The 111,552-nt window shown below is 36.7% G+C and carries 96 protein-coding genes and 3 pseudogenes; 39 read left to right on the top strand and 60 right to left on the bottom strand.

Annotation, left to right across the window (positions count from 1 at the left end; genetic code table 11):
- Positions 1-139 precede the first annotated feature (139 nt).
- The gene (gene rlmD / locus AC1DCD_RS02070; RefSeq protein ID WP_353586182.1) at positions 140-1,570 is read right to left on the bottom strand and encodes a 23S rRNA (uracil(1939)-C(5))-methyltransferase RlmD; all 1,431 of its coding nucleotides are present in this window, start codon (positions 1,568-1,570) and stop codon (positions 140-142) included.
- A gap of 212 nt (positions 1,571-1,782) precedes the next feature.
- Between rlmD and ppdK the strand changes: the two genes are divergently transcribed.
- Together ppdK and AC1DCD_RS02060 are read left to right on the top strand one after the other, a co-directional pair.
- A complete protein-coding gene (gene ppdK, locus AC1DCD_RS02065) occupies positions 1,783-4,506 on the top strand; it encodes a pyruvate, phosphate dikinase (RefSeq protein WP_019035624.1) in 2,724 nt (907 codons plus the stop codon).
- A gap of 240 nt (positions 4,507-4,746) precedes the next feature.
- Complete coding sequence (locus AC1DCD_RS02060; RefSeq protein ID WP_464639713.1) at positions 4,747-6,228, top strand: tyrosine-type recombinase/integrase; 1,482 nt, start codon at positions 4,747-4,749, stop codon at positions 6,226-6,228.
- Between the two features lie 391 nt (positions 6,229-6,619).
- Here the strand turns inward: AC1DCD_RS02060 and AC1DCD_RS02055 are convergent, their stop codons facing one another.
- Positions 6,620-6,928 carry a hypothetical protein gene (locus AC1DCD_RS02055; RefSeq protein WP_464639715.1) on the bottom strand — a complete coding sequence of 103 codons (309 nt, stop codon included), beginning with the start codon at positions 6,926-6,928 and terminating at the stop codon, positions 6,620-6,622.
- Positions 6,929-7,020: 92 nt separating this feature from the next.
- Between AC1DCD_RS02055 and AC1DCD_RS02050 the strand changes: the two genes are divergently transcribed.
- Genes AC1DCD_RS02050 through AC1DCD_RS02035 form a run of 4 tightly spaced genes read left to right on the top strand, consistent with a single transcriptional unit; the run spans position 7,021 to position 28,111 of the window.
- Positions 7,021-7,500, top strand: coding sequence for a hypothetical protein (locus AC1DCD_RS02050; protein WP_019035627.1), 480 nt, complete (start codon positions 7,021-7,023; stop codon positions 7,498-7,500).
- Between the two features lie 10 nt (positions 7,501-7,510).
- Positions 7,511-8,812: a hypothetical protein gene (locus AC1DCD_RS02045; protein ID WP_464639717.1), complete on the top strand. Its 1,302-nt coding sequence runs from the start codon at positions 7,511-7,513 to the stop codon at positions 8,810-8,812.
- A 6-nt stretch (positions 8,813-8,818) separates the two neighbouring features.
- Positions 8,819-26,077, top strand: coding sequence for an LPD38 domain-containing protein (locus AC1DCD_RS02040; protein WP_464639719.1), 17,259 nt, complete (start codon positions 8,819-8,821; stop codon positions 26,075-26,077).
- Positions 26,078-26,134: 57 nt separating this feature from the next.
- Positions 26,135-28,111 carry a portal protein gene (locus AC1DCD_RS02035; protein ID WP_464639721.1) on the top strand — a complete coding sequence of 659 codons (1,977 nt, stop codon included), beginning with the start codon at positions 26,135-26,137 and terminating at the stop codon, positions 28,109-28,111.
- Positions 28,112-28,237: 126 nt separating this feature from the next.
- Here the strand turns inward: AC1DCD_RS02035 and AC1DCD_RS02030 are convergent, their stop codons facing one another.
- From AC1DCD_RS02030 to AC1DCD_RS02015, 4 genes are read right to left on the bottom strand one after another with little or no spacing between them, the layout of a single operon-like run.
- Positions 28,238-28,570, bottom strand: a complete 333-nt coding sequence (locus AC1DCD_RS02030; protein ID WP_039864105.1) for a hypothetical protein — start codon at positions 28,568-28,570, stop codon at positions 28,238-28,240.
- 26 nt (positions 28,571-28,596) lie between these two features.
- Complete coding sequence (locus AC1DCD_RS02025; protein WP_353586672.1) at positions 28,597-30,690, bottom strand: terminase large subunit; 2,094 nt, start codon at positions 30,688-30,690, stop codon at positions 28,597-28,599.
- On the bottom strand, positions 30,675-31,211 hold the full coding sequence (locus tag AC1DCD_RS02020) for a rhomboid family intramembrane serine protease (RefSeq protein ID WP_353586674.1): 537 nt from the start codon (positions 31,209-31,211) through the stop codon (positions 30,675-30,677). Before AC1DCD_RS02020 ends, AC1DCD_RS02025 begins: the two co-directional genes overlap by 16 nt.
- Entirely contained in the window at positions 31,151-31,585 is a 435-nt protein-coding gene (locus AC1DCD_RS02015; protein ID WP_039864103.1) for a hypothetical protein, read from the bottom strand. Before AC1DCD_RS02015 ends, AC1DCD_RS02020 begins: the two co-directional genes overlap by 61 nt.
- Positions 31,586-31,706: 121 nt before the next feature.
- On the opposite strand from AC1DCD_RS02015, the gene AC1DCD_RS02010 reads away from it, so the two are divergent.
- The 15 genes from AC1DCD_RS02010 to AC1DCD_RS01940 all read left to right on the top strand — a co-directional run bounded on the left by AC1DCD_RS02010 (position 31,707) and on the right by AC1DCD_RS01940 (position 47,588).
- Complete coding sequence (locus tag AC1DCD_RS02010; RefSeq protein WP_353586677.1) at positions 31,707-32,495, top strand: hypothetical protein; 789 nt, start codon at positions 31,707-31,709, stop codon at positions 32,493-32,495.
- A gap of 40 nt (positions 32,496-32,535) precedes the next feature.
- On the top strand, positions 32,536-33,978 hold the full coding sequence (locus AC1DCD_RS02005) for an SU10 major capsid protein (RefSeq protein ID WP_464639725.1): 1,443 nt from the start codon (positions 32,536-32,538) through the stop codon (positions 33,976-33,978).
- Positions 33,979-34,054: 76 nt separating this feature from the next.
- Entirely contained in the window at positions 34,055-34,462 is a 408-nt protein-coding gene (locus AC1DCD_RS02000; RefSeq protein WP_008447452.1) for a hypothetical protein, read from the top strand.
- Positions 34,463-34,476: 14 nt separating this feature from the next.
- On the top strand, positions 34,477-35,115 hold the full coding sequence (locus AC1DCD_RS01995) for a hypothetical protein (protein WP_008447517.1): 639 nt from the start codon (positions 34,477-34,479) through the stop codon (positions 35,113-35,115).
- A complete protein-coding gene (locus AC1DCD_RS01990; protein WP_464639728.1) occupies positions 35,112-43,196 on the top strand; it encodes a glycoside hydrolase family protein in 8,085 nt (2,694 codons plus the stop codon). The genes AC1DCD_RS01995 and AC1DCD_RS01990 overlap by 4 nt, the downstream gene beginning before the upstream one ends.
- Before the next feature lie 103 nt (positions 43,197-43,299).
- Positions 43,300-43,767, top strand: coding sequence for a hypothetical protein (locus AC1DCD_RS01985; protein ID WP_480348878.1), 468 nt, complete (start codon positions 43,300-43,302; stop codon positions 43,765-43,767).
- Complete coding sequence (locus tag AC1DCD_RS01980) at positions 43,764-44,234, top strand: hypothetical protein (RefSeq protein WP_008447462.1); 471 nt, start codon at positions 43,764-43,766, stop codon at positions 44,232-44,234. Before AC1DCD_RS01985 ends, AC1DCD_RS01980 begins: the two co-directional genes overlap by 4 nt.
- A gap of 36 nt (positions 44,235-44,270) precedes the next feature.
- The gene (locus tag AC1DCD_RS01975) at positions 44,271-44,549 is read left to right on the top strand and encodes a hypothetical protein (protein WP_394330068.1); all 279 of its coding nucleotides are present in this window, start codon (positions 44,271-44,273) and stop codon (positions 44,547-44,549) included.
- On the top strand, positions 44,546-44,797 hold the full coding sequence (locus AC1DCD_RS01970; protein ID WP_050773460.1) for a hypothetical protein: 252 nt from the start codon (positions 44,546-44,548) through the stop codon (positions 44,795-44,797). The genes AC1DCD_RS01975 and AC1DCD_RS01970 overlap by 4 nt, the downstream gene beginning before the upstream one ends.
- Positions 44,787-45,029, top strand: coding sequence for a hypothetical protein (locus AC1DCD_RS01965; RefSeq protein ID WP_008447445.1), 243 nt, complete (start codon positions 44,787-44,789; stop codon positions 45,027-45,029). The genes AC1DCD_RS01970 and AC1DCD_RS01965 overlap by 11 nt, the downstream gene beginning before the upstream one ends.
- On the top strand, positions 45,016-45,459 hold the full coding sequence (locus tag AC1DCD_RS01960; protein ID WP_008447456.1) for an N-acetylmuramoyl-L-alanine amidase: 444 nt from the start codon (positions 45,016-45,018) through the stop codon (positions 45,457-45,459). Before AC1DCD_RS01965 ends, AC1DCD_RS01960 begins: the two co-directional genes overlap by 14 nt.
- 10 nt (positions 45,460-45,469) lie before the next feature.
- The gene (locus tag AC1DCD_RS01955) at positions 45,470-46,048 is read left to right on the top strand and encodes a DUF6808 domain-containing protein (protein ID WP_008447506.1); all 579 of its coding nucleotides are present in this window, start codon (positions 45,470-45,472) and stop codon (positions 46,046-46,048) included.
- A gap of 1 nt (position 46,049) precedes the next feature.
- Complete coding sequence (locus AC1DCD_RS01950) at positions 46,050-46,502, top strand: hypothetical protein (RefSeq protein WP_008447447.1); 453 nt, start codon at positions 46,050-46,052, stop codon at positions 46,500-46,502.
- A 22-nt stretch (positions 46,503-46,524) separates the two neighbouring features.
- Complete coding sequence (locus tag AC1DCD_RS01945; protein ID WP_008447482.1) at positions 46,525-47,037, top strand: hypothetical protein; 513 nt, start codon at positions 46,525-46,527, stop codon at positions 47,035-47,037.
- Positions 47,038-47,048: 11 nt separating this feature from the next.
- Positions 47,049-47,588, top strand: coding sequence for a hypothetical protein (locus AC1DCD_RS01940; RefSeq protein ID WP_039864092.1), 540 nt, complete (start codon positions 47,049-47,051; stop codon positions 47,586-47,588).
- Between the two features lie 81 nt (positions 47,589-47,669).
- Here the strand turns inward: AC1DCD_RS01940 and AC1DCD_RS01935 are convergent, their stop codons facing one another.
- The 21 genes from AC1DCD_RS01935 to AC1DCD_RS01835 all read right to left on the bottom strand — a co-directional run bounded on the left by AC1DCD_RS01935 (position 47,670) and on the right by AC1DCD_RS01835 (position 61,067).
- Positions 47,670-50,471, bottom strand: coding sequence for a hypothetical protein (locus AC1DCD_RS01935; RefSeq protein WP_464639732.1), 2,802 nt, complete (start codon positions 50,469-50,471; stop codon positions 47,670-47,672).
- Between the two features lies 1 nt (position 50,472).
- On the bottom strand, positions 50,473-50,877 hold the full coding sequence (locus tag AC1DCD_RS01930) for a hypothetical protein (protein ID WP_008447510.1): 405 nt from the start codon (positions 50,875-50,877) through the stop codon (positions 50,473-50,475).
- A gap of 43 nt (positions 50,878-50,920) precedes the next feature.
- The gene (locus tag AC1DCD_RS01925; RefSeq protein ID WP_008447451.1) at positions 50,921-51,136 is read right to left on the bottom strand and encodes a hypothetical protein; all 216 of its coding nucleotides are present in this window, start codon (positions 51,134-51,136) and stop codon (positions 50,921-50,923) included.
- 10 nt (positions 51,137-51,146) lie between these two features.
- The gene (locus AC1DCD_RS01920; protein WP_464639734.1) at positions 51,147-51,308 is read right to left on the bottom strand and encodes a hypothetical protein; all 162 of its coding nucleotides are present in this window, start codon (positions 51,306-51,308) and stop codon (positions 51,147-51,149) included.
- Complete coding sequence (locus AC1DCD_RS01915; protein WP_464639736.1) at positions 51,302-51,481, bottom strand: hypothetical protein; 180 nt, start codon at positions 51,479-51,481, stop codon at positions 51,302-51,304. The genes AC1DCD_RS01920 and AC1DCD_RS01915 overlap by 7 nt, the downstream gene beginning before the upstream one ends.
- A 39-nt stretch (positions 51,482-51,520) precedes the next feature.
- Complete coding sequence (locus AC1DCD_RS01910) at positions 51,521-51,913, bottom strand: YopX family protein (RefSeq protein ID WP_464639738.1); 393 nt, start codon at positions 51,911-51,913, stop codon at positions 51,521-51,523.
- 40 nt (positions 51,914-51,953) lie between these two features.
- Complete coding sequence (locus AC1DCD_RS01905) at positions 51,954-52,166, bottom strand: DUF4134 family protein (RefSeq protein WP_464639740.1); 213 nt, start codon at positions 52,164-52,166, stop codon at positions 51,954-51,956.
- Positions 52,167-52,181: 15 nt separating this feature from the next.
- On the bottom strand, positions 52,182-52,856 hold the full coding sequence (locus AC1DCD_RS01900; protein WP_464639742.1) for an LbetaH domain-containing protein: 675 nt from the start codon (positions 52,854-52,856) through the stop codon (positions 52,182-52,184).
- 33 nt (positions 52,857-52,889) lie between these two features.
- The gene (locus AC1DCD_RS01895; protein WP_353586698.1) at positions 52,890-53,345 is read right to left on the bottom strand and encodes a hypothetical protein; all 456 of its coding nucleotides are present in this window, start codon (positions 53,343-53,345) and stop codon (positions 52,890-52,892) included.
- Between the two features lie 235 nt (positions 53,346-53,580).
- Positions 53,581-54,258: a P-loop NTPase family protein gene (locus AC1DCD_RS01890; protein ID WP_100067221.1), complete on the bottom strand. Its 678-nt coding sequence runs from the start codon at positions 54,256-54,258 to the stop codon at positions 53,581-53,583.
- Complete coding sequence (locus AC1DCD_RS01885) at positions 54,227-54,982, bottom strand: DUF4373 domain-containing protein (protein ID WP_353586700.1); 756 nt, start codon at positions 54,980-54,982, stop codon at positions 54,227-54,229. Before AC1DCD_RS01885 ends, AC1DCD_RS01890 begins: the two co-directional genes overlap by 32 nt.
- Before the next feature lie 6 nt (positions 54,983-54,988).
- Positions 54,989-55,399 (bottom strand): VRR-NUC domain-containing protein, encoded by a 411-nt coding sequence (locus AC1DCD_RS01880; RefSeq protein ID WP_353586701.1) that lies wholly within the window; start codon positions 55,397-55,399, stop codon positions 54,989-54,991.
- Complete coding sequence (locus tag AC1DCD_RS01875) at positions 55,399-55,668, bottom strand: HU family DNA-binding protein (protein ID WP_464639745.1); 270 nt, start codon at positions 55,666-55,668, stop codon at positions 55,399-55,401. Before AC1DCD_RS01875 ends, AC1DCD_RS01880 begins: the two co-directional genes overlap by 1 nt.
- Positions 55,655-55,816: a hypothetical protein gene (locus AC1DCD_RS01870; RefSeq protein ID WP_464643437.1), complete on the bottom strand. Its 162-nt coding sequence runs from the start codon at positions 55,814-55,816 to the stop codon at positions 55,655-55,657. Before AC1DCD_RS01870 ends, AC1DCD_RS01875 begins: the two co-directional genes overlap by 14 nt.
- Before the next feature lie 22 nt (positions 55,817-55,838).
- Entirely contained in the window at positions 55,839-57,272 is a 1,434-nt protein-coding gene (locus tag AC1DCD_RS01865; protein WP_464639749.1) for a DEAD/DEAH box helicase, read from the bottom strand.
- Position 57,273: 1 nt separating this feature from the next.
- The gene (locus AC1DCD_RS01860; protein WP_464639751.1) at positions 57,274-57,942 is read right to left on the bottom strand and encodes a hypothetical protein; all 669 of its coding nucleotides are present in this window, start codon (positions 57,940-57,942) and stop codon (positions 57,274-57,276) included.
- 1 nt (position 57,943) lies between these two features.
- A complete protein-coding gene (locus AC1DCD_RS01855) occupies positions 57,944-59,143 on the bottom strand; it encodes a hypothetical protein (RefSeq protein ID WP_464639753.1) in 1,200 nt (399 codons plus the stop codon).
- A gap of 132 nt (positions 59,144-59,275) precedes the next feature.
- On the bottom strand, positions 59,276-60,253 hold the full coding sequence (locus AC1DCD_RS01850; RefSeq protein WP_464639755.1) for a recombinase RecT: 978 nt from the start codon (positions 60,251-60,253) through the stop codon (positions 59,276-59,278).
- A 121-nt stretch (positions 60,254-60,374) separates the two neighbouring features.
- Positions 60,375-60,644, bottom strand: coding sequence for a hypothetical protein (locus AC1DCD_RS01845; RefSeq protein ID WP_464639757.1), 270 nt, complete (start codon positions 60,642-60,644; stop codon positions 60,375-60,377).
- Positions 60,645-60,647: 3 nt separating this feature from the next.
- On the bottom strand, positions 60,648-60,875 hold the full coding sequence (locus AC1DCD_RS01840) for a hypothetical protein (RefSeq protein ID WP_464639759.1): 228 nt from the start codon (positions 60,873-60,875) through the stop codon (positions 60,648-60,650).
- A gap of 6 nt (positions 60,876-60,881) precedes the next feature.
- Positions 60,882-61,067 carry a hypothetical protein gene (locus AC1DCD_RS01835; RefSeq protein ID WP_100067220.1) on the bottom strand — a complete coding sequence of 62 codons (186 nt, stop codon included), beginning with the start codon at positions 61,065-61,067 and terminating at the stop codon, positions 60,882-60,884.
- Positions 61,068-61,187: 120 nt separating this feature from the next.
- Between AC1DCD_RS01835 and AC1DCD_RS01830 the strand changes: the two genes are divergently transcribed.
- The 7 genes from AC1DCD_RS01830 to AC1DCD_RS01800 all read left to right on the top strand — a co-directional run bounded on the left by AC1DCD_RS01830 (position 61,188) and on the right by AC1DCD_RS01800 (position 64,249).
- Complete coding sequence (locus AC1DCD_RS01830) at positions 61,188-61,580, top strand: helix-turn-helix domain-containing protein (protein WP_008447502.1); 393 nt, start codon at positions 61,188-61,190, stop codon at positions 61,578-61,580.
- A 20-nt stretch (positions 61,581-61,600) separates the two neighbouring features.
- Entirely contained in the window at positions 61,601-62,368 is a 768-nt protein-coding gene (locus AC1DCD_RS01825) for a PDDEXK-like family protein (RefSeq protein ID WP_353586715.1), read from the top strand.
- Between the two features lie 208 nt (positions 62,369-62,576).
- The gene (locus tag AC1DCD_RS01820; protein WP_464639762.1) at positions 62,577-62,852 is read left to right on the top strand and encodes a hypothetical protein; all 276 of its coding nucleotides are present in this window, start codon (positions 62,577-62,579) and stop codon (positions 62,850-62,852) included.
- 105 nt (positions 62,853-62,957) lie between these two features.
- The gene (locus tag AC1DCD_RS01815; protein WP_008447457.1) at positions 62,958-63,164 is read left to right on the top strand and encodes a hypothetical protein; all 207 of its coding nucleotides are present in this window, start codon (positions 62,958-62,960) and stop codon (positions 63,162-63,164) included.
- A 16-nt stretch (positions 63,165-63,180) separates the two neighbouring features.
- Positions 63,181-63,420, top strand: a complete 240-nt coding sequence (locus tag AC1DCD_RS01810) for a hypothetical protein (protein ID WP_039864068.1) — start codon at positions 63,181-63,183, stop codon at positions 63,418-63,420.
- A 395-nt stretch (positions 63,421-63,815) separates the two neighbouring features.
- Positions 63,816-64,106 carry a hypothetical protein gene (locus AC1DCD_RS01805; RefSeq protein WP_353586717.1) on the top strand — a complete coding sequence of 97 codons (291 nt, stop codon included), beginning with the start codon at positions 63,816-63,818 and terminating at the stop codon, positions 64,104-64,106.
- Positions 64,100-64,249 carry a hypothetical protein gene (locus AC1DCD_RS01800; protein ID WP_353586719.1) on the top strand — a complete coding sequence of 50 codons (150 nt, stop codon included), beginning with the start codon at positions 64,100-64,102 and terminating at the stop codon, positions 64,247-64,249. The genes AC1DCD_RS01805 and AC1DCD_RS01800 overlap by 7 nt, the downstream gene beginning before the upstream one ends.
- 93 nt (positions 64,250-64,342) lie before the next feature.
- On the opposite strand, the gene AC1DCD_RS01795 is transcribed toward AC1DCD_RS01800, so the two are convergent.
- From AC1DCD_RS01795 to AC1DCD_RS01785, 3 genes are all read right to left on the bottom strand, one after another.
- On the bottom strand, positions 64,343-64,906 hold the full coding sequence (locus tag AC1DCD_RS01795; protein WP_308532980.1) for a Maf-like protein: 564 nt from the start codon (positions 64,904-64,906) through the stop codon (positions 64,343-64,345).
- 88 nt (positions 64,907-64,994) lie between these two features.
- Positions 64,995-65,513, bottom strand: a complete 519-nt coding sequence (locus AC1DCD_RS01790) for a KdsC family phosphatase (RefSeq protein WP_008451062.1) — start codon at positions 65,511-65,513, stop codon at positions 64,995-64,997.
- A complete protein-coding gene (locus tag AC1DCD_RS01785; RefSeq protein ID WP_464639766.1) occupies positions 65,510-66,298 on the bottom strand; it encodes a Rossmann-like and DUF2520 domain-containing protein in 789 nt (262 codons plus the stop codon). The genes AC1DCD_RS01790 and AC1DCD_RS01785 overlap by 4 nt, the downstream gene beginning before the upstream one ends.
- Positions 66,299-66,380: 82 nt before the next feature.
- Between AC1DCD_RS01785 and kdsB the strand changes: the two genes are divergently transcribed.
- Positions 66,381-67,118, top strand: a complete 738-nt coding sequence (kdsB, locus tag AC1DCD_RS01780) for a 3-deoxy-manno-octulosonate cytidylyltransferase (RefSeq protein ID WP_464639768.1) — start codon at positions 66,381-66,383, stop codon at positions 67,116-67,118.
- Positions 67,119-67,205: 87 nt separating this feature from the next.
- A complete protein-coding gene (locus tag AC1DCD_RS01775) occupies positions 67,206-68,978 on the top strand; it encodes a DNA polymerase III subunit gamma/tau (protein ID WP_464639770.1) in 1,773 nt (590 codons plus the stop codon).
- 49 nt (positions 68,979-69,027) lie between these two features.
- On the opposite strand, the gene AC1DCD_RS01770 is transcribed toward AC1DCD_RS01775, so the two are convergent.
- From AC1DCD_RS01770 to nusB, 8 genes are all read right to left on the bottom strand, one after another.
- Entirely contained in the window at positions 69,028-70,485 is a 1,458-nt protein-coding gene (locus AC1DCD_RS01770; RefSeq protein WP_464639772.1) for a TrkH family potassium uptake protein, read from the bottom strand.
- Between the two features lie 5 nt (positions 70,486-70,490).
- On the bottom strand, positions 70,491-71,831 hold the full coding sequence (gene trkA / locus AC1DCD_RS01765; protein WP_008451150.1) for a Trk system potassium transporter TrkA: 1,341 nt from the start codon (positions 71,829-71,831) through the stop codon (positions 70,491-70,493).
- 12 nt (positions 71,832-71,843) lie between these two features.
- Positions 71,844-73,772 carry a 1-deoxy-D-xylulose-5-phosphate synthase gene (dxs, locus tag AC1DCD_RS01760; RefSeq protein WP_464639774.1) on the bottom strand — a complete coding sequence of 643 codons (1,929 nt, stop codon included), beginning with the start codon at positions 73,770-73,772 and terminating at the stop codon, positions 71,844-71,846.
- Positions 73,773-74,001: 229 nt separating this feature from the next.
- Positions 74,002-74,448: a DUF5606 family protein gene (locus tag AC1DCD_RS01755; protein ID WP_036855354.1), complete on the bottom strand. Its 447-nt coding sequence runs from the start codon at positions 74,446-74,448 to the stop codon at positions 74,002-74,004.
- A gap of 21 nt (positions 74,449-74,469) precedes the next feature.
- Complete coding sequence (gene coaE, locus AC1DCD_RS01750; protein WP_464639776.1) at positions 74,470-75,048, bottom strand: dephospho-CoA kinase; 579 nt, start codon at positions 75,046-75,048, stop codon at positions 74,470-74,472.
- Entirely contained in the window at positions 75,045-76,055 is a 1,011-nt protein-coding gene (locus tag AC1DCD_RS01745) for a CdaR family protein (RefSeq protein WP_036855348.1), read from the bottom strand. Before AC1DCD_RS01745 ends, coaE begins: the two co-directional genes overlap by 4 nt.
- 48 nt (positions 76,056-76,103) lie before the next feature.
- The gene (gene yajC / locus AC1DCD_RS01740; RefSeq protein ID WP_464639779.1) at positions 76,104-76,427 is read right to left on the bottom strand and encodes a preprotein translocase subunit YajC; all 324 of its coding nucleotides are present in this window, start codon (positions 76,425-76,427) and stop codon (positions 76,104-76,106) included.
- A gap of 58 nt (positions 76,428-76,485) precedes the next feature.
- Positions 76,486-77,502 carry a transcription antitermination factor NusB gene (gene nusB, locus AC1DCD_RS01735; protein ID WP_464639781.1) on the bottom strand — a complete coding sequence of 339 codons (1,017 nt, stop codon included), beginning with the start codon at positions 77,500-77,502 and terminating at the stop codon, positions 76,486-76,488.
- Between the two features lie 262 nt (positions 77,503-77,764).
- On the opposite strand from nusB, the gene AC1DCD_RS01730 reads away from it, so the two are divergent.
- The 4 genes from AC1DCD_RS01730 to aroB all read left to right on the top strand — a co-directional run bounded on the left by AC1DCD_RS01730 (position 77,765) and on the right by aroB (position 80,508).
- Positions 77,765-78,355: a 50S ribosomal protein L25/general stress protein Ctc gene (locus tag AC1DCD_RS01730; protein WP_008451095.1), complete on the top strand. Its 591-nt coding sequence runs from the start codon at positions 77,765-77,767 to the stop codon at positions 78,353-78,355.
- Positions 78,356-78,394: 39 nt separating this feature from the next.
- On the top strand, positions 78,395-78,967 hold the full coding sequence (gene pth, locus AC1DCD_RS01725) for an aminoacyl-tRNA hydrolase (protein WP_019035642.1): 573 nt from the start codon (positions 78,395-78,397) through the stop codon (positions 78,965-78,967).
- A 1-nt stretch (position 78,968) separates the two neighbouring features.
- Positions 78,969-79,382, top strand: a complete 414-nt coding sequence (locus AC1DCD_RS01720; protein ID WP_008451081.1) for an RNA-binding S4 domain-containing protein — start codon at positions 78,969-78,971, stop codon at positions 79,380-79,382.
- A 79-nt stretch (positions 79,383-79,461) separates the two neighbouring features.
- Positions 79,462-80,508, top strand: coding sequence for a 3-dehydroquinate synthase (gene aroB / locus AC1DCD_RS01715; RefSeq protein WP_464639784.1), 1,047 nt, complete (start codon positions 79,462-79,464; stop codon positions 80,506-80,508).
- A 226-nt stretch (positions 80,509-80,734) separates the two neighbouring features.
- On the opposite strand, the gene AC1DCD_RS01710 is transcribed toward aroB, so the two are convergent.
- From AC1DCD_RS01710 to rfbA, 17 genes are all read right to left on the bottom strand, one after another.
- Positions 80,735-81,811, bottom strand: coding sequence for a nucleotidyltransferase domain-containing protein (locus AC1DCD_RS01710; RefSeq protein WP_464639786.1), 1,077 nt, complete (start codon positions 81,809-81,811; stop codon positions 80,735-80,737).
- A gap of 59 nt (positions 81,812-81,870) precedes the next feature.
- Positions 81,871-82,872 (bottom strand): ATP-grasp domain-containing protein, encoded by a 1,002-nt coding sequence (locus AC1DCD_RS01705; protein WP_464639788.1) that lies wholly within the window; start codon positions 82,870-82,872, stop codon positions 81,871-81,873.
- A gap of 4 nt (positions 82,873-82,876) precedes the next feature.
- Complete coding sequence (locus AC1DCD_RS01700) at positions 82,877-84,079, bottom strand: type III PLP-dependent enzyme domain-containing protein (RefSeq protein ID WP_464639790.1); 1,203 nt, start codon at positions 84,077-84,079, stop codon at positions 82,877-82,879.
- Positions 84,066-84,674, bottom strand: a complete 609-nt coding sequence (locus tag AC1DCD_RS01695) for a sugar transferase (protein ID WP_464639792.1) — start codon at positions 84,672-84,674, stop codon at positions 84,066-84,068. The genes AC1DCD_RS01700 and AC1DCD_RS01695 overlap by 14 nt, the downstream gene beginning before the upstream one ends.
- Positions 84,675-84,695: 21 nt before the next feature.
- Positions 84,696-85,829, bottom strand: coding sequence for a glycosyltransferase family 4 protein (locus tag AC1DCD_RS01690; protein ID WP_464639794.1), 1,134 nt, complete (start codon positions 85,827-85,829; stop codon positions 84,696-84,698).
- An 8-nt stretch (positions 85,830-85,837) separates the two neighbouring features.
- Positions 85,838-86,914 carry a glycosyltransferase gene (locus AC1DCD_RS01685; RefSeq protein ID WP_464639796.1) on the bottom strand — a complete coding sequence of 359 codons (1,077 nt, stop codon included), beginning with the start codon at positions 86,912-86,914 and terminating at the stop codon, positions 85,838-85,840.
- Complete coding sequence (locus tag AC1DCD_RS01680) at positions 86,911-87,963, bottom strand: glycosyltransferase (RefSeq protein WP_464639798.1); 1,053 nt, start codon at positions 87,961-87,963, stop codon at positions 86,911-86,913. Before AC1DCD_RS01680 ends, AC1DCD_RS01685 begins: the two co-directional genes overlap by 4 nt.
- Positions 87,964-87,970: 7 nt before the next feature.
- A complete protein-coding gene (locus AC1DCD_RS01675; protein ID WP_464639800.1) occupies positions 87,971-88,810 on the bottom strand; it encodes a glucosamine inositolphosphorylceramide transferase family protein in 840 nt (279 codons plus the stop codon).
- 196 nt (positions 88,811-89,006) lie between these two features.
- Entirely contained in the window at positions 89,007-89,879 is an 873-nt protein-coding gene (locus AC1DCD_RS01670) for a glycosyltransferase family 2 protein (RefSeq protein WP_464639802.1), read from the bottom strand.
- Positions 89,879-90,961 (bottom strand): EpsG family protein, encoded by a 1,083-nt coding sequence (locus tag AC1DCD_RS01665; protein ID WP_464653027.1) that lies wholly within the window; start codon positions 90,959-90,961, stop codon positions 89,879-89,881. The genes AC1DCD_RS01670 and AC1DCD_RS01665 overlap by 1 nt, the downstream gene beginning before the upstream one ends.
- Positions 90,962-91,180: 219 nt before the next feature.
- On the bottom strand, positions 91,181-92,371 hold the full coding sequence (locus tag AC1DCD_RS01660; RefSeq protein ID WP_464639806.1) for a glycosyltransferase family protein: 1,191 nt from the start codon (positions 92,369-92,371) through the stop codon (positions 91,181-91,183).
- 126 nt (positions 92,372-92,497) lie between these two features.
- Positions 92,498-93,625 (bottom strand): UDP-galactopyranose mutase, encoded by a 1,128-nt coding sequence (gene glf, locus AC1DCD_RS01655; protein ID WP_464639808.1) that lies wholly within the window; start codon positions 93,623-93,625, stop codon positions 92,498-92,500.
- 366 nt (positions 93,626-93,991) lie between these two features.
- On the bottom strand, positions 93,992-95,242 hold the full coding sequence (locus AC1DCD_RS01650; RefSeq protein WP_464639810.1) for an ABC transporter permease: 1,251 nt from the start codon (positions 95,240-95,242) through the stop codon (positions 93,992-93,994).
- Between the two features lie 104 nt (positions 95,243-95,346).
- Positions 95,347-96,543, bottom strand: coding sequence for a pyridoxal phosphate-dependent aminotransferase (locus AC1DCD_RS01645; protein WP_464639812.1), 1,197 nt, complete (start codon positions 96,541-96,543; stop codon positions 95,347-95,349).
- Positions 96,544-97,330: 787 nt separating this feature from the next.
- Positions 97,331-97,741: a BT0820 family HAD-type phosphatase gene (locus AC1DCD_RS01640; RefSeq protein ID WP_008451041.1), complete on the bottom strand. Its 411-nt coding sequence runs from the start codon at positions 97,739-97,741 to the stop codon at positions 97,331-97,333.
- 5 nt (positions 97,742-97,746) lie between these two features.
- Positions 97,747-100,245 carry a GumC family protein gene (locus AC1DCD_RS01635; RefSeq protein ID WP_464639814.1) on the bottom strand — a complete coding sequence of 833 codons (2,499 nt, stop codon included), beginning with the start codon at positions 100,243-100,245 and terminating at the stop codon, positions 97,747-97,749.
- Positions 100,246-100,276: 31 nt separating this feature from the next.
- On the bottom strand, positions 100,277-101,155 hold the full coding sequence (gene rfbA / locus AC1DCD_RS01630; RefSeq protein WP_464639816.1) for a glucose-1-phosphate thymidylyltransferase RfbA: 879 nt from the start codon (positions 101,153-101,155) through the stop codon (positions 100,277-100,279).
- Between the two features lie 290 nt (positions 101,156-101,445).
- Between rfbA and AC1DCD_RS01625 the strand changes: the two genes are divergently transcribed.
- From AC1DCD_RS01625 to holA, 5 genes are all read left to right on the top strand, one after another.
- Entirely contained in the window at positions 101,446-102,078 is a 633-nt protein-coding gene (locus AC1DCD_RS01625; protein WP_060933000.1) for a hypothetical protein, read from the top strand.
- A gap of 75 nt (positions 102,079-102,153) precedes the next feature.
- On the top strand, positions 102,154-102,447 hold the full coding sequence (locus AC1DCD_RS01620; RefSeq protein ID WP_019036560.1) for a hypothetical protein: 294 nt from the start codon (positions 102,154-102,156) through the stop codon (positions 102,445-102,447).
- Between the two features lie 36 nt (positions 102,448-102,483).
- A complete protein-coding gene (locus AC1DCD_RS01615; RefSeq protein ID WP_008451116.1) occupies positions 102,484-102,777 on the top strand; it encodes a cell division protein ZapA in 294 nt (97 codons plus the stop codon).
- Positions 102,778-102,814: 37 nt separating this feature from the next.
- A complete protein-coding gene (rny, locus tag AC1DCD_RS01610; protein WP_464639819.1) occupies positions 102,815-104,356 on the top strand; it encodes a ribonuclease Y in 1,542 nt (513 codons plus the stop codon).
- Positions 104,357-104,529: 173 nt separating this feature from the next.
- Entirely contained in the window at positions 104,530-105,558 is a 1,029-nt protein-coding gene (holA, locus tag AC1DCD_RS01605) for a DNA polymerase III subunit delta (protein WP_353586779.1), read from the top strand.
- A 254-nt stretch (positions 105,559-105,812) separates the two neighbouring features.
- Here the strand turns inward: holA and AC1DCD_RS01600 are convergent, their stop codons facing one another.
- The 5 genes and pseudogenes from AC1DCD_RS01600 to AC1DCD_RS01580 all read right to left on the bottom strand — a co-directional run bounded on the left by AC1DCD_RS01600 (position 105,813) and on the right by AC1DCD_RS01580 (position 111,437).
- The gene (locus AC1DCD_RS01600; RefSeq protein WP_464639821.1) at positions 105,813-106,607 is read right to left on the bottom strand and encodes a DUF2971 domain-containing protein; all 795 of its coding nucleotides are present in this window, start codon (positions 106,605-106,607) and stop codon (positions 105,813-105,815) included.
- A gap of 8 nt (positions 106,608-106,615) precedes the next feature.
- A complete protein-coding gene (locus tag AC1DCD_RS01595; protein WP_464639823.1) occupies positions 106,616-109,600 on the bottom strand; it encodes a type IIG restriction enzyme/methyltransferase in 2,985 nt (994 codons plus the stop codon).
- A gap of 6 nt (positions 109,601-109,606) precedes the next feature.
- A pseudogene (locus AC1DCD_RS01590) lies at positions 109,607-110,265 on the bottom strand (DUF7149 domain-containing protein); the annotation flags it as partial.
- Positions 110,266-110,278: 13 nt separating this feature from the next.
- Positions 110,279-111,238, bottom strand: a pseudogene (locus tag AC1DCD_RS01585) (BRO family protein).
- A pseudogene (locus tag AC1DCD_RS01580) lies at positions 111,231-111,437 on the bottom strand (helix-turn-helix domain-containing protein). The pseudogenes AC1DCD_RS01585 and AC1DCD_RS01580 overlap by 8 nt, the downstream one beginning before the upstream one ends.
- Positions 111,438-111,552: the final 115 nt, after the last annotated feature.

The raw sequence follows: 111,552 nt of genomic DNA, 5'->3' as shown, positions 1-111,552 counted from the left end.
ACGGTGGTGTGAGAGGTCGGTGAACACGAAAGTAGGAAATAAACACCTATGATTAGGGTTTACCTCCTACTCGATTTCAAAAAATAGTAATATTCAAATTTATACAAATATTTTTGTTCAAAACAAGTATTATTTGTGGCTATGTTAATCTTTCTTCTAAGAGAACAACGTTTTCTACATGTGGTGTATGAGGAAACATATCTACAGGTTGTACAGCAATAATCTTATAGCTTGTATTAAGTAATGATAAGTCTCGTGCTTGTGTAGCGGGGTTACAACTCACATAAACAATGCGTTTGGGTCGTGCTTGTAATATCACATTGATAACATCGGGATGCATACCTGCACGTGGAGGATCGGTAATAATAACATCTGGACGACCATGTTCTTTTACAAATCTATCAGTAAGAATGTTTTTCATATCTCCAGCATAGAATAAAGTGTTTTCAATATTGTTGATTTTTGAATTTACTTTAGCATCTTCTATCGCTTCAGGAACATACTCGATGCCTATTACTTTCTTAACTTTTTTTGCAATAAAGTTGGCTATAGTTCCAGTTCCTGTATATAAGTCATATACTAACTCTTTGCCAGTTAGATTAGCAAAACGGCGAGTTACATCATAAAGATGGTAAGCTTGTTCTGTGTTGGTTTGATAGAAACTTTTAGGCCCAACTTTAAAATTAAGCTCTTCCATTGTTTCAAAGATATGGTCTTTCCCTTTGTATAAAATAAGATCAAGGTCGTTGAAAGTGTCATTACCTTTTTGGTTGTTAACATATAGCAATGAGCTAATTTGTGGAAAATTGTTGGCAATGTGTTTCATTAATCCTAAAGAACGTTCTTCATCATTATCATTATCGTAATGAAACTGTATTAATACCATCCATTCGCCTGTGTTAGAATTGCGTATCATGATACTGCGTAATAGCCCATGTTGCTCACGTGTGTCATAAAAGGTAAATTTGTTTTTTAGAGCATAGTTGTAAATGGAGTTTCTAATGTCATTTTGAAGATTATCCATCAACCAGCATTTTTTTATAGGGTATATCTTGTCGAAAGCACCTGTAATATGAAAACCAATAGCACCTTCTGTTAATCCTATTCCGTTTGGTATGTCTTTTAGTTCTTCGGTAGTGTACCATCGTTTATTAGCACAACCGAATTCTAATTTGTTGCGGTAATTTTCAGTGTGAATAGATCCCATTATAGGATTTATTTCAGGAAGAGAAACTTTGCCTATGCGTGTCAATTGATCAAAAACCTGTTGCTCTTTTGCTTTTAGTTGCTCTTTATAAGGAAGGTTTTGCCACTTACATCCTCCACAAATACCAAAATGATTACATAGTGGATCTATACGTACATCGCTTTTTTTTATGAATTTTGTTACTGTAGCCTCATAGTATTTGTGGCGTTTTTTATATACTTGTAGGTTCACAATATCACCCGGTACTACAAATGGAACAAACACTACCATATCTTTAACGTGTGCTATACATTTCCCTTCAGCAGCTACAGCTTCTATAGTTACATTTTCTAACAAAGGTAGAGGTTTTCTCTTTCTGGTCATATTCTCTTGTTCTTATTTTTTTGCAAAGGTACAGTTTTTTCTGTTTATTTTCCCACTTCTGTTGTTTTACAAACTTACTGTGTACGAAAACATATATAAAATGCTATTTGAACATTACAAAAGTTGAGTGAAAACTTGCACATATTTTTCACATTGTGTATATTTGCACTAAATAATGACTAAAATAAACAAATATATAAAAACAATTAATTATGAGCGAAAAAAGAGTTTATACCTTCGGCAATGGTAAAGCTGAAGGTAAGGCGGATATGAGAAATCTTCTTGGAGGTAAAGGTGCTAACCTTGCAGAGATGAATCTTATCGGCGTTCCTGTACCCCCGGGTTTCACTATTACTACTGATGTATGCAATGAATATTATGAAGTAGGTAAAGAGCAAGTGGTTCTTTTGCTAAAAAAAGAAGTAGAAGATAGTGTAAAGCATATCGAAACCTTGATGAACTCGAAGTTTGGAGACCCAACTAATCCTTTATTAGTTAGTGTGCGCTCTGGAGCTCGTGCTTCGATGCCTGGCATGATGGATACTATATTAAATCTTGGGTTGAATGACACAGTAGTTGTAGGATTAGCAGAAAAAACAGGCAATGAACGTTTTGCTTTTGATAGTTATCGTCGTTTTGTGCAAATGTATGGTGACGTTGTTTTAGGAATGAAGCCAGAAAACAAGGAAGATATAGACCCATTTGAAGCAATTATTCAGGATGTAAAGGCAAAACGTGGTATAAAGCTCGATAACGAGATGAATGTAGAAGAGCTAAAATTGCTTGTAAAACTTTTTAAAGAAGCTATAAAGAAGCAGACTGGAAAAGATTTCCCTACTGATCCTATGGAGCAGCTTTGGGGTGCTATCTGTTCTGTATTTGATTCTTGGATGAACGATCGTGCCATTCTCTATCGTAAGATGGAAGGTATTCCTCAGGAATGGGGAACAGCAGTTAATGTTCAGGCTATGGTTTTTGGTAATATGGGAGACACTTCTGCTACTGGCGTATGCTTCTCTCGTGATGCAGGCAGTGGTGAAAATATTTTTAATGGTGAGTATCTTGTTAATGCACAAGGTGAGGACGTAGTGGCAGGTATTCGTACTCCGCAGCAAATTACAAAGGAAGGATCTTTGCGTTGGGCTAAGCAACAAGATATTGATGAAGAGGTTCGTTTTACAAAATATCCTTCTATGGAAGAATGTATGCCTGAAGTGTTTGAGCAGCTAAATGCTATCCAAGATAAGTTAGAAAAGCATTATCATGATATGCAGGATATGGAATTTACAGTGCAAGATGGTAAGTTGTGGTTTCTTCAAACACGTAATGGTAAGCGTACAGGTACAGCCATGGTGAAGATAGCTATGGACTTATTGCATGAAGGTGAGATAGACGAAAAGACAGCATTGAAACGTTGTGAGGCTAATAAGCTTGATGAGCTTCTTCATCCTGTTTTTGATAAAGAAGCATTAACACAAGCAAAAGTGTTAACTCGCGGTTTGCCAGCATCTCCCGGAGCAGCATGTGGGCAGATAGTGTTCTTTGCCGATGATGCTACTAGGTGGCATGATGATGGGCATCAGGTTATTATGGTACGTATAGAGACCTCACCTGAAGATTTAGCAGGTATGTCGGCCGCCGAAGGTATTTTGACTGCTCGTGGAGGTATGACTTCACATGCAGCTGTTGTTGCTCGTGGCATGGGTAAGTGTTGTGTTAGTGGAGCAGGTGCTATTATTATAGACTATAAGAAACGTACTATAGACATTGACGGAACAGTTTTGCGTGAAGGGGACTATATTTCTTTGAATGGTTCTACAGGTGAAGTTTATTTTGGAGAGGTAAAAACAAAACCTGCTGAGGTAACAGGCGATTTTGCAGAATTAATGGATCTTTGTAGTAAGTATACTAAGCTTGTTGTTCGTACTAATGCAGATACGCCACATGATGCTGAGGTAGCAAGTAATTTCGGAGCAGTGGGAATAGGTCTTTGCAGAACAGAACATATGTTCTTTGAGAACGAGAAGATAAAAGCAATGCGAGAGATGATACTTGCTAATAGTACAGAGGAACGTGAAAGAGCATTAGATAAGTTGTTGCCTTATCAAAAGCAAGACTTTTACGGCATATTGAAATGTATGGATGGTATGCCTGTAAATATTCGTCTTTTAGATCCACCTTTGCATGAGTTTGTTCCTCATACTTTAGAAGGGCAGCAGGCTATGGCTGATGAGATGGGTGTTAGTGTTAAGTTTATTCAGGATCGTGTGAATTCTCTTTCAGAAGCTAATCCTATGCTTGGTCTTCGCGGTTGTCGTTTAGGTAATACTTTCCCTGAGATTACTGCTATGCAGACAAAGGCTATACTTGGAGCTGCTATACAACTAAAAAAAGAAGGCTTTAACCCTATGCCTGAGATAATGGTGCCACTTGTAGGTATTGTTAATGAGCTTGATATTCAGGAGGCTATTATTCGAAAAACAGCTAAGAAATTATTTGAGAAAGAAGGTTTGGAGATAGAGTTTAAAGTAGGTACAATGATAGAGATACCTCGTGCAGCTCTTACTGCTGACCTTATTGCTAAAAAAGCACAATATTTTAGTTTTGGAACCAATGACCTTACACAGATGACCTTTGGTTATAGTCGTGATGATATAGCAAGTTTCTTACCAAGTTATTTGGAAAAGAAGATACTTGATGTAGACCCATTCCAAGTATTAGATCAAGATGGAGTAGGGCAGCTTATTAAAATAGCAGTTAATAAAGGTAGGGCTACTCGTAAAAATCTTAAGTGTGGTATTTGTGGAGAGCATGGAGGCGAGCCTTCTTCAGTTAAGTTTTGCCATCATGTAGGTTTAAATTATGTTAGTTGTTCTCCTTTCCGTGTGCCTATAGCAAGGTTAGCCGCGGCGCAAGCAGCAGTGGAAGAATGTTAGAAAACTCTTAAATATCAGTTATTTAGGCGGAGTACCACGTATTTACGAAGGTTTTCCGCCTAATTCTTTTCATAAAACAGCGTGCATCTATACACACTATTTGAGCAGAATAAATGTAAATGTTTACAGTAAGTTTACTATTTTGGAATACACTGTTTACAGCGTGTTTACAACTGCAATTCTGTAAGTTATAACAAGTTTAGGTATTTTTATTACAAACAATTGGAACACGGATGAATTATGGCAACACTGAAAATATGCGTAAGGAATAAACGTAGCGATGGTTTTTATCCTGTTTATATCAGGGTAACACATCATAGGGAACTCGCCTATATCAAAACTGAAAAGATGGTAAACGATAAGGGCATCACGAAAACCAAAGAAGTTAAAGACCCCTATGTGGTTGGTCTGCTTTCTCCTGTTATCATTGACTACATGGAGCGTCTCAACAAAAAGGACATTAGGAACTGGAACGCAAAAGAAGTGTCTGACTTTCTTGTGAGTGGCGATGATGATATAGATTTTTCGGAATATGCCAGAAAGCACATAGACCGAATGATAGACAGAGGGCAGCAGCGCAACGCTCGCAACTATGAACTTGCCTTACAGCACCTCGAGAGATTTGCAGGGACAAACCATGTCAAGTTCTCGCATCTGACCTCGATGTTTGTAAACAGATGGATTAAAAGTCTTGAAACGACAAAGCGTGCCAAAGAAATGTACCCTATTTGTATTAGGCAGATATTCAAAGCTGCACAGGTAGAGTTCAACGATTACGACAACGGCATCATCAAGATAAAGACAAATCCGTGGGTGAAGGTGGAAATTCCAAAAGCTGATAAGCCCGAAAAACTAGCTATTACTCCTGAAGCATGCAGGGAGTTCTTTTTCTTTCCACTTCCCGAAAGTAAGATGGCGCACCCTACCACAGAGATAGGCAGAGATGTGGCAATGATGGTGCTTTGTCTTGCAGGTATCAACACGGTTGATTTGTTTCAGCTGAAGAAAACGGACTATTACGATGGCATTATCCATTACCAACGAGCCAAGACAAAGAAGTTTCGTGCCGATGGCGCATATATGGAAATGCGTGTCCCTCCTATCTTGCTTCCTTTGTTCGACAAATACAAGAATACCGATGAGGCTGACGTGCATCTATTCAACTTTGCTAAACGCCATACAACTTTTGACAGCTTCAGTGCCAACGTAAACATAGGTATTCGGCATCTATGTGAGGCTATGGGCATAGATAAGCAGCACGATTATTCTGTTTACACTTTCAGACACACATGGGGAACAGTGGCGCAAAACGATTGCAAGGCTACTATTGGCGAAGTGGCATTTGCTATGAACCATAGCAGCGGACACAAGGTAACACGAGGCTATATCAAGATAGACTTCTCTCCAGCATGGGAACTCAACGAGAAAGTAATTGATTTTATTTTCTTCTCAGATAAACCATCACAGCGAGAACAAAAGCCGAAAGAGGAACGTTTCAAACTCTCGTATCGTTATCAGGTTCATGGCACAGCATTCTTCCAAGGGCGCAAGGTAGCAGAACTGACAGACGTTGGCTTCAACAATGTTGATGAAGTTATCGAGAAGCTGGCATCACTACTACCTGACGACATTCCACTTCGCTCAATGGTTTTATTCAAAATCGAAAACAACGACAAAAAACAAACAGCAGTTTACGAGCGAATGAAAGGCAAAGGTTTTTAATCTTTCAAACCTACAAAGGAGCTTTCTTTTGTAGGTTTTCTTTTTATATTCATTAACAAATAAAAGAATAACTCTCGCGTACGCGCGTGCGCGCGTTAATGTAGATATATTTTATTTACTTTACTTTACTTTATGCACTTTTTGGTAAGAAATGCACTCTTAAACTGCATTTCTTCGGAAGAAAGTACACTTAAAACGTATTTCTTCCGAAGAAACCCCACTTAAAACGTATTTCTTCCGAAGAAATAAATTAACTTTTATTCACTTTGTGTTTTCCCCTATCAGAGACAAAAAAGGAGCATCCTCACGGACACTCCTTACTCACTTTTATAACAAACAGTTCATTAAAAAAGGACTAACAACAAATATCTACAGTAGATGTTTGTAGAAATCACTTGCCACCAGACAATGCGATGAGCCTGTCTTCAATGGTCTTCTTAGTTTCTGTTGCAACATCAAGTGTAGTAGATTGTAATTTTGGTGCAACATAACTTGTAAACTTCTCCATTGCTTGAACTCTATCCTTTGGCTCTAAGTCTCTTAAATCTTTCTTGAATTGCTCTGAACTATAGTAATCGACTGTAATTTTGGCAAGCATATTCCTAACTTTTGAAGAAACTTTGTTAGGAGTACCTGCAACACGCCCACCAGTCTTAGGTATTCCTGCTGGTCGTCCTACTTTTCTTTTCTCTGTACTCATATCTTTGTCATGATTAAAAGTTAAACCTGTGGTGCAAAGATAATTACTTATTTTCGCACCGTATAGTATAACTTTTAATAAGCATTATAATTATGGGAATGATAGGAGCAGCAGTTGGAGCAGCAGGTAGCATATTTGGTGGTATCTCAGCTACAATGGCTATGAATAAGATGAAAGCCAATGTAGAGGCGCAGAAAAGAGAAAATCAAGATTGGTACGATAGGCGATATAATGAGGACTCAACACAGCGTGCTGATGCGCAGAAGATTCTTACAATGACTCAGGAGAGTATCAAGAAAAATAATAAGGCAGCAGCAGCATCGCAAGCGGTAATGGGTGGAACTGACGAGAGTACGGCAGCTGCCAAAGAAGCCAACAATAAGGCTCTTGCTGAAGCTACTTCAACTATAGCCGTTAATGGAGATAAGCGCAAAGATGCTATCGAAGGACAGTATAGAGAGCGTGATGCAGCACTAAACCAAGAGTTGAACCAAATAGAAAAAGATAAAGCAGCAGCAATTGGGCAAGCAGTACAAGGCGTAAGTAGTGCAGCAAGTTCACTTCCTTTCTAAAATTTAGAGTATGAGTAGTGCATTAGATGATATATTAGGCAATAAGCCTACACCGTTACCACAACAGCAGCCTCAGCCGACACAGCAGCCGACAGGGGCTAAACCGTTGGTGGATTGGAATAAGGCAGGTGCTGAATACGAGTCTTCAAAGCCTAAATTCACACCTGACATCTTACAACAGCAGGAAAAGGAGAAAGCAGAGGCTAACAAAATAGTTCCACCGCTTGCCCCTCCTGTAGAACATGGTAATACAGGAGAACAAATGTCCCTACCAGCCGACAAAAAAAAGAGATTGTCGTATGTAGAAATGTATAAGAAGCTCAACCCTTATCAACCCCCAACACAAGAAGAACTCGAAAAGGAACGTAAGAAAGAGAAACGTGAGAAGATGTTTGCAGCTATTGGCGATACTATCTCTGCTTTGTCAAACCTATACTTTACCACACAGTATGCTCCGAATATGTACAAGCATGAAAACTCACAATCGGAGAAGGTTAAAAGCAAATGGGATAAATTGAGGGCAGATAGAGATACACAAATGAATGCCTACATTAAAAATCTCATGGCTGCACAGCAAGCTGATGACGAGAATGCAGAAAATGAAAGGAGGTGGCAACGTCAGTTAGGCATAGATGTCTATAATCAGGAAAAAGATGCCGAGGAGTTCCAATACAAGAAAGAACGTGATGGGGTTAAAGATGACCAGTGGCAACAAGAATTTGACCAACGAGATTGGCAATTTGATCAAAATATGAAGCACAAAAAGAAAGTCTTAGCAGAAACAGTGCGTCATAACAAAGTAGGTGAGCGACAGAGAGGCGCACAGATAGCAGAAGGATCTCGTCATAACAGAGTAAGCGAAGCACAAGGTGCAGCAAGAATTAGTCAAGCCGAAAATCATTTTAGAGCAACGCACAATGCTGACGGAACGACAAAAAGCAATGGTTCAGCAAAAGAGACAATTAGGTTACACGATGGAAGTGTACACACCTACTCTCCTGATAAAAAAGGCGCACTTATTTCACTTGCACCGTCAATGGCAAAGAAAGCAAGGGCAGCAGCGGAGCGTTATCATAAGGCTAAAGATATAAGGAGTTATTTGCACTACCAACAAATTGCTGATGCGCTTGAAAAGGCACAGAGCAAAGACGCTATTGCTGCAATTGTAGCCTCAAATGTAGGCGACTTCCCGACAATGGACGGTGATGTACGCAGAGTGATAGGCGTAACAGGTAGCTTTAATGTAAGTAATTATCGTAGAAAGGGGAACTCAAAATCAAGTAAATCAACAAGTAAACCTCCATTAAACTAATAGATTATGCCAAATAAGATTACATACACGATTACAACATCCGATGGTAAGCAACATCAGGTATCAAAAGAGAATATGGATAAGTACGGCATTCAGTCGTATGCAGATGCCTATAAAGGTGCAACCATTCGTATGCGTGATAGCAAAAAGGGAGATTACGACATACCATTGTCGCATTACAATGATGCTAAGGCGCAAGGGTTGCATGCTTTTTCATTAGAGCATCTTCCTCCTGCACCTGCTAAACAACATCCACGCCAAGTAGCACCACCTAAGCCACATACTACATCTGTTGTAAGCCAACCTACACGACCAGCAAGCAAGCTTACCACTGGTGGTAAACCAATTACCGCAGCAGAAAAGGCACAAGCAATGAAATTCGTAGCAGGTATTCAGCAAGGAGTTCAGCGCAGTAAACAGCAGTTCGACACAACCATGCAGCGTGCTAAGGCGCAACAGAAGAACCCATTAAACGTACAACGTGTTACTTTGGGCATAGGTGGAACGAAGCCTACAATGACTGCAAACAAGCGTGTAGTGCAGGGAGAGAGTAAGCTAAACGTACGAACAGGAAAGTTAGAACCTACCTACATTACCGAGGCTGGTAATGTTTATCAGGGCGACCGCATACTAGCAGATATTGAACAAAATCAGATTGATGACGCTAAAGAAGCACAACTACACCCAATCGACCACGAATTAAAGGAGGCATACGCTGAAAGAGAACGTTTAGCACGTGAACTGGGTAGAAGAGGAACAGAACTTGATGCAGAAGCACTTAAACCAAGCTGGCGTGATATACCACATGGTAGTGGCGGTGCAATTCATACTTTCAACTCAGCAACAAGTAATGGACGTTTGGCAGACAATGAATGGAAAGCCTTATTAGCAGCAAAAAATCAGAACCAACAGCGTATTGTTGCACTCGAAGCTGAACGTGATAAGGCTGAGGCTGGTTTTTGGCGTGGTGTAACAGATACTTTCAAGAACCCATCTTTTTGGACGTTCGGTTATACTGATATGCTTGATACTTCTACTATGCTTAACTATGGTGGCAAGAAGACACAGCGACAGAAAGATGCCGACCAAGCGATGATTGAGAATATTTACAAGAACCAAGAGGCGCAAAGTAAGTATGGGGGCAATCGTGGCTTCATGTATCGTGCAGGTGGAATTACCGCACAAGCTATTCCGTTTATGATAGAGTTTGCTGCAACAGACGGTCTTTTAGGATTGACACAAGCAGGAACTAAGGCTGGAGCAAAGATAGCCGAAAAGGTAGCTACTAAGGCATTGACAAAGAAGTTAATCAAATATACTGGTACTACCCTCGGAGACATTGCAGCAGGTGTTGTTATGGCTAATACTACTGGTGCAGCACGTACTGCATCGGATATTGGACAAAGACATCTCGGACATGTAGAACAGGACGAGCATGGCAATTACCATTTTGCTGGTGGCGAAGACTGGGGTACAGCTATTCGTAAAGGAGAGATAGCACAGGGACTTGAATACTATACAGAAAAGCTCGGTGTACACCTTGAAGGCTTACCCATTGGTAAAACTATTGCGAAAGGTCTTGATAAAATAGGTCTTAGTAAGATTACAGCAGCGTTAAATCGTGCTGGTACTTCGCAGTACGCACAGTTGGGAACCAAAATAATGAACCGTGTAGGAGTTAATGGATATATCAATGAGGTTGCAGAGGAAGAGGCAAACATCGTCCTCAACTCCATGCTTGTTGGCGACAATAAGATGAGCGACTTGTTTGATGGTCGTACACAGGCAGACATTTGGGGTGGTATGTTATTCTCTGTTGGTGCAATGGAAGCAGCTCCGAAACTTGCTGGCGCAGTAGACTATTACAGAACGAAGAAAAGCGTTAAGGATGCCGATACCGTTGCTGCTTACAGAATGACACAGGAGAAATGGCAACCTTTTAGAGACCAAATAGACAATGCTACCAACGAGAAAATGGCAGACGTTGTAAATGGTATTATTCAAAATCCCGACCTCCAGAAGCAAGAGAAGGAAGCAGCGTTGAACTATGCAGGTAATCTTATTAAGTTCAGAGGCTTCAACACTGCCCAATCTGCAAAGGCTAAAGAGTTAGAAGAGTCTGGAGCAAAAGATGATGAGACTATCATTCATCAGTCTATGGATAATGCTTATATTCAGGGACACGAGGCAAGCGATGAACAGAAGAATGACATCAAGACTCGCTATGAGTATGCTGAACAACAGTTAAGCGAAGCATTAGGCACAGAAGATGTCTCAGGTTATAGCGTTGATGACTTCCTTGACAATAAGGAGAACCTCAACGATAAACAGAAGCAAGCTGCAATTGACTACCTAAACGCCAAATCTGCATACAATGGTATGATTAGTCAGGTTAAGGACAACATCGACGATGCAATTAAGGCAAGCGATATGGCTATTGATAACCATACACACGAAGATGGCAATATCTATCCTGCCACTATGAAGGTGGATAACCGAAAGGTGTATGTTGTTGGTGGTTATGTACAGATGAATGATGACGGAACAGGCATTGATCATGCTAAATCAAGTGAAAGTATTATGGTACGTGATGCCGAAACTGGAAAAACAGAAATGGTAGCACCTACTGCAATCTTATCTGTTGATGAGGCTACCAACGCAGAAGAAGAGAAAGCTAATGCAGCGGAAAGCATACGTCAGACTTATGCACAGCAGGAAGCAAATAAGATTGACGGAACACTTGAGTTCAATGTTGGAGACACCTATTCAGTTATTGGAGAAGACAACTCGCAGCATACATTACAGGTAATAGGCGATGCTGTTGATGAAAAGACAGGTCAGCCAATACCAAATATGGTAATGGTAAGTGTAGATGGTTCACAGCAGCCTACAATGTTGCCCAAGGCGCAGGTGCAGGAGATGAGCGATGGCGATAATATGTTGCGTTTAAGTCAGTCGTTGAAACAGCGTGAGGAAGCAAAGGCAGCAGAAAACAAGTCTTCCAACACGTACAGCCTCAATGATGAGGTAACGCTCACTGATGAGAATGGGAATGTTGTTCGTGGAAGCATCACGGCAGACCAAAACGAAGACGGAATGTTTGAGGTTTACACAGAAGAGCCAATCAATGGCAAAAAGGTTAATCTGTTCAGCGCAGAAGAACTTGATACACTCAATCCTGATGTTCAGACAAAGGAGGAAACACCGCAGACGTCCAACAATGAATTTGAGGGCGAACCGGCACAAACCGAAAGTGTAGTAAATTTACCACAAAACGCTGAAACAATCAGTGAATCACGTGTAGAAAGTGCGGAAAATTCTCAGCAATCCCTATCAGCCTTTGAGCGTATTCCTAAGGACGAGCAAGGACAGCCTATATATGAACAGGCAGAACCTGAAACAGCATGGGATGCTATTGTAGAGCAGACTGGAGGCGATGAAGCAATGGCGCAGACAGTTGCCGATAATATGGTAGCCGACATGGAGGCTGCCGTTAAAAAGGCTGAGAAAATCAAAACAAAGGGTGGTACTACCATTGCAGAGAAAATTGCAGCGGAGAAAGAACGCAGTGCTGCCATAGAACAGGCGAAGCATACTCTTGCACATTGGAAAAAGATTGCATCAACCAATAGTATGCGTCAAGCTGCTATTCATGCAGAGGAGAACCGTAAAGCGGAAGAAGCTGCACGTCTTCGGAAGGAGCAGAAGGATAAGGAGCGTACAGAGCGTGAGGAAGCTGAGCGACAGAAGCGTGAAGCTTTGAACGGTGTTCCTGATTTTGTGGAAGACAAGGCAAGTGATGCACGTGCAAGAGGTTACAGACGTGTAAACGGTGATAAGGTGAACAGACAAGAGCCACTTGCAGCCGTACAAGGAAAAGATGTGCAGGTAAAGTTCGATGATAAGAATATTCCATCTGGGTATGTAGCACTTATTGACGCTGATGAATTACAGCCAAGCCATAAGAACGGGCAGCGTAATCCATTACACTTCATTGACGAGGCTCAGCCAAAGGAGCGTAAGGACGATGCAAGTAAGGAGGCAGCACGTAAGATTGCATCAAATATTCGTCCCGAGGAAATAACATCGTCTGTTACTGCATATACAGGTGCGCCAACGGTAAACAGCCGTGGCGAGGTTATTCAGGGTAATAACAGAAGTGCTGCCTTAAAAGAGATGTGGGCAGCATACAAAGACCAGGGTGAGAAATATAAACAGTACTTAATAGACCATGCAGCAGAATTGGGACTTAATTCTGATAAGGTCAGAGCTATGGAGAAACCTATACTCGTTAATATGCTTGATGTGAACGATGATGATGCCATTGCACTGGGTCAATTCGTGGCAAGCGACACTGAAAGCGGAGGTGTAGAACGCATCAAGCCTAAGAATGTAGTGAAGAAGTTGGGCGATAAGATGAAGAATTTTGCAAGTCTTCTTTTACGTACTACAGATGAAGATATGTCTTTCTCTGAACTTATAGACCGCAATGGCGTTGATGTGCTAAAGTGGATGAATGCCAATGGCTCAATTACTCCCACACAGTATAAGAGTGCATTTGATAGCAAAGGTAATTTGACGGCAGAAGCCAAGAATGACCTTAAAGGCGTAATGTATCAGAGCATCTTCGAGGGTGGCAGTACGCAACTCGAAGAAATGTTCAATGCTTTACCAGTCAAGGCGCAAAAGGCTATCCTAGCAACTACTTATAGAGATTATGACAGTCCACAGAGTGAACGCATGGTAGAGGAAATTCAAAACTCTATCATGGCTTATTATGCCCTTTCGCATGATACTCAGTTTATGGCTGCAACCAATCACAAGGATGCTCGTATGGCTGTTGAGGCATGGCAGCGCCAGTATGCTATTGATGATAATACAGGCGAAAGCTATCTTCCAGCAGAGAAATATAGTAACTTTGCGCTGTTGCTTGCTACAATGTATAAGGGCGATAATCAGAGATTTATACAGGGTATGTTCAACAAGATGTACGACCTTATTCAAGGTACACAGGAAGAAACTTTGTTTGAGCAGCCAGACAATACACCACGTTCACTTGTTGAGGCTATCAAGGAAACATTAAACATAGATTACAATGGACAACAAAGAAACAATGTACTGGTTGGCGGTACTACAACAAGCCAACGAGGGGAACAAGGAAGCAATGGAAACTCTACAACAGGAGGACGAAGTGAGAGTAGCGATGGGACAGAAGCCAATCAAGGAGGAACTGAAGCAGAAAGCAGAGGAAACCGAGGACAAGGAAACTTGGAAAGCCTTGCAGAAAGGCAAGGTTATTTGGGAGATACCAAAGAAGTAAAAATTTCAGATGAAGTAGACGAAGATGGTTCTCCATTTGTAAAAACATCTACTGGTACAACCGTATTTGGTGAAATAAAAAAGGGATGTGGGCTTACACCTGCTCCTATAAAACTTAGTCTTGGCAATAGTAAGTATGGTCTAATTCATCTTGAAAAGAGACATGGAGACCAAATAAGAGGTGCAGGATTTGACACAGTTGAAGAATTTGTTGAGTTTGTATGTAAGAATTACAAGCAGATAAAACAAGGTGAAAACAGCTTAGGTGAGCAAAATGGGACTTATCTTATACAAATAGAAGACGAACATAACAATACCCTTTATATTGAATTATCAACAAATGGTAAGTATTGGGGTGTAAATAGTGGTGGCGTTTTTAGAAAAGGATACGGAAAAAATAAGAAAGAAGTATGGTCTGCGTCCGAGGTGCAGAGTAAGCAGTCGGTTGCTGATAGTACTTTGCGAGAAAAGGATAAAGCCGACACCCCTATTTCTCCTAACGGTAATGTACCCACTACTTCTGCGAGCAAAGATAAGCAATCTTCTGATACAAAGCAAGAAAAATCGGATGAAACTGCTAAAAAAGAAGCTGTCAGTGAAGATTTGTTTACAATGGCTGAACGTGTTGCAGCAGAAGATAAGGCAAAACGTACACGCAAAAAGGAGGAAGCAAAGGTTGATACCAATCCGACTGAAGCACAGAAAGAAGCTGGCAACTACAAGAAAGGTCATATCAAGGTAGATGGTTTCAATGTCACTATTGAACAGCCTAAGGGTAGTGTTCGTCGTGGTAAGGACGCAAATGGCAAGGAATGGGAAACCGAGATGCATAACACCTACGGATACATTCGAGGTACGGAAAGTGTTGATGGTGATCATATCGACATCTTCTTGTCAGATAACCCAACAGAGGGTAACGTCTTTGTTGTAGACCAAGTAAATAAAGATGGTTCTTTCGATGAACATAAGGTAATGTACGGATTCTCTGACATGGAGAGCGCAAGGAAAGCATACCTTTCTAATTATGAAGAGGGATGGCAAGGCTTGGGCAACATTACAGAAGTTAGCAAGGAAGAATTCAAGAAGTGGATTGATAGCAGTAAACGCAAGACAAAAGCGTTTGCAGAATATACTTCTGTTAAAACAGAGGGGGATGTTAATGTACAGCATCCTATTGAGGATAAAGGCGGCAAGCGTCTTGTATCTAATGAACGCTACGAAGAGCTAAAGAAGCGTATGCGTTCTAAGTTGGGTCAGCTTAATTTAGGTGTAGACCCTGAGATGTTGGCTATCGGTGCAGAAATGGCAGTGTATCATATAGAGAATGGCGCACGTGCCTTTGGAGCCTATGCAAAGGAAATGATTTCTGACCTTGGAGACGCAATTCGTCCATATCTCAAAGCATTCTACAACGGTGCAAGAGATTTACCAGAGATGACAGAACTATCTAAGGAAATGACCTCTTATAGTGATGTTAGTGCCTTTGATGTAGCTACTATCGGTAATGATGGCGAAGAGGTAAAGCCTACTGTATTCGATACCGCAGAGCAGGTTAGTAATGAGGCTACTGTTGAGCATAACGCACAGGAGGAAGCCAAACAGACAACAGAGACTGGCGATGTTGATAACGATGTGTACTCTATCACTAAGCAGCACAACAACAAGAAAGATGTTGATATTTGGGTTGTACGTGGAAAAGAGCATGTAGACCGTAATGTTTTCATGGGACAGAAGAGAGAAGCTAAAGAGAATAATGGTTACTACTCTTCGTTCCGTGGGGTTAATGGTTTTGTTTTCACCACACCCGAAGAGGCACATTCTTTTGCGAAAAATGTATTCACTAATGAAAATAATAACCAAACATTAAACATAGAAAACAATGAAGAAAATGAGCAAAGAGCAGCAGATACAGAAATTATTGCAAGCCATGCTGAACCTATAGAGGAAGATAAAACTACCACAGACATCAATGGTTTTAAGGTAGGCGATAAGGTTATGTATAAGGGCGAGCCAGCAACCATTTATGACATTGATAGAGGTAAACCTGTCCTTGATACTGGTTTAACACCTGTAATGTATGAGCTGGTAGAATGGGAAGACATTCAGCCTATTACTTCTACAAAAGAGGAAAAGGAGCTTCCACAGAAAGAAAATCAGCCAAAAAGTGGCAACCAAAAGAAAAATAATGTATCTTCGCAGGTAGAGAATGACCTTTTCGGAGATTTGTTCTCACAAAGCGAACCAAAATCACAAGACAATGAAGATAACCAAAGAACTCGAAGAGAGAATAGAAAAAGCGATGATGGAGTTTCGCCACGAGAATCTTCTGGGCGCAGGACAGCTGAACCGGGACAACTGGACGCAAATCCTACAGAACGCAGGACTGAGCGACAAGGAGATAGCGGAGTACAGAGCGGAAATGCAGAAGTACTCAGCAGCACTGGACGACCCACTGGACGCTTATCGAGATTAAACGTTTCTAATAATCATGCTGAGCGTGGTGTAGACTATGCGCCTACATCCGTTGATGCACGTATAGAAGCTAACATCAAGGCTATTGAGTTAGCTAACGACCTTGTCGAGAGTGGTGAAAAAGCAACTCCCGAAAAAATGCGTGTGCTTAGAAAGTTTAGTGGTTGGGGTGGTCTTGGAAAAGCTTTCTCTATAGGTACACCTATTTCTCTCAAACTACAACAAATGTTAGGTGCAGAAGCATACGAGCAAGCCGTAATGAGTGCCAATAGTGCTTATTATACACCAGCATACGTTATTGATACGTTATGGGACGTAGCAAAACAACTTGGATTTAAGGGAGGCAATGTTTTAGAGGGTTCGGCAGGTATCGGTAATATAATAGGGCAAATGCCTATGGAGATTAGCGATAATAGCCATATACAAGCCGTAGAGATTGACGGCACGTCTGGCAATATCTTATCACTTCTGTATCCTGAAGCTAATGTTGAGATACAGGGCTTTGAAAAAACACGAGTACCAAATGGTAGTGTAGATTTAGCTATTACCAATGTGCCTTTTGTAACAGGGCTTCGTGTGAATGACACAACAGGAGATAGCGACCTGTCAAAGAAGTTTCACAACATTCATGATTTCTGTATTGCAAAGAATGTACGCAAATTGCGTGAGGGCGGTATCGGCATCTTTATATCTTCAAACGGTACACTTGATAACTCACAGAAGTTGCGTGATTGGCTGGTTAGCGATGGTAAGGCAGATGTTATCGGGGCATTCCGACTCAACAATAAAACATTTGGTGGTACTGGTGTAACATCTGATATTATTGTTATCAGAAAGCGTGTAGGTGGAAAGGTTTCTCCTAATGCTATTGATGTTAGCACTGTAACAGGTGAGCGCAGCGTTGATTATAATACTGGGGAAGAAAAGAAGATAAAAGGCACGTATGTTTCTGTTATCAAACACTTGTCAATGGATTACAATAAGTATTTCATTGAACACCCTGAAATGATGGCAGGTAAGATGGAGTTTGCTTTCGAGCATGGCGATACCTATCGTGCTACCTCAAAAGGACTTTATCCAACGAGTGATAAGCAACAAGAGAAGATGTTGCAAGATTTCGTGAACTCTTTTGCTCACATGAAAGATGAAGCACAGGTAAAGAAAGAGGAAATGCCTGTCAATGTAGTATATGAAGAGCTTGGCGATGATGTCAAGGAGGGAAGCATGCTTATCAACAAGGACGGTAAGCTTTGTGTTGCTCAACTGGGACAAGCCGTTCCACTTAATTTGAATACAAATAAGGTAAAAGGACACACAAAGGAAGAATGCTTTAAGGCTTATACTGCTATTAAAAAAGCCTTAGATGATGTATTGCATTATCAGTCAGAGAATGAAGACGATAAGGGGTTACAGCCTTTACTTGACGAACTCAACAAGGCTTATGATGACTTTGTTAATACTTACGGACACCTTAACAAGAATGTTTCTATTGCTTTCTTGCGCAATGATATTGATTATCCTAATGTATTCTCACTTGAAAGATATGAGGAAACAGGAGACAAGGATGGAAAACATGTGCAGAAATTCATTAAGACAGATGTGTTCAGCAAACGTGTTATAGAGAAAGACGTTGAGCCTCAACCTAAGAACGTAAAAGACGGTATTATTGTTAGCATTTATAAGACAGGCAAGATTGATATCCCTTATATCAGTACACAACTTAGCATGAGTGAGGACGATGTGAAAAAGGAAATCATTAGCAGTGGCTTAGGCTTTGAAGACCCAACGTGCAAACAGGTAGTCGTTTCTTATCAATATCTTAGCGGTAATGTCAGAGAAAAATTGAAACAGGCAGAGGCTAATAATGAAAATGGAACTTATAATGGCAATATAAAGGCTCTTAAAGAGGTCGTTCCTAACAGCATCCCTGCACACCTCATTGAATTTAACCTCGGTTCATCATGGATTGCTTCTGAACTTTATGACGAATATGTAAAGGAGAAGACTGGTATTGACGTTAAGTTTACGGCAGCAGGTGGTACATGGTTCATGAAAGCACCTGATTGGGGGTTGAACAATGATAAAAACCGTACGAGTGGTGTCCATAGTGAGGTATTCAATGAGTATATTTATGGGCATAAGCTAATCGAGGCTGCTATCCAAAATAAGACCATTTCAGTTTCAAGGGTACAAAAACATTACGATGGTTCCAAAGAGACTATAACAGACAAGGAGGCTACACAGGCTTGTGCATCTAAGATTGATGAAATCCGTCAGGACTTCAAGGATTGGGCAAGAAATAAGATGCAGAGCGACCCTGCAATGTCCGAAAGAATGGAAGCCGTTTACAACGACCTCTTCAATAATTATGTCCCTGTTGATATTCCTTCTGAATATATCCCAGAACATTTTGGAGGTGCAACACACAGTATTACCCTTCGCCCTCATCAGGCAAAGGCGGTAGTACGTGGCACTATGCAACCTTTGATGCTTGCCCATGAGGTAGGAACAGGTAAGACCTTTACTCTCATTTCAACGGCAATGGAAATGCGCAGACTGGGAACAGCCCATAAGCCTATGATTGTAGTACAGAATGCTACCGTTGGTCAGTTTGTTGCCAGTGCAAAGCAATTATATCCTAATGCAAAGATACTCACATTGGAGGATAGCGACCGTAGCGCAGAGGGTAGAAAGAATTTCTATGCCAAGATACGTTACAACGATTGGGATATGATAGTCGTTCCTCAATCCACCTTTGAGTTTATTCCTGATAGCGAAGAGCGTCAGATGGCTTTCATTAAAGACAAGATAGAGGAGAAGATGCTTGTTCTTGAAAAAATGAAAGAAGCTGATGACTCAGAGCGCAACCCTATTACTCGACAGGCAGAAAAAGAAATCCAACAGTTGGAAGACGAGCTTGCATCTATCTCTGGACAACTCGCAGATAAGCGTACAGCAAAAGATGAGAAGAAGCGTGCAGTTACTAAGCAGAATACAGAGGTAAAGGCACGTGAAATGCTCGACCGAAGAACAGACGATACGGAAAACTTTGACGATATGGGTATTGACGCCCTACTCGTTGATGAGGCTCACGAATACAAGCACCTCGGATTTGCTACAGCTATGCAGCGTGGCGTTAAGGGTGTAGACCCATCGTATTCAAAGAAGTCGCAAGGTGTTTATTTGAAGACACAAGCCGTATTGCAAAAGAACTATGGACGTAATGTTATCTTTGCTACTGGTACTCCTATCAGTAATACAGCAGCAGAGATATGGACTTTCATGCGTTATCTGATGCCAGCCGACACAATGAAAGACTATGGTATCTACTACTTTGATGACTTCGTGCGCAACTTCGGTAATATCCAACAGATGTTGGAATTTACCACCAGTGGCAAATTCAAAGAGAATAACCGTTTTGCAGGTTACATTGACTTGCCTGAACTCGTGCGTATTTGGTCAAGTGTGTCTGATACTGTTCGCACAAAGGATGCAGGAGGTGTGAGCGATAAGATACCTGAAATGGAGACAGGAAAGGCACAAGACCTTTATCTGCCACAGACAAAGGCTTTACGTGGTATCATGAAGTTTGTAAAGGGCGAGCTTGAAAAGTACGACAATATGAGTGGCAAGGAGAAGAAAGAGAATTCTCATATTCCACTTACTATGTATGGTATTGCCAAAGCAGCAGCCGTGGATGCCCGTTTGGTTGATGCAAGTGCAGAAGATGATGCTAACAGCAAAACCAATGAGGCTGTGCGCCAAACATTGCGTACTCTGAAAGAAACGGCAGACTATAAGGGTACTATTGCTATCTTTGCAGATAACTATCAGAACAAAGCGAGCGGTTTCAATCTATACGAAGATGTTAGAGAGAAACTTATCAAGGCAGGTGTTCCAGAGAAGCAGATTGTTGTAATGAAGTCGGGAATGACTGTGAAGAAGAAACTTGAAATCTTTGACAAGGTAAATCGTGGGGAGGTTCGTGTTATCATGGGTAGTACATTCACCCTCGGTACTGGTGTGAACATTCAGGAACGCTTGCATACACTTATACATCTTGATGCACCAAACCGACCTATGGACTACACACAGCGTAACGGACGTATTCTAAGACAAGGCAATATTCACAAGGAAATGAATAAGCCTGTACGTGTGCTTCGTTTTGGCGTTGAAGACAGTCTTGATGTTACTGCATATCAGCGTTTGAAAACTAAAGGTGCTATTGCAGACAGTATTATGAACGGCAAGCAGCTTATGTCAAACAGTATGGAGAACCGTATTCTCGAAGAGGAAGAAGATGCTTTTGGAGACACCGTAGCACAACTTTCAGGAAGCGAGTATGCTATGCTGAAAAATCAAGCCGAGAAGAATGTCCGTAAGTTTGAGAGCAGAAAGCGTCAGTGGGAAGCCGACCAAACGTATATCCATAACGCAAAACCACGTCTTAACGGTCAGATAAAGCAGGAGCAGGAGCGTAAGGACACAAATGAAAAGAACCTTTCTCTTGTTCGCAAAACTTATCCTGATGGTAAGTTCAAGATTATAACCATTGGCAAACAGAAGTTTGACAGCGTAGAAGCTATGGCAGACTTTATAAAGGAGCATAACAAAAAGGTCAAAGACGAGAGCGAAAAGGTTAAGGATAGTGCAAATGCCTCATACACGAGTAGCCTCAATGTAAATATTGACGGCTTAGATTTTGTTGTACGCACAGAAGTTGCTAAGGAAACTATATCGCAGGGCATCAATCTATTTAGTAAGGCTACACGTAAGATGTTTTATTCTCAAAAGGAATTAGGTCTTACAGATGTACCTGTAAAGAGTGGCTTGCTTCGCAATGCTATTGAGGATATTACCAAAAATGTTATTAATGGTAATGATTTCGAGAATATCGTTGGATATGCAGAGCAGAACATAGCTCGCCATAAATCCGAACTTAAGCAGATGCAAGCAAGAGAGGGTAAGCCTTTTGAGTTTGAAAAAGAACTTGAAGAAGCTAAGGCGAAATACGAGGAATACACCGAGCTGATGAAGCAGGAGATGGAGGAAAAAGAAAAGAAGTATGCCGAAATGGATAAAGATGTTGAGGCTGTTTCTACTCTTTCTGAAGCATCAGAAGACGAAGAAGACCTTATGCGTGATGGTCAGGGAACATTAACTGATTATGAGTTGAGTTTCATCAACGACCCTTGGGTAAAAATGCTGGGTAAGTCTAACCGTACAGCCAAGCAACGTGCAGCATTTGCCGAACGTGAACGTAGTAGAATGACTAATCGTGTAGGGGAGCTTGCAGACATATTACATCTTGACAATGTAGAAGTGATTACAGATGCCAGCCAGTTAGACGGTAAGCGTGCAAACGCTAAAGGTTTCTACTCAAAGAGTACAGGTAAGATAACTATAGTTATCCCTAATCATGCCAATATAGCAGATGTAGAGAAAACTTTATTGCACGAAGCAGTAGCACATTATGGCTTGCGCAAACTCTTTGGCGACCATTTCGATACATTCCTTGATAATGTTTACCAAAAAGCAGAGCCTGAGATTAGACGTGAAATTGTAAAACTTGCAACCAAGAATGGCTGGGACTTCCGCACAGCGATAGAAGAATACCTTGCATCACTTGCAGAGCAAACCGACTTTGAGCGCATGCCTTATAGTTTCTGGACAAAGATAAAACAACTGTTTATGAAGCTGCTCCACTCTATTGGTTTTGAAAACTGGCAAGGTGGCGAGTTGAGTGATAACGAACTTCGCTATATCCTTTGGCGCAGCTATCAGAACCTAAAAGAGCCAGGAAGATACCGCAGTATCTTAGGAGAAGCAGAAGATGTGGCAAAGCAGTATGAGTTGAAGGTTGGTAATTATGCAGAGCAAGAAGCGGACAAGTCGGACAGGTCGGACCAGGTAAATAAAGCCTTCAACATAGAACTTGAACGCTATCTAAATGGGAATATGGCGACCAACGAAATGTTGCATTTAGGCTTACCACAAGGAATAATGATTGACTTCTTACCAAACCTACCTATTGTCATGCGCCAGCGTATTTTAACCAAGGCAAGCGTAAAGAAACACGATGTTGATTTAAGTGCTTTACATAATCTACCACAACATTTGTCAGCACCTATTTTTGTATTTAAACGTGCAGATAATAATTTAGGTGTACTCACAGAAATGAAAGACCGCAATGGAAAAAATATCTGTGTAGCAATTGAGTTGAACAAGACTATACAAGACGGCAAAGAGTTCTTAGAGGTTAATGATATACGTTCTATTCATGGACGTAACGAACGTGATGTCATTTATCCTATTGTAGAAAATGGCAGCCTACAATGGGTAGACAAAGAAAAAGGGCTTAATTGGCTCTCCTCAGTATCACATTATGCTCAACAGGAAATAGACAATCAAGTCCTTAATTCTGTAGCAAAGATAGTGAAAGATTTTGAGAACCCAAGCGTTTCGGAAGAAAATGTTGAGGAAGATGATGTTTTGTTACGTGAGGGAGAGGGTAGAGTTGAGGCTCGTGATATTTACGAGCAGCGTGTCAGTAGAGCTATGTTCCAAACGCAGGAAGCTATACAAGATAGTATGCTTGGACTTAAAGAGGCTATGGATGCTATTATAAAAGGCGAGGGTAAGAAAACGGATATTGCAGATATAGCAGGTTTTGAGAATGCCTATTTAGGAGAAAATAGATTATCTTCTGTCAATAAGGCTGAGGCAGATGCTTTTGCACACCTTGTATTTCAACCGATGCTTGACGAAGTTGCCAAACTTGCTAAAAATGATAAGCAGCGCACCGAACTCGTTGATTATATGATGGCAAAACATGGTTTGGAGCGTAATCAAGTTATGGCGGAACGTGATGCTACTGAGGCATTCAAAGCAAATGAACAGGCACACCCTAATAGTACAAAAAGTTTTGATGATTATCTTGCAGATGCTCGTGAACGTGATTATGCAGGTCTCACTGCCTTGACCGGAACAGATACAGTGGAAGACGCTGAAGCGGAGGCTGGAAGAATGGTTGCAGATTACGAGCAGAACAATGATACAACAGCGTTATGGAAAAAGGTAAACGATGTTACGAATGCCACTCTATCAAAAAGTTATGAGTGCGGTATGATGAATAAGGACACATACGACAAAATAAAGAGTATGTATCAGTTCTATATTCCACTTCGTGGCTTTGATGAAAAGACAAGTAGCGAAGCATACGCATACCTTACTCATCGTCAAAGTGCTTTTAATGCTCCGATTAAGGTTGCAAAGGGTCGTACTTCAAAAGCAGATGACCCATTTGCAAACATACAAAGTATGGCAGAAAGTGCGATAACACAAGGTAATAGGAATAAACTGGTAAAGCAGAAATTCTTAAACTTTGCTCTTAACCACCCAAGCGACCTTGTTAGTGTGAGTGATTTATGGTTGAAACATGACGATGTAACCGATGAGTGGAAACCAGTCTTCCCTGATAACATAGAAGACACAGACTCAGCAGATGATGTTGAAAAGAAGCTGCAAGACTTTGAGGCACGTATGGAAGAACTCGCAGAGCAAGACCCCGAAAAGTATAAGCATGGCAAGGATACCATCAATGTACCGTATCGTGTCGTAGAAAGTAGGGATTTGAAGCAGCATCAGGTTCTTGTTAAACGTGGTGGTAGAAATTATGTCTTGACTATTAACGGCAACCCAAGAGCAGCACAAGCCCTTAACGGACAAACTAATCCTGATAATGACAATTCAGGTTATATCGGTGCTATTCTTAAAGTTGGTGAAATGGTAAATAGACAGTTGAGCGCATTCTATACAACACGTAACCCTGATTTTGTTGTGTCGAACTTCATTCGAGATATGCTTTATGCTAACTCAATGGTATGGGTAAAGGAGAGTCCAAACTATGCGTTGCGATTCCATCGTAACATTGGAAGATGCAATCCTGTACAGATAAAGATACTTCTTACCAAGCATAGAAACGGTAAGCTCAATATGGATAACGACCTCGAACGTTCATTCTATCAATTCATGATGAATGGTGGCGAAACAGGCTATGCCAATATACGAGATATTGAACAGCATAAGAACGATATCCGTAGAGAATTGAAGCGTGCTAATGGAAAACTTGGTATAGAAAAGGCTATCAATTTATTTGGTGAAAGACTTGATGAGTACAACCGTGCAGTTGAGAACAGCGCACGTTTTGCAGCATTCCTCACATCACGAGAAATGGGAAGAACAATTGACCGTTCTATCTATGATGCAAAGGAAATCTCTGTGAATTTCAATAAGAAAGGCAGTGGCGCAAAGTTTATGAGAGCAGTTGGTCAGACGAAACTTGGCAATACAAGTGCTTTCCTTTCAGGATTTGGACGTAGTGGCTTTGTATTCTGGAATGCAGCCATACAAGGAACAACAAACTTTGGCAGACAATTTAAGAAACACCCTGCAAAAGCATTTACGGCAGCAGCAACGATGTTCATACTCGGTGCTTTGGTAGCAGGAATGGGTATGGGAGACGGCGACGATGACAACAAGAATAGTTATTGGAACTTACCTGAATATGTAAGACGTAGCAATATCTTGTTTAAGGCTGGCGACCAATGGGTATCTATACCATTACCTACAGAATACCGTGCTATATATGGTATGGGCGAGTTAATGGTTAGCGCAATGAGTGGTAAGGAACATTATTTCACAGGTACAGAATTAGGCAGAGCCATTGCTGGTCAGGTTACACAGATTCTTCCTATAGATTTCTTAGAGGGTGAAGGAGGTTTGAAAGCGTTTATACCAAGTGCAGTAAAACCTTTTGCTGAAGTTTATACCAATAAGAGTTGGACGGGTATGCCTCTCTATAAAGCCACTCCTTATAATAAGGATATGCCTGAATGGACAAAGGCTTACAAGAGTGCTAACAAATACCTTGTTGGAATATCTAAGACTTTGAATGAGGTAACTAAAGGCGATGCTTACACAAAGGGGGCGATTGACATCAATCCTGCAAAGGTAGAATACATTCTTAATGGTTATTTCGGTGGTGTCTCTAATACCATTGACAAACTTACTAAGAGTGCAGAGACTATTGCAGGGCAAAGAGAATACGACCCAAGAAGTTTCTTGCTACTCAATAGAATTTTGAAGAATGGAGATGAGCGCACAGAGTCGCGTGCCATTAACAATGAGTACTACCGAGCAAAAGAGGAACATGACAAGCTAAAGGCACGGATAAAGCATTACGAAAAAGACACAGACAATGGTGTTTTTGACTATGCCGAGAAGATTGATTTTCTCTATAACTCTCCTGAATATGCACGCTATGAGATTTTCGAGGACTATAACAAAGAGATTGACGGTCTCTATGATGAAATGAAAGAAGCGACAGACGATGATGAACGTAAGGTTATCGAGAACGAACTCACTGCATTAAAAAAGCAGATGATTGAGGAGATGAATGCTACACGTAAATAGTTAAACCCACGGTGGCACATATTTTAATTAGATTTGTGCCACCGAAAACAAGAAGATATGCATACAGTTACAAAGAAAAAAGAAAAATTACTACCGATGAGCCAGATTGCACCAAAGGCAGATAGAGAAGAAATGGATACAGTTTCTTTTCGTTCGCATAACTTTGGCAGTCGTAGGGCTTTTGATATTCTTATGGAAGCGCAGCATTACTGGAACCAAATGGAGCAATTCCGAAAGGATAGACAACGTAACAAGCGTTATACATACGGAAGCCAATGGGACGATATGATATGTGTAGATGGTAAATCTATGACAGAGGAAGAATATATCAAGCAGCAAGGTAATGTTCCTCTAAAAAACAATCTTATTCGTAGGCTTGTGCGTAATGTGTTGGGGGTTTACCGTTCCCAGTCGAAAGAGCCGACTTGCACCGCACGGGACAGAGACGAACAGAAACTGGGAGAAACAATGTCTACCATTTTACAATGCAATATGCAGCTTAATCGAATGAGTGAAGTCTTTGCACGTACTATGGAAGAGTTTCTTATATCAGGCTTTATTGTACATCGTAAGAGTTATGGCTGGCGCAATGGTAAGGAAGATTGTTGGACGGACTATGTTCAGCCAAACAATTTCTTCATAGATAACAACATGAGAGATTTCAGAGGTTGGGATGTTAGTTGTTTAGGAGAGGTTCACGATGTGAGCTTTGGACAATTGTGTGAGCAGTTTGCCGAGTCTACAGAAGACTATCAAAAGCTAAAAGATATTTACAAATGGGCAGCACGCAAAGAATTTCTTGCTAATTATGCAAAACGTTTTGGTTACAGCAGGCTTAATAATTACGATTTCCTCTTTACAAGTGAGCCTGGTCGATGTAGAGTAATCGAAGTATGGCGCAAAGAACAAAAACCTCGCTACCGATGTCATGATTATCAAAATGGCGATATATACAAGATAGAGGAAGAAGATTTTGAGAAAGAGGTTACTTTGGTCAATGCACAGCGTATGCAAATGGCTGAGGCTACAGGAATGCCAGAAGAAGAAGTACCACTTATCAAAGCTACTTGGTTTATGGACGATTATTGGTATTTCTACTACCTTTCTCCATTCGGTGATATTCTGAAAGAAGGAGAAACTCCTTTTGAACATGGTAGCCATCCGTACGTGTTCAAGGCATATCCATTTATTGATGGAGAGATACATTCGTTTGTGGCAGATGTGATAGACCAGCAGCGATACACAAACCGTCTTATCACTCTTTACGACTGGATTATGCGTGCCAGTGCCAAAGGTGTATTACTTATGCCTGAGGATAGTTTACCTGATGGAGTAAGCATGGAAGATATTGCAGAGAGTTGGGCTGAGTTTAATGGTGTTATTGTCTTCAAGCCATCAAAAAGCGGTCAAATCCCCCATCAGGTAGCTAATAACTCTACAAATATAGGTATAACCGAACTTCTTAATTTGCAGCTCAAATTCTTTGAGGATATTTCAGGTGTTAATGGAGCATTACAGGGTAAACCTGGGTATGCAGGGACAAGTGCAGCTAAATACAACCAAGAAACTCAAAACGCTACAATGTCGCTTCTTGATATGTTGGAATGTTTCTCGTATTTCGTTGTCGATGGTGCTTACAAAGACGTGAAGAATATTCAACAATTCTATGATGGTAAGCGAGTATTCAATATTGCTGGTAAGACAAGCGCACAAATTGAATACGACCCAAAGAAGATTAGAGACGTTGAGTTTGATCTGTCGATAACAGAAAGCACAACAACTCCTGCTTATCGTCAGCTTGCAAATGATGTATTGATGCAGTTATGGCAAGCAAATGCCATCAGCGTGGAGCAGTTACTTGAACATGGTAATTTCCCATTTGCGGACGAATTGTTGCAGAGCATACAATCTCAGAAAGAACAGTTGCAACAGGGACAAACACCGCAAGGTGTATCTCCAGAGATTATGCAACAGGCGCAGCAGGGAGCAAATATGCAAGCTGTAAACCAATTACACCAAGCAATCGCATCATAACAATAAAAGGCGTAAGATTTATTCCTACGCCTTTTATATTATTTACCTTTATTATTCTTCCCCTTTCGGATATTCTCTAATGCCAGCGCATCATTCGTAAGTGTAGCAACACCATCGATGTCTTGCTTACTCTTTGTGCTGTATCTTCCCATCATACCATGCGTAATACTGTCGCTTTTTAAACTCAATAACTAAAGTAGAGAACTCCGCAGAACCATTTCTGTAAGGTGTAGCATAGAAGCACCCTCTTTCGAGGTCGGCAACAAAAGCCTTGCTGGTGATGTAGCCCTTATGCTTCAGCTTGCGAAAATTGAACCTATCCATAATTAGGAGTGTCTTCTTTTTACTTGATGAGGGCATTACATAGTAACGCTCGCCTGTTTTCTCGTGAGCCTCATCAGCTTTATTTACCGCTTTACGATAACGCAGATAGGCTTTGAATTTCTTAAATACATTCATAGTTTAACAATTTTGATAAATGAAACTTATATGGTGGCAGCAGATACTGCTTTTTTTTTCTTTGGCATTATTCTATTGACACGCAGAACAATTGTTGGTATAGGCATTTCGTAGAAACAAATATGTAAACCAATAGCACGTGTCATTAATAAGTCGTCATGCTTGCCTATGATAGCTCCAAATGCACCGTTCTGTTTCTTCTCATATACCACATATTCATCTAAGCAACGCTCATCACGTTCTATGTATAGATGTTCACGCACTACCTTGATAAGCGTTGATATAATCATTGGCTTGGTAGCTACATTTGTATGGAAGCCGTATTTGCGAGGAATACCCTCTCGTATCTCATCTTCCGTCTGCTTGCGTGCATAGAGGTTAGGATAAACGTCTTTAATCTGATTGAGGATAAAGTGAGACAAATCACCATCAACAGAACGCTCCTTGTCGTGCGTTTCAAGCGTGTTGCTCTCAATTACCAACAGGGAGTTATCATAGAACGCAGCTATCTGTGCAGCTTTCCATGCAAGTATATCCATATCAATATGTCCATACCACTGCGCTACTACTTGCGGTCTACCACCGTCCATCATGAAAAGGCGGTCGATTACCAATATTACAGACCAGTCTGCTTTTTTAGAACGTCCACCAATATCAACAATAGTAACGTATCTATTGGTTACAATTTCCTTATCGTCTATTTCAGGCAAATCCCATACCCACAGAAGCCCTTGTGCGTCTTCTGTAAAGCGCAGGTTCTTCAAAGCATTCTTACCTTCATCTTCATCAGCATAAACATCACCAATTAGCTTAGGAGGTTTACATGAAGCTCGGAAAGTATCAACCTTATACTTATCGAATACACGTTCACCTGAATGAACAAAAGCCTCAACATCATCAGATGGATATTCAGAAGCCATTGGTGCGTGTTCGTTGTACTTCGCACGTTCTTGTACATACCAATTGATAGCTTCCAATGTTGCACCCTTCTGCCAAAGCCACCAAAGATACCTACCACTTTCCGCACGTGCAGAAGATGGTGTTGTATTGTTTTTATTTTTCCAAAGCCATATAGCGAAGTCTGCTTTTTCATCATCATTATCAAATGGCAAAGAATACTGTTCAATATCAAACCAAGATACAAACATAGCTTCAAACTGTGAAGTTCCACGCTTTGCTGCATCGTATTCACGTTGGAAGAAGTTTCCCGTACCATTAGCCGTACTCTCATAGACAATCATCGTATAGGGTTTTAACAAGACACCCGAACAGGCAGAACGCACAATATCTTCAGGTTTTTTTCCGTCAGTAGTCTTCCATAGTCCAACCTCGGACAAATGCACAAGGTTGTAATCTCCACCACGACAAGAGTCTGGGCGTTCAGCAGTACCAATCTTTATCTTACAATTACGTTGTGGTACACGATGGATAGACCCTGAATGTCCTACACCTACCAGTTTAGACTCGTTCTCATTGTATGTTTCTCCCAGCTTATAGAGCATAGATATAGGGTAAGCCTTAATCATACGATCGAACATATCCTTGATTTCATCAGAACCTGCACCTTGATGAGCAATGATAAGAGAATTAAGTCCGACTTTATGAATGAGTTGTAACCATGCCATATACAGCTGTGAAGTTGTTGAACCACCCCATTGGCGAGCCTTTAACAACACTATTCGTATAGGTTTGTTGGCTTTACGAAGTGCTTCAAGACGTTCTACAAACTTTCTCTGCGGACGTGTCAGGCGAAATAGGACATCATCTCCACCGCCCTTGTTCTTGATGTACACATACATAGCAGCCCAAAATGCAAAATCATACCTGCATCGTAGGCGCACGAATTGTTCTATAACTTTCAGACGGTCTTCTTCGCTATACTCTACCGCCAGTTCAATAGTTAGAAAATGTTTGATGCTTCCGTATTTCATCAGTAATTTAACCAATGGAAGATTAAGCATTTCGACTGGTAGATATTGTGTCTCTAATGGGAAATCGTCAATATGTACTTCTGTACGTTTCCCTATAGAGCCAATACCACTGATAGGGTCGAACCACTGATAGACATCGGCATTGCGCTTGTTGTTCTCTTTTAGTATGCTCACTACTTCTTTCTGCATATTGTTATAGGATAGTTAAGAAGTGAAAACACGACCCCACACAAATAACAATACAGATGTAACCAAGCATTAGTATTGGGGAAGAAGAAACCAACAATAAGATAAAACAGCATCCACGACTGGTAGTATAGTTTCTTTCTTACTTCAAAGGAGATAGAGCCAAATAGAAAAAATACAATACCTGACATACCTACCGTTGGCAAATGTGGAAATGATATAAAGGATGACAAAGTGTCAATAGGAAAACTTACAGATACAATATACGCTACGAATACCCTCGTAAGTTTTATGTCATAGATAAACATCAGGCATATAAAACACCAAGCATTAAGTGAGGCATGTACCACACTGGCATGAAAAAAAGGGTAGAGTAATCTCCCTATCCACGAGCCTCCTGCATAGATACCAATTGAGTACCAATTAGAGGAACCTATTAAAGAAAGTACAATAACTGCAAATGCTAAAAGCAATGACGTAGCCTTTTCTTTCTTTCTTCGAAACGTCTTTTCTTTTCCTTGCATATCATTACTCCTATACTTTCTGCTGTAAGATAAAACTTCGGAGCAGGTTGTTCTACAACAATCTCACAACATTTTTTTATTGTCCAAGAAGGGTGCAGCTTTCGCAAAGTCTTAACTCGTCTGAATATCTCTTGAAACATTTCTCTTTTAGACGGTAACATATTTTTAAGCTGGGATCCCTTAAACATTGCATACATCATCTTGCTTGCCCATATACTTGACACCCAAAAACGTGGTGCAGGTATATTAGCTATATGTTTACAAATATAAGAGGTGTCGATGTATTCACATGATGAAATATATTCATCATAGATGCGCATTATGCTTTCGATGCGCTCTTGAGAATGCTCCATTAAAGAACCTCGTTTCTTCATATTTACCTTATCTACGTTTCAAAGTTACTAATAAAAACAATAATACTTATACCTAAAACTAATATTTTACAATGTATATTTGCAGTAAAACAATCATCAAAATATAAAATCATAAAAGATTATGGCTGATAGTACAACAGTTAGAAGTAATCGAGACAAGTTTTCGGAAAGGATGAAAAATAAATATCCTGACCGACAATTTGATGATGATGAGACTTTATTTAGTCAAATCAATGACGATTACGATAATTATGACAAAGAGGTAGCAGGGTATAAGGAAAGAGAAAAGGCTTTTTCCGACCTATTTACGAGCGACCCTCGTAGTGCAGCATTCCTTACCAATTGGCGTAAGGGTGGTAATCCTGCCATTGAATTGGTACGTATGTTTGGAGAAGACTTTGTAGAGGAGCTTCAAGACCCTGCAAAGCAAGAAGAAGTTGCAAAGGCAAGTAAAGAATATGCTGAGCGAGTTGCTAAGGAGAAAGACTTTGATGAACAATATCAAAAAAATATCTCCGAAACTTACGATACCATTACTGCAATTCAAGAAGATAAAGGCTGGAGCGATGAAGAGGTAGACCAAATTATGGAGTTCCTTATAAACATTATGAAAGATGGTATACTCGGCAAATTTTCACGTGAGAGTATAGAGATGGCATCAAAAGCTATTAACCATGATGCCAACGTCGAAGAAGCTGCACACGAGGGCGAGGTAAGAGGACGAAACGCAAAGATTGAGGAGAAGTTGAAAAAGTCCTCACGAAATGATGGTACTGCCAATCTCAATGGAAAGAATGGAGGTGGGAAGGCACAGAAGCCACTTCCAGACCTTGGAGCTATTGGACGGTACGATGGTAATCAAACTATTTGGGAACGAGGAGGTGAGAAACGAAAAGCCTATAACCGATAACAAATATCACTCATATATAAATTTCATAATAACAAAAGCAATGAAAACATTACGAAAAAGTTCAAGTTTTCTTTATCGCATTATGCTGACGGTGTTGGCATTTGTGACGGGTGCATCAAATGGTGTGCTTATGGCTGATGCCTCTGCACTTCCCGATGCAGGAAAGACCAGCGCAGGAGCTGAGGGAGATGGAAGTAAACAGACCACCGCAGGTATTGCTACCGAAACACAGGGGCGCACAGACGGTGATGGTAACTTCTACATGAGCGATGTAGACCAGCGCATCGTTAAAATTCGACCAATGGCTACTCCTGTAGACCAGATTAGCCGTTATGCTAAGTCAAGTTCTTGCGACTCATTTGAGGTTAAGTACTACTCCGTAGGAACACGAGAGATTAAGTGTACTACAACGAAGCAGGTAGATGCTATGAGTAGCGGTGCAAGTACCTCTTTGCCTGTAAGCGATACCAATATGTTCACTCTTGACGATACTATCCGTGTTGTAGGAGTTAAGGGTGTTACTGACCCCAATACAGGAAAGGCTTATGAGGGTAGCAACATTCCAGACCTTGTATTGTGTGTATGTGGTAAGGATGCATCAACTAATCTACCTACAGTCTATGCCGTAAATGGCGCAATGGATTCTACAAGTAAGCAGCCTATCTTTGTTCCACAGATTAAGAGCGGTGCAACCCTTGTAAGAATGGGTAAAGCATGTGGAGAATTAGATGTTCAGACAGGTCGTTTCAACAACATTCCTATGCCTGAGACGCAGTACTGTCAAAACTTTATGATACAGGTTGAACAATCTACCTTCGATAAGATAGCTGCAAAGGAGGTAAACTGGAACTTCTCTGACCTTGAAGAGGACGGTATCTATGATATGCGCCTTGCAATGGAAAACACCTATCTTTTTGGTGTAAAGAATGTTATCAAGCACATTGCCAAAGAGGGTATGAACACATGGTTCACTGGTGGTATCTGGTGGATGGCTGGTAAAGACATCGAAGTTGGCGAGTGGGATACAGAAAAGAAGTGTGCAGTAATTTCGGACGAGAACCTTGTAGATATTACTAAAGATTTATTTGTCGGCACAGGTATTGGTAATAAGCGTAAGATTTTGTTCTGTGGTTCTGACATGCTTTCCGCATTCTCTAAGATTAAGAGCGATAAGTTCCGTTTGAAAGATACTGTCGAAGTATGGAACTTGAAGTTTAAGTCTTGGGATACAGACTTCGGAGAAGTACTAACTATTCATCACGAGTTGTTTGATGTGAACGGCATGAGTGATTGCGGTTTTGCAATGGATCCTGAATACCTTTCTAAGAAGACACACGTTTCTTGGGCGCGTAATGTCCTTGACTTGAAGACCGCAGGTATCCGTAACACCGATGCAGTAGTTATTCAGGAAGTGAGCTGTTTATACTTGCGCTATGCTAAGGCACACGCACGAATGAAACTTGCACAAGCACCAGTCTTATAAGAAGAACTAATAAAAATAACATTACAAAAGGGGGTGGGATAATTAACATCCCATCCCTTTCTTAATTATAATAGATATGATAAAGCATTATAGTTCGGACTCAAATATTGCGGTAAACTTAGTTCTGCGTAGTGGCAAAAGTACGCACATAGCCTTTGTCCCATTATCAAGTGGTGGTAGTACTTTTTCAACCAATATCGAGGATATTCAAAAAGCCCTTGAAAATCATTACCGATTTAACTCTCTCTTCAAACTTGACAGAGCAGAAGACGAGAACGCACCAAAGACTACACCTCTGCAAGAAACAAGTAAGGAAGATACGACAGTATCATCAAATGGTCTCCGTAAGATTACTGTACACGATGAGGGAGAAGCAAAAGACTACTTAGCTGATGTGTTAGGTGTTAGTCGAACCAAACTCCGCTCCTCAAAAGCCATCGTGGATGCAGCAACTGCAAACGGCATTGAGTTTGAGGGATTGTAATATAGGTTATAGGTATGAAAGTTTATCGTCTTGAAGAAATAGCAAAAGATGTCCGTATTGCCATAGACCAAAATATGTCAAGTGAAACACTTAGTGATTTTGGCGATGTGGACACGCTTTCTCTTAATGACATTATCAAATCAAAGATAGTTGATGCCATTAGGAGAGTTCACAGTAAAGCTCCTTCCTACTTACTTGACAGTGGAAGTAACTTTGGCGATGCTATCTATTGGAAAGAGCTTGAAAGCGGTTGGTGTCTACTCCCTGAAGACTTTATGCGCCTTGTAGTATTCCAGATGGACGATTGGGAAAGACCTGTTTACCACGCTATCAGTGAAGATGATGAAGAATATGAGAAGCAAAGCAGTCGTTTCAAGGGCATACGTGGTACTGCACAAAAGCCTGTTTGTGCCATTGCTATACGTCCCGAAGGAAGAGTGCTTGAGTTCTATTCCTGCAAGAGTACAGATGCTATGGTTAGTAGAGCAGTTTATATTCCATATCCTAAAATTGATGATGATGGTGGAGTACAGATTTGCGAACGCTGCTATCAAGCAGTAATATATACTATAGCATCATTAGTATTAACAACATACGGCAATGCAGACCAAAGTAAGGCTTTGTCGGAACTAACAAAATCAACATTAATATGAGTTCAATAAAAAACACACAGATAGACGGTGATGTTTCCGTTGGGCGCAATGTCTCTATTGGTGGTAACACAACTATTCAAGGAAATGGTCATATAAAAGGCGGTTTTAAGGTAGATGGCTGGCTTGATGCTAAGAATATCAAGGGTGCGAACAAAGGTATATTTACCACTGTTGAGAAATTACGTGAAGCCTATCCATTGCCACATGATGGTTGGTGGGCTATTGTAGGGCGTTCACTCCCCAGTCCTATTTACGTTGCAGACGGTGGAGTATGGGTAGCTACTGGAGGAAGTGGTGGTAATCCTACAGTAGATAGTGAGCAGCACAATAATAACATTGCAAAGCTACAAGCAGACATTAGCGAAAACTCCAATAAGATAAAAGCACTTGAAGTACAAAGTACTACACAAAGGGATAGTGTAAATCAAACTCATGAAGCAGTTGTGAAAGCACAACAGACTGCAGAGAATGCAAAGAAAGCAGCATCTGATGTGAATGCTGAATTAACCACTATAAAAGACTCGAAAGGCAAGGCAAATGGTATTGCACCTTTAGACGAAGAAGGCAAAGTATCATCTGCTCATTTGCCGAGTTACGTCGATGATGTCATAGAGTTTGATAGTTGCTTGGATAGCTTGACAGCACAGCAGCAAGCTACAGATAAGTCATCAAAAGATGAACATACTAAAGTCGTCTACAACAGAGCTAAGAATAAGTTTGTATTAGCAGTAGCATCAGACGAAGATAGTACAACCACATATTACGGTGATTGGTCTGGTGCGGACAATTACGGTACTGCGTCTAAAGATGGTCGCACCCCTGCAAGTGGTAAAGTATATATTGATTCTTCTGACAATATTACCTATAGGTGGAGTGGGACGAAATTAGCTCCCATTGGCTCAGACCTTGCACTCGGCTATACAAGTAGCACTGCATTTCCTGGTTACGATGGAAAGCAGCTGCAAGATGATATGACCGATGTCAAGAAGCGTGTTTCTACGTTGGAGAGCAGTAATTCTAATACGGTAACGCAGATTAAGGCACGTGGCGTTATCAATGTTAATAAGCTATTAGGTCAAGAGAATGGCGATATGACATTCTCTGTAGCTCTATCAAAGATTGATGAGTTGCCAAATAAAGCAGATTATCAGATAGCAGGTATTGTCCTTACTTTCAATACTCCTAATAATGGTTGGCAGTCAAAGCAATGGGTGAACACCGAGGCGTGGAACAAAGAGGGAAACTGGAAAGATTTTGGTACAAATGGTAGTAACATTGGAAACATTCTCAATGTAAACACTATATGCTCAGACGTTGAATACACATTAAGTACAGCTATTAAAGCCGTTCAGAACTTAGAAAAACAAAGTGGATTTAAGTATTTTAAGAGCGGTGTAGTACTAACATTCAAGACTGCTGACAATGATAGTAACGGTGCTCCTGTGTGGTCGACATTCCAATTTACTCGTGAAGTACCAGACATCAATCCAGCAGATTTGAAGCCATGGGTTGCCTTTGGAGGTGGAGGTACAGCAAAGGTAGAAGTATCTGACACCCCTGAGCAAAATGGAGAAAAGGCTTTTTCAACAGGTGGAGCTTATTCTAAGATACCAACAAACATCAAACTCAACACAGAGACCGAAGGTGTTGTGAAATTGCAGCTTGTCAATGAAGCCGATGAGGGTGTAGGAGATGAGCAACAGTTTACTGTTGGTACAAGTGGAAACACAAGTGGAACAACCATTGCCATAGCTTTTAAGGAAAACCCATTGTATGGAAAGGCTGGTGGTTCATTTATCTGCCATGCTGCTATTATGAGTATTACTAAGGCTGGAAGCCAAGAGACAAGCAACAGTATTACAAACGTGCAGTTTGTAGACCGTACAACAAAGAAAGTCGTTGCTACATTCGACACAAAGAAACCATCATCTTCAACTTTGGAAGACTATAGCTTTGTCTTTGATTTGAGTTCACTCTATGTAAATGCAGGACAAGGGAGTTTACAGATGCAGGTCGTTGATGACGGAGGGAATACAGCACGTAAGAACCTCTCCGTTACATCTGTCGATGTTACTTGTGTCAGTGCGCAGACACTCAACTATACGAAAGATACCAGTCTAGAAGTCGGTGGTAAGCCCAAAAACATTCTCATGTTTTCATACCCCAACAACAGTAGTGATAAGGGTGTCAAGACTACTATAGAGATTTATCGTGATGGCTCTTGGAAAACACTTGCCACTCCTATAATTACCGATACATACTCGCATACTGTGAACATTGATCCTACAGGATTATCTCATGGAGCATACCCTATCCGCATACAGGGACAAGATGTCTCATCAGGGGTAAAGGGTAATGTTCTGTATACTGCCGTTATGGTAATTCAACAGGATAGTAGCCTTGATGACTACGATAAACCTATTGTTGTAGCACGGTGGAGTGATAATAGTGATGGTAAAAAGAAACTTTACTCTACCATTTCTTTTGATGTTGCAGTATATCAACGTAGCACTTCACGCCCCGAAGCAACTGTAACACTTACAAATGTAGCAGGAGGGAAAGTAGAAACTGTTACAAAGCAGATAATGGTTCGTGAAAAAACTTTCACTATCAGCAAGCGATTAGTTAGCTATGCAGAAAATGACCAGCTAACATTTGATGTTACGTGTGGAGCAAGCTCTTTGGTTGAACTTTATAAAATTACTATCAGCGGTACACTATTACCTATCAGCGAAACAGAGGGTGCTTTGTTTAAGATAAATATGTCCGAGAGAAGTAATGCCGACAGTGATAAGACCATTACGACACAGACAACTGATGGGCAAAAGATTGATATTGCGGTAAAAGGTTCTAACTATTCAACCAACGGCTTTGTCAAGGATAGTTTCGGTACAAGTAGCTATGGCACTACAGATGATAACGGACGTATGGCATTGCGCATTGCAGAAGATGTTTCAGCAGTATGCAGCTATCATCCATTTGCTTCTAACAGTATAGAAACAAACGGTATGGCGCTTTCGTTTACAGTTATGACGAAAAACGTTGCAGATAACCACACACATATTATTAAGTGTATGGGAGAGAAACTTGGTTTCATACTCACTGGAGAAGAACTTATCCTTGCGACAAATGGTTCTCTTACAGATGCTGCAACAACGGCAATTGTACCATACGTTAATAATAAGGTAACACGCTTCGATATTGTAATTGAACCATCAGCCATTGCGCCATATAGTGGTATTGGTGTAATTAAAATATTCCGTAATGGAGATGAGGCTGGTGCTGTAGCCTATAAAGCTGGAGAGCTTACAAACCATTATACACCTATCAGTTTTGACGGGCATAAAGCAGATTTATATCTATATGATATAACAGTTTGGAACACATACTATAACTTTATTCAAGCATGTAATAACTATATTGTAGGGCTTACAGATACGGTGGCAATGTTTAACGAATACGAGGAGAATGATGTTCTTGCGAGTGTTACAGCAGAAGGGACTACAAAAGAGAGACCTACCATGCAAAAGTGTCTTGATGCAGGACTTATGGTGTGTGCTATATGTAAGAACCCAGACACAGAGGATATAGCAGCCAATTACCCTGATTATCTTGAAGCTAAGGACGGTGACAAGAAGACAAAACAGATTGTAGATTGGTATTGTTATTTCCCTGACCGACCTTGGCAGGATTGTAAGATTATTGGTATCTCGCAGACCAATCAGGGAACTACATCTTCTTGGAGACCTATAAAGAACAAGAAGGGAAAAATGAAGAGGGCTATTGTAACCTTGTTGCATACACGAGAAGAAATTGCAGCAATGTTCCCTGGCAATTCCGAAGCTCTTGCAAAGTATGATAAGTGTGTATCTATGGCAGCAAAGCACCGTGTTCAAATTGTTGATGGTGGTAATTTTACAAAGATCTTTACTATTAAGGTAGACTATTCTGATAGTTGTGGCGCTCACAATGGCGCCATGATGGAACTAATGAACGATACGCAGATAGCTTTGGGAAAGGATTACATGACCCCCGCTCAGATTTACAATGAAGGGGAATATGAAATCCACACAAGTATAGATAGCGTACCTTGTGCATTATTTCGTACTGATAGCAAGATGAACCATAACGATGCCGAAAACCCGACCAAAGCTTATTTCCACGCAAAAGCCAACTTCAATGCTGATAAAGGCGATGCAGACTTCTTTGGCTTCAAAGGGGTAAACGGATATAGTAAGAAGTGCCTCAATTATGGTGACTTTATAGAACTCGTAGCAGCACAGAATCAAACACTAACAGTTTTTAAGTCGCAAGTGTTAGCAGATACCACCCAATTAATTGCAGGAAATATCTATGTTCTTAGTGAGTATTGTGGTGATAAGCATATTGTGATTGAGAATGATGGTAAAGGTACTATGCGAGAGGTACAGACTGTAGAAAAGCCTGTTGCAGTCGACAAAACGCTTGCAGAAGTTCTTACAGATGATGTTAAGAACTACACTTGGCAGAACGTGTACAAGACCAGTGATAACCACTATGTACAGTATCAAGGTGGCAACTGGATAGACACTACAGGCAAAATGATTTTTAACAAGGCTACTAAGAAGTGGAGTGTTACGGGACGAGTTGTAAATCCAACAGAGTGCTATGAATATTTAAAGTATGATAGCCTATGCTGGGGTCAGGGCGTGAACAGTCTTGATGACATGATGCGTATCGACTCTGCAATAGGAGCACCAATCTGGATGAGTTATTATGAAACTCGATATCCTGATGATGACAATCTTGAAGCGCTTTACAAAGCAGGCAAGAAAGTCCCTTATAACCTTTATAAGTGGCTTGTGTTCTCACAGCAATGTAACCAACATCAGACAGAAGCAAATGGAAATATTACGCTTGGTGATGTCTCAGTGCCAGGTACAAAGGAAAATCGTCTAAAGAAATGGCAGCAAGAAGTGCATAAGTACGCCAACCCATATTCATTGTGTTGCTATACAATTGCGTCCGATTACAAGGCAGCAGTAGACCAGCGTAGTAAGAATATGATGATTGCCTTCTATTTGGAGCCAAATGGAACGATACGAGCCTACTTCAACCATTGGTACGATGGAGACTGTGTAGACGGCAGCGACAATGACTGTGGTCTTACAATTCCTTGGGATATGGATGCCGTCACTTCACATCTATATCAAGGTTGGGATAGTGTAACATTCGTACAGACGTATGCAGCACCAAACTTATGGATAGATGATAGTGGCACAACAACCATCACACTACATGATGTGGCTGATGCAATGCGAAAAGCAGAGCGCAACAACCGCAAAGTTTTCTCCGCTGATGGCTGTTACCATTACTGGATAACAAAGAGATTAAGCAAATGGGCAAAGGTTACAAGTTCATTTGATGGAGAACGTAAGTACATTCAGAGTTCTACCTCTGCTGCTAATTATTTTTACGCATTGCATGGGTTGAGACTTGAAGACTTACCCGATTATCAGCGTAAGCGTTTTAAGTTGCGTGATGGCTTCTATAAAGTTGGCGATCTTTATACAGCACCTTTCAAGGCTCGTATGATGGGAGCTATCAGTATTAAGATTACGGCTGCTCAAGACGGCTTCTTCGGACTGGGAGAAGACCGTGCAGATACAGTAACAGATAGTTGCTATTTGAAAGCAGGTGAGAGCTACACATTAAGAGCCAATGCAGCACAGGAGAGTGGCAAGATGGTGTATGTGTTTGGTGCTGACAAATTAGCAGTGCTTGATATATCAGCTTGTACACCTAAACAGGAAGCGTTCGATATTAGCACTTGTACACTATTGGAAGAATTGATTGTTGGTGGAGAAAGCTATACACCTGCCTACACGACAGGTGTTCTGACTTATCTTAATCTTCCTGCAATGCCATTCTTAAAGAAGATTGACATACAGCACACCAAGGTGCTTAGTGTGCGTGCAGAAAACTGTCCACGCTTAAAGACATTACTTGCTAAGGGTAGTACGTTAAGAGCATTTACACCAGCAGAGGCTTGCCCTTTGGAGGTTGCAGAGTTTCCTGCGAGCATGACGGATATTGTATTTGTCAATATGCCAAATGTAATATATCCTAACGGGGGTTTAACATACGAGGGACTAAGCAAGGTAAACACAATTAAGATAAGTGGTTGTGCCAATATAGACCCAATACAGGTACTTGAAGATGTTATAACAGCAGGTGCAACAATCAGCACAGTGTCTATTCAGAATATAGAATGTACTAAAAAAGATACGGCACTAACAGCGATGAAGGCAATGGGTACACGTGGTATTGGTTCTGAACAGAAAACACTTTGCGATGGTCTCAGTGGTATTTGGACTCTTAATAAGTATATTGAAGAAGAAATCCTTGCATCTTTACAGGGGTATTATCCGAACTTAACTATTCATCAGTCGCAATACACCATGATTGTATTTGATGACACTATAGATGACCCTGCAAACATTTCCAATCTTGACAACAACACTGGTAAGCAGTTCGATAACGAGTTTGTAGCAAGTGGTCACGTTACCAAGATACGCAAGAACTTAATCCCTGTCAAAGGAAAGCTGAATACAGAACGAGATGTTTGGGAAGGTGTGAAGATTTCGGAAAAGAACTATCACAACTTAGCAAATGGAGAAGAGTTTGACTATAAGGATAAGGCAGCTGGTGGGTATGATGTTATGATGCGTTGCCCAACACTGTGGTATAAAGGCATTAATGACTTCAAGAACCAAAAGAAGTATATTGCATGGAGTAGCCTTGAAGACAAGCCACTGTCAAGTGCCAAGAAGACTACACGCAAAACGTTGAGTGATATTCTTCTAAAAGCCAACACTGGTGTTATGTCGGAGAGTATTTCGGAGAACGAAAGTACTCTTGGAAGCGCAGGAGTTCTTGCAGATGTTTTAAACGTTAACACCTACAAGATTGATGTAGAGGGCATGAAGCAAGTGAGATATCCAGGTATGAACAACTCTACTATTGGCGCATGCTTTGTAAATGCAGATGGTTTGATTATCTCCAAATATAACATGACTATTGGTAATACGTTATTTGATTTTGTAGATGGAGACTATATCTTTATAGAAGTACCACATGGTGCAAAGAGTTTTATATTCTCTTCTCGCAATACCAACGCAGAATTAGAAGCTATAGCAGTAGACAGTTCGGAGGTAGAAGCTATTGAACCCGATTGGGTACGCAGCGAAGAATGGCTTGGTGGTGTTTATCAGGCATCGGTAGATAGCTTGTTACGCTTACGTTCTGTTTCAGATGCTCCAGTACGCTCAGGAGACGGTGAGGACAAAACATCTCCTGAATGGCAGTATGACGAGAATGGAGAACCGAAAAACATGCCTGTAAATACAATTCACTATACTGGAAAAGATTTTCAGAATATAGCACATAGGAGAGGAAAGGGTTACCAGATATTTGACTACGAAATGTCTAAGTTGATGGCAATACTTTGGTTTTCCCTTAATGGCACACGTGATGCGCAGCTTGTATGTGGTTACGGAATAAGTTCAATAGGTACTACTACTGGTTTTCGTGATGATATTGGTAATACTGATAGTAAGCGTAATGACAATGAATATAACAAGTGCCTTGGCTTTGAGAGTTTCTTCGGTTGTTTGTGGGAGTTTATGGATTATGTTGCCATAAACGTTCCAACGTATGAGCAGTTTATGAAAGACAAGTGTGTACCTGCCGATACATATCCGCTTGATACTGTATGGCATATTTACGATCCATTGACAAAGACAGAACGCACCGTACAGGGGTTAAATATAGATAACTACTGTATTGCAAGAACAAAACATGGCAGATATTGTGATGTCATTGTGTCTAAATGTAATTCAGACAACAAAAGGTCGGCTTTTAACTATACTGATGAATATCATCATTCTCAAGATAGAGGCGTTTTTATCATTCGTAGCGGTGGGCAAGCGAGAGCTTTTGGCGGTCTCGTCTTTGCGAATTCGAGATACACATCATCGAGTTCGTTCTCTGATACTGGTTCTCGGCTTGCCTTCAGAGGAAAAATAGAGATAAGCGAATAAAGCGAGAAGCGCAGAGCGTCGGCGGGTAAAATCCGCCACGCCTTGTGTACAAATTCACATAAAAGGAATTGTTATGAACACAGAATTTTTCAAAGTATTTGGGATGAAGAAAAGACATGATGAGTTGTTGAAGTTAAGTGAAGATCATTATGTCTTATTTTGGGGATTTGTCAAAAACGAAGAGAGCGAAGAAGACGGCTACTGTTGGCGCAAAGACTATGACCATAAGCCAACAGAAACAGAGTTAAAGAGAGACCTTGTAAAATTCATAAATTCTCTCATTGATGCAAAAATTCTCAGTGGTTTCACTTATGAAGGAAATATGGTATGGCTCTCACAAGAGAACTGTTTCAACTACAAAGCAGCCTTTGATTTGTGTATGATGACAGATGGAGCAAACCTACCTATAACCTTTAAGTTCGGAAACGAAACTGAACCTGTGTATAAGAAGTTTGAGACAAAGGAAGAGTTAAAGAACTTCTTTACTTCTGCAATGTCTTTCATTCAGACTACATTACAGGAGGGATGGGAGGAAAAAGATAGCATAAACTTAACTGTATTCGGATTATGATAATTTTACTTATTCTTTCAGTGTTACTGTCAATACCAGTAACATTACTTGCTATACGGAAAGCAAAAGAACTTCCTGATAGTGTTAGTAGCTTTAGTTACTACATCGGGGATGTTCTGTTTTCATTATGGATAGCATCAGTAGCTTCATTGCTTTTATTCCCGATGCTTCACGCATTGCCTACAAGTCTTGTATTTGTTGGTGGATTGGTAAGTGCTGGGCTGTTGATGGTTGCAGCCTCTCCATATTATCGAACAGAGTGGAAAGTCATACATTACTTTGGAGGTTACTTATTTGGTGTAGGCAGCCAAATAGTTGTGGCGATATTAGAACCTTGGTTACTTTGCTTATGGACGGTTTTCCCTTTTATATTCATTAAACATGAGTGGAGAGAGAATGCAACATTCATCAGTGAAGCTATTTGTGTACTATCATTGGTAGCCAGTATAGCAATAAAGCTGTATTAAAAGATAAACCAAAAGTGCAATAATATAAAATTATCTTTGCATGAGGCACATTCTAAAAGAAGATTTATGAAGAAAATTATTGAATGGATAAAACAGAGCAATCGCTGGAAGCATCTATTAGGAGGAATTCTGATAGGCTTAGGGGCTAACGATTGGTATTGTGCTGCATATTCAGGAATTGGCATTGCAAGCGCACTAGAGTTAAAAGATAAGATGTGGGGCGGAAAGGCAAACATCATCGATTGGGGGCTGACTGTTGGAGGTGTTGCTATCGGCTTTGGTATACGAACATTAGTATTAATTTGTAAACGATGAGTAACTCTATAAAGAACACATTGATAGGTGTGTTTTTGACCGTAGCTATCGCATTCTTCGGAGCTTGGGTTCAAATAAATTCACGCATTTCTATGTTGGAAGTTCAGGTAAATGATGATCATGTAATGTTTCAGCGACAGACAGATAAATATGAAACAAACATGAAAGAGCTGATGAATAAAGTAAATGATATTCAAAACAAGGTAACAGAGCTTGGTGCAAAGCAGGAGGTTAAAAATGAGTTTTAGGGAATGGGGATATAGGTGGAAAGCTAAGACTCCATCTTTCTTTAAGAAAATAATCAAAATAAGTTTGGCTATCAGCGCAACAGCGTTAGCCATTCATACGGCACTTGTATCAGGTGGGGCGATAGAACCTTACTGGTGGTCTATAATATATCCGTACTTGATAGGTGTACCAGCAGGTGCAGCTGCTCTTTCTAAATTTACAATGGAGGATAAAAGTGATGAGAATAATTAAATTTATAGCAGTACATTGTACAGCAAGTCATCAGACAGAAACCATTGATGGTTTGCGTAAGGAATTTAAGCGTAAAGGGTGGAAGAACCCAGGCTACCATTATGTGGTGTCGCCAGATGGCAAGATTACACAACTTCTTGATGAGACCAAAGTCAGCAATGGCGTTAAGGGCTTTAATTCTGTTTCTATCAATGTTGCTTATATTGGTGGCATTGATACTAATGGCAAACCCACTGACAACCGCACGGACGAGCAGAAAGCAAGCTTGCGCTCGCTGTTAAAGATGTTGCATAAGAAATATCCAAACGCTATCATTCAAGGGCATAGGGACTTTTCGCCAGACCTTAACAAAAATGACAAGATAGAACCGTTTGAATATATCAAGGCGTGTCCATGCTTCAACGCAAAAGAAGAGTATTCTAATCTATAAACTTATCATTATGGAAAAGAAAAATACTTTTACAAAAGCATTAGTATCTATAGGATGTTTGCTTATAGGTATGTTTGCTATTATCTATTATTTCTTGTACCGATATTACAAGTTACCTCTACCGAAATTGAACGAGGTAACAGATACTATCCATTTTCAAGATACTATACCGTACTATTTGCCTGTACCAAAAGATAGTACCGTACTTAGATATGATACCGTAACACTCCCTGTTAGCTGCGAAAATACACATTCTGATAAAAAATATATTCTAAATAATACAACTTCTGACGGAAATTATATAATGCCGACTGACAGTAGCATCAAAAGTACTCCTGATAGCGTAAAAGTAGTGATACCAATCACACAAAAGGTTTACGAGGACAGCACATATAAAGTATGGGTAAGTGGCTACAATCCAAAGGTAGATAGCATCTTTGTGTACAACAAAACGAACGTTGTCAATCATTATTTCAAAAGCAAAGAGAAGCATTGGGGGGTGGGGGTGCAAGTAGGCTATGGTATTGGTAAAAACAGCCTACAACCATATATTGGTATAGGCATTAACTATAATATCGTAAAATGGTAACATGAAAAGTATTGAATTTCAAATAGCTAAGGGAGAAGTTTATAATGAAGTTGCAAAGACAACCTCTTATACTGGTGCCAAGATGGAAAATGACGAAGATGCTTACGACCGCATCTTCACAACTGATGAAGATAAAGCAATGCTTGAACGCTTTTGGAATGAGAGCAAGAATATGGTTGCAGGCAGCTTAAAGAAAGTACTTGGAATAGAACAGGAGGTAAGCGACCTATACACATTGGGATTAGAATTATCTAACTCTTTCGATGAAAACCTGAAAGAGAGTATGCAGCGTAGCCTATTCAGCTTCTTTGTTATGAATATCACGAGTAAGTGGTATACATTCACAAATAAGAAAGAAGCAGAAAGTTATGCGAAATCTGCTGCAACCGACATGGAAGATATTCTGCGTAAGGCTTATTTTAAGAAGAAGCCGATACGTCCAACATACGAATAGTTCATCTAATTATATAAATGATATGGCAGAAAACAAGAAGAACCTCGTTATAACGGAAGAGGTTAAAGAGCTTATCTATGACATTCAGAACAAAGCCTATCTAACAGGACAGGCACGTGAGGCTGAGGGTAAGAAGACTTATGAGGCAGCATCGAATATGCAAGCAAGTGATGATGATGAGAACAGCTATCAGGTACGCCGTTCACTTGCCAATGCTTTTTCGTCCCTCAAAAGTCTGCTTGGCGAATATCTGTCTGAAGATAAGACCACAAGCAATAACCGTATGCAAAGTGAGATTGATAATAGCGGACAGCTTACTCTTACATTTAGACTACCATCTAACTACAACAATGCTTCAGCAGATAGCTTAGGTAATGGCATACATTCGTATTTGGTTGATATGGCACTTGCAGACTGGTTTGCCATAACCAACAAGGAAGACGCAGAAACGTATGCAAGCCATTCAAAGGTTAGTCTGGAGAATGTAAAGCGTGCTTTGTATAAGCGCAGCCGTCCTACACGTCCTACCTACTAATCTTCTGTAATATGGGATATTGCCAAAATCAGAACACAGCTGAAAAAAGTAACAAATTGGTAACGCTTACATTCAAACGTGCCGAGTTGTTGTATGATGCGAGTAATTACTCTTTCGTTGAGGCTGATATTATGCCACAGGATGAGGAACACACGAAGCATCAGGTGTTTGATATTGCACAAGACGGTAATGTGGATCGTGTTACACGAGTCCTAAATTTAGCCCATTCTGAATGTGTTGAGTTACTATTTCCATATGCAAAGGAAGATATACCAGATACGGAACAGACGCTTAATGATATTCTCGTAGAACCTGATGAGTACAAGGTATGTCTATCCTTACCGTCTACATTCTCTATGACCACCGTTAAGATGTTAGAGCATTTGATACATGAGTTTTTGATTTGTAGAGTTCTTGCAGACTGGATGAGCATCACGCTTCCTGCGAGTACTGGACACTGGATAGATAAAGTGGACGAACTGAAAACAAAGATACGGACATCACTTGTGTCAAGAACTGGAAAGATAAGGCGGAAACTAAAGCCGTGGTAAAAAGCAAAGGCAGAGTTACATCACGTAGCCCTGCCTTTTTCCATGAATAACAATCTTAACCTTAGTAATAACTAACTTAAACTATCGTGGTTGGTTGTTCAGACGTGGAGCGAACTGTACAGAACAACCAGTAATACCTTCACCTTTCGTAAGCTCAGCAAGTAAAGCTATACGCAAGTACTTATACGGTGTACCTCTAAACCCTCGCAAGTAATGGTCTGCAGAAGACCATACAGGAATCCAATTATACAAATCATTAGAAGCAAACAATACCGATTTTACGTGTCCTTTATGGAATATACCACGTTGTATAATGGTATCAACAGACTTGTGTATATCGAATGCGTCAAGTTTTATAGGGCGAGATATGACAATATTTTTATATGTGTCATCAGACTCATCAGAGAAATTTACAAGACAACCATTATCAGTTACTGCCAGTGCATCAGGGTAAGCATTTACACTATTTGCTATGTTTGATTGCATCATACCCCATTGCTTTGATTTCATCGACCATACATAAGCGTAGTTGCATCGGGACTTATTAGTACTTGTGTCCTTGCTATTATTGTACACGATAATACGCTGATGCTTGTAGTCGTATATCATACGGCAGTCCTGAACAAACTCCATAAAAGGAAGAATCTGCAAAGATCCTTTGTTTTGTCCTGCGAACTCTAAAATTTTATCTATTTTTGGTAAGTTCAGAACAGACACCGAATTATCTCCATTAAGAATATTGGATATACACGTTGATTGAGAACCTTGTATCATCATTATTCCTCTATTTGTGGCAAACAAGACAGCAGAATCAATCTGCGTGAGCGACTTTGCATCAAGACACACATCACGAGTAATGGGCTGTCGTGCTGTATATGTCCCAGTTTTTGATACTTCTAAAGCCCAAACTCCTTCTGTTGTAAACGCATATAATGGGAACTGTCCGAATTGACCTTCACTAAGAGCTTTTGCAGCAGTCGATATACCCAAAATCTTACCTGTCCCAACAGTATTTATGCCTAATAATGGATAATAGAGAGGGTTGTTTATCTCCGATGTGTATATTTTGTTTGAAATATCTATTGTACGTTCGTTATCGTTAGATACAGTAGGAGTAGGAGAAACTCGCCCCGATATTTTTCCCCATTCTGCGAAACATAAAGGAACACCATCCTTTATTATTTTTCTAAATCCTCCGAAATAGAAAGAACCATTTAGGAAAGCATGTCGTTCTAACGGTATTTCGTAGAATATTCTCGAATCGTCATTATAGTCGTAACATTCCAAAACAGCTTTATAAGCATTCACATTTGGGTAATATATAAAGAAAATGGGAGAACCATATCCTAATACCCCTGCTTTACCATGAACGACTATTTCCTTTCCACCTTGCCTAATATATATATAAACTGAAAGCACGATTTTTTTATCAAATTCAGTAGTAGAAGGTCTATATATGTTGATTATTTTTACATTTCCATCTGTAAAAGGCAACATAGAGACAGCATTAAAACCTTCAAACAACCTTTTCCTTACATTGGTGAGGTTTACACGTGAGTTATAGACAAGCGCATTCTTCGGGATTAAGTTATCGTGACTGTCATAATCATCAGTCATAACCTCACGAGTAACAAGCGACTGCAAATAATCTTCTTTTATGTCGATTATTGTACGAGTCGTTGTTAGTTGCTCAACCTTAATACTTTTAAGGAAATAAAAGTTAGAACAATTTCTAATCTCCTCTTTTATAATAGATGTATCTCTTATTGGAATTCCGATAATATAATCCAAACTGCGATTAATTTTAAATTCAAAAAAGGAATTATAAAAAAGCTCGTTCATATTTTTCATTTGATAGCGTACTGGAAATTTAGCTGTGTCGAATATTTGATTGATATGTTTACAAACAGAATATCCCAAATCCTCATTTTCGTACTCTTGCTCGCAATAGATTTTATCGCACTCTCCGTTTTGGTCGTAAGTATAAATAGGCTTAGAAATAAATATGTCTACTGACTTAACTATATCAGACCAATTCTTAAGCAAATTCAATTCGCTTTCATTGATAACAGCATAGTCGAGTTGATGTAACATACCTATGACACGAAGGTTGGCAGTTTCCGCAAGTTCTCCTACCGGATATATAAAATTACACGTCACAATGGGTGCGCAACTGGTTGAACAAACCATTAGTATAGGTGCTGAATGCCTGGTGAGACTACCATCATATAGTCTATATGCATATCTCAAAAGAAAAGGATATAGGAATCTTCCTTTATTTGTGGACTCATCAGCTATAAACTTGTTTACTTTAGCAAGAACCTGTGAAGATACTTTTTTCTTGTTTTCGGCTGAAAACTCATGATAGTGCTTTAATCTTTTATCATCGTGCCAATAGCTTGCTAGGTTGGCAAAATTTATTGTAAACTTATCAGTTCGCTTCATTTCCCCTTGTAACCCAAAAGATAAAGATAACTCAGGAATATCATTTCCAAGTAAATGATAACCAGAAGTATCACTTTTCCAAAGGAAGTATAACATACCAATACTTGTAAGGGCTATAAGCGTATTACCAACACCAATAACTTTATGCAATTCTTTTGTGTCTAAATCATACAAATCTGTGAACTCCTTACCATTAGAAGTCCATACCAGCTTATTTCTTTCGGTATCATGTATGATATAATTCTTGTAGGCTGAGGACTTATGTATATAGACGATACGCATATTTGCCTGTAACTCCATGACCGTCTTTGGCGGCAACACTGGTTTCAATGCACCATCTTCAGGCACAATATTAAGTAAGAAGGCAGCATCACCATCAGGACACAAGTTGTCTGGAGGGGTGGTTGTAAGTCCGTTATACTTAATTTCCTTTATCATATTACTTGCTTGGTTTATCTATTTGGTAAAATAGCTTTCCATTTGTTGTTTTTACCGACGACACAGACAGTTTGTAGCAGTGCTGGGCAGACAGTCCGTAGTCGTATAGAATACGCCCAACAGAGGGATTGAGCGTTTCAAATCCTATACACTTGTATTTACCGTTATACTGAATGTCGCATAGTTGTGTTGGCTTGTCTATGTCAGGATTGAGCATGAAGCCAAATAAACCAGTATCAGATATACGGAATACAAAAACTGTGGCTTTTTCAGCTACACCCGAATTATTACGAATGTGGTTGAAAAGATGCTTTGATAACGTTACAGAGTTGTCGGCAGGGTCAAGTATAACGAATAGACGTAAAGACCTATACCAGTTCTGTATTTTATTGAATATTGTTACCATAACGCAAATATATTATACATAACCGACAACTTAGGTTTATCTCTTAATACTCTTTACGAGAACGAAAAGAAACTGTTTCAATGAAGAGGAATGAGAGCGTTGTTTGCAAGTCTGCTCTATGCTTGTCGGCTTCCTCCCTGCTTTTGAAGATGTAAGAACAGAGTTCTTTTTTGCAAGTTCCCTTTGTTGCTACGATGTTTGCATAATACTTGCGTCCAAACAGGAACGCAATTACTTCTTTTAATACTGTTGTTTGCATAATTTATAAGTTAATATTTAATCTTTTCTTCCATTATCGTTTTCAGTTCCTCTGCACTTGCATAAGAATGCTCTTTCAGAATAGCGATAAACCTATCACGCTTTAGTTTCTTGTAATACTTGATGAAGTCTTCTCTTACGAGGTCGCACGGCTCACCGGGTTCTATTACCATTTCCTTTCCGTTCCTTGCAGCCATGGCGGACAATGCGAATATGTCAAGACCGTATTAACGATGACGTACATCTTTCGGTTAATGGTTATCCTACCATAGTATCTCACTATTGAGAACTGGGAGTTTGCCCAATATTCCTCTGCCATGCAAATTGGCATACCGTTGTTTGTCATATCTTTATTCTCCTTTCTATGTTTGTCTTATTATTCATGTTATTTTGTTTCAATTAGTTCTTTGTCCTCATACACATTCCCGATGACAACCAATCCGCGCTCATTAACCCATTGCTGATAAAATGCTATTGTAACGTCTGGTTTAGGCACAGCAACAAACTGTGAATATTCTTCATGGTATTGTATGATGTAGGGGTAGGACTCATCAACTATGACGTCCCCCTCGAATATCTTCACCCCTTTCGCATCTTTCAGCCCTGTGTATTGCCCTACGCTGTCAGCGTCCACAAGATATTCATCTAAAGGGATTGAGAAGTCCTTTAACACATCTGGGGATATAAAATGATAACCTTTATATGCGAAGTAGTAGCCGTACAACCACTTTTTATTTTTCTCGTTCCACCCACGAAAAAGTATTTCTCGTTTTTTCATTATCTTTACTTATTTAAGTTGATTATTCATACTTTTTTACTTATTTCAAAAAATAAGTATAAATTACTGATAGGATAAATGCGATAGTGAATAACAGAAAACTCATGCCTAACCACTTAAATGCAATTCTCCCTGTTTTATCACTATCCGTTATCAAGTGAAAATACACTTTCACACAACCAATAATACAGATAAAGGCACTAATTGTATACAGAAGATTTATTCCTTTTTCCCAATATAGATATTCTCTCATCGTCTTTTTGTATGTTTATTTTTTAGCTTCTTGCCTCTCATCATTTTCCAAGTCAGCGTACATCGCTTCCACATACCTCACGACACGCTCGTATTCACGTCCGCTTACCTCACTATCCCTATAAGCCTTTGCAATGAGTTCTTCGCCTGTACCGTAAAAGCAGCCTACCTTCCACATCTTATTAGAGCGTGTGTAAGTGAAATAACGACCACTTGACCATATATTTTTTAAAACCACGTAATCTCTTGTGGAGCGTATCTCTGCATCGCCATACACCTCTGCGTAGCCATACACCTCTGCGTAGCCAAATACCCGAGCATTGCCAAATACCCGAGCATTGCCATATATCTCTGCGTTGTCAGATACCCGAGCATTGCCAAATATCTCTGCGTTGTCAGATACCCGAGCGTTGCCAGATACCCGAGCATTGCCAAATACCTGAGCATAGTTATATACCACTGCGTAGCCATATACCTGAGCGTTGCCATATACCCGAGCATAGCCATATACCCAAGCGTTGTCATATACCCAACAATTACCCTCATGAGACAAGTTCTCTTCACTTTCCACATAGCCGCCTTTGTCCCCTTTCTGCACATCGGCAAAGTCCCTCAATGCCTCGATTCTGTACAAAGTTTTGCCGCCTACCACCTTAGTGTCGTTCTCCAATAGTCTGTATTTCTTTTCCATTGTCTTAATTTATTTTTGTATTCATAATGCTACTTACTTAAATCCCCATTCTTTCATATAATCAAACCTTTCAACACCTTTGAACTCGTCAAATTCAGTTGGACTAAGGTAAATTTTCTTTATATGCCGTTTATCTCCACGCCAATTTTCTATTATACCTTTCGTGTATTTTTCAAAACTTATTGGGTAAACATCGAAATAAGTCTGAAATCTATGCCCTTGTACGCCTTTTTCTAAATAACCAAATTTTTTGATACAATAGTTAATCACGATTTCTTTTTTAAATCCGCTTTCTGAATAAACAGCTACGAATAAACTTTTTGTAAAAAGTCCAGTCTCATTCAAATCTGGCGAATACTTTACTTCGAAGAAATTAAGGTTATTCAAAAAGTCTTTTCTCTTTTTCTCGTATTCTTTGCATTTTATTTCTGACTCAAAAATTGTCCCGTCAAATGCTTTGAAAATCGTTGCTGATGTTATCATTTCCATAATAATCTATATTTCTTTTCCATAGTCATTGTTTTATCCCTTTTCAAATTGTTTAATAATTTTTGCTCCCAGTCAATTGTAGGAATAGCAAGTACTGGTTTGTTTGTATTTTCTTATCTTCTGCGATAAGAGCCAAAAAATTAATACAACCGAGCATCAGGAGGATACCTTTGGCACGTCTGGCGAAGCGCACAGGCGATACCAGAACAATAGGCATAGTCGTTTTTAATGTTGTTCATACGTTGTTAGTTCTAAAAGACGGTTCATTATCAAAGTTTACGATATGTGCCATTTCTCTTAATCGGTCAGCAAGACGTTCATCGTAATATTTTCCTATCTCCTTTCCCGACAAGTTAGAAGTTGCTATGGTGCAGAATTGTTCCTGATAGCGATGATGGATAATATCGGTAACTGCCGTTATGATTTCTCCATAGTGGAGGCTCTCACGTGCTTCTGCACCAAGGTCGTCAATACATAAGACTTCTATATTCCTTATCTTGTTGAAATACGCTACAGCCTCTGCATTCTCTTTAGTTGGATTAGCGGATGCTTTGGCATACTGCACCAGTTCTTTTGCCGTGATAATCACAAAGCCTTTGTATGGTAACTCGTACAATTCTTTTTCTGTGTGTGAGGTTTCATCTGAATGAATATAGGCGTAAAGTGATTGCAGGGCTTTAACGATAGTTGTTTTGCCATTGCCTTTATTGCCTGAGAGAAACAGACCGAATGTACAATCAGTAGAAGTGAGCCATTTAGATATATCCCAAAGGTGTTGCTTATACTTATCAGACAACATGAACTTGCGCATACGAGCATTAACCTCAGCCTTGCACGAAGCATATAGCATAGTATAAACTTGTTCTGTTGTATAGGGTAATCTAAAACGAGTTGGAATATGTTTTTTCTTCATCAGTCTTGAGTAGATTTCCTCTACGTCCAGCTTTGCAGTCGGTTCTAACTTTATCATTGCTTGTTACAATTCTTAACCAGTTATTAAAATGTTTTTTTGCGTCATTGATATTGTCGTGTGATGTTTTACCATCAGCAACACATTGAAGTTTGAAGTCATCAAGTTTGTTTTTGATTTCATCTACATTCATGTGGTGGAGGTTCTGCATACTATCCAACCATATTTCTGACGATTTCATTTCATCTATTTCCTCATCGAGTGTTGAAACCTTTATTGTTGATATATCGGTAGTGTCCTTACTTACAAGTTTAACTTTCTCGAAATGCTTGCTATTTGCCTTTTCTGACATGCAGCTGTAGACATTGACACTTGCATAACGCTTACAAGATTTATTGATATTCATATACCTCTCTTGTATTCCTTTTGATGTAAGTACTTTATCAGACTCAAAGAGTTGCTTATTGAATAACCCCACTGCCAAGCAGCATTTGATTGCCTCCTGTATATACGCCTCATCATAACCCGATAGCTCCGATATTATGAAAGGCAACTCTTCATCCCACCGAATGTAGTACCCATCACGATATATAATACAGAGTAGGAGAGTGTACACAGTTATAGACTTACCGCCCTGATAGCGGATTAACTTTCTGATCTTGATGTCTTGAAAGAAATCTATATCAAAAGGGAAGTATTCAAGACCTTGTTTTAATGCACGACCCATTTTTAATCAACCATAGTATTTTAAGTAGTCGTCAACTTCTCTGATAAAATCATCGAGAGAATGACAAACCACGTATTTATAATCTCTCTCAGAGGTAATGATTTGCTCCCAGTCCTTTTGCGATTTACTTTGTCTACCTGTCAGAGTCTTCATTTCAACAAGCAATGCCCCATAAAATCTATTAGGAACAAGGAGTATTAAATCAGCCACCCCAGCCACAACGCCCTCAGCTTTTAGTTTTGCACCAGTAAGCGCATCACGTTTACCACCATTAGGGACTGCAAATAGTCTTCCTTTTAGTTTCCTGTGTTTGAGGTTGAACCATCGCACACAAGAACATTGTATGCGGTGTTCCTCATCGGACGGACGCTTTCGAGTGGTAGCCTTTTTCTTTGCTATCATTTCTTCGAGTGTCATTATTTGTTTATGAGTTTTTTCAATTTCTGACACGCCTTAATCTTTACAGTCTTGTGTGCAGGGATAACCGTCTTCTTTCCATGCAGTCCTGACACACGTTCTTTCACGTGTACTACTTTTAGAGTAGCGAACCCACGAAGAGTAACATCTTCACCCTTAATGAGTGACTTCTTGATAGCATTGATGATTGCTTCATAAGCCTTGACAGCTTGTGAGCGTGTGAGGTCGGTTGTGTCCATTACCTCTGATAGAATTTCATTTTTTGTCATTTTGCTTATTATTAAAAGTTAATACTAATTTGCGTTTAAGTTTCGTTATTAGTTGTCTGATGCACCATGCACGAGAAACGTATCTTTGTCCTTTCGTCTTATCATACAGACTGGCAGCATCTTCCAAGTACTTGATAATTTTCTCCATATCGGTTTTGCATATTTCCATTTCATTTGTTCAAGAAAGATGAAACCAATTCGTCAAAGTACACTTCATCAGTAGGAATATCATCTTCTGAGTTCATAATCTCATTAGCGATAGACTTTTTGCGCTGAATAAGAGAGTAGATAGTATTGTCGATTGTACCACGACCGAGCAGATAATAACAGTTTACATTATCATTTTGCCCGATACGGTGCGCACGGTCTTCACATTGACAACAATCTGCCATTGTCCATGGCAATTCACAGAAAGCTACGTCCGAAGCAGCGGTAAGGGTAAGTCCAACACCAGCAGCTTTGATAGAACAGATGATGAGGCGTGTATTTTCGCCAGTCTGAAAAGCATCGACAGCAGCTTGTTTGTTTACAGCACTATCACGACCTGTAACCGTTACGGCTTTTGGAAACGCCTTACATAGCTCATCGACAATCTCATGGAGAGAGCAGAACACTATTAGCTTCTTACCACTTTCAAGGAATGTGCTGATGAAGTCAATAGCCTGTGCAATCTTTCCTTTTGTGGCAAGCGCACGCAACGTCATAAACTTAACAAGAGCCTCCATACGCATCTTTCGTCTTATCTCCCAGTCGGTACACTCCGTGTACTGTTCTAGGTATGCAACAAGGTCTGTAGCAGCCGTGTTATATTCTTCTCTGTTAGATATATCCACATAAAGGTCGGTGCGTGTCTTGTCTGGAAGTTGAGGCAGCACCTTTGCCTTTTCTCTGCGTATCATACATGAGCTATACAGTTTGTTGCTTAGTTCTGATAGAGGTACGGCTGGTGTAGCATCCTTATCCTTTGGGTCGGTGCAATAATCGGCAACAAATTGAGAACGTCCACCAAATTCATTAAGACGACCCATTATTGAGAGCTGCGCTATCAAATCTTCGGGACGATTAACTACTGGAGTTCCTGAAAGGAGTGTTATCCATTCCTTACCAACTGAGAGACCTTTTGTAAAAATTGTCTGTTGTGCAGATGGGTCTTTTACACGGTGGCTTTCGTCAATGATGATTGACTTGAAGACCTTAATAGCAGGGTGGAAAACAACATCTTTAAGTCGGAAAGACTTTCGATTACCTTTAATATCCCAAACAAAGTACTTGCGAAGACTCTCATAATTGACGATTGCAACCTTATGCACTCCCATCTTCAACAGATACCCCCAAGTAGTCTGTACACTATTATCAAGCACGAGGGCGGACTTATCTGTGAATTTCTCAAACTCTCTTTGCCAATTGATTTTAAGAGAAGACGGACAGATAACGAGGCAGGGATATGCGTTAGCGGTATCTACAATGCCGATAGACTGCAACGTTTTGCCAAGACCAGGCTCATCACCGATAAGTATCCGTTTGTTTTCAAGACCGAAACGAATACCCTCAGCTTGATAAGAATAAGGCTCAATACGGAGATGATGTTTTAAAGTTGTAGTCATATTAATTGTTTTTAGGCTTCATACACCAATAGGCAAAAGCCAGTTCTTCATATTTCTCACGTCCATGTTGGTAGATTGCATCACCACGGTTGATGAACTTTTTGAATACTTTACAGTTCTTTTTTGAGATAGCATAGATAAAGTCCTTATCAGAATGTGCTATATCCATATACCATGCACGGCTTCTATCCCAGTCGAAGAAATCTACAGCCTCATCAAATTCCTGTTGAGATGAGGCAAAGGTTGTCTTTAAGTCTCCTCCGAAGTGAAACGCTGGAAGCCACCAGTCCCATTTGCAACGAGTATTGAGAGAGAATGGAAACTCGCAATAAAAGAACTGCTGTCCTTTGTTTACCATGCACTTTTGTGTGTCAGATAATTCCAAGACCTTTGCTAAGAAGGGGTCTTTCTGCGCTTCCAGCCTAAGTGAGCGTTGCATTTCCTTTGCGTGTCTGAACTCATCATCAGTATATTCTACATCATCAACAGTAAGATGATAGTAATCTACTCTATCAGGTTCTGTTATCAGTGCATCAACCAGTGTCCCGAAACGGAAAGCAGCCTCTCTATCTCCGAACATCGGTCGTGGGTGCATTACCTCTTTGAGTGCAGTGAGGTCTGAGTTACTGACCTCACAGCGGTTATAGTATGTATCGGGATTATGGTTCATATTACTTTGCCTTTACATTGTCAATGTACTCGACACTTTCGTCCTGAATGAAGGTACCTTCCTTGTTAGCTTGTTTCTCACAGAAAGTGATTTGCTTCTTAAATATTTTAGCAAGCTCATCAATAGACATTTTGCATCCCTCATGGCTCAACCACATTGTGATAACAGGCAGAATACCTTCAGGATTGAGTAGATGCAGCTTCTTAGTTACCTTTGTCTTAGGCTGATATGCTGCCATAGTAGCCTGCCCCGCAAATAAGCCGTCCATTTCGGCTGCTTGTTTCTTCATTTCAGCTTGTTTGCGTTCTTCCTCCTCACGCTTCATACGTTCTTGTTCCAATCGAGCAGCTTCCTCACGTTCTTTCTTCTGCATTTCCTCTTTGAGTCGTGCAGCCTCTGCCTCGTTAGATTTTGCAATTTGTTCGAGGTTAGCTTTCTTTGATGGAAGACGGTCAAGGATATAAGTCTTCATTTCTCCTATTTCAAAGCCGTACTGCTCCTTGAACTTTTTACACAGACTATGGTTAATGCCCATTTCTATAGCTTCTGCCTCGGCAGCTGTAATGTTATAAGGCGCACGTACAGTAGCTCGTAGGTTGTTAATCCATACAGGAGATAAATTGGTTGAGTATGTACTGATTTCATTAAATGACTTCTCGTAATTCTCAAGAGTAACCGCATTGTCAATGTCTTTTAGTGCATTGACATTCTTGTTGAGTTCAGACTGGAACTGAACCTTTAGGTTATCCTCAATGTCGAGTTTAAAACGCTCACGAGCTTGAGCAGCTTGTTGTTTTGCAAGTTCTTCCTGACGGCGTTTCTCTTCTTCTGCACGTTTCTTTGCTGCAAAGGTATTACGGAGCTGCTGCAACTTGTAAGATACAGTATTAGCTTTCGTTGGGTCAATATCGTTCTCAATAACGGTAAATTCCGTGCGTATCTGGTCGAACAACTTAGTAACTGGAGAACGACGTTCGTTCATCTTCTTAACCGTTTTACGTGCTTTTTCAATGAACACTGCTGCTGCTTGATCGAGTTCATCAGTCATGTTGCCACCGTTCTGCTCGATGAGGCTAAGTAACTTCTGTCCAGCCTCAACACACTTATCATGCGACAGGGTGTTATCCTTGTATGATTGCGGTGCAGCTTGCACAATCTGCGCAATATTTTCTTGTTTTACTATTGTAAGTTCGTTATTCATATCTTTTGTTTTTAAGGGATCACACATTGGTATTTTAGTGTGTTCCATATATCTATCTAATTTGTGACAGTACAAACCATTGATTTGTTGTCGTACATCTTTACATTGTTTACAAATATCTGATGGCATTCGTTAGAACGTATCGTCATCGTCTCCCTGCGAAACAGGGTCAATGGTTACACCTGCCGACATATCTTGTGGGACAGCGAAACTCTCTTCTTCTGCTTGCTCAGTATGAGGCTGGGACTCTGGTTCTGTTTCTGTTTCCGTTACGCCTCCGTATGGATCGAAGTCCTTTGTTGGGCCATCAATAACATCACTTTCGAACTGTGTACCCTTACCGATAGCAATCTTAGGGTAAGACTTGAAAGCATGTTTGATGCACTTTGCCATAAGGAAACCTGTATCAATCTGACCATTAACAGAAGAATAAAGCTCGTTGGCTTTTTCTACACGTTGATGTGTGTGCTGATCATAGTAAGCATTATTCTTTGCCGAATAATTGGCAAGGCGCTGCCAATCACCCTTCAACATTACAGAATAATCTACGCTCCCATCTATGCGTGTTATTTTCATAAAGCAAGCAATGACTTTCTCAGATGTACGAGGAAGATTACAACGATAGTTTACATACTTGTGTCCGTCCGTTTCTCCGTAAGAAAATTCATCACCCTCATACACAATAACAGGATTATCAGCATGTCTAATTTGCCCTGCTCTTGCACGAAGCACTAATTCTCCATAGCCTGAAATGGTAAGATTACAGCGACTTTCCCACATATCCTTACCATTCTGTGGATTTACACCAGCCTTATGGTTACGAGGTAAGAGGTAACATAATGCCTGTGTGCCTTGTTCCAAAGATAGACCACGTACAGCGAGGTCTATGAATGCAAAGAATACCGATATACCAGTACACTTACGCAATTTCTCGTTATCTCTCAACTGCTTATTGAAGTTGATTGCTTCTCGTTCATAGGCAGCTTCTCCACCTTGCTTCCATATCATGTCATAGACATTGATAAACTGGGAGCGTACATACTCATCACGCACCACTTCTGTTGCGGAAAGTGATTGCAGATGTTTTGCTTGATTGATAGTCTCACTCATAATTATTAATTTTGTTTGTTATAAAATCGTTGTGGCTCGGATTGGAGTTGCACCAATTCCTCATTCGACCCAAATCTCCACTTATCGAGCGTGCCCTGCGTACACTACCGAGCCTAATAGACTACTCGAAGTAGTCTTGCTCTGTGCGCTGAAGTACTCTTAGCCTTTTTGTGGAATATTCTACCTTGCCAGGTCTCTTATATGGATGTATCAACCCTTTCTTACGCCACCTGTCAACATTGCCACGTCCGAACATACTGTAGGCTTTTCGTTGGCTTATCATTTCAGGCTCATTCCTGTCTTGCTGTAAAAACGAAGCTAAACGAGCAGCTAAGTCGTTCATAAACGTGTCGTATGAAACCACCTTGTCAGAGAATACTAATTGAACCATAGCTTAATCCTCTTCTTTTGCCAAGTCTGACAGTTCCTTAATCTTGCCGAGACTATCCCAGTGCTTGAACAGTTTGTAGAAAGCAGCAAAGCCGACTAAAGCAAAAGTTTTTGTCAATAATAACATCAACGTATTGTTGGTATCACTAAACAAAAAGAATAGTGAGACGGTGAAGATGGCAAACAATACGTAATTGCGCCAATTCTTGTAGATTGAAAAATACTTCTTCATAACTATTTACTTTAATCGTTTAACTTTGATAACTCGCTTTACTCTATCGGTCTCAGTGGTATATTTGCGGTCGTATCGCAAACCTGATGTGCTGGCAATACTCTGAACAGTACTAATTCGCTCAACAGGAAATTCTATTTCCGCACCGACTGCCATTTCGTACATTTGTTTTGATAAACTTTTTCTTACCATTGTTTTGATATGTCAATTTATAATTTTAACTTTATAGTGCAAAGATATTCATTCTGCTTTTAAACAACAAGCATATTGCGAACTTTGTGTATTCATTTTGAATTATTTAACATTTACAATATGGAAAAGAAAGACATTCTTGAAAGCCTTGTAAATTACTATACTAATGGTAATAAGGCTAAATTTGCAGCAAAGTTGGGAATAAAGCCACAAACCATAAACACATGGTTAGGTCGCAACTCTTTCGATATAGAGCTAATATATTCAAAATGCGAATATTTGTCAGGAGATTGGCTTCTTAGTGGAGGTGAGGGTGAAATGCTTCGTGCTACCAAGATAATCAAAGCGGATAATGGAAGTATCGTTACAGGAGACAATAGCAGCGTTCACGGCAATGCCACTAATGTAACGTTGGCGGACGTGGCTGTGATGCAGGAGCGTATCAAGTCACTTGAGGCGTTGCTGGAGGAGAAAGAGCGATTGATAAGAGTGTATGAGAAAATGAACAAATAACTTTCAAACAGCCTTGACTTATGAAAAACTTAGATGAGATAACCATTAACGACATCCTTGAAAATATCATTAAAACCTATGCAATCAAAAAGAAGCGGAAAGATATTATTTCTTACTATGTTCAAAAATTTGAGGTCGGTCTTTTTGGAAATGAGAATGAAGAGGGAAAGTTTATAACAGAAAATGAAATAGCAAAACGAGTTGAAGACGTACTGAAAGCAGATAAGAATAGTGCGGATCCATATCTTCGGTATTCAAGTCCCTATTACTCAAAATCAAGGAAGAAAGCAAAGGCTATAAACAACCCTAATACCCCTATAGTAGATACAAACTATATGGGTAAAGGTGGAGAATGTGTCGTTATGGGCGAGTTGCTTTTTCATGGCTATAACGTCAATAACATGATGGTTGATGAGGGCATAGACCTTGTTGCATCCAAGAATAATGTATTTTATTATATCCAAGTGAAGACCAAGAATGTAGAACAGCAAAATAGGTTTTATTTCCAAATAAAGCAAGAAAGGTTTGATACGTTTGTAGGTACACAGATAAGATACATATTAGTTGCAAGATGTTCTTTTAACGAAGAGGACAGAAATCTGTTTTTTACATTTACCAACAATGACATACAACGGCTGATGTATAAGAAAGTCATACCACAGCCAGGTGGCGATGGGAAAAATCTTTCAATAAAGATAGAGTTTGACCAAAGAACTGGTAAAGCATGGATGTATAACGACAAAGACAGGGACGAGGTAACATTTAATATGAACAATTTTGATTTGTAGTAACGATGAAAAAGGCATTATTAGTTTTTGATGTATGAAGAGAATACTTTTGTTATTTATAGCTTCTATGTGTTTTTTGCTTTCCTTCTCGCAAGTCCATATGACGGCACAATAGAAAGGTTATTATAAAAAGCAATGGATTGATATATGTCGTACCATAAATCAGCAATGTCCTATACATGTTGATAAAGTTACCGAGTTAAGGTCGATGGTGTTCTATAATTGGACTGTAACAACTAATTATGTTACGAATATAGATTGGAGTCTTTTAGAAGAGGCTGAGAAAAAAGAGATAATGTATAACGTGAAGAAAAATATGAAGGCACGGCTGAAACAAATATACGCAAAAGGGAAATACAGCTTTGGAATGAAGAATTTTTCAGAAGTATGTAAGTTGTTAGGTCTAAAATTCCGATACAACTATATTGATGAAGATGGAAGATTAATAGGAGTTGTGACTTTGGATTATAAAGATTTTAGGTAGAATTAATTTAAGAGAACTGTTATGCTGTATGAACGGTTTGCAGAATCGCGCACAGAGCTTCCAAATTTTAATAACGATACAACAAGATAAATAATAAGATTAGGAATGAAAAAAGGAATTTATAATTTGGTTTTGGTAGCAGTGTTTATCCTTTGTATTCTTGCAGTCTCATTCATTATGGCTTGGGTAGAGAAATTATTTGCTATACGTATTGGACAGGCACTCATGTATGCAGGATTTTTTGTAGGCATTGGTATTTTCTTTATATTAAAGCCAATAATACATAAACTCTTTTTCAAAGATAATCAATAATGGCAAAGAAATAAGTATGGCTGATAAATATTATAACTTAGCTAAAATTATCATCTGGTTGCTACTAACAGGTTGTATTTATCTGATAGCAGAGGACAACCGTTATCACTACATAAAGATATCTGATGATACCTATGCGGTCTTTGACAAATGGACACGAACATACAGGGTTGGCATCGTAGATTTCGACAACGACCCATATTCATGGCAGAGGCACGACTTGATGCCTAAGAAAATTAGTCTAAGGCAAAAATAGCTATTTTAAGCCGTTAAAAAATCGAGTACAATTACTTTATCGTCTTTGGCGTTCGAAGCGGTAGAAACGAAAGGAAATGGGCAAATTTGCGATTTTACGAAATAACTCACAGCCGGCACAAATAATAAAGCAAAAACAATGAATTAAATATCAAGAAATGGAGACTATAAGTTGTTTACACAAGTACTCTAACTGCACGATGTTCAATCATTTTTTTCTGCGGCGCAAGCAGCAGTAGAAGAATAAAACGCAATTAACTAACATACAGGTAATTAGGCTATAACTCCTTAGTAAAACAGGGGTTACAGCCTAATTTCGTAAAGGGGCGTATGTGCATTTGTACACACTTTCCGTGTACTTTTGAATGTCCAAACTTACCAAAACTTACACCATAGGTGGACAGGGCGACTTACCACAGATTTACCAACGATATACAATTAAGTGGTAATGGGCGCAATATAGCGGGCGAACTTGCAGCAAAGCAAGGAACATACGAAGCGTATATTGATTATCTGCGTGAGTTTCCACAGAAATACGGACTTACAGCAAAGCAGGTTCAAAAAAATGCAGCATTCCCCGTGTACATTTTGTACCTGAAGAATTATTACCATACCGATGATGCTGCTACATTTGTACGTTTCAATGCACATGAAATGAAGTTAGAGAGTAAGCTAGAAGTGTGGTAAAGTTTGGTAAGGTTGTTCCAGATAATATATTTAGTAATATTGTACGCTCACTCGCGCAGTACGACCGTCTATCTGATTTCTATGCAAACGAGAAAGATGCTAATAGAGCTATAAAGGAACTTTGTCAAGGCTGGAGTTATTAACAATAAACAGTTAGCAGAACTGCGTACAGGTTAAATCTTATTTATCATAATTCTCATTATATTAATCTTATGCTTGTTTCATGAAATTTAATACTAAATTATTTCACATAGTTCTTCCCATAACCTCTGCACGGGAAGCCCCATTACGTTAAAGTAACTACCATTTATAGAAGTTACACCAACATAACCTATCCACTCTTGAATGCCATATGCTCCAGCTTTATCAAATGGCTTATATTTGTGTATATAATAATTTATTTCGCTTTCTTTCAAAACTTTAAAAGTAACGTCTGTAGATACTGAGAAGTGACGCTGTAAAGTATTAGTTGTTATGCATACTCCAGTTACTACCTTATGCTTTTTCCCACTGATTGACTGTAACATATACTTAGCTTGGTTTTCATTCTTAGGTTTCCCTAATACTTGATTACCCAAGATAACTATAGTATCAGCTGTAATAATTAATTCGTTTTCTTCTATACTCTCCTTATATGCTTTGGCTTTAAGATATGCTATATATTCAGCTATATCCATAGTTGGTAGATTTTTAGGATATTCTTCAGATATATTGGGCAATACTTTTACTTCAAATTTAATTCCTAAGCCCATTAATAATTCGCGCCGACGAGGAGAATTACTTGCTAAAATTATTTTCATAATCAAAATAACAAGATAAGTTTAATATGCATATTTAAACTAATAATATATATATATATGTTGGATATATATTTTAACTGAAATAGGATTACCAACCAAATGCTTTAGCATTCATCAACCATTTACCTTGAGCCTTTAATACTTGTTCTATAATATCACGTGCAATACCTTTGCCACCGATAAAATCGCTAATATAATTAGATATTTGCTTTATTTCTGTGCAAGCATCTTTAGGACAGCAAGGACAACCACAGTGCTGCATTACTTCATAATCAGGAATATCGTCTCCTACATAAATAACTTCCTCTGCATGCAATTTATGTTTATGAAGAAAATTATTCCAAGATTGTATTTTTACAGAGCAGTTAAGATAAATATCTTCCACTCCAAGATAAGCATAACGCTTTCTAATATATTCATTCCTACCACCTGTTATAATAGCTACTTTAAGCCCCAATCGAATTGCTAATTGTATAGCATATCCGTCTTTTACATTCATTGTGCGTATAGGCTCACCATTATTATCCATAATAACAGTAGAGGCTGACAACACTCCATCAACGTCAAAAACTAAAGCTTTAATTTTTTTTAGATTATAATTTATCATAATGTTTTTTTTTTAGAAGAGCTCATATCATAAATATTTTGCGAAAAGTTTTTATAAAGTTCTTGCCATTGAGGATTATCATGCATTAATTTAATATGTTTCTCTATAATATTCTTATCACCTCGAACAGCTGGTCCTGTTTGCGCTTCTTTTGGTTGTAAATAGCTAACCTTCTTTGTAGTTTCATATATTAGAGGTAATAAAACTTTAAAAGGTATTCCATGTTGTGCTAAAATATCTTGTCCTATTGAATAACAATGATTTACAAAGTTACAAACCCATACAGCGGATAGATGTATATATTGTCGCACCTCACTTGTAAGTGTATATACATTTATAGAAATCTTCTTTGCTAGCATTTCTAACTGTTGAGAAACTTCTATACTATTTCCCTCTATAAATATAGGAATATTTTCAAAATCAACGTAACTATTTTTGGAAAAAGTTTGTAATGGATAGAATACACCATATTTATTTACTTTATTCTTAAAAACATCACAACTCATTGAACCTGCTGTATGAAGAAAAATTCCTGTTTTTATATGTGAACAAACATCTATTATCAATTGTTCCAAGACATTGTCTTTTACAGAAAAAATGTAATAATCAGCATCATCTACTATTTCTTGTATATCTATAGTCCAATTACAGACAAGAATATCTGATAAAAGTTTTGCAGATTTCTTAGTCCTACTATATACCTGCACCACTTCTATACCTGCTTTTTTAAAAGCTTTACCCAAATTAGTAGCTAAATTCCCCGCCCCTATTAAAACCACTTTCATACCAAACAAAATTACAATTTATATTGGAATTTCACAAATAAATTTTACCTTTGTTTTCCATAATAATTAAAATAAATAGAAAATGAAGTTTGTTGGAATTATCCCTGCACGTTATGCTTCTTCACGTTTTCCAGGGAAGCCCTTAGCTATCTTAGGAGGTAAAATGGTGATAGAGCGTGTATACATACAGGTAAAAAAAGCACTTAAAGATGTTTATGTTGCTACTGATGATGAAAGAATATATGAAGCTGTAAAAAGCTTTCATGGCAATGTTATTATGACAAATAATAAGCATAAAAGTGGTACAGATAGAATCTGTGAAGCTATAGATAAAATAGGAGAAAAATATGATGTTGTTATAAATATACAAGGTGATGAACCTTTTATCCAAGCAAGCCAGATAAAAACAGTAATAGATTGTTTTGATGACTCTCAAACACAAATAGCTACATTAGGTAAACGCTTTGGTAAAATAGAAGATGTACAAAATCCTAATTCTCCAAAGATTGTATTAGATAATAATAATTATGCAATGTATTTTTCACGCTCTCCTATTCCGTTCATTCGTGGGAAAGAAACTAAAGAATGGCTTGCTAATTTTCCGTTTTTAAAACATATAGGGCTGTATGCTTATAAAACAGAAGTATTGAAAGAAATAAGTAAGTTACAACAATCCCCTCTTGAGATAGCAGAAAGCCTTGAACAATTGCGTTGGCTTCAGAATGGTTATAAAATAAAAGTAGGTATTACAGATATAGAAACTATTGGTATCGACACGCCTGAAGATCTACAAAAAGCTGAGATTTTTTTAACTCGTTAAGACTTAAAAAAGTATAGTGATTGACTATATAATCAGTCTTTTTATATAAATTTGCAAAAAGAATAAACATATAAGACGAAATAAATTATGAGCGAATACATTGTATCAGCACGTAAATACAGACCTGCTACTTTTAGTTCTGTAGTAGGGCAAAGTTCCTTAACTACAACATTAAAGAATGCTGTCATAAGTGGAAAACTCGCACATGCCTACCTTTTTTGTGGTCCTCGTGGAGTAGGTAAAACTACTACTGCAAGAATATTTGCTAAAGCAATAAACTGTGAGCACCCTGCTTCAGACGGTGAAGCATGTAATGAATGTGAAAGCTGTAAAGCTTTTAATGAAGGAAGAAGTTATAATATATTCGAATTAGATGCTGCAAGCAATAACTCTGTAGAAAACATAAAAGAACTAATGGAGCAAACTCGTATACCTCCACAAATAGGCAAATATAAAGTATTTATAATAGATGAGGTGCATATGCTTTCATCACAAGCTTTTAATGCCTTTCTTAAAACTTTAGAAGAGCCACCAGCACAAATAATATTTATTCTTGCTACAACAGAAAAACATAAAATTCTACCTACTATTTTATCACGATGTCAGATATATGATTTTGAGCGTATGTCAGTAGCCGACATTATAAAACACCTTGAAAAAGTAGCTGAAAAAGAAAATATTACTTATGAAGAGAGTGCGCTCAATGTCATTGCAGAAAAAGCTGATGGGGGTATGCGTGATGCTCTTTCAATATTTGATCAAGTAGCAAGTTTCTCACAAGGTAAAATAACTTATCAAAAAGTTACAGAAGATCTTAATGTGTTAGATATTGATAATTATTTCAACATTATAGACCTATCTTTACAAAATAAGGTTAGTGAAATTATGCTGCTTCTTAATAATGCTATTAACAGAGGTTTCGATCCCGGTAGAATAATAAACGGATTAGCTGCCCATGTACGCAATATACTTATGGCAAAAGATACATCAACATTGCCCTTAATAGAGGTTAGCAAGCAACAAATGGAACGTTATAAGAATCAGGCATCAAAATGTCCTATAACGTTTCTATACAGAGCATTAGAAAAAATGAATCAATGTGATATTAATTATAGACAAAGCTCTAATAAACGTCTTCTTGCAGAAATAACACTCATTGAAGTAGCACAGATAACGCAAATAGATGATAATACTGACGATTCCTCATCGGGGCGTAGCCCCAAAAGATTAAAAAGCCTGTTTAAAAAAATAGTGATTAGTACTCAGCAGAAAACAGTTTTGCAGGTAGCTGGGAGTACTAAACATACAAATGAGGTTAAACCTTCTTCCTCTAACAACAATAGTACAGATGTTTCTTCTTCACAACTAACAGCAAAGCAAGTAAAACTCAATTTGCAGCTTAGCAGCATAGGCAATTCTTTTGGTCATCTTCTGAAAAATGATAAAAAAGATAATGTTATAATAGAAGATGCAGAGGTAATTAATAAAAATGATAATGAAACATTTACAGAAGAAGAATTGCTAATACAATGGCGAGCCATGTGTTCTAGAATGCCTAAAAGTATGCAAGCTTTGGCTTCTAGAATGAAGAATATAACACCAACCATTACTACTTTCCCTGAAATTCAAGTTCTTGCAGAAAACAATATCCAGCTTAATGAACTGTTGGCTATAAAGTCAAGGATACGTTCTACTATGGCTAAAGAACTAAGAAATGGTAAAATAAATATACTTATAAGATTAGCAGAAAAGGACGAGATTATACCCGTCCTTTCACCATATGAAACACTCGAAAAACTTAAAAGAGAAAACAAAGCTCTTACTCTACTTATAGATACTTTCAATCTCGATTTAGGATAAAATATATCTTATCAACAATACATTTTATAAAATACTATAAAGATATGTTTTAGTTATTCTTCCAATAATCTCGAGAAAACAGTACTAAAACGCCAAAGAACTCTAAACGTCCTAAAAGCATCAAACAAGAACACATCCATTTTATAGCATCAGGAAAGGCTGCCCATGACTGCGTAGGACCTACCTCCTTGCCAAATGCAGGACCTACATTACTAAGACAACTTATAGTAACAGTAATAGAATCTATATCATTCAAACCAAGCATAATCATTATAAAAGCACTTATAAACACTACACCTATATATAATCCTATAAAAGATACTACAGTTACACGTTGTTTCATTGGAATATTAACGCCATCTATCTTCATAGGCAGCACAGCATTAGGATGTATAATCTGCCTAAACTCATTTCTCAATACTTTAAAAAGCATCACTATTCGTATACTTTTCACACCACCACTTGTAGAACCAGAGCAGCCACCTATCACCATACCTACTGTAAGAATAACCCACGTTATATGAGGCCACAATCCTGCATCATCACTAAAACACCCTGTTGTTGTAATAATAGAACATACCTGACACAAGGCACTACGAATAGCATGTTCTATTTCGTAGTGATTATATCTTACCAATTCAAAAGCTATAAAACCTGAAAAGAATAATACCATAATAGTATAAAACTTTATCTCACTATTCTTTAATAAAGTTTTAATATTTAGTCCTGTAGCTGAAGCATAAAGTACTGTAAAATTGACACCAGAAATAAAACAAAAAAAAGCTACAGCATAGTCGAGCGCAGGTTTGTGAAAACCCATTATAGATGTACTCGATGTACCGAAACCACCTGTTGCTGTAGTAGCCATAGAATAATTACAAGCATCAAACCACCCCATTCCACATATTTTATATGAAAGTAAACATATAATGGTTAGAACTATATAAACTACCCAAATCCACTTTGAACCTGTAGTCAACCTCGGATGAAGTTTACTCTTTATAGGGCCTGTAGACTCTGCATCAAAAACCTTCACCGATCCGCCTACTAAAGAAGGTAATATAGCAACAGTAAAAAAGACAATCCCCAAGCCACCTATCCAATGAGTTAAAGAACGCCAAAATAAAAGACCTTGAGGAAATTTCTCTGGAAAATTAATAATAGATGCTCCTGTCGTAGTAAATCCAGACATCATTTCAAAATAAGCATCAGTGAAACTACTCAAATAACCACTTATAAGAAAAGGCAAAGTAGCAAATGAAGAGAATAATACCCAAATTATAGTAACTACAAAATAGGCATCTTTTCTGCTTAAATTATTATCTGCATTAATACCATATAAACGGAATAGTAACCCTACCAAAGCAGTAATGCCAATACTCCACATAAAAGGATAAACATCATTACCTCTATAAAACAAAGCTACTACAAGGCATACTAACATCAACATAGCTTCTAAGACGAGCAAAGAACCTATGATTTTACTTATCAATTTAATATTTAACATTTCTCTTATAGAAATAAATTTTCTACTTTCTTCAAATCAACATTGTGACAAAACATCACTACAATATCTCCTGCCTGAATATGACTATTACCAGAAACAAGGATTCCTTCATTGCCACGTACAACCCCTCCTATTATTACTCCTTGGGGTAGATGAATATCTTTTACCTCTTTTTGAGTTATTTTAGAACCTTCTACTGGAATAAACTCTGCAACATCTGCATTTACAGACATAAGAAATTTAACGTTTTCTACATTTGCATCGAGCATCATTTGGTATATATGACTTGCTGCTACTGCTTTTTTATTAACAAGAGTACCTATATCTAGACTCTCTGCCATATAATAATAATCTTCATTCTCTACCATTGCTACCGTCTTACGCACTCCTTTTTCTTTAGCTGTAAGACAAGCTAAAATATTTGTTTCTGCATTAGATGCTAACGATACAAAAGCTTGGGTACTAAGAATACCTTCTTCTGTTAACAAACTAAGATCACGACCATCACCATTTATTACCAAAGTATCTTCTTTTAATACCTCATTAAGATACTCACAGCGATCAATGTCTTGTTCTATAACTTTTACATTCATATAATCTGGCAATATCTCTACTGCCCTAACAGCAGTACTTCCACCACCCATAATCATTACGTTTTTAACATCTACATAATGTTCCTTGCCTACTACCTTACGAAGATAAGGGATATAATTCTTTGTTGTCATAAAGTACACTAAATCGTGCTTCTTTAAAACACTATTACCACCTGGTATAATTGTTTCACCATGACGTTTAATAGCAAGCACATGATAAGGCTCCTCTGGTCCTGCTGTTTCCTTTAAAGGTCTATCTAAAATAGTACAAGTACTACGAAGCTTAATACAAAGCATTACCAAAGCACCACCATGAACGTCCCATCTTTGGCGCACCCATGACATCTTCAAACCATTTACAATATCCTTTGCTGCTAATAAGTCTGGAAGCACTATACTATTAATACCCATCGACTTAAACTCTGCCAAGTTATTAGCCTCTACATATTCCGGATTATCTACCTTAGCCACTGTTTTCTTTGCTCCTAAACTATGGGCAATAAGACAAGAAGTGAGATTTACATGCTCGTCAGGTGTTACTGCAACAAACAAATCAGCATCTTGTACCCCTGCTTCTTTCTGTGCCTTAAAGCTAGAAGGAGATGCGTCTATTGTTAACAAATCATATTCACTACTTAAATTATCAAGGTTTTCGGAGTTTCCACTTATAAGTGTTATGTCATGTTTATCACGTGCTAACAGCTTAGACAAATAAGTTCCAATAACATATGCTCCTGCTATAACTATCTTCATTATATTTATTTTTTATTGTAAAACAGTTTCTAAACCGTTTATTATTTCTTTCTTTATTCCACATATATCTATACTACAGATATGTTTTAGCTCTTCCACTGTTCCTTGTTCTACAAAAGTGTCTGGCAAACCTAAACGAACAATATGAGGAGTGAAGCCGTGATCGCCCATCCATTCTGATATAGCTGTTCCTAATCCACCAGCTCTTACGCCGTCCTCTACCGTTATAACATAGCTAAACGTCTGCCCTACATACTGTAGAATAGCTTCATCTAAAGGTTTCAAAAAACGCATATCATAATGAGCTATCAAAGAAGTTTTATTAAATTTCTTTTCCAATTCAATAGCATCTATAGCACGTTCTACATCATTGCCTATAGTACCAATACTCAATACTGCTAACTTGTTACCTTCACGTATCTTGCGCCCTTTACCTACAGTTATTTCTTCTAAAGGACATTCCCAATCATTTAACACACCATTGCCACGAGGATAACGAATAACGAAAGTACCTTTATCGGGTAACTGTGCTGTATACATTAACTTACGTAACTCGTGCTCGTTCATAGGAGCAGATATGGTAAGATTAGGGATAGGACGAAGAAAAGCTAAGTCGAAAGCACCATGATGAGTAGCTCCATCTTCACCTACCAAGCCTGCACGGTCTAAACAAAGCACTACGGGTAAATTAAGAATGGCAGCATCATGAATAATATTATCATATGCACGTTGTAAAAACGAACTATAAATATTACAAAAAGGAATAAGACCATCTTTTGCCATACCTGCTGAAAATGTTACAGCATGCCCCTCTGCTATACCAACATCGAAACAGCGTTCAGGTATTTCGTCCATAACAATATTCATAGAGCACCCTGTAGGCATAGCAGGCGTAACACCTACAATAGCATTATTTTGTCGAGCTAATTCGAGTAAAGTCTTACCAAAGACATATTGATATTTAGGGGGATTAACTTTAGATGATACCTGCTCTACACGCTCGCCTGTAGCTGGATCAAACTTGCCGGGCGCATGCCAAACGGTAGCACTCTTCTCTGCAGGCTCATAACCCTTACCTTTTACTGTTCGTAAATGAAGTAATTTTGGTCCTTTCATATCCTTCAACTGCCTAAGAATACGTACTAACTCGCTTACATTATTACCATCAAAAGGACCAAAATAACGTATATTCATTCCTTCAAAAATATTCTGCTGACGAGCAAGAACCGATTTTAAAGAATTAGTAAGACGGATAATGCCTTTCTTACGTTCTTCTGTTAACAGTCCCTTCTTTTCAAACCATATAGATGCACGATTGCGAATTTTATTATAAGTTTCATTAGTATTCAAACCTATAAGATATTGCTCCATGCCGCCTACAGCACGATCTATAGACATTTCGTTGTCATTTAATATGATAAGAAGATCGTTAGGCTGACTAGAAACATTGTTCAGCCCCTCATAAGCTAAACCGCCACTCATAGCACCATCACCTATTATTGCCACTACATGACGTTTTTTATTCTGTAATTTAGCTGCAACAGCCATACCTAACGCAGCTGAAATAGAGTTAGAAGCATGACCACAAGTAAAAGTATCATACTCACTTTCCTTTGGAGAAGGAAAAGGCATAAGACCATGCAGCTTCCTATTAGTATAAAAAATATCACCACGACCTGTAATAATCTTATGACCATATGCTTGATGCCCCACATCCCACACTATACGATCATCAGGAGTATTAAAGACATAATGACAAGCTATAGTAATTTCTGTAGCACCCAAACTCGAAGCCAAATGACCCGGATTTACAGCTACCTCTTCTATTATCTTGCTTCGCAACTCCTTACATACTTCTGGAAGTGATTCTATCGGCAAACTTCTCAAATCAGAAGGATATCTTATCTGCCCTAAGTATTTATACTTATTCTCGCTCAACATTATCGTAGATAAAAATGACTATGGCTGCAAAGATACGCTAAATAGCTTAAAAGGCAAAGACTTTTAAAAGTAATTTACTAATGACTACTATTATATAAACTCTAAATAAGCCTATAATAAAGAAAAACCAGCAAGTGTTATATCTATTTTTTCACACTTGCTGGTTAATAGCACAATGCACCATAGCTTATATTATTATTATAAAAAGCTATAAAATGCAACTAAAAGATTATTCTTGCTGCTGACGATCCTGAATGTGATCACCCTTGGTAGGCTTCATTTCTTTCTCAAAATCAGTAACTCCTGCTTTTATAAGAAGGTCATACCATTGTAATAACTTTTTAATATCACTATTATGCACTCTGTCGCGATCGAAAGAAGGAAGCACTTCTGCAAAATAACATTGAAGCTCTTTTGATGAGGCTTTGCGCCAATTAAGCGAACATTCCTTACCTTCTTCCTTATCACGCACCTTGGCAAGAACCTCTCCAAGTGGCATATCTTCACTATCTGTAAATATAGCTATATCAGCAAGGCTGGTAACACGATCCGTGGCAAATATAGGCTGACGTTTTTTTGTTTCATCAAGAACTTCCACTATAAGATTATTATTACCACGGCTTACTAACTTGTAAAGACCCGGTTTTCCGGAAATTGAAAGAATTGTCTGTAACATTTTCTCTTAATCTTTTTATTATTATATATTTTTACTATCTTTTTGTAAGGAGGCAAGAATTGCAGTTATCTGCTTATCAAGATCCTTTTTACCATCATTTATAATATTATAATTGCTGCGAGCCAATATTTCACACTCTGGCAACTGACGTTTAATCCATGCACGTGCCTTATCCTCTGTTATGTTATCACGACACATTATACGATATATACGTACTTGCTCAGGAGCTGTTACACACACCACCTTGTCTATTTTTATACGCTTATCGAAACCACTATCAAAAAATATTGCACTCTCTATCCAATCGTAACCAGACGATATAAAATCGGTTGCTACTACAGGGTGAACTATATCGTTAATAGCTTTTACATGCTGAGAATCGGAAAGAAGATAACGTGTCAATACTGCTTTTTGCAATATACCTTTTACAAAGATATTCTTACCTACCAGATTACTTAACTGCTGCTGAATAACAGCAGAAGAAGACATCAATCTTTTAGCCTGTGCATCACTATCGTATACTGCTATTCCGCGCTGTTGAAGAAGCTTGCAGACGTACGATTTACCACTACCTATACCTCCTGTAATTGCTATTTTCATCGTTGTTCTATAACATAATCGACAGATGTTGTTGTAAGCTGAACATTACGAATATCTGTAGGACTTGCTGCAATATAAATACGACATTTATCTGAATGTCCTTCCACCAACTTACTATAATCGGCTACTACTTTAAAACCTGTAGGTAACAGCTCTTTTGTCTCGCTGTTTCTTGGCATAGACTGTAACCTAAAAGCACCTACTATAAACCTTACATTTACCTTACCTGGAAAAGTCCTTAACACCTTATCCTTAGGAATATTAATAGCCTCTATAGGCACTGAAACTGTCTCTTCTGTAAGAACATCAGGCGTTATTTTCATGCGTACCTTATTAGGAATACACTTTGCTCGGGCTATCTTACGAAGATTAACATCTACATCTTTAGTCTCGGTTAGTTTTGTTATATACTGTTTCTCTGTGTATACACTCTTTATACTATCCAAAGTAGCCTTATCAGCATATACTGTTACCATGTCGGGAGTAAAAAGAGTATGAGATATGTTATAACTGCCATTAGAGGCAACATATCCCAAAAACTTCACAGGAACACGCTTATGTAACCCATAATTATAAGTAAAACTAAGATTGTCTACCTTTAATGAAACTATACGAGTACCTTTATTAAGCTGATTTTGTATCTGACGCTGAATATCAACCAAAGAAACAGTACCATGCCCTCTATCATCGTTATACAAACGAAAACTTACCAAGACTGGTTTTAGCACTTTTGTAAACTCGTATGCAGCTATAACAAAACCTTTATCACGTACAGTAAAACGAACTATAGTGTCAGGATCTTCTGTTATAACAACATTTTTAGGAATGTCTATCAACTTCATATTAACAGTCAGCTCACTTTCATACGTCTCGTTTAAAGTCATCATAAGCCAAAATGCTCCACTTAAAAACAAGAAGAATAAAAAAACGAGGAACTCCTTGCTGAATATCTTCAATAAGAAGTTCCTTGCCGTATCTAATGTAAATATCAAGCGAATAGACATCATTTAAATTCCACCTTTATATAAAATTAGGTGATAGTAATATAACTCTTTTTATTTCTGAGCTTGTGCCTGAGATGCTTTAACATCAGCAAAAACATAGCTCTTATCTACTGTTATAACTACACCTTTGGCAATTTCTATATCTATTTTACCTGTTGTTAGGTCTATACGCTTTACTGTTCCGTATATACCACCACCTGTAACTACAGAGTCGCCATCTTTTAAAGCATTCTGAAAAGCACGAATCTGCTTTTGCTTCTTCTGCTGAGGACGAATCATAAAGAAATACATTATTACAAAGATGGCTACCATCATAAAAATCATAGAATAACCACCACCTTGTGATTGAGCTACTAATAAAATTTCTGTATTCATTATTTATTTATTTGTTATCTTAATATTAATAATTTACACTATTCTCTCGTAAAAACAATTAGTTATCATCATGCTTTTCGCTTGCTACACTACGAAAACTACGCTTAGCTTCTATAGCCCTATTATATTTTCTGCGCTGCTGAGATTCAGGCATAGGCTTTAGTAGCTTACCCACTTCTATTAAATGACGAGCTATACTATCTAACATACCATTAATATAACCACCACTACGCGGAGTACTATATAGCTTAGCAAGATTAACATACTCATTTATAGAAACGTTAATAGGGATATTAGGAAAATTAACCATTTCGGCTATTGCTATTTGCATTATAACAACGTCCATATATGCAAGACGAGAAAAATCCCAGTTACGGCTCGCCTGACTCATATAACCCTGATAAACCTCTGCATTTATAATGGTAGCGCGAAAAAGATCAATAGCAAACTTGCGATCTTCGTCGTCTTTAAATTCTGGCAACAACTCTTGGTCTGCACCTTTTGCAGGATCAAAACGCTTAATAGTCTTTACAACAAAGGTATCTACTATCTCTTTATCGTCATTCCAATAAATACTTTTATCTTCTAAATATGCATCTATTAGCTCATTGTTTTCTATAATATGCCGATAAAGCTTACGCCACAACTCACGATCAGCATCATAAGAAGCATCATCACTTAAGATGTAATCTTTAAAAACATCGCTCTCCTCTATATCATTACATATCTTGCGCACAAGCTCTATATCATCGTCCCAACGATAACTCTGATTAGATAAAAAAGCATTCAGCTGATTATTCTCTTCTAACTGTAAAGCAAACTTATTATTAATAAAACGATCTGAAGGCATTTGTAACTCCTCACGCTTTGCTTTTCGCTGTAAAATATCAAAGCGGCGACGCTCCTCTTGAGTTACTGCAACTATCAAGCCTAAAAGAAAATTATACAAATCATAAGCTTTTGAAAGACTTAATAACAACTCTTTCTCTGCTGTATCCATATTACGACTACCATTTTGATAGTATCCATAGGTTAACTGAACAACCTTTATTCGAATTAATTCTCTGTTAATCATCTTGCGAGTTATTGTGCTTCTTCAATAATTTATGATTGCAAATGTAGGAATTTTTCCACGTTTGCACAAGTAAAAGATATTATTTTATGCTTTTTTTAGTTGCCAATTATCTTATTTGCTAAAAAAAGCGTACCTTTGTAACGCTTTTTGCAAATTGAGAACAAGAGAAGGTTATTAATAATATATCCCTATTCTCGACAAGCATCTCAGTGTGTGATGGCGAATTAACATTCATATTAATTTAGAGTAACACAACACAATTATGAAAGAAATTAAGTTGTCAGGTCAGAAGCGTAACGACCTTGGGAAAAAAGCTTCACGTTTAATGCGTAAGGAAGGCTTAGTGCCATGTAATCTTTATGGTGAAAAGAAAGAAAATGGTCTTCCTGTAGCAGTCTCTTTTTCATCGCCTATGTCTGAGCTTCGTAAGCTTGTTTATACACCAAATATATACGGTGTAGAGCTAACAATAGATGGTGAAAAACACTTGGCTGTAATGAAGGACTTACAATTTCACCCAACTACAGATGCTCTTTTACATGTAGACTTCTATGAGGTAACAGAAGAGAAACCTATCGTAATGGGAGTTCCTGTTAAGCTTTCTGGTCTTGCACAAGGTGTTCGCGATGGTGGTCGATTGAATATGTCTATTCGTAAGATCAATGTTAAAGCTCCTTTCAATAAAATGCCAGAAACTTTAAATATTGATGTAACCAATCTTCAGCTTGGTAAAGCTATAAAGGTAGGCGATTTAAGTTTTGAAGGTTTGGAATTAGTAACTTCTAAAGAGGTAGTAGTTTGTTCTATTAAGGCTACACGTAATTCGCGTACTGCTGCAACTACCGCTGAATAATTTTATCTTTAAACAAACTAAAATATTAGTTTAACCAAATTGGATAAATATTTAATATGTGGTCTTGGTAACCCTGGTAATGAATATGAGGGTACTAGACATAATACGGGATTTATGGTATTGGACGCTTTAGCTAAAGCGTCCAATGCTGTTTTTGAGGATAAACGTTATGGTTTTATCGCAGAGTTTACCTTAAAAGGTAGAAAGATTATCCTTCTAAAGCCTACTACATTTATGAACTTATCGGGAAATGCTGTGCGCTATTGGCTTAATAAGGAGAATATAGATCAAAGTCGTTTATTAGTAATATCCGATGATATTGCCTTGCCACTTGGTGCTTTTCGTTTAAAAGGAAGTGGATCGAATGGAGGACATAATGGCTTAGGTAATATAGAGCAGCTTATAGGTAAGGATTATCCTCGACTGAGAATGGGCATAGGAAACGATTATGCTAAAGGGAAACAAGTGGACTGGGTATTAGGTCATTACTCTGAAGAAGACATGAAAATATTACAGCCCTCTATCGATTTAGCTGGAGACATTATAAAAAGTTTTGTACTTTCAGGGCTTGGATTTACTATGAACGAATATAATAAACTGGGGAAGAAATAATATGAGCGATATAGCACGAATAGATAAATGGCTATGGGCTGCACGAATATTTAAGACGCGCTCTTTAGCTGCTAATGCTTGCAAAAATGGTCGTGTTACAGTAGCAGGAGTAAGCAGGAAGCCTTCCCATAATATAAAAGTAGGCGATGTGGTAAGTGTTAAGAAAGCTCCCATCACTTATTCCTTTAAAGTGCTTAAAACCATAGAACAACGTGTAGGAGCTAAACTTATACCTGAAGTTTACGAAAATGTTACCGATGCCAAACAATATGAACTTTTAGAGATGAGTCGTATAAGTGGTTTTGTAGACAGAGCAAGGGGCACAGGGCGTCCTACTAAGAAAGAACGACGCGCAATGGAGGCATTTATCTATTTAGATGATTGTGATTTAGATAATGAAGAAGATCTTGATTAAAAAAACTTATAATCAATAAAACATTTTTAGAAGGTCATATTATTTTTTTATTTCATCATACGTTTTTATAAAATAGTACATGCTTCAAAACATTATCTCCTCACACAACCTGTCTTTAGACATTGCTACAATAATAGCAAAATGTGAACATGACAAGATTTTTATATTAGTGGACGAAAACACCAAAAGGAAATGTTTACCACTAATAAAAGACTATCATTGCTTAAAAAAAGCAGAAACTATAACTATAAAAGCATCGGATATTAATAAAAATATTAATACTGTTATAGATGTTTGGACTTCTTTACAAACTCTTGGAGCTACTCGACACTCAGTATTAATAAATCTTGGGGGAGGAATGGTAACTGATCTTGGAGGATTTGCTGCATCTACATTTAAAAGAGGTATAAAATTTATAAACATTCCAACTACTCTTCTTGCTATGGTAGATGCCAGTGTTGGAGGGAAAACAGGAATTAATTTTATGGGATTAAAAAACGAAATAGGAGTATTTAATAACCCCATTTCTGTTGTTTTGAACACGCAATGGTTAAAAACCTTAGATCATGAAAATATACTAAGTGGATTTGCAGAAATGTTAAAACATAGCCTTATTAGTAATGAAACTATGTGGGCAGAACATGTTAATTTTGATCTTTTTAAGCCTAACCTAAAAAAGCTCTCATCTATGCTCACTCAAAATATAAAGGTAAAAGAAGATATTGTCTTACAAGACCCAACAGAGAAAAATATCAGAAAAGCTTTAAACTTTGGGCATACATTTGGCCATGCCTTTGAAAGTTGGGCTATAAAACGCAAACCCATACTTCATGGATACGCTGTAGCTTATGGATTGATACCAGAACTCTTTATCTCCATGTATAAAAAAGGATTCCCTACGGATAAACTTAGACAAACCGTTCTTTTCATTCAACAGAACTATGGCACTCTTAACATAACATGCGATGATTATACAGAAATTATAAATTATATGCATCATGATAAAAAAAACAGTGGAAACGATATAAATATTACTCTATTAAGCAATATTGGTAATATCTGTATTAATCAAACCGCCACAGAAAAAGAAATAAAAGAAGCCTTAGATTTCTTTAGAGAAGGATAACCATATATAATAACATTATGTAGACTTAATACTAACTTTTATTATACAAACAACAACCCTTTAACAAACAAATAAAAACTATTTAAGAACAAAAATAAATTATTTTCACATCATTTTTAAGTTATTTTTCCGCTAAAAATAATTTATTTTTCTTTATTATATATGTCTTTTTTCTTACTAAAAAAGTCTCTTTTACTCTTTATATAATAAACTGTGTTTTATGTTTTTATATATGTTTTATACCTAATCTTATTTTTTCAGGAAGTCCATACATAATAGATGCCTTAATTTCCTTTACTGATAGTTTCCAAAATAGCCTGTAATGATTTATCTTTCTAAAAAAAGCTCTTATAAAATAAAGACCTCCTGAGCGAAAACCTTCAGGGACATTATCTTTACCAAAGTTGCCTCCAGCAAGTACTATCTTTAATATTCTTTCTACATACTTGCGTTCTTTCTTTTCTAATTCTATAGGAAACATTTCTTTAGGCAAATTAAATTTATCTACAAGTATCCACCCAATAGCAATGAAAGCTTTTCTAAAGCCTAACTCTGTGAGATGCTTATCAAGTAAAGTTCTGTTTACATCTTTATGGTAATGCTGAAGAAGACAAATCAAATCGCAAAAATGACGAAATCCCACTCCTAACTCTACCAAGTGATGATACATATGTAAAAACGTGTAAAGCAGATTTAACGTTGGTGCTAAAGTAGGTATATCTGTATTACATATTTTCACCATTACAGGCTTATTTGCAGCAAGAATATTATCCCAATACTGCTGATTAGCAGAAGAAAAGAAATGCATCATGTTATAATGTAACTCAAACAACACATTATTATGTGTAAAACTATAGTGTTGCTTAGAGTCTTCAGCGTCAAGTTTTACCCCCCACTCTGCCTTTATCAATGTCTTTGCTCTATCAAAATGCTTTTTATCTACATAAAAATCTATATCACCAGGCAAGCGTTCTTGTCTATGAGGATATAATGTAGATATTGTTTGCCCTTTAAAAATAAGATGTGGTATAGCATTATCTGATAACAACTTACTTATAGCAGTTAGCTCTTTCGATACTTTTTCGTTTAACAACCTAATACGTTCAGATAATGTAAATACCTTAAAAGCATCTATTCTATCAAGTAATACCTTTTCTCTTATTAATACTCCTGCTACCATTCCATCTACGGTCTGCTTACGAGCTAAAGACATTAAAGATACATACTCCGTATGCGATAATGACTTAAAGGGTAAAGAGCTATAACCAAAGCTCTTCTGCAAAAGTAGATATAACAAATTCATATCAGATTTATTATAATATAATGAGAAAAAGATAAAATATAAAAAGTAAAGATTAATCTTTAAAGCAAGGGGAAGTTTTCTGACAACAATTCTGATTTCTTTTTTATAACAACATCGTCATACATCATCATTATAATGTCCTCTTCATAGTTTCCTATAATACTTTTATTCTTCTTTCCATGAATATTATTAAGTATTAGCTGCACGAAGTCTACTCCTGCACCATAAGCATGCAAATAAGCTCCACCAAAGCGAGGATTAATCTCACTCAGATAATACTCACCATTTTTATAAAAGAAGTCCATATCACAAGGGCCATTTAGCTCTAAAACAGAACATACTTCTCGTACAAAATCAAACAATTTATGATCTTTAAAAGATATTGTTTTGCTTGCTCCTCCTATCCTACTTTCTATCTTCTTTTTAGAAAAAATAGCAACAGGCTCATGAGAAATACAGTCTACATAAACATCTGCATCACAGTCGCCACCTGTCATTAATTCCTGAATAATATAAGTAAACTTGCCATCATAAAACTTTTCTTCTGCTTCTTCCCAATTATTAACTTTTCCTATCCCAGCACTGCCACTACCAGAAATAGGCTTCATAAAGACAGGGAAACTTATTTCACCTTTTTCTAACCCCTCTTTAAAACTTTCAAGAGAATTGTACGTTAATACTGTACGTACTCCTTTAGTATATAAATACTTAAACATTTCATATTTATCAAAACATAAATGAGCAGTCCAATCTGCTGGGCAAAGAGGAAGAATATCTTTCTGTAAAAACTCTTTACGATGTTTTGATAACAATTCTATTTCTGGATCTATAAGTGTAGTAATGGCATTAACACTTTCCTTGTTACAAATATCAAAAACCTTACTTATATACTCTGGTGCATCAATACGTGGCATAAGATAGCTACTATCAGCCATAAACAATGCAGGAGCAACTGGTGAAAGGTCGGTGGCAATAATTTTCCCACTTTCCTTCATAGACTTACGAAAGTTTTGCAATAATTTTACGCGACGTCCACAACTACAAAATAATATATTATCCATATACTTAATATTTTGATTTCATTATAAAATCTTTTTCTGTCCATTCTTCTCTTACTGCACAATACTCATCTCCCCTCTTTACATATATAACAGGAAAGTAATGAATAAAAAGTGGTGTAAGGCACAATGTATAAGCTCCCACTCTGTTAAAAACTATTTTATCTCCGGGATATAGTGTTTTTTCCCCCTTCTCTAATACAAATAATCTATCGTTTTCAAGACATGTTAGTCCTCCAACAAGCTGCTTATACTGACATTTTTCAGAACTTTTTTTATATATAAATGATTTGAAATAATCTGTTTTATGAAATAGAGGGTCTACATCATTTCTTGTTCCATCAGTGGTAACAACATTTTTATCATTATGGTGTTTTACATCTATTACAGTACAAACATAGTCAAATGCTGATGCTACAATAGCATTACCTGGCTCTACAATAATCTTATAATTGTTACTACTATGCTTTAACACATCATAAAAAGCATCTACATAGTCTGCATAAGTAGGCTTACCTGGCATTTCACCAAAATATCCTCCTCCTAAGTCTATATATTCTATATTTAGATTATATTTATTAATAACAGATAAGGCATAAGTTAAAGTGTTTTTATAAAAGTCTACACTACGAGTCTTAGAAGTACGGTGTATATGCAAACCCACTAAGCGAACATTACTATATTCAGATATTTGTTGTATAGCATTCTTAAAATCTGCAGAATCTGCAGAAAATCCAAATCTACTATCATCTTCTTTATGATTTTCATCTAATGGAGATATTTTAGATATGTCTATATTTAGTCTTATACCAACCTTATAAATCTCATTACAAGATAATTCCCTTAACCATTCTATTTCTCTGAAAGATTCTATGTTTACAATACCTTTATGCTTTAACACATCAAGAAAAGTATCTTTAGATTTCATCGGACCATTATATATAATATGGTTTTTAGGAAATCCACAAGTTAATGCTAATCGATATTCATGATAAGAAACTACTTCTGCATAACACCCATTATCTTTAGCTATTTTAAGACAATAAGGTAAGGAATTGGTTTTTACAGAGTAACCTATAATACTATTTGGAAATTTAGTATCTAAAGCTGTTTTAAAACCATAAATACTTTTTTTAAGTTCTTCTTCTTTTAAAATGAAACAAGGTGTAGATAAATTGCTTATAGTCATCATTTTTTCAATTACTTCCATTAAATTCTTCCATTGTAACAAGACCTTCCTGCGATATGCCATCACGCTTGAGTACCGACTTTATAGTAAACCAAATAACTTTTAAATCTGTTCTCAACGAAACATGATCAACATACCATACGTCATATTCAAACTTTCTTTTCCAAGTTATTCCATTACGACCATGACATTGAGCCCAACCCGTAATACCAGGTCTAACATCATGCCTACGCATCTGCTCTTCAGAATATAATGGTAGATATTTTACTAATAATGGGCGTGGCCCTATTAAAGACATATCACCCTTTAAAACATTGATAAGCTGTGGCAACTCATCTATAGACGTTGAACGTACAAACTTTCCTACTTTAGTTATACGATGCTCATCAGATAATAATTTTCCAGACTCATCACATTCATCGGTCATTGTCTTATACTTAATTATTCTAAAAATTTTCTTGTTTCTACCTGGACGTTCTTGATAAAAGAACACTCCAGAGCCTTTATTTGCAAAATAAAGCCAAACGGTTACTACTAACAATAAAGGGCTAACACATACCAAGGCTATAAAAGAGATGACTATATCCAAAAGACGTTTAAAAAAATATTGATACATCTTGCTAAAAATCTTTTTATTTTATAAAAGCTCTTTATACATAGCTAATAAAGCATTCCATAAATCTCGGCGTTCATATCTATTACAGATTTTCTCACGAGCGCAAGCAGCAAGCTGCTCCACCTTATTTTTATTTTGTATAAAGAGGTTCATAGCTTTAAGTAATGCAATAGCACTCTTTGATGGTATTATGACTCCATTCACTCCATCTTCTATTATTTCATTACTACCATTAATATCTGTTACTATTGAAGGTAGCCCCATTGCTCCAGCTTCCATTACTACATTAGGAAATCCTTCACGATAACTTGGAAACACTAAAGCATCTGAAGCAAGAAGATAAGGACGCACATCTTTCTGAGAACCTACATATAATATGTCTTTATTTTCATTAAAAAAAGCCTCGTATTCTTTATAAATAGTGCCTTTACTCAACTCAAAAGAACCTACTATAATAAGTTTACATTTACCTCTTAACTCTTTCATACAAGCAATAAGCTCATTAATGCCCTTATCCCTTACTATCCGTCCTATGAATATAAATGTAAAATCATTGGGTAATAAACAAAGTTTTTGCCTCATTTCCTTACGGCTAATTCCTACTGCTTCATTAGAAAAATAACTCGTATCAATGCCATTAATATTACCATTTAATATTACTTTCAGAGGCTTACTCGTTATCTTATCTTTCTGTAAAGTATTTAAAACTCCTCGTCCCTCAGGAATAACCTTTGTTGCAAAATAACAAGTAACACGCTCCATCATCATTAATAAAGCACGAAATATACCACTTGCACCCTCATAACGTAATCCTGTTACAAGATAAATACGATGCTTTACCCCAGCAACTTTACCAGCTATCATTGCTAATAAACTTCCTTTTGGAGTATTTGCATGGACAATGTCAGGCTTCTCTCTTTTAAAAATACAATATAACTTCCATAGGCATTTAATATCGGATAATAATGAAATCTCACGGCACATAGGCACTTCTATAGTTCTTATACCCTCACGCTCACCTATCTCTTCTAACAATCCAGTATTGTTAGATACACCTATAACATTAAACTCTTTATTTAAAAATTTCAACTGCCCCTTTCCAAATGAATCAAGACTTATATCAGAGGTCATTATACGTATTATTTTCTTTTTCATATTCTGATTTATTGCAATAACAAGTTATTATAAACCTCTAAATATCCATTAACAGTGGTATCTATATCAAATAGCTGTGCCCTTTTATAACAGGCTCTTGCTACTTGCTGATAATAAAGACTATCTTCCATAAGTTTTAATATTTCTTCTGCCAATTTTCTGTCATTCTGATAAGGAAAGAGAATACCAGCCCCTATAGTAGTTTGATGTAATCCCTTAACATCACTCGCTATAAAAGGCTTATTCACAGACATTCCCTCTATACTTGCCAAAGATAAGCCCTCATAACGAGAAGACATAACTATAACATCTGAAGCTTGCAACAGTTCTGGTACATCGCTACGCACGCCAAAAAGCCTTACTCGCTCTCTTAAAGACAACTTGCTTATAAGATTATCTATCTCGTTTCTACGTACACCATCACCTAACAACCATACCTTATAGTTAGTTGGCAGATATTGTAAAGCTTTTATTAACGTGTCTTGATCCTTACTTACTCGAAAACCTGCAACCATTGATATGATAACATCTCCTTCCTTTTTATACTCTTTATTAGGTGTTGCAGAATGAAACCTTTCTATATTTACACCATTTGGTATAGTTATAACCTTACTATCATACCCTATATAATCTATTAACAACTTTGTTGCTATTTCTGATATTGATATTATTTTTTCATACCTACTATACATCCACTTATCAAATGGTTTTAACCACCACTTAGAACGTCTACGGTTTTCTGTGCTATGCTCTGTTGTTACTAACTTACACTTACATGGTATTATCATCTTAGCTAATGCTACAAACAGCTGACAAGCAGTGTTATGTGTATGAATAATATCATATTTTTTCAGAAAAGGAAATATCTTAAATATAAATCCTACTCTATACACACTACCTTTTCTTGCTAAAGAATAGACATTAATACCATTTTTACGTAGCTTTTTATAAAAAGGAGTTTCGCCTCCTATAAAAGTAAGAACATCTACTTCAACGCCTTTCCTTTTAAGTAAAGGAACCATCTCTGATATAAGATTTTCTGCCCCTCCTGTTTCTAATGATGTTATCACATGAAGTATTCTCATATTTCTGAAGCTGATTCTATTAACCTTTTTATCACAACTTTTGGCGCTAACCATTTTTCGTAATATTCTCGAGCTCCTTTTTCTAATTTTAATCTATAAGTAGAATCATTCTTTATTTTTACGACAGCATCATATATTTCTTCAGGTTTATAAACAAAATGAATACTCTCACCATGTATCAACCCTTCACCAGGCATCTCACGCGTTAAAGGAGTAGAAATGATAGCTTTACCCATACATAAATACTCTGCTAATTTCCATCCATGACATCCACATACGCTTGGAGTATTAAAAACAAGCACACTTTCTTTAGTCTTCTTTATATAAGTATCCATGGATATCCTTTTCTTATAAATAAAATTTTTATATAAGGTTAAATATTTAGGATAATCTGGCATTTCTGCTAAAACATCTGTGCCACCTAAATAAAAAAGTCCTCCATCTATTTTCATACCTGCTTTTTTACAAGCCTTTAAAAATTCTCCGCGATACATATTAGTATCTGTTTCTGCAAATTGATTATACCATAAAGTAGAAGCATGAAATATATAATTATCCTTTAATATATATTTTTTTTCGTAATCTTGTAAAGTTCTTCTTCTTATAAACGTGTATAAATAATCTAAAAGAACATCTTTCAATGGTCTAGATCCTTTTCGTCCTATTATATATCTCTTTATTGCTAAAAATATTGTAAATAATAAATTATGATTTCTTAATCCAAAATGAGGTCCAATAATCACTAACTTTGAATATTTGATATTATCATTAAAAGCTACATTTACTTTTGCATAAATATTACACCAATCATATCTTTGAGTATGAATAGTAGCCTTATCTTCTGTATCTATAAATATCTTTAATATCTTATTTTTATTTCTTACTATTATCGGCACACCTTGTTCATAATCTATTCTATCTGAATATGATAAATCCTTAAAATAATTTACTGAATATTTTAAATTTCTTTTCCCAATATTACAAGTTGCCCCCCACAAAAACCATGTGGAATACTTATAACCTGCTCGAGGGTCTACGTAAATTTCCATCTGTATTTTATTTTATATGAAATGTATGTAAGATTTTTCTTATCCACATATTATCAAATCCTAAGGCGTCTGTAACTATAAATCCTTTATACGTATTAAAAGAATGCATTCCTATAGGAAGTTTTGGATTAGTAGAATATATCCTTCTTATTTCCTTAAATTCTAAACTCTTGATATCTATTTCTGATATTTCACATAATGATTTACCATTACATGTTATCTCTTGTAATGTTATAGCATGACCATATTGAATATTACATTCTTGTGTAGGTCTATACATTTTTCTATTATGCACAAAAAAACAACCTGCCATCCGAGCCACATTTTCCTTAAAAACTTTACTACCTATTAAAATGAATTTACACATCCCTTTATCCCATTTATATACATAAAGAACGTTACCATTAGCAATAGGCTTTTTAGTACAAAACATATAAACATCCTTTCCTAACTTTACAGGTACAGCATCTGCAACATCTTCTTCTAAAACAGTAAAAGCATCTTCTAGTTTATTTATGGAAAAATTATACTTATATATTTTTAGTTTTCCTGATTCACCATTTTCTGGCATAATATAAACAAAATTACCCTTTTCTTCTTTGTCAACCTTCTCCCTTTCAAGGAACCAAGGCTCTCTAATTATTACAGGAAAGCTCATATGCGTATTAAGCTCTTTTACAACTTCTACTTCCTCTAATTTATATGTATGCCTATCAATTATCAATTTAGAAATTCGTCCTTTGTTCAATCGTTTTGTAAATTCCTCTGCTAAAACAATAAAACAAGAATCTGTTACATCTAAAAGAAACGGATCTGCAAACCAACTTTCTTCTATATTATGCTTCATCCATTCTATATGTATATCTTTCTTATATAAAATATCATCTAAAGAAGTATTAATAAAACCTATATTCCATCGCTCTGCGCTTAAAGTTTTTATATACTGTTTAATACACATAATAATTATATATTATATAATCTCCTTGTTAATATTAATTGAAATAAGTTTTCCTCTTTGATAAAACAACTTGTTCCTTATATTATTATACTCTCTTATCTCTCAAATACATTATGTATCCAAATAATTTAAATATACCCCATACAAATCCAATATTCTTTACTATTCTTGATCTATCAGTTATACAGAAATAAAATCTCCAATAATTAATAGCATTTTTCATTCGTTTTATAATTGGTATGTCAAAGGTATTATATAATGCATAATACCAAGTTGTTAATATTGGACTTTCTTTTCTAATTTTAATTATATTAGCAGTTAATCCATCAGGTTGATACTCTACAGTATATATTATCTTATTAAAATAATGATAAATATATTTTTTAGAAATTCTCAACCATTCTAAATCTTCTGGACAAAATTTTTCACCTTCTATTTCAGGAAATGGTATCTCTTTTAAAATAGATGTTCTGAAAACTTCTTTCATATCACCCTTATAATTATATTTACACAAGAAATCCACAAAAGAGATATTTAATGTTGAAAAAAAAGAACCTTCTGCAACTTTTTTACCATCCATAAATTCATCAAAACCAACAATTGCACCTATTTTAGGATTTGACTTTACCTTTTTATATTCATTTGCAACTATTTCTAAAGATCTTGAAGGAAGTACATCATCAGAGTCAGCTATAAAAAATAACTCTCCCATAGCATGCTTAACGCCTTCGTTTATAGCCGTATGTTTACCTCCATTTTCTTTTTTTATATATCTTATAGGAAATTTAAAAGTATGAGATAATTTTAATTGCCTAATAACAGCTTCTGTATTATCTGTAGAGCCATCATCAACTATAAGCCATTCAAAATCTAAGTAAGATTGATTACAAAGACTATTATATAAACGCTCTAACAAATTTTCCCTATTGTAAGTAGGTGTAAAAATAGTAATCAACATTATCGGTAAAATTTATTTTCGGTATAACGTTCATCATATTCATGACTATAATAAATATATCCATTAGGTTTACCGTTTGTTAAAAAAGTTTTATAAGGAGCATGCATCGGAGCCCATGCTATAGTAATTCTGTTAAATAAGAAGAATAATACAACTAAAACAAAAGGTTTAAGCCATAAAGGTATATTCTTAGCATAACATAAATATTGAATAGTATAAATAATACCCATAAAGAAAAACCAAGTTATACGTCCACCTTGTCCAAAACGCATAAAAAGTAGTAATAAAGCACAGAAAACAAAACTCATATTGGTAAATACTATCTCTTTTTTTGAATTTCCTGTTTTGTTGTAATTTTTCAGTATAATAAATAAAAAGAATGCAGCCTCTAAAACATATTCTATTCTAAAACCCTGTGTTTCATTTTCATATTCATTTGCTCTTGTAGAAGAACTTGCCATCAACATTTGAGGTATAGGAGTAAGACCTAATAAAAAACAAATAACAATAAAAATTATAATAGTAGATGGTGTGTATCTACGTATTGGAATAAAATACATTATACTAAATATTATAGCACTATTATGAAAACTATATGCTAATAATACCAATAAAAAAAACTTTATCGGTTTTCTATCCCATATAAAAGGTATAGCTATCCACACTATTCCCGCTGCTATCACCTGACGTAAATATGTCATTGTAAAATAATATAACAATCCAAGAAAAATAATAACAGCAAAAGGATATCTCTCAAGGTACCTACGAAAACTAATAAAATATAATAAATAAATAAATAAAGTCGTAATTAATATATATATATATCTATTTGCGGTAACATAAGATACTAATATCTGCCAAGCAAAATAACCAAACTCTTTACCATTAACTAAATATAATAACCGTCCATAATTATGACTACTTCGCGTTTCATCCGCTATTGTATCAAACATTTCTCCATATATATAACGATCATACCCACCTATCATATCTCCTAGTCCTACAAATAAAGCTAAATATAGAAAGAAAAATGCAAGCAAAATTTCTGATTTACCTTTTTTATCTATCAAAAAATAAATCATACCTAATATAAAAACAAGATAAAATGGAAACATATTTCGTACTCAAAAAATAATTATATCTATTATATGCTATCTATTTAATAAAAACTGCATTACACTATTTTTGCTGGTATCCCTCCCCCATTTCATAATTTTTTTTCGTGATAAAGCCTCCTTTTCTCCTAATGACAACCATAAAAGGACTATAACAAATATAACTATATAAATAAACATATTCTATTATTTAAACTTATTAAATAAGAGTGTAGCTGCTTGTCTTCTGCTATGATGCGACAGAACATTTTCTCTACCAGCCTTTGCTATTTGTTCATATAATTCTCTTTTTAAAGGAATATCCTTTAATATTTCGATAACATCTTCTGCTTTAGCATATTCTAAACAAGACTTTCCGTTGTCTACTAAAATGTTTTCCATAGCATAAGGTGTACCTAATACAAGCAATCCTGAAGAGAGTGCATCTAAAACTTTTCCTTTTGTTCCTGTTCCTATAGAAATAGGAGTGATCTGAATATCATGTTTAGAAACCTCTTCTATATAATCTTTAGCAAAAACCACCTCATTAGTTATAAAGCCACTTAGGGCTAAATGTTTCACATGTTCTTCCCAGCCTCTACCAAGAAATGTTATAGTATAGTAACTTGACAACTCTTTATGCTTTAAAAGTTGGCTTACCAGTTCATCAGAAGCCTGCTTCATATATATATTATATTGTCCAGCTATAATAATACTCAATTTTTCTTTTTTTAAAGAAATGCTTTTTTTGCTGTATAACTCGTAGTGAGGGTGATAGAAAAAGGAAGCTCTTATTTTAGTATTGTTATTTATTAAGGTTTTCAAATCTTCTTTTCCCACAAGCATATACTGAATATTATCACTATTATCATACGCTTTTTCTAAACGAATATACTTCCTATACATTATAGCCTCTCTCCAAAATAAATGAATGGAATGAATAACAAACCGTTGCTTCAGCATTCTATAAAAAAACAACGATTCACAATCTGGCAAAACATGTACTCGCTTATACTTCTTAAATTGCTTTGCTACTCTTGACAGCTCTTGCCCATATATCCAAATACCATCATAATTAGCTTTATCTATAGATATAAAAACATCTTTTGGTATCTTCAGATAATAGTATATTGGCATTGCAAGAAGTAATCTTATAATAAGCAAATTATATTTTAAAACATAAAACAGCCACTTTGGTTGTGATAGTATATGAATCCTAACACCTAACGTTTTTTCTACTTCAGCTATCTCGCTTTCACTGATATCATTATAATTGAAAGTATAAATATCTATATCAATATCTTCCTTTCGCTCTATCATCATGTGATAAGGCAGAGCAGAAGCCCCTCTAACATTCTCTGCAGTAGGTGTTAAACTTGTTAATAGCGCTATTTTCATTTACTATAATTATTTTATAAAATGCAGTATATACTACAATGAAGATTAAACAATGATATTTAGAAAATTATTATTTGCAAATAAATTCTCTATAAAGCATTACATCTTTTTTAGTAACATAACACCTCAATTAAACATTTCTAATACCTGCTCTACTATAGGAGCCATATCATAATATTTATATTGAGCTAATCTTCCGCCGAATATAATTTTATCTTCTTTGTCAGATAACTGTTTATACTGCTTATATAAAGCTACGTTTTTATCATCATTTACTGGATAATAAGGCTCCATGCCAGGCTTCCACTCTGTAGAATATTCTTTTGAAATTACGGTCTTAGGGCATTTATACACATCACTACCGAAAAGCTCAAAGTGCTTATGCTCTATGATGCGTGTGTATGGGACTTCTTTCTCAGTATAATTTACTACAGCATTGCCTTGCCAATTAGGCGTATCAAGAGTTTCCTGCTCAAAACTTACTGTACGATACTCCAAATATCCATATTTGTAATTGTAAAATTCATCTATCTTTCCTGTAAAAACTATCTTTTCTGCAATACTTTCCCATAAGGTACGATCAGTAAAAAAATTAGTTTCTATCCGTGTTTCTATACCTGCAAGCAAACCTTGTATTAACCTGTTATACCCTCCCTTAGGAACACCTTGATAGCTATCATTAAAATAATTATTATCAAAAACAAAACGAAGTGGAAGTCGTTTGATAATAAAAGCAGGAAGCTCTGTACATTTACGACCCCACTGCTTTTCTGTGTAGCCCTTTATAAGTTTCTCGTAAATATCTCTACCTACTAATAAAAGAGCTTGCTCCTCTAAATTGCGAGGCTCCTGTATTCCTGCTATTTTCATTGCAGCAACAACCTCCGCTCTCTGTTCTTCTATCTTCTTCCAAGCCGCAGTAGGTGTTAATACTCCCCACATCTGGTAAAACGTATTCATATTAAAAGGCAAGTTATATAGCTTACCTTTATAATTTGCAACAGGAGAGTTAGTATAACGATTAAACTCCGTTATACTGTTAACAAAGTCCCATACTCGCTTATTATTTGTGTGGAATATATGTGCACCATATTTATGAACACTTATACCTTCTACCTCTTCACAATAAAGATTCCCTCCCACATGTGCACGCTTATCTATTACTAAGCATTTCTTACCTATTTTTGTGGCAAGATATGCAAAAGTAGAGCCAAACAATCCGGAGCCAACAATGAGATAATCGTATTTTTTCATATTTATATTAAAAACAAGCAATGCAAAACAAAACACTATAAAAGAGACATTATTCTCTCTCCCTATAATCAAGCAAATTATACTGATTATTGGTTATAAAAAAAAGAGTGAACCTTATCTCCGCTTAAGAACATAAAACAAGAATAAATAATAGAATTTTAAAGATGTTTTTATCCTATTCTTTATATAAAAGCTTAGCCTTCTTGAGATATTATATTCGCAGATGCTTTAGTTACACATTGCCTTAATAATGTACAAAGATAGGAAAAATAATTAATACTCAATGTAAAAATATTGTAAAAACTCTATGTCTATATACAATTTATAATGCAACAACATAGTCACTAAGCAAATATTTCTCTTATTTTATTCATATTGCATTGATTTGGCAGGATTAATTCTGCTTACTAAATAGCTTGGAGCAATTAGCACTAATACACATACTATCATAGTAATAATATTAAGAGCTAAGATAAGAAGAATGTTTATTTCTACTGGAATAATATTCACATAATAGGTTTGCGGGTCAAGTTTTATAAATCCTGTATATCTTTGCAACAATATTATGCCTACTCCTATAATATTACCAAAGAGTAAACCTTTTCCGATTACAAATGTAGCAAACCATAGAAATATATGGCGTATTTGCTTATTCCTACAGCCAAGGGCCTTCATGGTACCAATCATTTGTGTACGTTCAAGGATAATAATTAATAATCCTGACACCATTGTTACACCAGCTACTGCTATCATCAGACCTAAAATAATCCATACATTCATATCCATAAGATTAAGCCAAGAGAAAATTTGCGGATACTGACTAATAATATTAGAAGCAGCATAAGTGTTATTGTATTTATCCCTTCTGTCCTTAACAATATGTGATATTTTATTAGACTCTATATGGAGATTATTAAAATCTTTTATTAGCAATTCTACCCCACCATATTGATCATCTTTCCAACCGTTAAGTTTTTGTGTTGTATAAAGATCTGTAAAACATATTTGTGAATCAAATTGCTTCATATTTGTGGCGTAAATGCCTGCTATCTTAAAATAACGCATACGCACCCCTTGTCGATTTAAGAAATATGCAAAAGCTTTATCCCCCACGTGAAGATTTAGTTTTTGAGCTATTGTCTCTGATATAACTATTTTGTTTTGGCTTTTTTTATCAGAAAAATTAGGAATATTGCCTTCTTTTAGGTTTTCATGTATAAAAGAAAGATCATATTCAGGACCAACACCTTTAAGCATAATACCTAAAAAATCGGAATTTGTTTTTAATACCCCTTCAGTATAAGCATATCGCTCTACTTTTTTTACACCATCTACCTGTGTGAGTCTTCTTGTTAAATCTTTATTAATAGCTATAGGATACTGTTCTGCTCCATCTATATTTAAAATATTTGTTACAATAATATGACTGCCAAAGCCAACAACTTTATCTCTGATAGAATTTTTAAACCCTAACACTACACTTACAGAGATAATCATTACAGACAAACCTATAGTTACTCCGAGTGTGGCTATTCTTATCGCAGGCTTAGAAACTTTATTATTTAGACCTCTACCTCCGGTATAAATTTTTCGTGCAACGTAAAGAGAAAAGTTCATTTATATTATAATTTTATGACATAAAATATAATCTAAAACATATTCAGCCTATATAATTTTGCTTTTATAAGCATTCATCTGTTTAGAAATATTATTACTATCTATCATATTCTACCAGGATATTGTTCTAAAGCTTTCTCAAGGATAGTTAGAGAACGTTGTAATTTTTCGCGCTTCAGAACATAAGCTATTCTAACCTGATCAATACCAGCATTATGTGTAGAATAGAAGCCACTGGCAGGTGCCATCATAACAGTTTCACCATTATAGTTAAACTCCTCTAAACACCAACGGCAGAAATCATCTGCATTTTTTACAGGTAGCTTTGCTATTGTATAGAATGCTCCCATAGGCATAGGCGAATATACTCCCGGTATTTTATTTAATCCTGCTATTAGACAATTTCTTCTATCTACATATTCTTTATAAATTTCACGATAATATTCTTCTGGTGCATTAAGGCTTGCTTCTGCAATAATTTGTCCTATTAAGGGTGGAGAAAGGCGAGCCTGACAAAATTTCATAACCGTTTTCCTCACTTCTTCATTTTTTGTTATAAGAGCCCCTATACGAATACCACACTCGCTGTATCTTTTAGAAACAGAATCTATAAGAATAGTATTGTTATCTATCCCTTCTAAGTTCATAGCAGAGAAATAAGGCTCATCAGTATAGGTATATTCACGATACACCTCATCAGAGAACAGAAATAGATTATGCTTAGCCACTATATCTCTAATTTGTTTCATTTCCTCCTTAGTATATAGATACCCTGTTGGATTATTAGGATTACAAATCATAATGGCTTTAGTATGTTCGTTTATTATTTCTTCAAATTTTTCTATTGGAGGTAGTGCAAACCCTTTTTCGATAGTAGTAGAAATAGGACGTATTTTCGCTCCAACTTGCATAGCAAAAGACATGTAATTAGCATATGATGGTTCTGGTAGAATAACCTCATCACCTGGATTTAAACATGTCATAAAAGAATACAGCACAGCCTCAGACCCTCCTGTTGTAATAATAATATCATCAGCAGTTAAGTTGATATCATATTTTTTATAGTACTCACATAATTTTTCACGATAAGATAGGCACCCTTGTGAAGGAGAATATTCTAATAATGTACGATTAATATTTTTTAAAGCATCTAACCCACATTTAGGAGTAGGCAAGTCGGGCTGACCTATATTAAGATGATAAACCTTCACACCACGTTGTTGTGCAGTATTAGCAATAGGTGCTAATTTGCGAATAGGTGATTCTGGTATTTTATTACCACGTATAGAAATATCTGGCATAGCCTTAAATTTTAAATTTGTTTTTTAAGTTTATCTTAAAGTAAAAGCAAAGTATTTTTCTTATTACTCTTCTTACCCTGCAAAGATATATAAAAAAAACATTCTAATACTATATTTCCAAATTTAACGTATTTTTTTTTTACTATATAATATACACTTAACAGCATTTACCTTTACTCATATCTTTTTCTTATTATCATACTATCTACATTAGTTAGAATTAATATTTTCAATTACTCTTATTCCTTACCATAGTAAAAGTTATAATACAATGATAAATTAATATTACGCTTATCGCTTATTTAAAACTCATAAAATATTAAAATATCAAACGATCATTTCTAATATGAAACCCTGATTTTTTTGAACATTCTACATCTTAGCTTCAATAAAACACTACATTTTATAAAAGAAAAAATTATGTTTTAATTAAAAAAAACATGTCTGCTTATATTCAAAAATAATTTATTTTTGAGTTATTTTTAATCTATTTTTCCACCAAAAATAGATTATTTTTAAGTGTGTTAGTTGATTTTTACCATAGCTATAAATGCTTTTTTACTATCTTATATGTATACCTTTAATAGTAAAAACCAAACAGTAAAAAACATATATACTACATTAAACTTTTATATGTTAAATATCCCGTTCTTATTTTTATGAGCTAAGTGATATGTGCTTTTAAGTTTTACTTACCTACTATAAATACGAAATAACCCTTATACGTTTAACAACATATAAGGGTTATTTGATAACATGAACCACCTTTTGGTATTAATATTTTAGCTTATATTTGCCACCAATGCTTCTTTTTAGGTGGATTATAATATTTATCTTGACTTGATTGCCACGTTTCGTTATTTTTAATCATATTGTATATAGTGCCCCAGTCTGGTAAGCCTCCAAAGTTTCTATCATCTATAAACATATCTGCTTTTATCTTACGAGAGAAATGATTGTTTTTATGCTTTTCCTCTTCAGGATAATCTTTATTGACTGCATAAAACTCTATTCCTCTATCACGACACCAGTTTACAGCATCTTCTAACAATATTCCTTCTCTAACAGTCCACAAAATAAGGCGATGACCATCATTGATTAGCTCTTTAAGAGTGTCTATAGCAAAAGGTATTTCCTCCCCTATTTTAGGATATTTATGTTCTACTATTGTTCCATCAAAATCTATTGCTATAACCATTTTTGCTATTTCTTTATAGAATTGTCATTCTTATTGCCATAATGGCTATTATTATAACTTCCATATCCACCATACTGCTTATTAGAGTTGTAATAGCCATATTTACCATAACGCCCATATTTACCATATTTGCCATAGCCATATTCATAACCATACTTCTTTTTAGACATATCAATGCCATTAATAACAAGCGACATCTTAGGCAACTTCTTTTCTACAGCAAAGCTATTAACCATGCCAAAAGTAGCTTTAGGAGTATAGTCTGCACGACATAAGTAAACAGTAGCATCAGCTACTCGAGCTATTTGTAAAGTGTCTGTTACCAACCCTACAGGAGCTGTATCTACAATAATATAATCATAATTTTCTCTCAATATCTTAAATATATCTTCTAAAGACTGACGTGCCGTAAGCTCTGTAGGGTTAGGAGGTATTGGTCCTGACATTAATAACTCTAAATTTGGATGCACTCCAGAGGGCAATATCTGGTCATAAATACTTTCTAAAGTTTGGTTATTTTTCACCAATAAATTAGTTATACCATGTTTATGATCGCTTATTTTAAACAGCTCTGCCAATCGAGGACGACGAATATCAAGACCAACAAGAATGACCTTCTTTCCCAATAGGGCAAAGCTCATAGCCAAATTAGAAGCTATAAAGGTTTTACCTTCACCCGATGTGGAAGATGTAAATAAAATAACTTTCTCATCTTCCTGCAACATAAACTGCAAATTTGTACGCATTGCACGAAAAATCTCTTCCATCTGATTATTTTGATTTTCATGCACTACTATATCTGCTTTACCCTTTGCCTTATTACTTGCTATTGCAACATCAGCTAAAATAGGAATACGTGTAAGACGAGTAACGTCTTCATGCCCTTCTATCTTATAGCGTAATAAGCTTATTAAGAACAAAATTAAAGAAGGAATCAATAATCCTATAAGAGCTGCTGTACCTAAAATAACAGAAGACTGTGGACTAACCTGCCCCACAAGCTCAGGATCGTCTATCAACTTTCCTTTATCTGCTGTTGCTGCTAAAGATATATTATTTTCTTCACGCTTCTGTAAAAGCATAAGAAAAAGCCCTGATTTCACTTCTTGTTGTCTACCTATCTGCGTTAAATCTTTTTCTTGTTTAGGAGCTTCTGCCACTTCGCCTGAGAATTTATTATACTGACCAGCAAGAGCATCTCTTTGAATTAAAAAACTTCTTTTAGCTGCACTTATGGCGTCTCTAATGTTTCGGTTCAATACTCTAAGCTGATCGCTCAATGGCTGTATAACAGGTGAATTTTCAGAAGCACTTTTTAATAAACGATTACGCTCTAATACCAATTCATTATAACGATCTATCAACTTTGCAGAACTTTCATCTTGCAATCCTACATTAGAAGGAATAACCTGTGTAAGATTTCGTGAAGACTTTTCTATCTCAGAAGAAATTGTATTAAATAATTCTATCTGCGTTTGAATATCAACTAATTTCTGTTCATATACATTTTGATTTTGAAAAGAATTAGCCGAACTAGCCTCAAGCGCAATCATACCATTTTCTTGTTTATATTTCTGCAACTTTCCCTCTGTCTTGCTAAGCTCAGCATTAATCTTATCTAAACGATCATTAATAAATTGCTCTGTACGTATAGCAATAGTGTTTTTGTCTTCATTAGCCTGCAAATTGTATTCTACGATTAACTGCTTTAGGTAATCTATAGAACGCTGAGGAATAGCATCTGTTATTTGCAACTGCGCTATAGATGATGCTTTTGCATCTTGAGCAACTTGTAAAGATCGTGTGTATCTCGCTGCTGCCATTTTAGGAGAAACTATGGTAACATTTTCAAACTGACCATCATGTAAAGAGCGATTATCATTATACGTAATTGTAATATTACCTGCACGGGTAATAAGGGTTATAGGCAAAGTAGATACTTTTCTATTAATACTAAATGGACCACGATGAGAGAACTCATCTATAGGTTCATAATACGTACCTGTTATATTATAATAATTTCCCTTACGTGCAATATTTAAAGATATAGGTGCATTCAATTTGTCTAAATGAGCAGAATCAATATCTACTGTGATAGGTTCGTTTTTATAGAAACTATATTCTTTTATTCTACCCTCTGTTGTATAAGTTGTATATAATTTTAGATTGCGCACTGCAGCACTAGCAAGTGAACGCGATGTTAAAATTTCCATCTCATTATCTAATCCATTAGAATTAGAAATAGTACCTAAATTACTTGCATATTTTATTGATGAAGATCTATGATTATCAGCATCTTTTACCAACAACTTAGCTGATATCTGATACATAGGAGTAGTGTAGCGTAAAAATATTTTAGCTAACCCTATACAGATAATAAGTGATAAAACAAACCAATACCAATTTAAAATTACTACTCTATAAATAGTCTGAATATTAAACAAACTTTTATCCTCTATAGCATTATAATCTCTTTTATTATCTAATGTCTTATTCTCTTCCATGTTTTTTTTATTTATTTCAATGCTTTTTTATTTATTTCTCATTAGCCAAACGAATAAGATATTTACCATATTCATTCTTTTCCATAGGAGCTGCCTCTTTTAAAAGTTGCTCTCTATTTATCCATCCTTTTTTATATGAAATCTCTTCTAAGCATGCTACTTTCAAACCTTGACGCTTCTCTATACATTCTATAAAGGTACTTGCTTCATATAAACTATTATGCGTACCTGTATCAAGCCATGCAAATCCACGTTGTAAAGTTTGAACCATTAAAGCCTTTTTCAATAAATACTCTTGGTTGATACTCGTTATTTCATATTCTCCACGCTCTGAAGGCTTAATTTTCTTTGCTATTTCTATAACACTATTAGGATAAAAATACAGACCCACAACGGCATAATTGCTCTTTGGATTCTCTGGTTTCTCTTCGATGCTTAAGCATTTTCCATCTTTGTCAAATTCAGCTACACCATATCTATAAGGATCGTTTACATAATATCCAAAAACAGTAGCCATATTATTATGCTCTACATTTTCAACGCTTTTGCGAAGAAGCTGACTGAAACCTGCACCATAAAAAATATTATCTCCTAATACCAAGCAAACACTATCTTTACCTATAAACTCTTCACCTATAACAAAAGCTTGAGCTAAACCATTAGGAGAAGGCTGCTCTGCATATTGAAAGCTAACACCATATTGACTACCATCACCAAACAAATGTTTGAAATAAGGTAAATCAAAAGGTGTAGAAATAATTAAAATTTCTCTAATTCCTGCTAACATTAATACTGAGATAGGATAATAAATCATAGGTTTATCAAAAATAGGAATAAGCTGCTTACTTATACCTTTAGTGATAGGATAGAGGCGAGTTCCTGAACCTCCAGCTAAAACGATACCTTTCATATATTTTACTTGATGTTTGTCTTAAATATGCGTTAAAAAAAGGTTATATCATATTGTTACACAAAAGCCCTACATGAAAACGTTATTATAGCATTACAAGCCTAACACTTCTCCAAGGAGTTCTTCCGTTAGCATACATGTTCGCAAAGGTAATAAAATAATATTTGAAATAAAAGATTATAGAAGAAAAAAAGGTTACTTGTAGATTTTCTTGCTCAAATTTATTAACTTTGCATACTGAAATACTTTAATTAAACATATTATTGTTAATAAAATTATATACAAAAAGAATGGGATTTTTTTTTAAACTATTTAAGAAAGGGGAAGAAACTTCGCCACATATTGGAGGCATGGAAGATTACATGACGCTAGTAAGAGTTTACTTTCAAGCATCATTAGCTTGTCATTTAGGCATAACTAATCTGGCTATGCTTCCAGACCTAAGAACTTATAAACAAACTTTTCATATACCTACAACAAACAACAAATTAGGATTAAATGAGAAGGCGAGTATAAGCAAAACAATGAAAAATATTTATCAGCTAAATGATAACTTCTTTAATGAAATTGATAAAAGTATAAAAAAGAATTGTAAGAAGTTTCAAGATGTTCAAGTATACCTTGTACAATTTCAAGGTTATACACAAGAATTAATGATGCTTATTGGCAATTTAATGAAATTTAAGCTGCGTATACCAGGCTTTTTTAAAAGAGCTATTTATTCGATGACAGAGAAGACTGTCAATGATATTTTTGAAAAGAATGATTTTTCAGATGCAAGCGTTATTAAATCAGTACTATCTGTACGTAAATATAATAAGCGCCTAAACTTTTCTAAGGCATGGACAACAGATTTCATTTACCAAATAGTACTTTTAGCAAAGAAAGAACCTAAACCAAAAGAGGATAAACAGCATAAATAAATAAACATGAATAATTTGCTTAAATAAAAACTTTAAAGTAACTTTGTCCACAAAAAGATAAATAAAGGTAAACAGATGAATGCGAATGAAAAGATCTTGAACACATTTGCCACTAGGGTTCGCCAGTTAATTCTACAATATCTTTCTATAAAAAAGGAGAATAACGAGCTATACAATATGGTTAATGAACGGGATCAAGAAATCTTAAAATTGCAAAAACAATTAGCTCAGTCGCAGTCTGATTACCAAACTTTAAAGATAGCACGAATGATAGAAGTTTCTGATAAAGATATAGAAGTGGCACAAAAGCGTGTTTCAAAGCTGATTAGAGACATTAATAAGTGTATTACATTATTAAGCGACAAGTAAAATTAAGCGACAAGTAAAAAAGAGAGTTATCAAGATATGGACGATAATAACAAATTGCATATTCGACTACATATTTATGACACTGAGCTTCCTGTGGGATGTCCACGAGACGATGAGGAATATTATCGTTCTGCAGCTAAACTCCTTAACGATATGATGAATACATATTTCACACGCTTCAAAGGGAAAAAAACAGATAAAGAAATTCTATACATGGTTATGTTTGATGTTGCATTACAATTAAAACAAAATGAAGATAGAAACGATACTGCTCCCTATGATAAATTATTAAGCAAACTTACCACAGAATTAGAAGAAACTCTTGAATAGAACATTAACATAAATTCTATAACATACAAAATATTAAATGAATCCAATAATAGTTACTATTATAGCATTAATCTGTTTTATTATAGGTTGCGTAGGAGGCTTTGCTTTCTTTAGATATATCTTAATAGGAAAATATAATGAAACTATTGATAAAGCAGAAAAAGAAGCTGAAGTTATTAAAGAAAAAAAGTTGTTAGAGGTTAAAGAGAAATTCCTTAACAAAAAGAGTGAATTAGAAACTGAAGTTCAACAGCGAACTCAAAAAATCCAACAAAACGAAAATCGCTTAAAACAGCGTGAAATATCTTTAAATCAACGTCAGGAGGAAATTAACAGGCATAAACAAGATGTCGAACAACAACAAGTCCATATAGATAATGAGAAGAAATTACTCCAAATAAAGCAGTTAGATTTAGAAAAGATGCAAGGGCTAGAGCGTGCAAAGTTAGAAGAACTTTCTGGTTTAAGCGCAGAAGAGGCTAAAAGAAGACTTGTTGAAAGCTTAAAAGATCAAGCAAAACTTGATGCAGCATCATATATAAACGAAATAGTAGATGAGGCTAAACTAAATGCTAATCAACAAGCAAAAAAAATAGTTATACAAACTATTCAACGTATAGCCACTGAAACAGCCATAGAAAATTCAGTTAGTGTTTTCCATATTGATAATGATGAGGTAAAAGGACGTATTATTGGTCGTGAGGGTCGTAATATTCGTGCTTTAGAAGCTGCTACAGGAGTAGAAATTGTTGTTGATGACACACCTGAGGCTATTGTTATTTCTGCTTTTGATCCAGTAAGGCGTGAAATATGTCGATTAGCACTTCACCAATTAGTTGCCGATGGACGCATACACCCTGCTCGAATAGAAGAAGTTGTTGCTAAAGTAAAAAAACAGCTTGATAACGAAATTATAGAGACAGGAAAACGCACTGCTATAGATTTGGGTATTCATGGTCTTCACCCGGAGCTAATACGTATTATCGGTAAAATGAAATATCGCTCTTCATATGGGCAAAATCTTTTACAGCATGCACGCGAAACAGCAAACCTCTGTGCTGTAATGGCCAGTGAGTTAGGTTTAAATCCTAAAAAGGCTAAACGAGCAGGTTTACTTCATGACATTGGTAAAGTGCCAGATGAAGAAACTGATCTGCCACACGCTTTATATGGTGGTAAAATAGCTGAAAAATATAAGGAGAAACCAGATGTTTGCAATGCCATAGCTGCTCATCACGATGAAATAGAAATGACTACCCTATTAGCACCTATAGTACAAGTATGTGATGCTATATCAGGCGCACGTCCTGGTGCTCGTCGTGAAATTGTAGAAGCATACATTAAGCGTTTAAATGATCTTGAAGCTATTGCTATGAGTTACCCTGGAGTAACAAAAACTTATGCTATACAAGCAGGTAGAGAGCTTAGAGTTATTGTTGGGGCTGATAAGATGGACGATATTGAAAGTGAAAAATTAAGTTCAGAAATAGCTGAGAAAATACAAAACGAAATGACTTATCCTGGGCAGGTTAAAATAACTGTTATTCGTGAAACACGTTCTGTAGCTTATGCCAAATAACAGTTAAGATGCTTTTCAATATTTGTTTTTACTTTACAAAATTCTTATCTTTTATATAAATATATTTTTCTAAATAGAAAATAAGAATTTTGTATTTCATACAAATTCTATTATCTTTGTATTATAATTGAGTGTAATATATCATTAATTATAATACAAAGATAATAAAAATAATGCCGACAAAATTAGACCATACTTTTCAGAGCATTATCTCAGATCTAAAAGCAAAAAAGTTTGCTCCTTTCTATCTATTAATGGGAGAAGAATCTTATTTTATAGATAAGATAACCGATTTTATTGCAAACAATGTTCTTGAGAAAGATATGCGAGATTTTAATCAAACTATTTGTTTTGGTTCAGATGTCTCAAGTACACAAGTAATAGACATTGCAAAGCGTTATCCTGTAATGGCAGATACCCAAGTAGTTATTGTGAAAGAGGCTCAAAATATCAGGTCGTTAGATGCTTTAGAGAAATATCTTAGTGGCAATATTTTAAAATCTACTATATTAGTATGGTGCTATAAAAATGGCGTTATAGATAATAGAAAAAAAATTGTAAAGTTAGCTAATTCTGTAGGAGTTGTTTTTGAGAGCGTAAAGCTACGCGATTATCAGTTACCTACCTTTATTCAAGAGTATCTAAATAAAAAAAATGTAGCAATTGATCCTAAGGCAAAACAAATTATAGCAGATGCTGTTGGATCTGATCTTAACCGTTTAACTTCAGAATTAGATAAAGTAATTATATCTCTCAATAAAGATAACTTACTCATAACACCTGAAATAGTAGAAAGAGAAATAGGTATAAGTAAAGACTTTAACTCTTTTGAACTGCGAAATGCCATAATTCAAAAAAATATTTTTAAAGCCAATCAAATTATTAAATATTTTAGTAATAATCCTAAAGCAGGTTCATTATATTCAGTACTTCCTATTTTATTTTCATATTTTCGAAATTTAATGATAACTCATTATCTTCCAGGAAACAAAACAGAAGAAAACATTGCTACTGCAATAGGACTAAAAAATAAGTGGGGAGTAAAAGATTATTTAATAGGGCTTCGAACTTATAATGCTCGCAAAACAATGGATATACTTAGCAAGATACGTGAAATAGATGCTAAAAGTAAAGGCTTAGACAACCCTAATACAGGACCTAATGAACTCATGAAAGAACTTATTTTTTTTATTTTACATTAGGGAAAAAACACCATCATATTTTATCATATTCTATAACATATAAGTTTTTTATTCTTCAGTATTACTGTCTGATAAAATAAACATCTTCACTCATGGTTATATTTTTATTTTTCTTCCTCAAAATTGTTATATGTTGAATATCAGTAACTTACATTTGCATGATACAAATAAGTTTCCTCAATTTGAGTACTATTGATTAGAAATCATCTTGGATGTTATCAGTCCGCAAGCCAAATATTTGAACCAAAAGAAATTTAATATTTATCCTTTATCTTACCCTTAAAATAACTATCTATAATTTTCGTATTAGAAAAATCTCTTAAAAGAGTTTCTACAATAAATTTGTCAGCTAATGAGGTTGTTGGGCCCAACATAATCTCAATATTATCTAGTGCTTCAAGCTTCATGGGTAAATCTACATATTCTGTATGAACCTTGTAATTTTGTGCTAGTGATTTTGTAATGACATCCATTAAATGCTTTAGAGAATTAAACAGGTTAGACATTTCATTGATGTCCATCAATTTAGGGTTTAAAGGTTGGGCTATCAGCCTAAATCTATATTCGTTTTGAAATGCCCATGAATCTCGCTTAATACATCCCATATCTTTTGTGTTTATGGAGATTCCATCTCCTTCTTTTTTTATTAAATTGCTTATTAATGACTTATTATCAGTAACATAGTGAATTTCTTGTAATTTGGCTTCATTATTTGGTAGCATAAATACACAATCACCCTCTATATGGTTCCATTCCTTGAAATAACTATAGAAAGTGTCGTTGACTCTATATTTGACAAATATATCTTCGTCAAGTCCTATTCGTACACCTTTATAGTTGGTATACATTTTCCATAGCGCAAGGTTCTCTTTATCATCTTTTGTCCAGCACGAAACAAAACAGTATTGCCCTAACATTATATTAGAATCCCCAGAGCCATACATTGCTTCTTCCATATCGTCAACCTTATCAAGTCGATTAAAGCGTATGGTTCTATTCTTTAGAATCAGGGCTAATGTTTCTATTGTTGTATAATGGTAGATTTTCATATTTGGTTTTAAATTTTGATAGATGATTTTATCATCTCTATTTCATTATTGTCCGTAATATGATATAGTTTAAGCACAAAGTTGTCAATCTTCTCGTCAAGTTCCTCTACACGTTTTTGATTGTTTGCTTCCTTCTCTACTGCTATCTCGTCTACCATTTTTTCTAAGTCAGTCTTAGCTTTTTCAGAAATCTCTGGCAGCGGAAAATTCTTTAAGTCTGCAATAAGGATTTTAGGAAAAGCTCCCTTTGTTGCCTTAGGTGAGTGGTTGAAATGGTAGAATGTGGCTAAATTTGAATTTAATATAGCACACAAAACTTTCAATGAATATAACTCGCTCTCTAATACTATTAATATGGCAGGATCATTATAATACTCTTCATTCACAATAGTAGCGTAGATAGATGGATTAGTAATCTCTCTAACCAATAATCTACGCCCCACGAAGAACTTTGGCTCTCGGGGATTGGCAATTCCATCGCAGTAATCTATATATTCTTTACCATTCCATTTGATGCCATATCGTGTTATGTCCTCCCCCCAGAGCCATCTTTTTAGTCCTTCTTTATACTCACTATAATGGTATGCTCTATTTTCTATTATTTTTTTACTTTGCCCTCTGTATTTGTCATATGCAATTAGTCCCTGACTTATATCTGGAAATAAGTTGATTAAACATGAATGTGAACTTTTTATTTTTTCAACTAATTCTATAATCTCTTCTGAGCGAGAAAAAGCCAATCCCCAATTTTGATTTAAACCTAAAAGTTTTTCCTTGGCTATGATTTCAAGTTCTTCATTAATAAGTTCTGAGAATTTGTCTGCGTTGCTTGTATTTCTAAACCCAATTACATCACTGCCAGTGTCTGACAACTGCATATTGAAGACTGTATTGCGTACGGTTACGGACTCAAAGATGTTGAACTGTGAGCAATCTAAGATCTCTATTATTTTCCAATGATTGAGTACAGTGTTCCTAAACATACTCGCATTCATATTAAAGAGCCAAGTATTCGGGACGATATATCCAAGAGTACCATGGGGTTTTAGAATTTGTCGTGCTAATTCTATAAAATAATAGTATATTTCGTAGTCAGGCAGGTGTCCCCACAGCCCCACTATTTTTGTGCGAAGGTCATTCTTGAATGAAACGCCGTAAGGAGGATTACCAATAATGCAGTCGAAGCCTTCAAATCTACCAGTTGCATCTAAGACTTCAGGAAATTCATAACGCCATTCAAAAGCATCTCTGAAGAGCGAATTTTCTTTTAAGTCATCTACTTTCTCTTTGAGTTTTTTTACATTCTTCCTTTTTGCCTCAACTCTGCTCAAGAATCTTGTGTCCGTGCTTTCAAACGCATCATTTTCTAAAGTTAGTAATTCTAAGTTGGCTTTTGCCCATTCTTTATAAACAGGACTTTTGCTGCTGAGTCCAGAAGTTATTTGCGATTTTATAATTTGAATATCATGTTCAATTTCCTTTTTGTTGGCTTTATCTGATGTCGCTTTGTATGCCTTTACATCATCTTTGTATTTCTTGACAGTCAGAGTCGTGTTAGCTAAAACTTGATTAATATTATCAGCTAACGTATGTTTCATTAATAGAGAATTACCGCATTTGATATTGATATCAATATTAGGCAATGTCTCCAAATGTTTATAATCGCTTGAAGCAGTGTAATAAGAATTCTTTAATAGTTCTATCCACAGACGAAGTCTACAGATATTCACGGAGTTTGGATTGATGTCTACGCCATAGAGACAGTTCTCGATTATCTTTTTCTTCTCATTGAATAAAGTTTCTTGAATTCTCTGGCTCTCAACTTGCTTTGGATGATACTCAAAAAGATTCTCGTTTTCAGCATCACTCACTAACAACTCGTCATTTTCAATGGTAAAAGTGTAATCCTGTTTCTTTATTCTTTTACCATTAGCATCTACCAATATTCCCAACTCGAATTTTATTAAGATAATTTCATTGAGGGCGGAAACGAGGAAATGTCCTGATCCTACAGCAGGATCACAAACCTTGATGCTGTCAATAATCTCATTTGCTTTTACAATATCTAAATCTTTGTTGTATATATCTTTGATAGAACTGCAATTCCATTCAAATGTATCGTTAAACTTCTGAACGATGGCATTTCTTATAGATTGCTGACACATATACATCGTTATGTAGCCAGGTGTAAATACAGCCCCATCTTTATGACCATTGATTTTCTCAAAGATGAGTCCCAACACTGATGCGCTGATTAAAGTCTTATTGTCCTCAGTTATTTCATCGGCTTTATCACTTCCAAAATTGTAGGAGTCCAGGAACAGAAACAAATACTCGATAGTTGAAAGTGCAGAAACATTTCTATATTTCTCTTGTTTTTTAAGAATGCTATTCGATAAAATTGGAAGTTTCTCTTTTTGTGAAAGACCACTTATTTTGATAGTTTTTTGTTCCAATTCACTTATCTCAAATAATGAGCTATTGAGGTATGGCACATTGGGATAATCATTATTGACATCCGTAGTTCGCTTCTCGTAATCAACAGCTAAAACTTGAAAGAATAATCGATGTAGCTCGTCAAAGTCTGTTATTTTGTCTATGGTTAGAAATCGATAATTCTTATCTCCATTGTTATAATTTATGAGTTGAGACTCTAATAATTTTAAGAATAAAATACGATTTATCCATGTGATACAAAGCTGTAATGCAACATTAAACTCCTGTTCATCCGTATCTAAACCAAAAGCTTTCAATTCTTTTTCATTATAGACACTGAGACTATCGTCTGTTTTTAACTTGTTAATAACATTTTCTAATAATGAAGCAGCATAACGATTGTTTCTTTTGCGTTTAATAAAACGCTTACTTGATACTGTTACTTCTTCAATGCCAATGATATGTAGGAGTTCTGTATAGAACGATTTATTTAAGGTGTTGCTATCATTTGTATGAGGCAGTTTCAGGATATGAATATTGCTGAATACTTTGTACAATGGAATTATTTCTTTTAATTTTTTTTCATCATCAAAGGATTTGGCAAATGAATCTAAATTAAAATATGTATAATCAATATTCTCTAAAATAGTTGCTACATATGGGTAAGCTATTTCATTATAAAAATGAGAGGTCGATTTATCTGTCTTTACCCCATCTCTGAACTTTTTGAATTCTTTTAGAAAAGATTTGTTCTTATAAAATAATTGTTCAAACAATTGACCATCGAAGAAAAGAACTCCCGCATATTTGTTGCGATAAGATTTCTTATATCATCATTTTTCTTTTCAACTCTTTCGATAAGAAAATATAAAATAAGTTCATGTAGAGCTTTTCTGTTTAAATCAGTTGTTGATATCATCTCAGATTGATTTGCAGTTCGCTTTGCTTCGATAATAACTCCGATATTGGAGGATTCTCTGTTCCCTAGATGAATTGCCCAATCAATATTATTGTCTTCAGGCTTGTTAATTTCATAATCTTTATAGAATGTGGATTTAAGAAAATCACGTAAGTGAGTTTCTTGGTTCCCTTCTATCTGTTTATCTAATATTTTGTGATAGAATTCAGATAATGCTGTTTTAAACTTCAATATATCTTCCTTAACTACAGGTTGTTGATAATAAATTTTATTTATCGATTGTTTTATCGTTAGTTGTGCCATAACTAATTATTTCTTATTCTTGTTCATAATAGTACGAATAGTCAATGCCCTTCATAAACATTTCTCGGTCATCAATCTTTGTAGTGAGGGCAGGTTGTACCAAGGCTTTGATGTACGTGCTATCAGAAATACTCTCACGCATTGCGGTAAGGTATTCGTTTTTGTCTATTTGGCTCCAATCCACACACCGTTTGAGAGAACGCTTTAGCATGAGGTCAAGCCAAATGCGAGTGTTACGACCATTACCCTCCATAAATGGATGGGCAACATTGCGTAAATTCGGCTGCACTCTACCATTAGTGAACGAGTTCACATGGTACTCGTTTGCACGAATTTTCATTTCAATATATTTGTCCATAATCTAATCAAAGGTAGTTTCGGGCATTCGCTCTATTGTTTGCAGGGTTTCAGGGAAGTGCATACAATTAGCGAAAGTGAATCCTCCTTTTGAAATATTCTTAGTTCGGATTTGTCCTGCAAAGTCATACAATCCTCCAAAGAGATAAGCGTGTATCTGTTGCAGACATTTGATATTACCAGGCTCTGCTGTTTTCAAGAGTCCACTCTCAAAGAGTTGGTAGGATTTCTTCTTACTCTGCCCATCAATGGTATTGTCGCTGTAAGTAAACCAATCAAGAAATCCCATTGCCTTGACATTGGGTATTGCCTTTGCCAACAAGATTACTCCCTCACTATCTAACGTATCTGTCAATCGTTGTTTCCCATCAGAGGCTTTTAGCTTTAGTTGCTTAGTAGCACTAACCAGTTCGTTATTCTCCTTCTTCAACTTTGTTTTGAGATACTTCCAATAGTTCCTCGTCTTTTGGTAATCATCTTGCTCGTTAATCGCAGCAATGATGTCCAGCACTGAGAACCACCATTTATTATGGTCGTCGTCCCATACTGCCCTTACTTCACGGTCGTTGAAAAAGCGGATAGATGTTTTATGCTCTGCCATAATAAAGTTACTCATCTGGGGTGTTAATCAATTCTTTTGGATTGATTTGTAAAATCTCTGCTATCTGAAATAGCAATTCTAGGCTTGGCTGACGACGATTGCAAACGTAGGAGTTCACAATAGTGAAACTCTTACCGAGTTTCTATGCAAGCCATGTTTGCTTAATCCCTTTCTCGATAAGTACCTCTTTAATTCTATTAGTTGGACTTTCCATAAATATTATATGATTGTTTGCAAATATAGTAAATATTCGACCTATAGCTCATTTTGCAGGATAGAATCCTCCTTAACTACCGATATACACTGGTGTTCTCAGCAATTCAAACGTT

It is taken from the genome of Prevotella sp. C0209C1 (assembly GCF_056583855.1).
Note: the sequence above shows the minus strand (reverse complement) of the source record. Positions and strands in the feature narration are given on the sequence as shown.

Bases quoted from the DNA above. Each gene is read 5' to 3' on its own strand.
- rlmD (WP_353586182.1), bottom strand. From the start codon at position 1,570: ATGACCAGAAAGAGAAAACCTCTACCTTTGTTAGAAAATGTAACTATA.
- ppdK (WP_019035624.1), top strand. From the start codon at position 1,783: ATGAGCGAAAAAAGAGTTTATACCTTCGGCAATGGTAAAGCTGAAGGT.
- AC1DCD_RS02060 (WP_464639713.1), top strand. From the start codon at position 4,747: ATGGCAACACTGAAAATATGCGTAAGGAATAAACGTAGCGATGGTTTT.
- AC1DCD_RS02055 (WP_464639715.1), bottom strand. From the start codon at position 6,928: ATGAGTACAGAGAAAAGAAAAGTAGGACGACCAGCAGGAATACCTAAG.
- AC1DCD_RS02050 (WP_019035627.1), top strand. From the start codon at position 7,021: ATGGGAATGATAGGAGCAGCAGTTGGAGCAGCAGGTAGCATATTTGGT.
- AC1DCD_RS02045 (WP_464639717.1), top strand. From the start codon at position 7,511: ATGAGTAGTGCATTAGATGATATATTAGGCAATAAGCCTACACCGTTA.
- AC1DCD_RS02040 (WP_464639719.1), top strand. From the start codon at position 8,819: ATGCCAAATAAGATTACATACACGATTACAACATCCGATGGTAAGCAA.
- AC1DCD_RS02035 (WP_464639721.1), top strand. From the start codon at position 26,135: ATGCATACAGTTACAAAGAAAAAAGAAAAATTACTACCGATGAGCCAG.
- AC1DCD_RS02030 (WP_039864105.1), bottom strand. From the start codon at position 28,570: ATGAATGTATTTAAGAAATTCAAAGCCTATCTGCGTTATCGTAAAGCG.
- AC1DCD_RS02025 (WP_353586672.1), bottom strand. From the start codon at position 30,690: ATGCAGAAAGAAGTAGTGAGCATACTAAAAGAGAACAACAAGCGCAAT.
- AC1DCD_RS02020 (WP_353586674.1), bottom strand. From the start codon at position 31,211: ATGCAAGGAAAAGAAAAGACGTTTCGAAGAAAGAAAGAAAAGGCTACG.
- AC1DCD_RS02015 (WP_039864103.1), bottom strand. From the start codon at position 31,585: ATGAAGAAACGAGGTTCTTTAATGGAGCATTCTCAAGAGCGCATCGAA.
- AC1DCD_RS02010 (WP_353586677.1), top strand. From the start codon at position 31,707: ATGGCTGATAGTACAACAGTTAGAAGTAATCGAGACAAGTTTTCGGAA.
- AC1DCD_RS02005 (WP_464639725.1), top strand. From the start codon at position 32,536: ATGAAAACATTACGAAAAAGTTCAAGTTTTCTTTATCGCATTATGCTG.
- AC1DCD_RS02000 (WP_008447452.1), top strand. From the start codon at position 34,055: ATGATAAAGCATTATAGTTCGGACTCAAATATTGCGGTAAACTTAGTT.
- AC1DCD_RS01995 (WP_008447517.1), top strand. From the start codon at position 34,477: ATGAAAGTTTATCGTCTTGAAGAAATAGCAAAAGATGTCCGTATTGCC.
- AC1DCD_RS01990 (WP_464639728.1), top strand. From the start codon at position 35,112: ATGAGTTCAATAAAAAACACACAGATAGACGGTGATGTTTCCGTTGGG.
- AC1DCD_RS01985 (WP_480348878.1), top strand. From the start codon at position 43,300: ATGAAGAAAAGACATGATGAGTTGTTGAAGTTAAGTGAAGATCATTAT.
- AC1DCD_RS01980 (WP_008447462.1), top strand. From the start codon at position 43,764: ATGATAATTTTACTTATTCTTTCAGTGTTACTGTCAATACCAGTAACA.
- AC1DCD_RS01970 (WP_050773460.1), top strand. From the start codon at position 44,546: ATGAGTAACTCTATAAAGAACACATTGATAGGTGTGTTTTTGACCGTA.
- AC1DCD_RS01965 (WP_008447445.1), top strand. From the start codon at position 44,787: ATGAGTTTTAGGGAATGGGGATATAGGTGGAAAGCTAAGACTCCATCT.
- AC1DCD_RS01960 (WP_008447456.1), top strand. From the start codon at position 45,016: ATGAGAATAATTAAATTTATAGCAGTACATTGTACAGCAAGTCATCAG.
- AC1DCD_RS01955 (WP_008447506.1), top strand. From the start codon at position 45,470: ATGGAAAAGAAAAATACTTTTACAAAAGCATTAGTATCTATAGGATGT.
- AC1DCD_RS01950 (WP_008447447.1), top strand. From the start codon at position 46,050: ATGAAAAGTATTGAATTTCAAATAGCTAAGGGAGAAGTTTATAATGAA.
- AC1DCD_RS01945 (WP_008447482.1), top strand. From the start codon at position 46,525: ATGGCAGAAAACAAGAAGAACCTCGTTATAACGGAAGAGGTTAAAGAG.
- AC1DCD_RS01940 (WP_039864092.1), top strand. From the start codon at position 47,049: ATGGGATATTGCCAAAATCAGAACACAGCTGAAAAAAGTAACAAATTG.
- AC1DCD_RS01935 (WP_464639732.1), bottom strand. From the start codon at position 50,471: ATGATAAAGGAAATTAAGTATAACGGACTTACAACCACCCCTCCAGAC.
- AC1DCD_RS01930 (WP_008447510.1), bottom strand. From the start codon at position 50,877: ATGGTAACAATATTCAATAAAATACAGAACTGGTATAGGTCTTTACGT.
- AC1DCD_RS01925 (WP_008447451.1), bottom strand. From the start codon at position 51,136: ATGCAAACAACAGTATTAAAAGAAGTAATTGCGTTCCTGTTTGGACGC.
- AC1DCD_RS01920 (WP_464639734.1), bottom strand. From the start codon at position 51,308: ATGGTAATAGAACCCGGTGAGCCGTGCGACCTCGTAAGAGAAGACTTC.
- AC1DCD_RS01915 (WP_464639736.1), bottom strand. From the start codon at position 51,481: ATGACAAACAACGGTATGCCAATTTGCATGGCAGAGGAATATTGGGCA.
- AC1DCD_RS01910 (WP_464639738.1), bottom strand. From the start codon at position 51,913: ATGAAAAAACGAGAAATACTTTTTCGTGGGTGGAACGAGAAAAATAAA.
- AC1DCD_RS01905 (WP_464639740.1), bottom strand. From the start codon at position 52,166: ATGAGAGAATATCTATATTGGGAAAAAGGAATAAATCTTCTGTATACA.
- AC1DCD_RS01900 (WP_464639742.1), bottom strand. From the start codon at position 52,856: ATGGAAAAGAAATACAGACTATTGGAGAACGACACTAAGGTGGTAGGC.
- AC1DCD_RS01895 (WP_353586698.1), bottom strand. From the start codon at position 53,345: ATGGAAATGATAACATCAGCAACGATTTTCAAAGCATTTGACGGGACA.
- AC1DCD_RS01890 (WP_100067221.1), bottom strand. From the start codon at position 54,258: ATGAAGAAAAAACATATTCCAACTCGTTTTAGATTACCCTATACAACA.
- AC1DCD_RS01885 (WP_353586700.1), bottom strand. From the start codon at position 54,982: ATGGGTCGTGCATTAAAACAAGGTCTTGAATACTTCCCTTTTGATATA.
- AC1DCD_RS01880 (WP_353586701.1), bottom strand. From the start codon at position 55,399: ATGACACTCGAAGAAATGATAGCAAAGAAAAAGGCTACCACTCGAAAG.
- AC1DCD_RS01875 (WP_464639745.1), bottom strand. From the start codon at position 55,668: ATGACAAAAAATGAAATTCTATCAGAGGTAATGGACACAACCGACCTC.
- AC1DCD_RS01870 (WP_464643437.1), bottom strand. From the start codon at position 55,816: ATGGAGAAAATTATCAAGTACTTGGAAGATGCTGCCAGTCTGTATGAT.
- AC1DCD_RS01865 (WP_464639749.1), bottom strand. From the start codon at position 57,272: ATGACTACAACTTTAAAACATCATCTCCGTATTGAGCCTTATTCTTAT.
- AC1DCD_RS01860 (WP_464639751.1), bottom strand. From the start codon at position 57,942: ATGAACCATAATCCCGATACATACTATAACCGCTGTGAGGTCAGTAAC.
- AC1DCD_RS01855 (WP_464639753.1), bottom strand. From the start codon at position 59,143: ATGAATAACGAACTTACAATAGTAAAACAAGAAAATATTGCGCAGATT.
- AC1DCD_RS01850 (WP_464639755.1), bottom strand. From the start codon at position 60,253: ATGAGTGAGACTATCAATCAAGCAAAACATCTGCAATCACTTTCCGCA.
- AC1DCD_RS01845 (WP_464639757.1), bottom strand. From the start codon at position 60,644: ATGGTTCAATTAGTATTCTCTGACAAGGTGGTTTCATACGACACGTTT.
- AC1DCD_RS01840 (WP_464639759.1), bottom strand. From the start codon at position 60,875: ATGAAGAAGTATTTTTCAATCTACAAGAATTGGCGCAATTACGTATTG.
- AC1DCD_RS01835 (WP_100067220.1), bottom strand. From the start codon at position 61,067: ATGGTAAGAAAAAGTTTATCAAAACAAATGTACGAAATGGCAGTCGGT.
- AC1DCD_RS01830 (WP_008447502.1), top strand. From the start codon at position 61,188: ATGGAAAAGAAAGACATTCTTGAAAGCCTTGTAAATTACTATACTAAT.
- AC1DCD_RS01825 (WP_353586715.1), top strand. From the start codon at position 61,601: ATGAAAAACTTAGATGAGATAACCATTAACGACATCCTTGAAAATATC.
- AC1DCD_RS01820 (WP_464639762.1), top strand. From the start codon at position 62,577: ATGGTGTTCTATAATTGGACTGTAACAACTAATTATGTTACGAATATA.
- AC1DCD_RS01815 (WP_008447457.1), top strand. From the start codon at position 62,958: ATGAAAAAAGGAATTTATAATTTGGTTTTGGTAGCAGTGTTTATCCTT.
- AC1DCD_RS01810 (WP_039864068.1), top strand. From the start codon at position 63,181: ATGGCTGATAAATATTATAACTTAGCTAAAATTATCATCTGGTTGCTA.
- AC1DCD_RS01795 (WP_308532980.1), bottom strand. From the start codon at position 64,906: ATGAAAATAATTTTAGCAAGTAATTCTCCTCGTCGGCGCGAATTATTA.
- AC1DCD_RS01790 (WP_008451062.1), bottom strand. From the start codon at position 65,513: ATGATAAATTATAATCTAAAAAAAATTAAAGCTTTAGTTTTTGACGTT.
- AC1DCD_RS01785 (WP_464639766.1), bottom strand. From the start codon at position 66,298: ATGAAAGTGGTTTTAATAGGGGCGGGGAATTTAGCTACTAATTTGGGT.
- kdsB (WP_464639768.1), top strand. From the start codon at position 66,381: ATGAAGTTTGTTGGAATTATCCCTGCACGTTATGCTTCTTCACGTTTT.
- AC1DCD_RS01775 (WP_464639770.1), top strand. From the start codon at position 67,206: ATGAGCGAATACATTGTATCAGCACGTAAATACAGACCTGCTACTTTT.
- AC1DCD_RS01770 (WP_464639772.1), bottom strand. From the start codon at position 70,485: ATGTTAAATATTAAATTGATAAGTAAAATCATAGGTTCTTTGCTCGTC.
- trkA (WP_008451150.1), bottom strand. From the start codon at position 71,831: ATGAAGATAGTTATAGCAGGAGCATATGTTATTGGAACTTATTTGTCT.
- dxs (WP_464639774.1), bottom strand. From the start codon at position 73,772: ATGTTGAGCGAGAATAAGTATAAATACTTAGGGCAGATAAGATATCCT.
- AC1DCD_RS01755 (WP_036855354.1), bottom strand. From the start codon at position 74,448: ATGTTACAGACAATTCTTTCAATTTCCGGAAAACCGGGTCTTTACAAG.
- coaE (WP_464639776.1), bottom strand. From the start codon at position 75,048: ATGAAAATAGCAATTACAGGAGGTATAGGTAGTGGTAAATCGTACGTC.
- AC1DCD_RS01745 (WP_036855348.1), bottom strand. From the start codon at position 76,055: ATGATGTCTATTCGCTTGATATTTACATTAGATACGGCAAGGAACTTC.
- yajC (WP_464639779.1), bottom strand. From the start codon at position 76,427: ATGAATACAGAAATTTTATTAGTAGCTCAATCACAAGGTGGTGGTTAT.
- nusB (WP_464639781.1), bottom strand. From the start codon at position 77,502: ATGATTAACAGAGAATTAATTCGAATAAAGGTTGTTCAGTTAACCTAT.
- AC1DCD_RS01730 (WP_008451095.1), top strand. From the start codon at position 77,765: ATGAAAGAAATTAAGTTGTCAGGTCAGAAGCGTAACGACCTTGGGAAA.
- AC1DCD_RS01720 (WP_008451081.1), top strand. From the start codon at position 78,969: ATGAGCGATATAGCACGAATAGATAAATGGCTATGGGCTGCACGAATA.
- aroB (WP_464639784.1), top strand. From the start codon at position 79,462: ATGCTTCAAAACATTATCTCCTCACACAACCTGTCTTTAGACATTGCT.
- AC1DCD_RS01710 (WP_464639786.1), bottom strand. From the start codon at position 81,811: ATGAATTTGTTATATCTACTTTTGCAGAAGAGCTTTGGTTATAGCTCT.
- AC1DCD_RS01705 (WP_464639788.1), bottom strand. From the start codon at position 82,872: ATGGATAATATATTATTTTGTAGTTGTGGACGTCGCGTAAAATTATTG.
- AC1DCD_RS01700 (WP_464639790.1), bottom strand. From the start codon at position 84,079: ATGGAAGTAATTGAAAAAATGATGACTATAAGCAATTTATCTACACCT.
- AC1DCD_RS01695 (WP_464639792.1), bottom strand. From the start codon at position 84,674: ATGTATCAATATTTTTTTAAACGTCTTTTGGATATAGTCATCTCTTTT.
- AC1DCD_RS01690 (WP_464639794.1), bottom strand. From the start codon at position 85,829: ATGAAAAAGAAAATAATACGTATAATGACCTCTGATATAAGTCTTGAT.
- AC1DCD_RS01685 (WP_464639796.1), bottom strand. From the start codon at position 86,914: ATGAGAATACTTCATGTGATAACATCATTAGAAACAGGAGGGGCAGAA.
- AC1DCD_RS01680 (WP_464639798.1), bottom strand. From the start codon at position 87,963: ATGGAAATTTACGTAGACCCTCGAGCAGGTTATAAGTATTCCACATGG.
- AC1DCD_RS01675 (WP_464639800.1), bottom strand. From the start codon at position 88,810: ATGAAGCATAATATAGAAGAAAGTTGGTTTGCAGATCCGTTTCTTTTA.
- AC1DCD_RS01670 (WP_464639802.1), bottom strand. From the start codon at position 89,879: ATGTTGATTACTATTTTTACACCTACTTACAATAGGGAAAATTTGTTA.
- AC1DCD_RS01665 (WP_464653027.1), bottom strand. From the start codon at position 90,961: ATGATTTATTTTTTGATAGATAAAAAAGGTAAATCAGAAATTTTGCTT.
- AC1DCD_RS01660 (WP_464639806.1), bottom strand. From the start codon at position 92,371: ATGAAAATAGCGCTATTAACAAGTTTAACACCTACTGCAGAGAATGTT.
- glf (WP_464639808.1), bottom strand. From the start codon at position 93,625: ATGAAAAAATACGATTATCTCATTGTTGGCTCCGGATTGTTTGGCTCT.
- AC1DCD_RS01650 (WP_464639810.1), bottom strand. From the start codon at position 95,242: ATGAACTTTTCTCTTTACGTTGCACGAAAAATTTATACCGGAGGTAGA.
- AC1DCD_RS01645 (WP_464639812.1), bottom strand. From the start codon at position 96,543: ATGCCAGATATTTCTATACGTGGTAATAAAATACCAGAATCACCTATT.
- AC1DCD_RS01640 (WP_008451041.1), bottom strand. From the start codon at position 97,741: ATGGTTATAGCAATAGATTTTGATGGAACAATAGTAGAACATAAATAT.
- AC1DCD_RS01635 (WP_464639814.1), bottom strand. From the start codon at position 100,245: ATGGAAGAGAATAAGACATTAGATAATAAAAGAGATTATAATGCTATA.
- rfbA (WP_464639816.1), bottom strand. From the start codon at position 101,155: ATGAAAGGTATCGTTTTAGCTGGAGGTTCAGGAACTCGCCTCTATCCT.
- AC1DCD_RS01625 (WP_060933000.1), top strand. From the start codon at position 101,446: ATGGGATTTTTTTTTAAACTATTTAAGAAAGGGGAAGAAACTTCGCCA.
- AC1DCD_RS01620 (WP_019036560.1), top strand. From the start codon at position 102,154: ATGAATGCGAATGAAAAGATCTTGAACACATTTGCCACTAGGGTTCGC.
- AC1DCD_RS01615 (WP_008451116.1), top strand. From the start codon at position 102,484: ATGGACGATAATAACAAATTGCATATTCGACTACATATTTATGACACT.
- rny (WP_464639819.1), top strand. From the start codon at position 102,815: ATGAATCCAATAATAGTTACTATTATAGCATTAATCTGTTTTATTATA.
- holA (WP_353586779.1), top strand. From the start codon at position 104,530: ATGCCGACAAAATTAGACCATACTTTTCAGAGCATTATCTCAGATCTA.
- AC1DCD_RS01600 (WP_464639821.1), bottom strand. From the start codon at position 106,607: ATGAAAATCTACCATTATACAACAATAGAAACATTAGCCCTGATTCTA.